This window comes from Streptomyces sp. NPDC023527 (assembly GCF_055560115.1).
In genome coordinates, this window is sequence record NZ_JBVHJJ010000002.1 from 295767 (window position 1) to 411109 (window position 115343).

96 protein-coding genes, 2 tRNA genes and 3 pseudogenes (2 of these 101 cut by a window edge) are annotated in these 115343 nt (G+C 71.0%); 53 read left to right on the plus strand and 48 right to left on the minus strand.

Translation table 11 applies throughout. The features are described from left to right. From ACZ303_RS04830 to ACZ303_RS04845, 4 genes are all read left to right on the plus strand, one after another. On the plus strand, positions 1-411 hold the 3' end of the coding sequence (locus ACZ303_RS04830; protein WP_467335068.1) for a Cys-Gln thioester bond-forming surface protein. It extends 1041 nt beyond the left edge of the window; the window shows 411 of its 1452 coding nt (coding positions 1042-1452); its start codon lies off the left edge, out of view; its stop codon occupies positions 409-411. Positions 412-735: 324 nt separating this feature from the next. Continuing rightward, positions 736-2400, plus strand: coding sequence for an energy-dependent translational throttle protein EttA (gene ettA / locus ACZ303_RS04835; protein ID WP_467335069.1), 1665 nt, complete (start codon positions 736-738; stop codon positions 2398-2400). A 2-nt stretch (positions 2401-2402) separates the two neighbouring features. After that, positions 2403-2867, plus strand: a complete 465-nt coding sequence (locus ACZ303_RS04840) for an acyl-CoA thioesterase (RefSeq protein WP_467335071.1) — start codon at positions 2403-2405, stop codon at positions 2865-2867. Next, positions 2864-3628: a DUF8185 domain-containing protein gene (locus ACZ303_RS04845; RefSeq protein WP_467335073.1), complete on the plus strand. Its 765-nt coding sequence runs from the start codon at positions 2864-2866 to the stop codon at positions 3626-3628. The genes ACZ303_RS04840 and ACZ303_RS04845 overlap by 4 nt, the downstream gene beginning before the upstream one ends. 102 nt (positions 3629-3730) lie before the next feature. Here the strand turns inward: ACZ303_RS04845 and ACZ303_RS04850 are convergent, their stop codons facing one another. Further along, positions 3731-4132, minus strand: coding sequence for a globin (locus ACZ303_RS04850; RefSeq protein ID WP_467335074.1), 402 nt, complete (start codon positions 4130-4132; stop codon positions 3731-3733). Between the two features lie 158 nt (positions 4133-4290). On the opposite strand from ACZ303_RS04850, the gene ACZ303_RS04855 reads away from it, so the two are divergent. Further along, positions 4291-5268: a methyltransferase domain-containing protein gene (locus tag ACZ303_RS04855; protein ID WP_467335076.1), complete on the plus strand. Its 978-nt coding sequence runs from the start codon at positions 4291-4293 to the stop codon at positions 5266-5268. An 11-nt stretch (positions 5269-5279) separates the two neighbouring features. Here ACZ303_RS04855 and ACZ303_RS04860 read toward each other — a convergent pair whose 3' ends face one another. The 16 genes from ACZ303_RS04860 to ACZ303_RS04935 form a co-directional block, all read right to left on the minus strand. Beyond that, on the minus strand, positions 5280-6266 hold the full coding sequence (locus ACZ303_RS04860; RefSeq protein WP_467335078.1) for an FHA domain-containing protein: 987 nt from the start codon (positions 6264-6266) through the stop codon (positions 5280-5282). A gap of 189 nt (positions 6267-6455) precedes the next feature. Beyond that, on the minus strand, positions 6456-7832 hold the full coding sequence (locus tag ACZ303_RS04865; RefSeq protein WP_467335080.1) for a vWA domain-containing protein: 1377 nt from the start codon (positions 7830-7832) through the stop codon (positions 6456-6458). 124 nt (positions 7833-7956) lie between these two features. Further along, the gene (locus ACZ303_RS04870; protein ID WP_467335082.1) at positions 7957-9246 is read right to left on the minus strand and encodes a protein phosphatase 2C domain-containing protein; all 1290 of its coding nucleotides are present in this window, start codon (positions 9244-9246) and stop codon (positions 7957-7959) included. A 3-nt stretch (positions 9247-9249) separates the two neighbouring features. Continuing rightward, a complete protein-coding gene (locus ACZ303_RS04875) occupies positions 9250-11784 on the minus strand; it encodes a serine/threonine-protein kinase (protein ID WP_467335084.1) in 2535 nt (844 codons plus the stop codon). Continuing rightward, positions 11777-13108 (minus strand): hypothetical protein, encoded by a 1332-nt coding sequence (locus tag ACZ303_RS04880; RefSeq protein ID WP_467335086.1) that lies wholly within the window; start codon positions 13106-13108, stop codon positions 11777-11779. The genes ACZ303_RS04875 and ACZ303_RS04880 overlap by 8 nt, the downstream gene beginning before the upstream one ends. Positions 13109-13222: 114 nt before the next feature. Beyond that, positions 13223-14161 (minus strand): glutamate ABC transporter substrate-binding protein, encoded by a 939-nt coding sequence (locus tag ACZ303_RS04885; protein ID WP_467335088.1) that lies wholly within the window; start codon positions 14159-14161, stop codon positions 13223-13225. A gap of 119 nt (positions 14162-14280) precedes the next feature. Further along, on the minus strand, positions 14281-15669 hold the full coding sequence (locus ACZ303_RS04890; RefSeq protein ID WP_467335089.1) for a hypothetical protein: 1389 nt from the start codon (positions 15667-15669) through the stop codon (positions 14281-14283). A 276-nt stretch (positions 15670-15945) separates the two neighbouring features. Continuing rightward, positions 15946-16770, minus strand: a complete 825-nt coding sequence (gene melC2 / locus ACZ303_RS04895) for a tyrosinase MelC2 (protein WP_467335091.1) — start codon at positions 16768-16770, stop codon at positions 15946-15948. A 49-nt stretch (positions 16771-16819) separates the two neighbouring features. Then, on the minus strand, positions 16820-17236 hold the full coding sequence (gene melC1 / locus ACZ303_RS04900; RefSeq protein WP_467335093.1) for an apotyrosinase chaperone MelC1: 417 nt from the start codon (positions 17234-17236) through the stop codon (positions 16820-16822). A 404-nt stretch (positions 17237-17640) separates the two neighbouring features. Beyond that, positions 17641-18627 carry an N-acetylglucosamine kinase gene (locus ACZ303_RS04905; protein ID WP_467335095.1) on the minus strand — a complete coding sequence of 329 codons (987 nt, stop codon included), beginning with the start codon at positions 18625-18627 and terminating at the stop codon, positions 17641-17643. Beyond that, on the minus strand, positions 18618-19871 hold the full coding sequence (locus ACZ303_RS04910; RefSeq protein WP_467335097.1) for a 6-phospho-beta-glucosidase: 1254 nt from the start codon (positions 19869-19871) through the stop codon (positions 18618-18620). The genes ACZ303_RS04905 and ACZ303_RS04910 overlap by 10 nt, the downstream gene beginning before the upstream one ends. Next, on the minus strand, positions 19868-20698 hold the full coding sequence (locus ACZ303_RS04915) for a carbohydrate ABC transporter permease (protein WP_467335100.1): 831 nt from the start codon (positions 20696-20698) through the stop codon (positions 19868-19870). The genes ACZ303_RS04910 and ACZ303_RS04915 overlap by 4 nt, the downstream gene beginning before the upstream one ends. Before the next feature lie 6 nt (positions 20699-20704). Beyond that, positions 20705-21655, minus strand: a complete 951-nt coding sequence (locus ACZ303_RS04920; RefSeq protein WP_467335102.1) for a carbohydrate ABC transporter permease — start codon at positions 21653-21655, stop codon at positions 20705-20707. Positions 21656-21667: 12 nt separating this feature from the next. After that, complete coding sequence (locus ACZ303_RS04925; RefSeq protein WP_467335104.1) at positions 21668-23014, minus strand: ABC transporter substrate-binding protein; 1347 nt, start codon at positions 23012-23014, stop codon at positions 21668-21670. A 58-nt stretch (positions 23015-23072) separates the two neighbouring features. After that, complete coding sequence (locus ACZ303_RS04930; RefSeq protein WP_467335106.1) at positions 23073-24269, minus strand: ROK family transcriptional regulator; 1197 nt, start codon at positions 24267-24269, stop codon at positions 23073-23075. A 133-nt stretch (positions 24270-24402) separates the two neighbouring features. Then, the gene (locus ACZ303_RS04935; protein ID WP_467335108.1) at positions 24403-25800 is read right to left on the minus strand and encodes a condensation domain-containing protein; all 1398 of its coding nucleotides are present in this window, start codon (positions 25798-25800) and stop codon (positions 24403-24405) included. 222 nt (positions 25801-26022) lie between these two features. Between ACZ303_RS04935 and ACZ303_RS04940 the strand changes: the two genes are divergently transcribed. Next, positions 26023-26538: an FBP domain-containing protein gene (locus tag ACZ303_RS04940; protein WP_467335109.1), complete on the plus strand. Its 516-nt coding sequence runs from the start codon at positions 26023-26025 to the stop codon at positions 26536-26538. A 29-nt stretch (positions 26539-26567) separates the two neighbouring features. On the opposite strand, the gene ACZ303_RS04945 is transcribed toward ACZ303_RS04940, so the two are convergent. Next, a complete protein-coding gene (locus ACZ303_RS04945; protein WP_467335111.1) occupies positions 26568-27650 on the minus strand; it encodes a mechanosensitive ion channel family protein in 1083 nt (360 codons plus the stop codon). Between the two features lie 258 nt (positions 27651-27908). Here ACZ303_RS04945 and ACZ303_RS04950 point away from each other — a divergent pair, with 258 nt between their 5' ends. Beyond that, positions 27909-28445: an HNH endonuclease gene (locus tag ACZ303_RS04950; RefSeq protein ID WP_467335112.1), complete on the plus strand. Its 537-nt coding sequence runs from the start codon at positions 27909-27911 to the stop codon at positions 28443-28445. A 91-nt stretch (positions 28446-28536) separates the two neighbouring features. Here the strand turns inward: ACZ303_RS04950 and ACZ303_RS04955 are convergent, their stop codons facing one another. Next, on the minus strand, positions 28537-31569 hold the full coding sequence (locus ACZ303_RS04955; RefSeq protein ID WP_467335113.1) for a beta-N-acetylglucosaminidase domain-containing protein: 3033 nt from the start codon (positions 31567-31569) through the stop codon (positions 28537-28539). A 280-nt stretch (positions 31570-31849) separates the two neighbouring features. Between ACZ303_RS04955 and ACZ303_RS04960 the strand changes: the two genes are divergently transcribed. The 4 genes from ACZ303_RS04960 (at position 31850) to ACZ303_RS04975 (ending at position 35516) form a co-directional block, all read left to right on the plus strand. Next, the gene (locus ACZ303_RS04960) at positions 31850-32116 is read left to right on the plus strand and encodes a hypothetical protein (RefSeq protein ID WP_467335115.1); all 267 of its coding nucleotides are present in this window, start codon (positions 31850-31852) and stop codon (positions 32114-32116) included. Then, the gene (gene malQ, locus ACZ303_RS04965) at positions 32117-34198 is read left to right on the plus strand and encodes a 4-alpha-glucanotransferase (RefSeq protein WP_467335117.1); all 2082 of its coding nucleotides are present in this window, start codon (positions 32117-32119) and stop codon (positions 34196-34198) included. Between the two features lie 46 nt (positions 34199-34244). Continuing rightward, on the plus strand, positions 34245-34520 hold the full coding sequence (locus ACZ303_RS04970) for a hypothetical protein (RefSeq protein ID WP_467335119.1): 276 nt from the start codon (positions 34245-34247) through the stop codon (positions 34518-34520). A gap of 138 nt (positions 34521-34658) precedes the next feature. Then, positions 34659-35516, plus strand: coding sequence for a GNAT family N-acetyltransferase (locus ACZ303_RS04975; RefSeq protein ID WP_467335121.1), 858 nt, complete (start codon positions 34659-34661; stop codon positions 35514-35516). On the opposite strand, the gene ACZ303_RS04980 is transcribed toward ACZ303_RS04975, so the two are convergent. Next, the gene (locus ACZ303_RS04980) at positions 35510-35971 is read right to left on the minus strand and encodes an ATP-binding protein (RefSeq protein ID WP_467335123.1); all 462 of its coding nucleotides are present in this window, start codon (positions 35969-35971) and stop codon (positions 35510-35512) included. The two genes, ACZ303_RS04975 and ACZ303_RS04980, sit on opposite strands and share 7 nt — an antisense overlap. Before the next feature lie 251 nt (positions 35972-36222). Between ACZ303_RS04980 and ACZ303_RS04985 the strand changes: the two genes are divergently transcribed. From ACZ303_RS04985 to ACZ303_RS05005, 5 genes are all read left to right on the plus strand, one after another. Further along, positions 36223-37074 carry a helix-turn-helix domain-containing protein gene (locus ACZ303_RS04985; RefSeq protein WP_467335125.1) on the plus strand — a complete coding sequence of 284 codons (852 nt, stop codon included), beginning with the start codon at positions 36223-36225 and terminating at the stop codon, positions 37072-37074. Between the two features lie 10 nt (positions 37075-37084). Next, on the plus strand, positions 37085-37276 hold the full coding sequence (locus tag ACZ303_RS04990; protein WP_467335127.1) for a DUF397 domain-containing protein: 192 nt from the start codon (positions 37085-37087) through the stop codon (positions 37274-37276). A 26-nt stretch (positions 37277-37302) separates the two neighbouring features. Continuing rightward, positions 37303-37533 (plus strand): DUF397 domain-containing protein, encoded by a 231-nt coding sequence (locus ACZ303_RS04995; RefSeq protein ID WP_467335797.1) that lies wholly within the window; start codon positions 37303-37305, stop codon positions 37531-37533. Then, a complete protein-coding gene (locus tag ACZ303_RS05000; RefSeq protein WP_467335130.1) occupies positions 37530-37757 on the plus strand; it encodes a hypothetical protein in 228 nt (75 codons plus the stop codon). Before ACZ303_RS04995 ends, ACZ303_RS05000 begins: the two co-directional genes overlap by 4 nt. A 255-nt stretch (positions 37758-38012) precedes the next feature. Further along, positions 38013-38990 carry an acyl-ACP desaturase gene (locus tag ACZ303_RS05005; protein ID WP_467335131.1) on the plus strand — a complete coding sequence of 326 codons (978 nt, stop codon included), beginning with the start codon at positions 38013-38015 and terminating at the stop codon, positions 38988-38990. A gap of 351 nt (positions 38991-39341) precedes the next feature. Here the strand turns inward: ACZ303_RS05005 and pepN (ACZ303_RS05010) are convergent, their stop codons facing one another. Beyond that, a complete protein-coding gene (gene pepN / locus ACZ303_RS05010; RefSeq protein ID WP_467335132.1) occupies positions 39342-41909 on the minus strand; it encodes an aminopeptidase N in 2568 nt (855 codons plus the stop codon). 106 nt (positions 41910-42015) lie between these two features. Between pepN (ACZ303_RS05010) and ACZ303_RS05015 the strand changes: the two genes are divergently transcribed. Then, positions 42016-42525 (plus strand): DUF1203 domain-containing protein, encoded by a 510-nt coding sequence (locus tag ACZ303_RS05015; protein WP_467335134.1) that lies wholly within the window; start codon positions 42016-42018, stop codon positions 42523-42525. A gap of 58 nt (positions 42526-42583) precedes the next feature. On the opposite strand, the gene ACZ303_RS05020 is transcribed toward ACZ303_RS05015, so the two are convergent. From ACZ303_RS05020 to ACZ303_RS05035, 4 genes and pseudogenes are all read right to left on the minus strand, one after another. Further along, positions 42584-43612 (minus strand): aspartate-semialdehyde dehydrogenase, encoded by a 1029-nt coding sequence (locus ACZ303_RS05020; protein WP_467335136.1) that lies wholly within the window; start codon positions 43610-43612, stop codon positions 42584-42586. A gap of 131 nt (positions 43613-43743) precedes the next feature. Continuing rightward, a complete protein-coding gene (locus ACZ303_RS05025; protein ID WP_467335138.1) occupies positions 43744-44019 on the minus strand; it encodes a hypothetical protein in 276 nt (91 codons plus the stop codon). Then, entirely contained in the window at positions 44016-44378 is a 363-nt protein-coding gene (locus ACZ303_RS05030; RefSeq protein WP_467335140.1) for a hypothetical protein, read from the minus strand. Before ACZ303_RS05030 ends, ACZ303_RS05025 begins: the two co-directional genes overlap by 4 nt. Before the next feature lie 163 nt (positions 44379-44541). Then, positions 44542-47208, minus strand: a pseudogene (locus ACZ303_RS05035) (S8 family serine peptidase); the annotation flags it as partial. A gap of 497 nt (positions 47209-47705) precedes the next feature. Here ACZ303_RS05035 and ACZ303_RS05040 point away from each other — a divergent pair. Continuing rightward, positions 47706-49418: a TIGR03767 family metallophosphoesterase gene (locus ACZ303_RS05040; protein WP_467335142.1), complete on the plus strand. Its 1713-nt coding sequence runs from the start codon at positions 47706-47708 to the stop codon at positions 49416-49418. Between the two features lie 45 nt (positions 49419-49463). Here the strand turns inward: ACZ303_RS05040 and ACZ303_RS05045 are convergent, their stop codons facing one another. Both ACZ303_RS05045 and pepN (ACZ303_RS05050) read right to left on the minus strand, forming a co-directional pair. Next, the gene (locus tag ACZ303_RS05045) at positions 49464-50537 is read right to left on the minus strand and encodes a hypothetical protein (protein ID WP_467335144.1); all 1074 of its coding nucleotides are present in this window, start codon (positions 50535-50537) and stop codon (positions 49464-49466) included. Positions 50538-50691: 154 nt separating this feature from the next. Next, a complete protein-coding gene (pepN, locus tag ACZ303_RS05050) occupies positions 50692-53292 on the minus strand; it encodes an aminopeptidase N (RefSeq protein ID WP_467335146.1) in 2601 nt (866 codons plus the stop codon). 105 nt (positions 53293-53397) lie between these two features. Here pepN (ACZ303_RS05050) and ACZ303_RS05055 point away from each other — a divergent pair, with 105 nt between their 5' ends. Together ACZ303_RS05055 and ACZ303_RS05060 are read left to right on the plus strand one after the other, a co-directional pair. Then, complete coding sequence (locus ACZ303_RS05055) at positions 53398-54036, plus strand: mycothiol-dependent nitroreductase Rv2466c family protein (RefSeq protein WP_467335148.1); 639 nt, start codon at positions 53398-53400, stop codon at positions 54034-54036. Between the two features lie 161 nt (positions 54037-54197). Then, on the plus strand, positions 54198-54824 hold the full coding sequence (locus tag ACZ303_RS05060) for a hypothetical protein (RefSeq protein ID WP_467335150.1): 627 nt from the start codon (positions 54198-54200) through the stop codon (positions 54822-54824). Between the two features lie 125 nt (positions 54825-54949). On the opposite strand, the gene ACZ303_RS05065 is transcribed toward ACZ303_RS05060, so the two are convergent. From ACZ303_RS05065 to ACZ303_RS05075, 3 genes are all read right to left on the minus strand, one after another. Further along, positions 54950-55588: a superoxide dismutase gene (locus ACZ303_RS05065; protein ID WP_467335152.1), complete on the minus strand. Its 639-nt coding sequence runs from the start codon at positions 55586-55588 to the stop codon at positions 54950-54952. 176 nt (positions 55589-55764) lie between these two features. Beyond that, a complete protein-coding gene (locus tag ACZ303_RS05070; protein ID WP_467335154.1) occupies positions 55765-57192 on the minus strand; it encodes an amino acid permease in 1428 nt (475 codons plus the stop codon). A gap of 171 nt (positions 57193-57363) precedes the next feature. After that, on the minus strand, positions 57364-58758 hold the full coding sequence (locus ACZ303_RS05075; protein WP_467335156.1) for an amino acid permease: 1395 nt from the start codon (positions 58756-58758) through the stop codon (positions 57364-57366). A gap of 276 nt (positions 58759-59034) precedes the next feature. Here ACZ303_RS05075 and ACZ303_RS05080 point away from each other — a divergent pair, with 276 nt between their 5' ends. Next, positions 59035-59634, plus strand: a complete 600-nt coding sequence (locus ACZ303_RS05080; RefSeq protein ID WP_467335158.1) for a biotin transporter BioY — start codon at positions 59035-59037, stop codon at positions 59632-59634. 77 nt (positions 59635-59711) lie between these two features. Here the strand turns inward: ACZ303_RS05080 and ACZ303_RS05085 are convergent, their stop codons facing one another. Further along, positions 59712-60566, minus strand: coding sequence for an LPXTG cell wall anchor domain-containing protein (locus ACZ303_RS05085; protein ID WP_467335160.1), 855 nt, complete (start codon positions 60564-60566; stop codon positions 59712-59714). 159 nt (positions 60567-60725) lie between these two features. Between ACZ303_RS05085 and ACZ303_RS05090 the strand changes: the two genes are divergently transcribed. Beyond that, the gene (locus ACZ303_RS05090) at positions 60726-62372 is read left to right on the plus strand and encodes a protein kinase domain-containing protein (RefSeq protein WP_467335162.1); all 1647 of its coding nucleotides are present in this window, start codon (positions 60726-60728) and stop codon (positions 62370-62372) included. A 30-nt stretch (positions 62373-62402) separates the two neighbouring features. Here the strand turns inward: ACZ303_RS05090 and ACZ303_RS05095 are convergent, their stop codons facing one another. Beyond that, positions 62403-63731, minus strand: a complete 1329-nt coding sequence (locus tag ACZ303_RS05095; RefSeq protein WP_467335799.1) for an amino acid permease — start codon at positions 63729-63731, stop codon at positions 62403-62405. Between the two features lie 283 nt (positions 63732-64014). Here ACZ303_RS05095 and ACZ303_RS05100 point away from each other — a divergent pair, with 283 nt between their 5' ends. The 5 genes and pseudogenes from ACZ303_RS05100 to ACZ303_RS05120 form a co-directional block, all read left to right on the plus strand. After that, positions 64015-64500, plus strand: a complete 486-nt coding sequence (locus ACZ303_RS05100) for a ribose-5-phosphate isomerase (RefSeq protein ID WP_467335164.1) — start codon at positions 64015-64017, stop codon at positions 64498-64500. Between the two features lie 151 nt (positions 64501-64651). Further along, complete coding sequence (locus ACZ303_RS05105; RefSeq protein WP_467335166.1) at positions 64652-65458, plus strand: Fpg/Nei family DNA glycosylase; 807 nt, start codon at positions 64652-64654, stop codon at positions 65456-65458. 131 nt (positions 65459-65589) lie between these two features. Next, the gene (locus ACZ303_RS05110) at positions 65590-66729 is read left to right on the plus strand and encodes a PP2C family protein-serine/threonine phosphatase (protein WP_467335168.1); all 1140 of its coding nucleotides are present in this window, start codon (positions 65590-65592) and stop codon (positions 66727-66729) included. A gap of 93 nt (positions 66730-66822) precedes the next feature. After that, positions 66823-67290 (plus strand): annotated as a pseudogene (locus ACZ303_RS05115) (HD domain-containing protein); the annotation flags it as partial. Between the two features lie 54 nt (positions 67291-67344). After that, positions 67345-67722: pseudogene (locus ACZ303_RS05120) on the plus strand (DUF6508 domain-containing protein); the annotation flags it as partial. Positions 67723-67735: 13 nt separating this feature from the next. Here ACZ303_RS05120 and ACZ303_RS05125 read toward each other — a convergent pair. Continuing rightward, positions 67736-68815: an acyltransferase family protein gene (locus ACZ303_RS05125; protein ID WP_467335170.1), complete on the minus strand. Its 1080-nt coding sequence runs from the start codon at positions 68813-68815 to the stop codon at positions 67736-67738. A gap of 265 nt (positions 68816-69080) precedes the next feature. Between ACZ303_RS05125 and ACZ303_RS05130 the strand changes: the two genes are divergently transcribed. Further along, positions 69081-69275 (plus strand): hypothetical protein, encoded by a 195-nt coding sequence (locus ACZ303_RS05130; protein WP_467335172.1) that lies wholly within the window; start codon positions 69081-69083, stop codon positions 69273-69275. Positions 69276-69362: 87 nt separating this feature from the next. Here the strand turns inward: ACZ303_RS05130 and ACZ303_RS05135 are convergent. Continuing rightward, positions 69363-69436: transfer RNA gene (locus ACZ303_RS05135), tRNA-Gly, on the minus strand. A 149-nt stretch (positions 69437-69585) separates the two neighbouring features. Here ACZ303_RS05135 and ACZ303_RS05140 point away from each other — a divergent pair. From ACZ303_RS05140 to ACZ303_RS05165, 6 genes are all read left to right on the plus strand, one after another. After that, positions 69586-69662, plus strand: a tRNA-Pro gene (locus tag ACZ303_RS05140). 131 nt (positions 69663-69793) lie between these two features. Then, positions 69794-71185 (plus strand): trigger factor, encoded by a 1392-nt coding sequence (gene tig, locus ACZ303_RS05145; protein WP_467335174.1) that lies wholly within the window; start codon positions 69794-69796, stop codon positions 71183-71185. 302 nt (positions 71186-71487) lie between these two features. After that, positions 71488-72105, plus strand: a complete 618-nt coding sequence (locus tag ACZ303_RS05150) for an ATP-dependent Clp protease proteolytic subunit (RefSeq protein WP_467335176.1) — start codon at positions 71488-71490, stop codon at positions 72103-72105. Positions 72106-72154: 49 nt separating this feature from the next. Next, entirely contained in the window at positions 72155-72841 is a 687-nt protein-coding gene (locus ACZ303_RS05155; protein ID WP_467335178.1) for an ATP-dependent Clp protease proteolytic subunit, read from the plus strand. Between the two features lie 153 nt (positions 72842-72994). After that, positions 72995-74272, plus strand: coding sequence for an ATP-dependent Clp protease ATP-binding subunit ClpX (clpX, locus tag ACZ303_RS05160; RefSeq protein WP_467335180.1), 1278 nt, complete (start codon positions 72995-72997; stop codon positions 74270-74272). Positions 74273-74436: 164 nt separating this feature from the next. Then, positions 74437-75330 (plus strand): RpnC/YadD family protein, encoded by an 894-nt coding sequence (locus ACZ303_RS05165; RefSeq protein WP_467335182.1) that lies wholly within the window; start codon positions 74437-74439, stop codon positions 75328-75330. A gap of 148 nt (positions 75331-75478) precedes the next feature. Here ACZ303_RS05165 and ACZ303_RS05170 read toward each other — a convergent pair whose 3' ends face one another. Beyond that, positions 75479-76063, minus strand: a complete 585-nt coding sequence (locus ACZ303_RS05170; RefSeq protein ID WP_467335184.1) for a TerD family protein — start codon at positions 76061-76063, stop codon at positions 75479-75481. Positions 76064-76213: 150 nt separating this feature from the next. Between ACZ303_RS05170 and ACZ303_RS05175 the strand changes: the two genes are divergently transcribed. Further along, positions 76214-76939 (plus strand): tyrosine-protein phosphatase, encoded by a 726-nt coding sequence (locus tag ACZ303_RS05175; RefSeq protein WP_467335186.1) that lies wholly within the window; start codon positions 76214-76216, stop codon positions 76937-76939. Between the two features lie 23 nt (positions 76940-76962). Here ACZ303_RS05175 and ACZ303_RS05180 read toward each other — a convergent pair whose 3' ends face one another. After that, positions 76963-77493, minus strand: a complete 531-nt coding sequence (locus ACZ303_RS05180) for a flavoprotein (RefSeq protein WP_467335188.1) — start codon at positions 77491-77493, stop codon at positions 76963-76965. Positions 77494-77751: 258 nt separating this feature from the next. Here ACZ303_RS05180 and ACZ303_RS05185 point away from each other — a divergent pair, with 258 nt between their 5' ends. After that, positions 77752-77988 carry a DUF7848 domain-containing protein gene (locus ACZ303_RS05185; RefSeq protein ID WP_467335190.1) on the plus strand — a complete coding sequence of 79 codons (237 nt, stop codon included), beginning with the start codon at positions 77752-77754 and terminating at the stop codon, positions 77986-77988. A gap of 181 nt (positions 77989-78169) precedes the next feature. On the opposite strand, the gene ACZ303_RS05190 is transcribed toward ACZ303_RS05185, so the two are convergent. The 3 genes from ACZ303_RS05190 to tnpA form a co-directional block, all read right to left on the minus strand. Continuing rightward, positions 78170-78307 (minus strand): hypothetical protein, encoded by a 138-nt coding sequence (locus tag ACZ303_RS05190; RefSeq protein ID WP_467335192.1) that lies wholly within the window; start codon positions 78305-78307, stop codon positions 78170-78172. A 360-nt stretch (positions 78308-78667) separates the two neighbouring features. Next, positions 78668-79165, minus strand: coding sequence for a hypothetical protein (locus tag ACZ303_RS05195; protein ID WP_467335194.1), 498 nt, complete (start codon positions 79163-79165; stop codon positions 78668-78670). A gap of 193 nt (positions 79166-79358) precedes the next feature. Next, positions 79359-79787: an IS200/IS605 family transposase gene (tnpA, locus tag ACZ303_RS05200; RefSeq protein ID WP_467335196.1), complete on the minus strand. Its 429-nt coding sequence runs from the start codon at positions 79785-79787 to the stop codon at positions 79359-79361. Between the two features lie 17 nt (positions 79788-79804). On the opposite strand from tnpA, the gene ACZ303_RS05205 reads away from it, so the two are divergent. Beyond that, positions 79805-80974 (plus strand): RNA-guided endonuclease InsQ/TnpB family protein, encoded by a 1170-nt coding sequence (locus ACZ303_RS05205; protein WP_467335198.1) that lies wholly within the window; start codon positions 79805-79807, stop codon positions 80972-80974. 87 nt (positions 80975-81061) lie between these two features. On the opposite strand, the gene ACZ303_RS05210 is transcribed toward ACZ303_RS05205, so the two are convergent. The 3 genes from ACZ303_RS05210 to ACZ303_RS05220 all read right to left on the minus strand — a co-directional run bounded on the left by ACZ303_RS05210 (position 81062) and on the right by ACZ303_RS05220 (position 84002). After that, the gene (locus ACZ303_RS05210; RefSeq protein WP_467335200.1) at positions 81062-81934 is read right to left on the minus strand and encodes a hypothetical protein; all 873 of its coding nucleotides are present in this window, start codon (positions 81932-81934) and stop codon (positions 81062-81064) included. 30 nt (positions 81935-81964) lie between these two features. Beyond that, the gene (locus ACZ303_RS05215) at positions 81965-82924 is read right to left on the minus strand and encodes a hypothetical protein (protein WP_467335202.1); all 960 of its coding nucleotides are present in this window, start codon (positions 82922-82924) and stop codon (positions 81965-81967) included. A 130-nt stretch (positions 82925-83054) separates the two neighbouring features. Beyond that, positions 83055-84002, minus strand: coding sequence for a hypothetical protein (locus ACZ303_RS05220; protein ID WP_467335204.1), 948 nt, complete (start codon positions 84000-84002; stop codon positions 83055-83057). Between the two features lie 118 nt (positions 84003-84120). Between ACZ303_RS05220 and ACZ303_RS05225 the strand changes: the two genes are divergently transcribed. Next, a complete protein-coding gene (locus tag ACZ303_RS05225; RefSeq protein ID WP_467335206.1) occupies positions 84121-86754 on the plus strand; it encodes a valine--tRNA ligase in 2634 nt (877 codons plus the stop codon). On the opposite strand, the gene ACZ303_RS05230 is transcribed toward ACZ303_RS05225, so the two are convergent. The 5 genes from ACZ303_RS05230 to ACZ303_RS05250 form a co-directional block, all read right to left on the minus strand. Then, entirely contained in the window at positions 86720-87907 is a 1188-nt protein-coding gene (locus ACZ303_RS05230; protein ID WP_467335208.1) for a hypothetical protein, read from the minus strand. The genes ACZ303_RS05225 and ACZ303_RS05230 overlap by 35 nt on opposite strands. A 198-nt stretch (positions 87908-88105) precedes the next feature. Then, positions 88106-89470: a glycosyltransferase family 2 protein gene (locus ACZ303_RS05235; RefSeq protein WP_467335209.1), complete on the minus strand. Its 1365-nt coding sequence runs from the start codon at positions 89468-89470 to the stop codon at positions 88106-88108. 122 nt (positions 89471-89592) lie between these two features. Beyond that, positions 89593-90726 (minus strand): non-hydrolyzing UDP-N-acetylglucosamine 2-epimerase, encoded by a 1134-nt coding sequence (gene wecB, locus ACZ303_RS05240; RefSeq protein WP_467335210.1) that lies wholly within the window; start codon positions 90724-90726, stop codon positions 89593-89595. Positions 90727-90863: 137 nt separating this feature from the next. After that, positions 90864-91601 (minus strand): response regulator transcription factor, encoded by a 738-nt coding sequence (locus ACZ303_RS05245; protein ID WP_467335212.1) that lies wholly within the window; start codon positions 91599-91601, stop codon positions 90864-90866. After that, positions 91598-92737, minus strand: coding sequence for a PAS domain-containing sensor histidine kinase (locus ACZ303_RS05250; RefSeq protein WP_467335214.1), 1140 nt, complete (start codon positions 92735-92737; stop codon positions 91598-91600). Before ACZ303_RS05250 ends, ACZ303_RS05245 begins: the two co-directional genes overlap by 4 nt. Positions 92738-92981: 244 nt before the next feature. On the opposite strand from ACZ303_RS05250, the gene folC reads away from it, so the two are divergent. The 11 genes from folC to ACZ303_RS05305 all read left to right on the plus strand — a co-directional run bounded on the left by folC (position 92982) and on the right by ACZ303_RS05305 (position 107464). Beyond that, the gene (folC, locus tag ACZ303_RS05255; RefSeq protein ID WP_467335216.1) at positions 92982-94511 is read left to right on the plus strand and encodes a bifunctional tetrahydrofolate synthase/dihydrofolate synthase; all 1530 of its coding nucleotides are present in this window, start codon (positions 92982-92984) and stop codon (positions 94509-94511) included. Between the two features lies 1 nt (position 94512). Further along, positions 94513-94875, plus strand: a complete 363-nt coding sequence (locus ACZ303_RS05260; RefSeq protein ID WP_467335218.1) for a DUF4233 domain-containing protein — start codon at positions 94513-94515, stop codon at positions 94873-94875. 78 nt (positions 94876-94953) lie between these two features. After that, positions 94954-95367 carry a nucleoside-diphosphate kinase gene (ndk, locus tag ACZ303_RS05265; RefSeq protein ID WP_467335220.1) on the plus strand — a complete coding sequence of 138 codons (414 nt, stop codon included), beginning with the start codon at positions 94954-94956 and terminating at the stop codon, positions 95365-95367. 287 nt (positions 95368-95654) lie between these two features. Continuing rightward, the gene (locus tag ACZ303_RS05270; protein WP_004950903.1) at positions 95655-96674 is read left to right on the plus strand and encodes a rod shape-determining protein; all 1020 of its coding nucleotides are present in this window, start codon (positions 95655-95657) and stop codon (positions 96672-96674) included. A 242-nt stretch (positions 96675-96916) separates the two neighbouring features. Continuing rightward, a complete protein-coding gene (mreC, locus tag ACZ303_RS05275; RefSeq protein WP_467335222.1) occupies positions 96917-97849 on the plus strand; it encodes a rod shape-determining protein MreC in 933 nt (310 codons plus the stop codon). Between the two features lie 3 nt (positions 97850-97852). Next, positions 97853-98527, plus strand: coding sequence for a rod shape-determining protein MreD (gene mreD / locus ACZ303_RS05280; protein ID WP_467335224.1), 675 nt, complete (start codon positions 97853-97855; stop codon positions 98525-98527). A 70-nt stretch (positions 98528-98597) separates the two neighbouring features. Further along, positions 98598-100736, plus strand: coding sequence for a penicillin-binding protein 2 (mrdA, locus tag ACZ303_RS05285; RefSeq protein WP_467335226.1), 2139 nt, complete (start codon positions 98598-98600; stop codon positions 100734-100736). After that, positions 100733-101932: a rod shape-determining protein RodA gene (rodA, locus tag ACZ303_RS05290; protein WP_467335228.1), complete on the plus strand. Its 1200-nt coding sequence runs from the start codon at positions 100733-100735 to the stop codon at positions 101930-101932. Before mrdA ends, rodA begins: the two co-directional genes overlap by 4 nt. A 74-nt stretch (positions 101933-102006) precedes the next feature. Then, positions 102007-103539, plus strand: coding sequence for a CYTH and CHAD domain-containing protein (locus ACZ303_RS05295; RefSeq protein ID WP_467335230.1), 1533 nt, complete (start codon positions 102007-102009; stop codon positions 103537-103539). Positions 103540-103579: 40 nt separating this feature from the next. Then, on the plus strand, positions 103580-105529 hold the full coding sequence (locus tag ACZ303_RS05300) for a TIGR03960 family B12-binding radical SAM protein (RefSeq protein ID WP_467335801.1): 1950 nt from the start codon (positions 103580-103582) through the stop codon (positions 105527-105529). Between the two features lie 432 nt (positions 105530-105961). Beyond that, positions 105962-107464, plus strand: coding sequence for an ice-binding family protein (locus ACZ303_RS05305; protein WP_467335232.1), 1503 nt, complete (start codon positions 105962-105964; stop codon positions 107462-107464). Between the two features lie 418 nt (positions 107465-107882). Here the strand turns inward: ACZ303_RS05305 and ACZ303_RS05310 are convergent, their stop codons facing one another. Then, positions 107883-108059: a hypothetical protein gene (locus ACZ303_RS05310; RefSeq protein ID WP_467335234.1), complete on the minus strand. Its 177-nt coding sequence runs from the start codon at positions 108057-108059 to the stop codon at positions 107883-107885. 622 nt (positions 108060-108681) lie between these two features. Between ACZ303_RS05310 and ACZ303_RS05315 the strand changes: the two genes are divergently transcribed. From ACZ303_RS05315 to ACZ303_RS05330, 4 genes are all read left to right on the plus strand, one after another. Beyond that, positions 108682-109440, plus strand: a complete 759-nt coding sequence (locus ACZ303_RS05315; RefSeq protein ID WP_467335236.1) for a DUF5819 family protein — start codon at positions 108682-108684, stop codon at positions 109438-109440. Beyond that, complete coding sequence (locus ACZ303_RS05320) at positions 109430-110587, plus strand: HTTM domain-containing protein (RefSeq protein WP_467335238.1); 1158 nt, start codon at positions 109430-109432, stop codon at positions 110585-110587. Before ACZ303_RS05315 ends, ACZ303_RS05320 begins: the two co-directional genes overlap by 11 nt. 234 nt (positions 110588-110821) lie before the next feature. After that, the gene (locus tag ACZ303_RS05325) at positions 110822-111604 is read left to right on the plus strand and encodes a TIGR03936 family radical SAM-associated protein (protein WP_467335240.1); all 783 of its coding nucleotides are present in this window, start codon (positions 110822-110824) and stop codon (positions 111602-111604) included. A gap of 221 nt (positions 111605-111825) precedes the next feature. Further along, positions 111826-115343, plus strand: the 5' portion of a protein-coding gene (locus tag ACZ303_RS05330) for an Rne/Rng family ribonuclease (RefSeq protein ID WP_467335242.1). It continues 394 nt past the right edge of the window; 3518 of the gene's 3912 nt are visible here — the first part of the coding sequence; its start codon is at positions 111826-111828; its stop codon lies off the right edge, out of view.

The following is a 115343-nucleotide window of genomic DNA, read 5'->3' on the forward strand; positions in this document are numbered from 1 at the left end:
CTCGACGGCGCGAAGCACACCGTGCCGGCCGGCCGGAAGGAGACGACCCTGGTGAAGGTGGCCGAGGACCAGGCGTACAAGTTCACGATCAAGGGGCCGAACGGCTTCTCCCGGACCTTCGCCGGGATCATGGACTGCGCGACCGCGGAGACCGGAGCGGCGGCCACCACCGGCGGTGCCGGGACGGCCGGCACCAAGGCCACGCTCGCCTCCCGGATGAGCCCGGCGTCCACCGGCGGCACCGGAAAGGGCACGGTCAGCGCCTCCGTCGACGGCGACCTCGCCTCGACCGGCGCCAGCAAAACCACGCCGACCATCACCGGCATAGCGATCGCCCTGATCGTCGTCGGCAGCGGCGCGGTCTACCTCCTCCGCCGCGAGAAGACGGCCCCCACGGCCCCCGGGGAGTGACCGCGCCGGGACGCTCCGTCGGCCCCTCCGGGTCCCCGGCCGATCCCGCGCGCGGGATCAGCCGCCCGGAGGCGTCCGCCCCGGCGCCCACCCGGCCCGGCGTCGGCTCCGTCCCGGCGTCCACCCCGGACCGGTGCCCTCCCGGCCGGGTCCGCCGGGCCCACGGGTGACGGTTCCCGCCCCGGGAGGCATCAGCCGCCCCAGGAGCGTGATCGCTGGACAACCCGTTTCCGTCAAGGGGTACCGGTGCGGCAAGATGGGGTGTATCTGCCCTCACGCGGCGGAGCCGCACATTGGCCCTTCTCGATTGCCGGACGGTTTCTCTTGGCTGAGTACATCTACACCATGCGCAAGACGCGCAAGGCGCACGGCGACAAGGTCATCCTCGATGACGTGACGCTGAGCTTCCTGCCCGGTGCGAAGATCGGTGTGGTCGGCCCCAACGGTGCCGGTAAGTCCACCGTCCTCAAGATCATGGCCGGTCTGGAGCAGCCGTCGAACGGTGACGCGTTCCTGTCCCCCGGCTACACCGTCGGCATCCTGATGCAGGAGCCCAAGCTCGACGAGAGCAAGACGGTCCTGGAGAACGTCGAGGACGGCGTCGCGGAGATCAAGGGGAAGCTCAACCGCTTCAACGAGATCGCCGAGCTGATGGCGACCGACTACTCGGACGCGCTGCTCGACGAGATGGGCAAGCTCCAGGAGGACCTGGACCACGCCAACGCCTGGGACCTCGACGCCCAGCTCGAGCAGGCCATGGACGCCCTGGGCTGCCCGCCCGGCGACTGGCCGGTCGTCAACCTCTCCGGTGGCGAGAAGCGCCGTGTCGCGCTCTGCAAGCTCCTGCTCGAGGCTCCCGACCTGCTGCTCCTCGACGAGCCCACCAACCACCTCGACGCCGAGTCGGTGAACTGGCTGGAGCAGCACCTCTCGAAGTACGCGGGCGCCGTTGTCGCCGTCACCCACGACCGCTACTTCCTCAACAACGTCGCCGAGTGGATCCTGGAGCTCGACCGCGGCCGGGCGCTCCCCTACGAGGGCAACTACTCGACCTACCTCGAGAAGAAGGCCACCCGCCTCAAGGTGGAGGGCCAGAAGGACGCGAAGCGCGCCAAGCGGCTCAAGGAGGAGCTGGAGTGGGTCCGCTCCAATGCCAAGGGCCGTCAGACCAAGTCCAAGGCCCGTCTCGCTCGCTATGAGGAGATGGCGGCCGAGGCCGACAAGATGCGGAAGCTGGACTTCGAGGAGATCCAGATCCCGCCGGGCCCGCGCCTGGGCTCCGTCGTCGTCGAGGTCAACAACCTCTCCAAGGGCTTCGGCGACAAGATGCTCGTCGACGACCTCTCCTTCACGCTCCCGCGTAACGGCATCGTCGGCATCATCGGCCCGAACGGCGCCGGCAAGACGACGCTGTTCAAGATGATCCAGGGCCTGGAGACCCCGGACTCCGGCTCGATCAAGATCGGCGAGACCGTCAAGATCTCCTACGTCGACCAGAGCCGCGCCAACATCGACCCCAAGAAGACGCTGTGGGCCGTCGTCTCCGACGAGCTGGACTACATCAACGTCGGCCAGGTCGAGATGCCGTCCCGCGCGTATGTCAGCGCCTTCGGTTTCAAGGGCCCGGACCAGCAGAAGCCCGCCGGCGTCCTCTCCGGTGGTGAGCGCAACCGCCTGAACCTGGCGCTCACGCTCAAGGTGGGCGGCAACCTGCTGCTCCTCGACGAGCCGACGAACGACCTCGACGTCGAGACCCTCTCCTCGCTCGAGAACGCGCTGCTGGAGTTCCCCGGTGCGGCCGTGGTCATCTCCCACGACCGCTGGTTCCTCGACCGGGTCGCGACGCACATCCTCGCCTACGAGGGCGACTCCAAGTGGTACTGGTTCGAGGGCAACTTCGAGTCGTACGAGAAGAACAAGATCGAGCGCCTCGGCGCGGACGCCACCCGTCCGCACCGTGCCACCTACAAGAAGCTCACCCGAGGCTGACCGTGGCCCGTCACCTGTACTCCTGCCCCCTGCGCTGGTCGGACATGGACGCCTTCGGCCATGTGAACAACGCCGTCTTCATCCGCTATCTCGAAGAGGCGCGGATCGACTTCATGTTCCGGCTGGCGCCGGGGGAGGGGAGCACGTCGTTCCAGGGCGGGTCCGTCGTGGCCCGGCACGAGATCGACTATCTGCGCCCCCTGGTGCACCGGCATGCGCCGGTGACCGTGGAGACGTGGGTGACGAAGGTGGGCGCCGCGTCCCTGACCGTCGCCTATGAGGTCAAGGACGACGAGCAGGTCTACGTCCGTGCCCGCACCGTCGTCGTGCCCTTCGACTTCGAGGCCGGCCGGCCGCGGCGGATCACCGCCGAGGAGAAGAAGTTCCTGGCCGAGTTCCAGGACGACGACACGGCCGGCCAGGACGGCCGGCCCGACGCGCCCTCGAAGGGGGCCGTCGCCGCATGACGCCGCCCCTCGCCCCGCACGACGGGCAGCGGCTGCGCTTCGCCGATGCCGGGGAGGCGGCCGACCTGGTCGCCTTCCTCGCCCGGCTGATCCACTACGACCGTGCCGCCGCGGTCCGGCTCCAGGCCGGAAGCGGCGTCCTCGGCGTGTTCGGCCGTCCGCCGTCCTTCGAGGTCCTCGCCATCCGCACGGCGCGGCTGGCCGAGGACGCTCCGCTGGACGTCACCGTCTCGGCCGGGCAGCTCGCGGACGCCCTGGACTCGGCGGCCCGGGCGACGGGCCCGGGTGCCGCCGGCGCCGGGCTGGAGATCTCCGTCCCCGACGCCGTCACCGGCCCGCCCTGGGCCGGCGTGCTGCCGCCGCGCGGCGGCTGGCAGCGCGTCGAGGGGCTCCCGGACGTGGCCGCGGTGCAGGGTGCGGTCGCCGCCGCGGTGGCCGAATTCCGGACCCGTGACGCGGAGCTGCCCGAGCAGCGTCGCACGCGCGTCGAGCGCGACCGGATAGGCCGGGAGATCTGGTCCCGGACGCTGGGTGAGACGGGGCTGCCGTTGCGTGCGGTGCATGCCGCGCAGTCCCTGGGGTTCCTGCGGCCCGTACGGGCCACCGCCGCCCGGCAGGCCGGGCGGGGCGGGGCCGCTCTTCTCGCGGCCGAGCCGCTGGCGTTGTTCGCCGCGGGCGGGTGGCTGCGGTTGCGTACGCCGTACGGGTCGATCGCTGTCCGTACGGGGGGACTTGGCGGGCTCGTGGTGACGCCGGCGTAGGTGGGGACGGGCTCTTTCCCCTTGCCCACCCTTTTCCGGTAGCCGGGGCTCCGCCCCGGACCTCGGGTCCTCAAACGCCCAAGGATGGGTGGGACGGGCTGATCATTCCTCAGTGTTGATCATCGACGCCGCCGCGTACGTCAGGTAGTTCCACAGCTCCTCCGCGTGAGCGGGCGTGAGGTCCAGTTCCTCCACGGCGTCCTTCATGTGGCGCAGCCACGCGTCATGGGCAGCGCGGTCGACTGTGAAGGGCGCGTGCCGCATGCGCAGGCGCGGGTGGCCGCGGTTGTCGCTGTAGGTGCGAGGGCCGCCCCAGTACTGCATGAGGAAGAGCGCCATGCGCTCCTCGGCCGGTCCCAGATCCTCTGGGTACATGGGCCGCAGCAGGGGGTCCTCGGCGATCCCCTGGTAGAAGTGGTGCACCAGGCGCCGGAAGGTCTCCTCGCCGCCGACCTGCTCGTAGAAGGTCTGCTCCTGAAGCGTGCCGCGCGGAATCTTGTTCACCTCTCCATGGTCTCAGACGGCCCGGCGGAGGACTGGCGATGTAGGACCACGGGCCCCACCGATCACCGTCCGCCCATCACCGTCCATCGATCACAGCCCACCGAACACCCGCCCCCGAACGCTTCGCGCCGCAGCCCCCCGCGGCGCACAGTGGAGTCATGGGCCGTGCGTACCCGGACAGCGAGCTCGGTGCCACCCTGCGGGCGCGGCTCGTCGGGGAGCTGGAGAGCCGCGGTGACCTCACCGATCCCCGGTGGCGGGAGGCCTTCGCCGAGGTGCCCAGAGAGCTGTTCGTGCCGTCCTATTACGTGGGTGTCCGCGGCGGCTACCGCCGGCTGTCCCGGGAGGACGCCGATCGCCGTGCCCACAACGCCTGGCTGACCGGCGTCTACGCCGACGAGCCGCTGGCCACGCACCTGAGGGACGGCGAGCTGATCTCCTCCAGCAGCCAGCCCTCCCTGATGGCCAGGATGCTGGAGGCCCTCGACGTCCGCGAGGGCCACACCGTCCTGGAGATCGGCACCGGCACCGGCTACAACGCGGCCCTGCTCGCCCACCGGCTCGGTGACGACGCCGTGACCACCGTCGACCTCGACCCGGAGATCACCGACGCCGCTCGCGCCCACCTGACGGCCGCCGGCTTCCGCCCCGCGGTCGTCACCGGCGACGGGGCGCGCGGCTGTTCCTCGCGGGCCCCCTTCGACCGGACGATGGCGACGTGCGCCCTTCCCCGCGTCCCGGACGCCTGGCTCGAACAGAGCCGCCCGGGCGCGCTGATCCTCGCCCCGCTCGCCACCGGGCTGATCGCGCTGCGGGTCACGGACAGCACCCATGCCGAAGGCAGGTTTCTGCGGACACCCGCCTTCTTCGTCCCGCTGCGGGGTGATGTTCTTCCCCCCTCGCCCCGCAGCGGCGGCCTCCCGTGCCGCCTGATGCAGAGCGACAGTTTCCGTTTCCTGCTGGCGCTGACCGCCGGCCGGTTCGACCCGGCGGACGCCCTCGCCTTCTGGCGCGACGAGGGCCGCCCGCCGCGCGAGCGCTTCGGCCTGACGGTGGCCGACGGCCGTCAGTGGGCCTGGCTGGACACCCCCGGCGGCCCCTGGCGATGGCCGCTGGACGACGACGAGGGGACCTGACCAGGGGTCCGTCAGCCCCGGCGGAGGGTGATCGTGGTCCAGGCGCCCACGTGCACCCGGTCGCCCTCGCCGAGCGGCACCGGCACGTAGGGCTGGATCGGGTCCTCCGAGCCGTTGATCGTCGTGCCGTTGGTGGAGTCCTGGTCCACGACGGCCCAACTGCCGTCCGGCTGCTGGACGAGCATGGCGTGCTGGTGCGAGACGCCCGGATCCTCCGGCGGGCGGGACAGGTCGATGTCGGGCGACTCGCCGGTGCTGTGCCGGCGGCGTCCGATGGTCACCTGGTGTCCGCTGAGGGGGAGTTGCAGCTCGGGGGAGTAGGCGGGGAGGTTGAGCCCCGCCGCCTCGGGCCCGCTGCGGTTCATCATCGCCAGGAAGTACTCGCGGTCCGGTGCGACCACCGCGACCCAGCCGGCGGGCGCCGGGGACTGCGGCGGTACGGAGGACGGCGCGCCCCCCGGCGCGTACGGCTCGTACGGATACTGCGGCGCGGGCGGGGCGGGCGGCGCCTGGCCGGCGCTCGGCGGGGACAGCAGCCAGTCGCCGTCCGGTTCGTCGCCGTAGCCCGGCGCCGCCGGGTGGCTCTGCGGGGTGAGCGGCTCGGCCGGGCGGTTGATCCGGGACGGGCGCGAGCCGTAGTACTCGTACGACTGCGGCGGCTGGGTGTGCTGCGGCGGGGGTGGCGGTGCCGACTGGAAGCCCTGCGCCTGCGGGACCGGCGGCGGCCCGAACGAGCCTCCGGCGGCCGCCAGGAAGTTGTGCCGGCACTCCTCGCAGAAAGGTGCCTGCGCCTCGCGGGGCGTACGGCAGCGCGGGCACAGCTCCGCCTGCACGGTCGCGTCGCCGAAGCCGTAGCCGACGCCCGGGGACGTCAGTGGAGCTCCGGAGGGCGGGGGCGGCGGCGGGACGGCGCCGGTGGGGGCCGCCGACATCCGGTGGCCGCACACCTCGCACCAGTCGTCGGCCGCCGACTGGTGGCCGTTCGGGCAGGTCGGCATGTCGGTTGATTCCCCCTCGTGTGCCGTTCGTTGCCGGGCTGTCGTCGTTGGTCTGCTGCTGGTCTGCTGCTGGTCTGTTACGGGTGGTTCCGGGCTGTTCAGGCGCTTCGAGCCGGTTCGGGGCGCTTCGGCGTGCGAGCCCCGCCGCGCGCCCCCGCCGAGTCGGTCGCGCCGATCGTCCCGGTCGCGCTACTTCTTCACACGCACGGTCTTGGTCGAGCGCGTTTCGAGCGTCATCCGCGCCTCCTCCGAGACCTTTGCCTTCAGCCGCACAGTACCGGTCGCGGCGTCCACGACGTCCACCACCTTCGCGAGGAGTCGGGCGGTGTCCTCGTTGCCGGAGCGGCTCGCCAGCTGCACGGCCCGGCCCAGCTTCGCCGTCGCCCCGTCCACATCGCCCGATTTGCGCAGCTCCAGGCCCTGTTGGATGACCTGGGCCAGCTCCGCCTGCCCGGTGTAGTGGGCGACCTGCGGGTTGATGGACGTCGACGCCGACAGGTCGTCCGTCCAGATCGCCCGTACGAGACCCTGCGCGAGCACCTGCGGCGACGATCCCCCCAGCGATGATCCCTCCGGCGCGGGCAGGACGAGCGCGACGCGGGCCGCGAGCATCTCCTCGCCCACCGCGGCGCTCGGCACCTTGACGCACACGTGGTAGTCGCGGGACTCGTCCCCCCAGGAACCGGTCGGATACTCGCCGGTGCGCGGCCCCGCCTCGACCCGCCGGCCGGTCAGCTCCTCCACGGACGGCGCGACCTGCTTGACGAACCGCACCTCGGCGCCCTGCGGAGTCCACAGGCGCAGGGCGACGTCCGCGACCTCCTTGCCCATCGTGGTCTCCATCATCCGCGTGAAGTCCGCGGCCAGACCCGAGGGATCGGCGACGATGTCGGCGGTGCCCAGCAGCGCCGAGGCGATGCCCGTGACCTCCTTGACCTCCCAGTCCGTCCCCACGCCCCGCGCGTCACAGGTGAACCGGCCCGCGCACACGTTCAGCGTCGTGCGCAGCGCCTCCGGCTCCTCGTGCTCGTTGCGGCCGTCGGTCAGCAGGATGCCGTGGCGTATCGACACGTCGGAGGAGGCCAGCAGCCGGTCGGCCAGGCGCAGCCAGGTGCCGATGGCGGTGCCGCCGCCCGGCGTGAGCTTGCGCAGCGCGTCCTTGGCCTGCTGCCGGGTCGTCGCGTCGGCCACCGCCAGCCGTCCGCCGCCCGGATACGCCTCCTTCGCCTGATGGGTACCGGCGACCACGGCGAAGGCCACCCCGTCGCGCAGGGTGTCGATCGCGGCCGCGGTGGCGTCCCGGGCGTTGCGCATCTTGGTGGGCGGGTAGTCCATCGAACCGGAGCAGTCGACCATGATGACGACCGCCGCCTCGGGGGCGGGCGCCCGCACGGCATGGGCCGAGGGGGGCTGATGAGGCACCAGAGGCGTTTCTGCCGTGGTGCCCCCGCCGGTGGCGGTGACCGTGACGATCGCGTTCACCTCACGGCCGCCCTCGGGAAGGTGCGCGTTCTGATACACCTCCACCGAGAACTGGGGCACACCCGACTTGGAGAAATTGGCCATCTGATCCGCTCCTCGGTACTCCACCGACACACAGGTGTTCGCAGGGGTGACGCGACGGGCGGACAGGCGCGCGGTGCCGCGAAAGCGACACCGGCGTGCTTTTCCCCCCGTTGACGGCAGGCCGTCAGGCCGATCCTGCCCCCTCGGGCGGCAGCGGGAACGGCAGTACGGCCACTGTTACGTTGTCGTGGCCCCCTCCGTCCAGAGCGTGGGCCAGCAACTGCCGTGCGCATTCCAGCGGTCGCGACCGGGCGTCCGGCGCCGTGATCGCGGCCATCTGCTCGGCCGACTCGGCGTAGTTCCACAGCCCGTCGGTGCACACGATGACGACGCCCTCCCGGTCCGGGTGGAACGACGCGGTGTGCGGATCGATCTCATAGGCGTCCGCGCCCAGCCAGCCGGTGATCGCGTGGGCGCGCTCGTCCGCGTACGCCTCGGCCTCGGACAACAGGCCCGCGGCGACCATCTGGGCGGCCCAGGAGTCGTCCTCGGTGAGCCGCGCGGGCTGGGTGGCGCGGTCCTCCGGCACCCAGTAGGCGCGGCTGTCGCCGATCCAGCCCACCGTCAGCAGGTCGCCCGCGACGACGGCGGTGACGATCGTGCACGCCGGGGCGTTCTCGTGGCGGTGCGTCTCGTGCTCGCGCGCCTCGTTCGCGGCCGGGGACGCCGCCAGGGACGTGACGGCCTCGGCGGCCCGGACGATCGCGTCGTGGGTGGCCTGCCGTGGGTCCGCGCCCTGCGGGAGCGCCGTCACCAGCGTCTCGCGCGCGGCGGCGCAGGCGGCGGCCGACGCCTCGTCGGGGCGGGTCGCGGAGGAGACGCCGTCACTGACGACGGCGACGGTGGCCGGACCGCCGTCGGTGAGGGCCACGGTGGACACCGCGTAGGCGTCCTCGTTCCGGTGGTGGCGCAGTCCGCGGTCGCTGACCGCCGCGACGCCTGGCAACTGGTGCTCCATGTGATCCCGTTCGCGCGGTTGTGCATGTCCGCAGTGTTCGCAGTACCCGTCTTTGTCGATCATGCCGGATCGGCAGGACCCACAGGTCCGGCCGGCCCCCTCCGCGCCCGGATGGGCGGCCCCCGGCTCCGGCGGCGCGCCGGAGACGCCGTGCGCCGCCTGCGCCGGCACCCCGACGGCCGTGCGCGGATCGCACGGTGCGGGGGCGCCGGGGCCCGCGGAGGCGTCGGTGCCCGGCGGCGGGCAGGGGGCGGTCGGCCCCGGGGCGGGGGCGTCGCGGGCGGCCGGCCCGCCCTCGGGCGGCGCGACGAGCCAGTCGTCGGGCGGACTGTCCGGCATGGGCGGCACCGCCGACAGGTCGGCGCCGCAGCCGCCGCAGAAGTTGTCGCCCGGCTCCAGGGGCTCGTGGCAGACGGGGCACGCCGTCAGTTGCGGGGGTCGCGGCAGTTGCGACATCGATCACACCCATGTCCTGGGGCGGAAACGGTTGGCCCGCTCCACCAGTTCGATCCGTTCCTCACCACGCTGGGCGAGCCGCGCCAGTACGCGGTACGAGCGCTCCAGTCCGAAGCGCAGGCCACGCTCCTCCAAGCCGCTGCCGAGCAGTGTGGCAGCGCGGGCCCCGTGCGGCGGGCCGGCCGCGCCCGGGGCGCCCGAGAGCACCCAGTCCAGCGCGCAGCCCAGCACCTCCGTGGCGAGCCGCTCCCGGCGCACCGCGTCCAGCCCGAAGTCCGCCAGCCGCTCCACCTGCCCGGCGGCGGCCACCAGGTCGTCCAGCAGCGCCTCCTTCGGCGAACGCTGCCGCAGCCGGGCCCGTACCGCCGCGACGCGCGCCGCGGTGAAGTGGATGGACGCTTCCGGCACGGACTCCAGCGCGGCCACCGCGCCCGTCCGGTCGCCCGCGGCCAGCCGCACCCGGGCCAGCCCGAACGCGGCGCTGACGAAGCTCGGGTCGGTCGCCCACACCAGGTGGTAGTACTCGGCGGCGTTGTCGAGCTGACCGAGCACCTCCGCGCACACCCCCAGCGCCAGCTTCGGCGCCGGCTCGCCCGGGAACGCGTCGTAGACGGCGTCGAAGGACAGCGCGGCGGTCTCGTGGTCACCGAAGGCCAGCGCGTGCAGTCCGCGGTACCAGACGATCCGCCAGTCGTCCGGATGGGCGGCCTCGAGGCTCCCCACCGCCTTCGACGCCAGCGTGCCCTCGCCCAGTTCCACATGCGTCCGGATGCGCCGCAGCCGCAGCTCCAGCGACTCCATGGGGGCGCTCCGCAGCGCGGCGTACAGCTCGGCGGGGTGCGAGGCCGGCAGGCCCGCGAGGAAGCCGGCGTTGGGGTCGCCCGGGTCGACGAGCGGCACCGGCAGCGCCAGGGCCGCGGCCGGGGTGTCCAGGGCCGCGACGACCAGTGGCCCCGCGGCGGTGCCCGGCGGCGGCTGGGCAGGTGCCGGGGCGCCCGGCAGGGCCGCGCGGCCCGTCTCCCGCACGCCCAGCGCGGACGTCCCGCCGTCCGTCTCCGCGAACAACCGGGTGTCCACCACCCGCAGCTCCGGCCCGAACAGCGTCGACAGCGCGGGCCGCGGCCGCCCCGTCTGGAGCGCCACGACCTCCCGCAGCACGCCCGTCAGCTGGTCCGCCATTTCCTGCGCGGACGCGAACCGCCGCCCCGGATCGGGGTCGGTGGCCCGGACCAGCAGCCGGTAGAAGGACTCGTAGCGGGTGAAGACCTCGATGTTGCCGGGGTCCGGAAGGCTGTCCGCGAAGACGTTCGTGTAGCCCTGGAAGTCGAAGGTGAGCACCGCCAGGGTGCGCGCCACGGTGTACAGGTCGGAGGCCACGGACGGGCCCAGCTCCGCGACCTCGGGGGCCTGGTAGCCGATCGTGCCGTAGATCGCGCTGTCGTTGTCGTCCATCCGCCGGACCGCGCCCATGTCGATGAGCTTCAGCTGGTCCTGCTGCTGGATGGCATTGTCGATCTTGAAGTCGCAGTACAGCAGTTTGCGGCTGTGCAGATGGCCGAGCGCGTCCAGCGCCTCGATGCCGTACGCGCACGCCTGCTCGACCGGCAGCGGATCCCGCCGCCCGTCCGGCCGCCGCCGCTCGTTGGCGATCTCCTTGAGCGACTTGCCGCCGACGTACTCCATCACGATGTAGCCGTCGAGACTGCCGGTCCGCTGGTCGAGGTGTTCGACGAAGTTGTAGATGCGGACGATGGTGGAGTGCTCGATCTCGGCGAGGAAGCGCCGCTCGGAGACGGCGACCGCCAGCGCGTCCTCGTCCCCGGTGTCCAGCAGGCCCTTCAGGACCACCCAGCGGTCGGAGACGGCACGGTCGATGGCCAGGTATATCCAGCCCAGGCCGCCGTGCGCGAGACAGCCCGCCACCTCGTACTGCCCGTGCACCACATCGCCCGGCCGCAGCTTCGGCACGAAGGAATAGGGGTGCCCGCACTTGGTGCAGAAGCCCTCCGTGCGCCCCGGCCGGTCACCGCGCGAACGCCCCACCTGCGCACCGCAGTCGCCCTTGCTGCAGAACCGCTTGCGCTCGGGCACCTCGGGGTTCGCCAGCACCGCGGCGCGCGGGTCGGGGCGCGGCACCTCCGGCACGCTGACCAGCCCGGCGCCCAGCTTGCCGCGCCCGGAGGAGGCCGCCGACGCCGACCGCGTGCTGCGCACCGACACCGAAGGGGCGCCCACCGTGGCCTGCGAGCCCTTCGACAGGGACAGCCGCCCCGACACCGACCGGCGCGAGGACGCGGACCGCGACGACCTGGAGGACGACCGGGACGAGGAGCCCGAACCGGCCCGCTCACTGCCCTGCGAGCCGCTGCTCCGACCGCCCGCCCGGCCACCGGCCGTGACGCCCGTGGCGGGCGAGGACAGCGCTCCGCCCGGCGCGACCACCGGCGTGAGCCCGCAGGTGTCGCAGTACAGCTCCCCGCCACCGACGTCCTCGTACGAACCGGCGCAGCCCGGCCGCTGGCAGGCGGCGTCACTCATGAGTCCCCCCTACGTGGTCGACGGGCCCGGAGGTCCCGGTCGCGGACGGCGGGGCGAGAGCCTCCGCCAGCGCCCGCTGATAGCGCAGCACGGCCTGCTCGGCGGCCATCAGATCGCACGGCGCGCTCCACAGCATGCGGCGCGCCGCGTCGTAGCGCTCGGTGAGGAAGGTGTCCTCCGCCAGGCCGAACCGCGCGGTCTTGGCCTTGTACGCGTCCAGCCGGCCGCGCAGCTCGGCCCGTACGGCCAGCGGCGCCGTGACGGCCGTCAGCGAGTCGCGGGCGCGCAGCAACTCCTCCTCCGCGCGCCGCTCCAGGCCCTCCAGGAGCGGGGACAAGCGGTGCCACCGGGCGTGTCTGCGGTGCTCGGCGGCGGCCGCCAGCTGTTCGTAGAGCGCCGTCGGCGGCCCGGAGACGGCCGGCACCTCGGAGGCGGCGATCTTGGAGAGGACCTCGGCGCGCGCCTGACGGGCCTCGTTCAGCGTGCGGTCCGCGCGCGAGAGGACGTCCCGCACCCGCATCAGCCGCTGCTCGGAGTCCTGCCGGACGTCCAGGACCGCCTCGACCTCGCGCCGGACGTCCTCCAGGGCGCGCGCGGCACGGTCGTAGCGGTCGGTGTCGGGCCGGCCGCCGCCCGGCGCGGAGCTCGGCGAGGCACCGGCCCAGAAGGTGAGCGGATCGGATATCACCTCGGACCGCAACGACGCGAGCTCCTCGGTGATGCGCTCCAGGTCGTCGCCGGAAGGGTGCTCACCGGGCCGTACGCCCACCGAGTGGGCGAGGGCGCGGGTGCGCCGCAACTCGGCGGCGAGCAGGTCGATACGGGCCGGCAGGGCGGACCAGACGGCGTCGGCGGCGACGACCACGTCGAGCGCCTGGGCGTACCAGCCGTTCATCCGCTCCAGGAGCTCCTGGAGGCTCAGCCGCTCACTGAGGCGGGCGGCGGTGCCCAGGGGCGCGAGCGAGGTCGCGGTGTGTCCTCCGCCGGGCAGGGTGACGCCGCTGCCGCGCAGCAGCTCGGTGAGCTCGGACAGCTCCGCCTGGGTGGGCCAGCGGCGCCGGCCGCGCAGCCGGCGGGCGGCGGTCAGTGCGGCGCTGTAGGCGTCGAAGCACGTCCACAACTGACTGATGAGCTGTTCGGCGACCGCCCACTTGTTCTTGGTGACACCGGTGAGCTCCGCGCCCTCCAGAAGACGGCGGCCGGCGTGGTCCTGGAGGGCGAGCAGCGAGGACTCGACGGCCTCGTGCTCCGCGCCGAGCCGCGCCAGCGCACGGTCCACCTCCTCGCGGCTCAAGGCCGGCCCGGTGGGTCCCGCGACCGCCATCGATCCCCTCTCCTGTCCCCGGCCGCGCCGCGGACGTGTCCGTAACGGTGGTGCTCGTCAGTCCAGTGTCGGCCCTGTGTCGGTCCGGCGCCCCGCGGTCGGTCCCGGTGCTTGTCAGTCCCGGTACTTGGGCTCCGGCGGGGCGGTGATCCCCTTGAGTCCGACGGCGAGCCACTTGCGGTACGCCTGCATCCACGCGCTGCCGTCGCCGCCGCCGCGGTAATCCTCCAGCACCTTGTTGACCCGGCGTACCAGGTCCACGTCCTTGAGGTTCATCGCCACGCCGTACGAGTCGTCGGTGAACCGTTGTCCGACGAGCTCGACGGCCGGGTCCTGAGCCACCTGACCGGCGGCGAGGGCGCTGTCGGTGAGCACCGCGTCCGCCTGGCCGAGCTGGAGCCGCACCAGGCAGTCGAGCTGGTTGGGCACGGCCAGCAGGGACGCGCCGTGCGGCTCGTCCTTCAGCACGGTCTCCGCGGTGGCCCCCTTGGCCGCACAGACCTTCTTCCCTCTCAGCGTGTCGTCGAACGCTTTGATCGATGACCCCTTGGGGGCCAGCAGCTGAAGTCCGGTGTCGAAATAGGCGGTGGAGAAGGCGACTTGTTCGATCCGGTCACAGGTGATGGACATGGTGCGCGCGATGATGTCCACCTTGCCCTTTTCCAGGGCGGGTATGCGCTGGCTGGTGGGGATCGTCAAAAAGGTGACCTTGTCGGCGTCGCCGAGGATGTCCTTGGCGATGGCACGCACCAGGTCGATGTCGAAGCCGCTCAGCTCGCGGGTCGCCGGATTGCGGTAGCCCCAGCGGTAACTGTCCTGGTCGACGCCGGCGATCAGCCGCCCGCGGTCCTTGATCCGCCGCACGGCCGGGCCGTCCATCCCTGCCGACGGCCGCAGACTCGCCTCCGGATCGGCGCACTTCGCCGGAGCGGCGGCGGCCTCGTCGGCCGGCGCGGCGGGCCCGGTCGTGGCCCGGTCCCCGTCGAACGGGACGGCGACCGCGGCGGTCACCGCCAGCGCGCACACGGCCGCCGCGGCGACGACGGAGGCCATCCGCCAAGGCCGCCGCCTTCCGCGCGCCTTCGGCGCTCGCCGCGCTTCCCGCTCGTGCACCGCCTGTTCCCGCGGTCCTTCTTCCGTCGTCGGTGTCCGCATGGCTCCGCCTCCCCCCGTCACCGGTACTCCGACAGTCTGCGCCCGATGCCCACCACCGCGCCCGCCGCCGCCAGCACGGCCAGCACGGCTGCCCCGGCCGCCAGCCCGGACAGGGCCCCGCGCCCGTCGTCGGCGTCCCGGCGGAACTCGCGCTGCTCGTGGGCCAGGGCCCGGCGCAGCTCGGTGTCCACCCGGTCGAAGGACTCGCCTGTGCTGCCCTTCTCGCCGATCACCTTCGGCAGGGCCTGTTCGTAGAGCCCGTTGTCGTCGGCGGTGCGGGCCTCGCCGTGGCGCACCTGCCATTCCCGTACGTCCTTGATGGCGGCGTCCACCGGGTCGCGGCCCGCGGAGTCGTCGGCGAGGCCCCTGGCACGCTCCAGGAGGGTGCCGCGCTCGGCTTCCCCGCCGCCGGCGCCGATGAGCTTGCGCATGCCGTCGCGGTAGGCCGTCTCGTACGCGTCGTCGCCGTTCGCGGTGAGCACCGAGCCGCGCGCCACCAGGGTGAGGTTCTCGTCGCCGCGGGCCTGGAGGGAGCCGATCCGGGCCTCGTTGAGGACCTGGAGGGACTTGGCGCCGTGGGTGTAGGAGCTCTCCAGGTCCGAGCGGGCCACGGCATGGCCGACGACCAGCCACAGCAGCACCACGCCGGCCGCGGCGGTGGCGGCCAGCATGCCGTGGTTGAAGACGCGGTTGGTGCGCCGGTAGGTGCGCCGCTGGGCCCAGCCGAGGGCGCCGAGGGCGAGCAGGCCGGTGGCCAGCGCGGCCCACGGCCAGGACTTGGCGTCGGCGTAGTCGGAGCCGAGGCGACCGGTCTCCGTCTCGTAGAGCCGGCGGGCGGCGGGCAGCAGCTCCAGGCGCATCCGGTCGCCGGCGTTGCGCAGATAGGCGCCGCCCAGCGGGAGGCCCTGCCGGTTGTTGGCGCGGGCGGACTCCACCAGGCCGGTGTACTGCGGGAGGAGTTCGTTGAGCCGGGCTATCTCCCGGCGGGACGCGTCCGAGCCGTCGGTGTTGGCGGCGGCCTTCACCAGCAGTCGGGACGCCAGCGCGATGTCCTTCTCGTAGCGCTGCCGGACCGCGTGCGGCTCCTGGCCGCCGGCGAGGAAGCCGCTGGCGGCCGTGGTGTCGGCGTCGGCGAGGGAGCGGTAGATCTCGGCGGCGTCGGCGCTCAGCGGCTGGCTGGCGCCCACGACCGCGTCGGCGGCCGAGGCCCGGTCGTCGACCTGCCACGCGGTGACGGCGCCGAAGGCGACCAGCACCGCGGCGAGGAGGGCTCCGATGATGCGCAGCCGGCCCGGCTCGGTCGTCGCGGCGGCCCGCAGGCGGTCGGCCGCCTCACGCCAGGCGGCCGGGCGGGCGGGCGCGGGCGGCGGCGGCGCGGCGGCGCCGGCCGGCTGCGGGTGTGACACGAGACCTCCCCCTTGGTCGCTGTGGGTGGCCTGTCACCCGGCGTGCCGGGGAACAGGTGCCCGGCCAGCAGTATGGCCGGAGGGACTGACAAACACACCGGTACCGCGGCGATCTTGTTCGGATCGCGATCAATGCCGGGTCGGCGTCGGCCTCTGTAACCCACCACGAGCGCCGGGCCCGTTCGGTTCCCGGGCCGTCACGGGCCGGAGCGGGCCGGGCTGCACCGCTCAGGACCCGGAAGGGGACTCGAAGGGACCTCGAAGGGGAGGCGACCGTCAGCGGTCGTAGGTGTAGAACTTCGTGTGGTCCAGCATGTCGGCCGGCGTGACGTTGTTCCAGGGGCGCATGGTGTCGTTGAGGTCGACGACGTTCGCGGTGCCGGCGGCCGGCAGGTAGGGCGAAGTCGGGTGCATGCGCTGCCAGTCGGCCCACAGCTTGTCGATGAAACAGTGGTGCAGCCAGAAGACGGGGTCGTTGGGCGAGACGCCGCTGGACATCTGGCCGCCCACCCACACGTGGACGCGGTTGTGGAGGTTCACCCCGCGCCACCCTTCCAGGTGGTTGCGGAAGCCACCGGTCGAGGCGCTGTTCCAGGGGGCCATGTCGTACGTGGTCATGGCGAGGACGGAGTCCACCTCGGCGCGGGTGGGCAGCTCGCGGACTCCGGCGCCGAGTTCGCGCTGGAGGTAGGGCCGGCTGTCGACGCTGACGCTGATGTTCCACTTGCCCGTGGAGTACGCGAACGGGCCGGTGGTCACCTGCGAGTCGCGGCTGCGGCCGGTGCCGCCGAGGAAGTCGGCGCCCCAGAGGGAGGAGGTGGCGCTGCGGTCGGCGGTCCAGTCCCAGTAGGGCAGGGTGACCGAGGCGTCTATCTTCTGGAGCGCCTGCTCGAACTGGATCAGGAAGCGGCGGTGCCAGGGCAGGAACGACGGCGAGCGGTGGCCGACGCGGTCCCCGCTGTCGGTGTCGCTCATGATGAACTCGTTGTGCGTACGCACGAATCCGTCATAGTCGCCGGAGCGCTTGAGCTCCAGCAGGGCGTTGACGAGGTTGCGCTTCTCGGTGGCGGTCAGGCTCGCCTGGTTCTTGCGCACTGCCATGGTGAGTCGGGTCCTCTCGGATGGGGTTCGGTGGAAGGGCAGTGGCGGATCAGGAGACCGCGATCGGGACGAGCGTGGCGCCCCGGAGCTTGTCGACGGCGGCACGGGCCACGGCACGCGGGGTGGCGAAGGGCTCGTAGTGGTTCACCACGCTGATCCAGGTGCCGTCGGCGTTCTGCATCACGTGCAGTTCCTCGCCGTCGACGAAGACCGAGAAGCCGCCGCCGTGGTGGGCGCCGTGGCTGCCGGCCGCGGCGGCCTTACCGACGATGCGGCGGCCCTGGTAGACCTCGTCGAACGCCTCGGGGGCGCCGTGGCCCCCGTGGCCGGAGTGGTCTGCCGTGGCCGGCATGGCGGCGCGGCCGACGGCCAGCGCGGAGGGCGCGGCGAGCGCGGCCCCGGCGACGGCCACGGCGGTTCCTCTGAGGACAACACGTCGGGTGACGTTGGATGACATGGACGGCATGGGTCATTCCCCCTTGAACGGGACGCGGATCGATGGGTCGCAAGCGGGAGTTGTCACGAATGCACCGCAAATCACTGTTGATGGCGGTTGCCTGTTGTATTTCGTGATCAATCCGTGCGGGCCGGATGCTTGCACGACCATGGCGGAGGAATGAAATGGTTGGCCGCTTTACGGACATTCGGTGCATGAATGGTCAACAAATGCCAGATGAGGAATTTCTGGCGCATGACCTTGTTGACGCCGTGTCAGAAAATTCTGCGGCCGGAGGGCATCGCTACAGAAAGATTTGCGGAGGATGAGCTTCCGCGGTGACGCCTCTCACGATGTGAACATGACGTGAAGAGTGTGCCGATACTGCCGAATCCATGCATGGAGGCATGGATTCCGAAGTAAAGGCGACACGTCTACGCGTAGTGCCCGCGCAGCCGTTCATACGCGGCCGTCGGTGCCGCCACGTGATCGAGGGCCAGCAGTGCGGCACCGAGCACCGGCGGTGCCGTGACGACCAGCGGCACGGCGCGCGGCGCGCGCTCGGCCAGCAGTTCCACCACCCGGCCGTGCAGCAGGGGGTGCCGGGCCGCCAGGACACCACCGCCCAGGATCACCGGCACGCGCGCGTGGAGCAGCTCCAGCTTGGTCAGCGCGACGCACGCCATGGTGGCGACCTCCTCCGCCTGCCGGGCGACGATCGCCCGCGCGACCGGGTCGCCGCCGGCGGCCACCGCGAACAGCACCGGCGTCACCTCATGGCGCCGGACCCGCTCCACCGCGCCCAGGTGCAGCGCCTCGATCAGCTCGGGCATGCCGGACAGCCCGAAGTGCGCGGGGATCGCGCGGGCCAGCTCGCTGGGGCCGCCCCGGCCGTCGGCCGCGCGCGCCGCCCACCACAGCGCCTCCTCGGCCAGGAACCCGCCGCCGCCCCAGTCGCCCGAGATCCGCCCGATCGCGGGGAACCGCGCCGTCCGGCCCCCCGGGGCCAGCCCGGAGCAGTTGATGCCCGCACCGCACACCACGGCCACGCCCGTCGGCTCGCCCGTGTCCGGCAGCCCCGCCCGCAGCAGGGCGAAGGTGTCGTTGGCGACCGTGACCGTACGCCCCCAGCCGCGCGCCTCGATCTCCGCGGTCAGCCGCTCCTCCTCCACCGGCAGATCGGCGTTGGCCAGGCACGCCCGGACGTGCCGGACCCGCAAGGGGACCGGCACCCCGGCCCGCGCCGCCGCCTCGGCGATGATCGGCGACAGGCCCGCCACCGCCCGCCCGGCGCCCACCCGCTGCGGGTCGAAGCCTGCGCCGCGCGCCTCGCCGAGCACCACGCCGTCCCCACCCACCAGCGCCACATCGGTCTTGCTGTTGCCCGCGTCGATCGCGAGCAGCGTGCCCCTCACGTCCACGCGAGATGCTCCCGGTTGTGCGCGATCAGATCGTCGGTGAGCTTGTCGGCGTACGCGATCTGGCCGATCAGTGGATGGGCGAGCAGCGCCCGGAAGACCCGCTCGCGTCCGCCGTGGAGCGCCGCTTCCAGCGCCAGGTGCTCGTAGGCGGTGACATTCGCGACCAGCCCGGCGAACAGCGGCTCCAGCGGCCGTACGGGCAGCGGGCGCGCCCCGCGCGCGTCCACCGCGGCCGGCACCTCGATCACCGCGTCGTCGGGCAGGAACGGCAGCGTGCCGTTGTTGGGGGCGTTGACCACCTGGACGTCGCCGGTGTCGCCCAGCAGCGACGCGGTCAGCGCGACCGCCGCCTCCGAGTAGAAGGCGCCGCCCCGCTTGCCCAGCAGCTCCGGTTTCTCCGCGAGCCGCGGATCGCCGTACATCGCCAGCAGTTGCCGCTCCATATCGGCCACCTCGGCGGCGCGCGAGGGCTTGGTGCGCGCCTCCCGGACGACCTCGTCGTGCTGGTAGAAGTAGCGCAGGTAGTACGAGGGCACCACGCCGAGCCGGTCCAGCAGCGCGCGCGGCATCCGCAGGTCCTCGGCGACCGCTGCCCCGTGCTCGGCCAGCAGCTCCGGCAGCACGTCCCGGCCGCCGACCGTCACCGACCGCTCCCAGGTCAGGTGGTTGAGCCCGACGTGCTCCAGGGAGACCGCCTCCGGTGCCACCCCCAGCAGCCGGGCGAACTTCCGCTGGAAGCCGATGGCGACGTTGCACAGCCCGACGGCCCGGTGCCCGGCCGTCAGCAGCGCGCGGGTCACGATCCCCACCGGGTTGGTGAAGTCCACGATCCAGGCGTCGGGGTTGCGCCACCGCACCCGCTCGGCGATGTCCAGGACCACCGGGACCGTACGCAGCGCCTTGGCGAGCCCGCCCGCGCCCGTCGTCTCCTGGCCGACGCAGCCGCACTCCAGGGGCCAGGTCTCGTCCCGCTCGCGGGCCGCCTGACCACCCACGCGCAGCTGGATCAGCACGGCGTCCGCGCCGTCCACGCCGGCGTCCAGGTCCGCGGTCCAGGTGATCCGGCCGGGGTGCCCCTGCCGGGCGAAGATCCGCCGGGCGAGCCCGCCGACCAGTTCCAGCCGGTCGACGGCGGGGTCGACGAGGACCAGCTCCTCCAGGGGCAGCGTCCCGCGCAGCCGGGCGAATCCGTCGATGAGTTCGGGGGTGTACGTCGAGCCGCCACCCACTACCGCGAGCTTCAACCCTTTACTCCTGTCAGTGTGACGCCTTCGACGAAGGCCTTCTGTGCGAAGAAGAAGACGACGATGACCGGCGCCATCACCAGCAGCGTGGCGGCCATGGTCAGATTCCAGTTGACGTTGTGCGCGCTCTTGAAGGATTCGAGTCCGTACGACAGCGTCCACGCGCCCGGATTCTGTGCGGCGTAGATCTGCGGTCCGAAGTAGTCGTTCCAGCAGTAGAAGAACTGGAAGAGCGCGACCGCCGCGATACCGGGCCTGGCCATCGGCACCACGACGCGTATCAGCGAGCGCAGTTCACCACAGCCGTCGATCCGCGCCGATTCCAGATACTCGGTCGGTATGGTCAGCAGGAACTGCCGCAGCAGGAAGATCGAGTACGCGTCCCCGAACGCCATCGGAATGATCAGCGGCCACAGTGAGCCCGACAGGTGCAATTGCTGCGCCCACACCAGATACATCGGAATGACGATCACCTGGGGCGGCAGCATCATCGTGGCGATGACGAGCATCATGGCCGGCCGGCGCCCCCGGAAGCGGAACTTGGCGAGCGCGTAGGCGACCGGGATCGCGGAGCACACGGTGAAGAGGGTGCCCAGTCCCGCGTAGAGCAGGGAGTTCTTCCACCAGTCGAGGAAGCCGGGGGTGCGGAAGACCTCGGTGTAATTGGACCAGTGCCATTCGTGCGGCCACAGTTCGCCGCTCATCGCCTGCTCGTCGCTCATCACGGAGGTGAGGAGGACGAAGACGAACGGCAGGACGAAGAAGAGTGCGGCGGCCACCGCGACGGTGTGCACGGCTATCCAGTGCAGGGCACGACGACGGTTCATCCCCTGTCAGTCCTCCTCTCTCAGCAGGCCGGACCGCTTGCGCATCAGCAGCGAGGTCACGGCCATGGCGATGACGAAGAGCACGAGCGAGAGGACGCACGCGGCGCCGGTGTTGAAGCTCTGGAAGCCCAGCGAATAGACGAGCTGCGGCACGGTGAGCGTGGCGTGGTCGGGATATCCGGGCTGGATGACCGACCCGGGGCCGATGTTGACGCCCGAGGCGAGTTTTCCGGCGACCAGGGCCTGTGTGTAGTACTGCATGGTCTGCACGACACCGGTCACGACCGCGAACATCACGATCGGGGTGATCGACGGCCAGGTGACATAGCGGAATTTCGCGAGGGCGCCCGCGCCGTCCAGCTCCGCTGCCTCGTACTGCTCCTTGGGCACGTCCAGCAACGCGGCCATGAAGACGACCATCAGGTCGCCGATGCCCCACAGGGAGAGCAGCACCAGCGACGGCTTGGCCCAGGCCGGGTCGTTGAACCAGTTCGGCGCGGAGATCCCGACCGCCGACAGGGCCTCGTCGACCGGGCCCGTACCGGGATTGAGCAGGAAGACGAACGCCACGGTCGCGGCCACCGGAGGGGCCAGGTAGGGCAGGTAGAAGGCGGTGCGGAAGAAGCCCGCGCCCGTCTTGATCCGGGTGACGAGCAGGCCGATGCCGAGCCCGAAGACGACCCGCAGGGTGACCATCACCACCACCAGCCACAGGGTGTTCCACAGGGCGGGCCCGAAGAGCGGCATCCGTCCGAGCACATACGACCAATTCCGCAGGCCGACGAAGGTCGGTGCCTGGATCTGGTTGTAGTGCATGAAGGAGAAGTAGGCGGTGGCGAGGAGCGGATAGCCGAAGAAGACGGTGAAGCCGACCAGCCAGGGGGAGAGGAAACCGAGCGTGCGCAGCCGCTCCCGGGCGCGTTTGCGGCGTAGTGCGGGGGCGAGGGGGATCGCCATGGCGGGCCTCCGTCAGTCGCGGGACTGGAGATTGTCGTCGTCTATCTGCCGGTCGAGGCGGCGCAGCCCCTTGTCCAGGTCGTGCACCTTTCCCGCTTCGACGGCATAACCGAAGTCCTGGAGCGAGACGATGTACTGCCCGCCGTTGACGGACGGCGGCATGCCGACGCTGCGCGGGTTCCGGGCGATGTCGAGGAAGGTGCGGAAGGCGGGGTCGGCGTCCAGCTTCGGCGAGGCGAGCGCGGCCTTGGTCGAGGGCACGTTGTGGATGGCGTTCGCGAAGGCGACCACCTGATCGGTGTCGGCGGTCAGGAATTTGAGCAGCTCCCACGCCGCGTTCTGGTGCTTGCTGCTGTGGGCGATGCCCGCGACGGTCCCGGTGAGATATCCGCGCCCGTACGTATCGGCCCGGTCGTCCGGCACCGGCATGGGTGCCGTGCCCCACCGGAACGGCGCCTTGGCTTCGTCGAGCATCAGCCCGCGCCACTCGCCGTCCAGGTGCATGGCGACCTTTCCGGTGAGGAAGGCGTTCTGCGAGGACATCTCGTCACCGAAGGTGGTGCGGAATGCCTCCAGTGGTCCGTAACCGCCCAGCGCGGAGATCAGCTTCCGCTGCACGGTGAGGAAGTCCTTCGCGGCGCCGCCCTCGGCGAGCCGCGACCTGCCCTCCGCGTCGAAATACCGTGGTCCCCACTGGGCGAAGAGCCGGTCCGGGCTGTTCTGGTAGAAGCGGAAGTCGGGCATGAATCCCAGCCGTTTGTACGAGCCGCCCGCCCGCTCGGTGAGCCTGACCGCGTCCCGCTGGAACTCGGACATGGTGCGCGGCGGCCGGGTGATGCCGGCCTTCTCGAAGGCGTCCTTGTTGTAGTACAGCCCATAGGCGTCCGCGAGGAGGGGCAGCGCGCACTGCTTTCCCTCGTAACTGGAGTACTCCAGAAGTGTTGCGGGGAATATCCGCTCCTTGTCCATGGCGGACTTCTTCAGGAAGGGGTCGAGGTCGACCCACATGCCCGAGGAGCAGTACTGCCCGACGTTGTTGGTGGTGAAGGACGCCACCACATCGGGCGCGTCGTTCCCGCCGGCCCGCAGGGCCTGGTTCACGGTCGCGTCGGTGACGTTCCCGGTGGACTTCACCCGGATGTTGGGGTGCAGCTTGTGGAACCGGGCGATCGAGGCGTCGACCGCCGCGACCTCCTTCTTCTCCGACCAGCCGTGCCAGAACTTCAGGGTGACGGGCGCGGCCGGATCGTCGTCGGCGCTGCCGGCGGCGGGGTTGGCACAGCCGGCAGCGAGCAATAAGGCGCAGGTGAGCAGGGGCATGAGCACGGCCGGTGCGCGGCGGCTTCGCGTGCGCGGCATGGCGGGACTTCCTTCGCGGCGGAGGCGGGCGGGGAAGGTGCGAGGGCTCGGGCGGCTGCTAGGCGGTGTCGAACACGGTGTCGCGGACGTCGACGAGCGCGGTCTGGAGCGCGCCGATGAGGATCGGGGAACCCTCGACGGCGCTGAGCCGCAACGCCGGCCGGGGCAGGGCCAGGCCGGTCAACTCCGCCTCGACCGCGTCCCGCAGCCGCTCGCCGCCGGCCCGGCAGACCTCACCGGAGAGGACGACCAGCTCCGGGTCGACGACGGCGACGACGGCCGCGAGCCCGGTGGCGATCCGCCGGCCCAGCTCGGCGAGGACCAGGTCGCCCGCGCCGGGCGTGGCGGCCGCGAGGGCCAGCGCCTCGGTGGCGGAGGCGGCGTCGATGCCGTGGGCGCGCGCGAGGTCGGTCACGGCGGGTGAGCCGACGAGCATCTGGAAGCCCCCGCCGCCGTCCGGCCGGACGGTGGCGTCCGGTCCGCCGCGCGCGAGCGGCGCGCCGGGCAGCGGCATGTAGCCGATCTCGCCGGCGCCGCCGGTGGCGCCGCGCAGCAGTCTGCCGCCGAGCACGACGGCGGCGCCGACGCCCTCGTCGGCCCAGAGCAGAACGAAGTCGTCGAAGTCCTGCGCGGTGCCGTCGCGTTGCTCGGCGACCGCCGCGAGGTTGACGTCGTTCTCGATGACGACGGGAGCGCCGGTCGCCTCGGCGAGCTCGGCGCGGAGGGTGGGGGAGTGCCAGCCCGGCAGGTGCGGCGCGTACCGCAGCGTCCCGGTGCGCGGGTCGAGGGCGCCGGGTGTGCCGATGACGACGCGGTGCAGGGCGTCGCGGCCGAGTCCGGCGGCGGTGAGCGCGCCGCCGACGGCGCCGGCGACCAGCTCGGCGGTCCGCTCCCGCACGGCCGCGTCCCGGGCGTCCGCCGCGACGTGGTGCTCGCCGACGATCCGGCCGGTGATGTCCGCGACGGCCGCGGTGATCCCCTCGGGGTCCACGGAGAGCGCGGCCACATGGGCGGTGCCCGGATTCACCTCGTACAGCCGGGCGCTCGGACCGGGCCGCCCGGTGACGCTGCCCGTCGTACGGACCAGGCCGGCGCCCTCCAGCCGGGCCAGGAGCTGGGAGGCGGTGGGCTTGGACAGCCCGGTCAGCTCGCCGAGGCGGGTGCGGGTGAGGGGGCCGTGCGCGACGAGCAGGTCGAGCGCGGCGCGGTCGTTCATGGCCCGCAGCAGGCGGGGGGTGCCCGGGGTCCCGGCCATGGCCGGCCTCCATCCCGAAAACTGTTAGGAAAGTTTCCTATTGATGATCAGGACCGTAAGCACAGGTCAACGTGGCGTCAATGGGCCTGCCATGGGCTCCACCAAAGCGTTACCCACGCGGCAGGGCCACCGATCAGAACGTCCCCGAGCGCGCCATGTTCCGCATCGTCCGCGCCAGCGTCCGCCCGAACGCGGCCACGGTGTGCCGGGCCGTCGGGGTGTCCGCGTAGATGGAGTTCACGCGCAGACCGGCGTCGTTCTGGTTGAACAGGAAGCAGATGCCGTTGCTGTGCGACACCCAGGTGTGGCCCCTGGCCTTCCACGCGGCGTGCCGCTCCGACCCCGGCGACTTCCTGAAGTCGATGTACGAGGACAGATTGACGGCGCAGGGCCAGGAGGTCACCGAGGAATACTCCGGCGCCAGGAGGTGCAACGCCGTCACGAAGGGCACCCCGACATTCCTGAGCATCGTGGCGGACGCGGTACCGATGTTCGCCACGACCTTCTCGAAGTCCTCGTCCTCCGCCACCGAGAACTCCATGGGCATCGTATTGACGAACCACCCCATGGCGTTCAGATAACGCCCCCTGCCGCGCTCGCTGACCGGCATGATTCCCCGGAAGACCGCCGGCCCGCCCTCCTTCCTGAGGGAAACGCCGACGGCCGCCAGGACGCCCGCGTGCAGACTCCCGCCGACCTTCCGGCAGCGCGCCTCCATCGCGTCGGCCTCGTCGCCGGCCAGCAGGGTGAGCGTCTCGTTGACCGCGGGGTACAAGCGGCCCGGCTCGATGCCGAGGTCCAGGGGGAACGCCGGGAAGAACCCGCCGTTGCGCGCCATGAACGCCTTCCAGTAGTCCAGCCGGCTGTCGTCGCCGTCGATCGACCCGCTGCGGCGATGCTGCTCCCGGCTGAAGTCGAGATAGCTGCCCACCTCGCGGAGGACCGGCTGGCGACCGCCGGCGAGCGCCGCGTAGGCGGTGGCGATGTCGTTCACGGCGATCGGCGCCGAGAAGCCGTCGTACACCATGTGGTCGAAGGCGAGATACACCGTGGTGGACCCGTCCCTGATCACCGCGCACATGACGAACAGCGGCCCGGCGAGCGTGTCGATCCGCTGGAAGAGCCCGTCCAGGCGGGAGCGGAGCGCGGCGGGCGAGTCGGCGGGCCCCGAGTCGACGACGTCGAGCGTGACGGCGTCCGGTGCCAGCGCGTCACAGGTCACGTCCCCGGCCAGCTGCCGGAACGCACAGCGCAGCACCTCATGGCGCCGCACGAAATGCAGCAGCGCGGAGCCGAGCGCCTGCCGGTCGAGCCGGCCCGGGATTTCGAAGGTGACCACGGCATAGGAATGGAGCGGGTCTTTCGTGCCGCGTGTTTCCCGCGCCGTCGTGAAATGTTTTTCCTGGTTGTACGACGCGATGTCGCGGGGCCGCGCGGAATCGGTGGCGTCCCGCGTCTCCGCGGGGCGCATCCGCCACTCGACGACATGTCCGGGTGTGACGTCCAGTTCCGAGATGGGGAGCTGAAGCACCGGTGGCCGACCTTTCCGTCGCTGTGGTCACCACGTCGCTCGCGCAGCCGGAGCGGCCATGGCCGACGCGTGCCCGACGCGCCCGTCGGTGGTGGCCGGCGGTCCAGCCGGCCTCATCCGTCCAGCTCAACGAGTCAACCGACGGCACAGCAACGGGCGGGCGGTCAGCGCCCCGAAAAATCGTGCGACGCCCCACCTGTCCCGGTGTTAACTTTTTGACCCATGGAGCAACTCGGCGACAAAGAAATACGCGCGTCTTTCGTGAACTGCTCGAAAGGCGAGGCGAGCAGAATCTCCCTGCCCCGGGGACTGGCCGAACTCCCCTGGGCGGACCTCGACTTCCTGGGCTGGCGGGACCCGGGCGCCCCGGACCGCGGCTACATCGTGGCGGAGCGCGCCGGCGAGCTGGTCGGCGTCACCCTGCGCGTCCCGCATGGCGGCCACCGGAGCCTGACCAAGACCACCATGTGCTCGCTCTGCCTGACCGCCCACGGCGGCTCGGGCGTCTCCCTGCTCGCCGCGCGCAAGGTCGGCCCCTCGGGCCGCGACGGCAACACCGTGGGTGCCTATATGTGCGCGGACCTCGCCTGCCCGCTGTATGTGCGGGGGAAGAAGACTCCGGTGCTCGCGATGAAGTACAAGGAGTCGCTGTCGCTGGAGGAGCGGCTCGCCCGGATGACGGGCAACCTGGAGGAATTCCTCGACCGGGTGTTCCAGACGGAGAGCGCCACGCGCTGACGCCCTCCGCCGGGCGGCCGCCCGCCGCGTCACTTGCCCAGCGGGGTGCCCGCCGTGAGCTGCGCCGGCGGTATGGGCGTCGTCGCCTGGGACTGCGGGGACGTGGGGTTCGCCAGCACGGACGGGGCGGCGACGGCCGCCGCCGGGTCGGGCGCGGCCTCCGTCACCAGGTCCGCGTCCAGCGGGCGGCCCACGAGGCGGATGCCCTCCGCGTCCAGCGCCCGCTTGATCCGCCAGCGCATCTCGCGCTCCACCCCGAGCGCCTGGCCCGGCATGGTCTTGGCCGACACCCGGATGACGACCGAGTCGAGGTAGACCGCGTCCAGGCCCAGCACCTCGACCGGCTCCCACAGCCGCTCGTTCCACGGCTCGGCCTTCTGCATGTCCTCGCCCGCCCGGGTGATCACCTCGCGCACCCGGTCCAGGTCCTCCTCCGCGCGGACCTGGATGTCCACACCCGCCGTGGCCCAGCCCTGGCTGAGGTTGCCGATGCGCTTGACCTCGCCGTTGCGCACGTACCAGATGGCGCCGTTGGCACCGCGGAGCTTGGTCACGCGCAGGCCGACCTCGATGACCGTGCCGGTGGCGACCCCGGCGTCGACCTCGTCACCGACGCCGTACTGGTCCTCCAGGATCATGAAGACGCCGGACAGGAAGTCCGTGACCAGATTGCGCGCGCCGAAACCGATGGCCACGCCCGCCACACCGGCGCTGGCCAGCAGCGGCGCCAGGTTGATCTTCAGTACGGACAGCACGGTCAACGCCGCCGTACCCATGATCAGGAACGAGGCGACGCTGCGCAGCACCGAGCCGATGGCCTCGGAGCGCTGACGGCGCCGCTCGGCGTTGACCAGCAGGCCGCCGAGCGCCGTGCCGTCGACGGCCTGGGCGGTGCGGTTCATCCGGGCTATGAGCCGGGTGATCGCCCGGCGGATCAGGGATCGCATGACGACCGCGATCACCACGATCAGGATCATCCGCAGGCCGTTGCTGAGCCAGATGGACCAGTTCTCCTCCACCCAGCCCGCGGCGTCGTTCGCCGTCCGTTGTGCTTCGTCGATCGAGACGGGACGAGGAGTCTCGTCTGCGGCCAGAGCAGCGGACCAGAACACAGCAGGAACCCTCCGTGTAAGACACACCCGCGTCGAGGAGCGGCGCGGGCAGGCTCACCACACTAACGGGGCAGCGAAGATCCTCCGTTGCTCTGTTCGAGATGGGACAGGGGCTGAGCGGGGGATGAACACGGTGTGTTCCAAAACACCCGTGGCCCGTTACCTGGTGATGGTGGCGCTCCGACCAGGGGCCGGGAGACACTTGCAGGAGATCGTCCCGGCGCGAGCCACGCGCCGCCGGCGTACAAGGAGGCACCCGTGCCGCATGTCCTGGTCCTCAATGCGTCGTACGAGCCGCTCGGCGTCGTACCGCTCCGACGCGCGCTCATACTCGTCCTCAATGACAAGGCGATCAGCCTGGAGGACTCCGGCGCCTTCATGCACAGCGCGACCTGCACCATCCCTGCACCGAGCGTCGTCCGTCTGAAGCGTTTCGTGCGGGTCCCCTTTCGGGGGCCCGTTCCACTCACCCGCCGCGCTCTCTTCGCCCGCGACGGCGGGCGTTGCGCGTACTGCGGTGGCGTCGCAACCAGCGTCGATCACGTCGTTCCGCGCAGTCGCGGCGGCCAGCACGCCTGGGAGAACGTGGTGGCGGCGTGCCGGCGCTGCAATCACGTCAAGGCCGACCGGCACGTCGCCGAGCTGGGGTGGAGGCTGCGGCACCAGCCGGCGCCGCCGTCCGGCCTGGCGTGGCGCATCATCGGCACGGGCCATAGGGATCCGCGCTGGCTGCCTTATCTGGAGGCATTCGGCGCGGAGGACGCGATGGCCCGGATCGACGGCATTTCCGCCTGAGTCGACCGGGCCATCGTCGTCCGGTGCGCGCGGTCCCGCGCGCGAGCGGCGATGGCCCGGTCTCGTCGGCTCAGGCCCCGGTGCCGCCGTCTCACGGCTTCGCGGTGCCCGCTTCCCGCACCGCGTAGACCTCGGCCGACCACAGCGAGTAACCGAACCGCGTGGCCCGCTTCTCGCCCTGCACCCGGACGAACCGGGCGTCCGGGGCGTCCATCCGTACGGTCTCCACGCCGCCCCCGCCCTTGGCGACGACCGCCGCGTCCCGCCAGGTCCGGCCGTCCGGCGAGACCTGGACGCGGTAGCGGGCGGGGTGCGCGTCCTGCCAGCGCAGCACCAGCGCCCCGACCCGGGCCGGGCGGGCCAGCTCCAGCTGCCACCAGGCGTCGTCGGCCGGCTGTGAGGACCAGCGCGTCCGGGGGTCGCCGTCGACGGCCGCCGAGGCCGGGAAACGGGCCCCCTCGTCGCCCGAGGAGGTCGCCCGCCCGCCGCGCGCCAGGTCCGGGCCGCCGGTCGGCGGGTACGCCCGTACGGTCAGCGTCCGCTCCTGTGCGCCCAGCCGGACGGCGACGGTGAACGTCCGGGCGGCGGCGCCGGCGGGCACCGACAGCTCGATCGGGGCCGTGGCGACGCCGCCCCGTGCCACCGTGAGCTCGGCCGGGGCCTTGACCGTGACGCCTTCGGGCGCCCGGACGGTGAGCTTCTCGCGCACGGTCTCCGGCCGCCGGTTGATCATCCGGGCCCGCACGGCGGCGGGCTTCCCGCCGATCTCCGCGTCCGCCGTGCCGTGCGTCAGCTCGAAGTCGGCCGTCGGGGTGTCGGCGAACCACGGCGTGAGCTCGTGCACGGCGGGCGGCTCGCCGCCACCGCTCCACACCAGCCGCAGCGCGTCGGCCCGCAGTCCCTTGCCCGCCGTCTGGGTCCAGCCGCTCTCCGCCAGGGGACCCAGCGGCTGCCAGCCCTTGTCCGGGTCGTGCGCCTCCACCGTGCCGCGCGTCCCGGCGGCGGGCGCGGTGAGCACCGTGACCGCCGTCAGCGGGCGCGCCCCGGTCAGCCGTACGGTCAGCGGGCCGCCCGGCGCGGGGGCCACGGCCGTGGCCGGGTCGCCGTCGGTGGCCCGGTCGGCGGAGCGCACCGGCCGGTCGACGCCCGTCCAGCCGTTCGCGCGGGCCAGCGCCTGGTCCAGGAACGGGGTCAGCACGCCCTTGCCGACCGTCACCCGGCTGCCGGTGATCCGCTCGCGCAGCCCCTGCACATCGAGCTGGGCCCGCCACGCCCCACCGCCGTCGCCGCGCGCCTGCGCGGTGAGCATGTCCACGGCCCGGCCGCCCGCCTCGCCGTGCCGCGCCAGCTGCTCCAGCCACGGCCCGACCTCGCCCTCGAAGCCGTCCAGGGCGCCCGCCAGCCGCCCGGGGGCCTCGCGCATGGTGCGGAACGCGGCCCGCAGCCGGTCCGCCGCCTCGTCGAGCCGGGCCCGGTCCGCACCCGAGAGCGCCTCCCAGAAGGCGTCCAGCAGCGGCCGCAGATACGCCGACTCCTCGCCGCCCAGCACCGACGACGCGTCGTTGCCGGCCAGCGCGCGCAGCGCCTCACGGGCCGGCGCGGCCGGCCCCGCGAGGTCGTCGACGGCCGCCTGCCAGGACTCCTGCGGGCGGTAGCCGCGCGGGTTCCAGGCGTAGTCGGCGGCGGTGAACAGCGGGATGCGCGAAGCCGTGGGCTGTGCGGAGGCGTTGGCGAGCAGCGCGGCGGAGCCCGTCGCGACGGCCGGCTCCCGGCCGGTGTACGGGCCGAGGAAGATCCGGTCCTGCGCGAAGTCGTTGACGGGGTAGTTGTCCATGGTCACCAGCGGGTGCGCGAACGTGGCGCGGGCGTCGGCCAGTTCACCGCCGGTGATGGTCTTCGGCACCACCCCGACGCCCGTCCACGCCACCTCCACGCGCGGGTCCAGCGCGTCGGCCAGCGCCCGCCGGAAGGCCGTCCGGCCGTCCTGGTAGTACTCCGTCGGCAGCAGTGACAGCGGAGCGGCCTCGGCGCCCTTGGCGGCCAGGTGCGCGGCCAGCGCCCCCGCGACCTTCGCCTGCGCCTTCGCCGCCGCCTCGGGCCCCCGCCCGAACTCCTCCGCGTCCGCGTCGCAGTGCCACTCGCTGTAGCTCACGTCCTGGAACTGGAGCTGGAAGGCCCGTACGCCCAGCGCCCACATCCCGTCGACCTTCTTCTTCAGGTCGCGCAGGTCGGCGGCGGACGAGAAGCACATGGACTGCCCCGGCGAGACCGCCCAGCCCAGCGTCACGTGGTTGCGGCGGGCGCGCTCGGCCAGGGCGCGGAAGTCGGCGCGCTGCGCGGCGGGGTAGGGGGCGCGCCAGCGGGCCTGGCGGTAGGGGTCGTCGCCGGGGGCGTACAGATAGCGGTTCTGCTTCGTGCGGCCCAGGAAGTCGATCTGCGCCAGGCGCTGTTCCCGCGACCAGGGCCGCCCGTAGAAGCCCTCGGTCAGCCCGCGCACCGCCGTGCCCGGCCAGTCGCGGATCACGGCACCGGCGAACGCGCGGCCGTCGGCCTTTCCCGTGTCCACCGCGAGCTGCCGCAGCGTCTGGGCCGCGTGGAAGAGCCCGTCCTCGCCGACACCGGCGAGGGCCACCGTCGGCCGTCCCTCGATCTGCCCGGTCGCCAGGCGGTAGCCGCCCCGGGGCAGATCGCCGACGGCGGTCGCGCCGAGCGTCCGCAGGGCGCTCTCGGCGGGCCGCCCGCCCGCGTACACGATCAGCCCGCTGGGGGGCGGCGTGCCGCCGGGCTCCGCGTCGACGACCGTCTTCGCGCCGAGGCCGCGCAGCAGCTCGCGGAGCGCCTCGATCGCGTACGGGTCGGTGCCCGGCTCGGCCATCAGGGTGGCCTCGTCACCGATCCGGGCGTACGAGCCCTGGGCGCGCGAGCTGTGCGGGCGCGGCCACACCGGGGGGAGGGCGGCGTCGCCCTCGCGGTCGGGGGCGGCCGTCGACGTGCCGGCCGGCCGGGGGTCGGCGAGGGCGTCGGTCGTCCCGCCGAGCAGCCCGCCGAGGAGCGCGGCGGCGAGGACGGTGGCACCGGCGCGGCGGGGGTGGACGAAGGGGGATTCGCTGCCCCGGAACTGCACGGCCGTCTCCTCGCCCCTAGGTGTCGCGCGCCGCTGATTGAGCCGATCGGGGGTCGAGCCCATCACCAGGCGGTGAAGGTGTCAACGCACGTGACCGAAGTGCGTGTATTGCCCGGCGCGTCGATGCGTGGACGCGGGTTCGAAGGGTGCGGAAAGGGGTGAGGAAGGGGCGTCACCTGGACTTCTCCCGCGAAATCCGCTTCTCGAAATCCGCACGTCTGGGTCCGCCGCGAGTGGGTAGGGCAGACGTGACCCATTGCCGTCATCACAGGAGGCCCCCGTGGCCGCGTCCGCTCAACTGCTCCTTTCCGGCCTGACGGGCATCGCCGGGCTCCCGGATCCGTCCGGTGTGCCGCCCCTGTCCGACCTCGCGGACCCCTCGGACTTCCCCGAGCTCCCCGGCCCCGCCGAGCCGCCGCTGACCAGCGAGCCGCCCCTCGCCGACGCCACGCCGCTGACCAGCGAGCCCCCGCTCGCCACCGAACCGCCGCTCACCAGCGAACCGGCCGTCGCCACCGCATCCGGCACGGAGAGCGCGGAGGTCTGAATGGGCCGAGCGCGGCTGGCCGCACTGCACGGCGTCGCCACCTCCTACGAGCCCGCTCCCGGCCACGGCGTCCAGGTGCCCGAGGACACCGTCGTCGCGGTCCTCGCCGCCCTCGGCGTCGACGCGTCCACCCCCCGCTCCGTACGGGACGCCCTGGAAGTCCACGACCAGGCCGAACGCCGCCGGCTCCTGCCCGCGACCGTGGTCCTGCGGTCGACGGCGGACGGCACGGTGCGCGCGCCCGCGCGTGGGCTGTGCGCGCTCCCCGAGGGCACGACGCTGCGCGTCGAGACGGAGGACGGCCCCAGCCTGCCGTGGACGCCCGACACGGAGAGCGCCCTTCCGCTCGGCCGCCACCTGCTGCGCGCCCACGCCCCCGACGGCCGGACGGCCGCCGCGCCCCTGATCGTCGCCCCCGACCGGCTGCCGTCGCCCCCCGACCGCGCCCACGGCTTCCTCGTCCAGCTGTACTCCCTGCTGTCCGCCCGCTCCTGGGGCATGGGCGACCTCGGTGACCTCGCCGAGCTCGCCGCCTGGTCGGGCCGCGCGTTCGGCGCGGACTTCCTCCAGGTGAACCCCTTGCACGCGGCCGTCCCGGGCACCGCCGGCCACCCCACCGACCCCTCGCCCTACCGGCCGTCCTCCCGGCGCTTCCCCGACCCCGTCCACCTGCGCGTGGAGGAGATCCCGGAGTTCGCCTACCTCACCGGCGCCGACCGGGGCCACGCCGAGGCGCTCCTGGCCCGGGCCGCCACCCTGCGCGACGCCGTCCTGAGCAAGGGCGAACTCATCGACCGGGACGCCGTCTGGGCCCTCAAGCGCCGCGCCCTGGACCTCCTGCGGACCGTGCCGCTCGCCCCCGGCCGCCGGGCCGCCTACGACGCCTTCCTCGCCGAGCAGGGCCAGCCCCTCGACGACCACTCCACCTGGTGCGCGCTCGCGGAGGAGCACGGCCCCGACTGGCGGTCCTGGCCCGGCGGCCTGAAGGACCCCCGCTCGGCCCGCACCTCCCGCGCCCGGGGCGGGCTCCTGGACCGCGTCGACTTCCACTGCTGGCTCGCCTGGCTCACCGATCAGCAAATGGCCGCCGCGCAGCGGGCGGCGCGCGAGGCGGGGATGCGCGTCGGCCTCGTCCACGACCTGGCCGTCGGCGTCCACCCCTCCGGCGCGGACGCCTGGGCGCAGCAGGACGCCTTCGCCGCCGGCATGTCCGTCGGCGCGCCCCCCGACGCCTTCAACTCCCGCGGCCAGGACTGGGGCCTGCCCCCCTGGCGCCCCGACGCCCTGGCGGCCACCGGCTACGGCCCGTACCGGGACCTGCTGCGCGCCCTCCTGCGCCACGCGGGCGCCCTGCGCATCGACCACGTGATGGGCCTCTTCCGGCTGTGGTGGGTGCCCCAGGGCATGGATCCCACCCGGGGCACGTACGTCCGCTACGACCCCGAGGCGATGCTCGGCGTCCTGGCGCTGGAGGCCCACCGGGCCGGCGCGGCCGTCATCGGCGAGGACCTGGGCACGGTCGAACCGGGCGTGCGCGACGCGCTCGCCGACCGCGGTGTGCTGGGCACCTCGGTCCTGTGGTTCGAGCGGGACTACGCCCACGAGCCCGCCGAGCCCCTGGAGCCGGCCCACTGGCGCACCGAGTGCCTGGCCACCGCCACCACCCACGACCTGCCGAGCACGGCCGCCCGGCTCACCGGCGACCACGTCGAGCTGCGGCACCGCCTGGGCCTGCTCGCCCGCCCCCTCGCCGAGGAACAGCGCGAGGACGCCCGCGACATCGCCGAGTGGCTGGCCCTCTTCGGCCGCCTCGGCCTGCTGCCGGAGGGCCCGTACGACGAGGAGGCGGCCGTACGCGCCGTCCATCGCTATCTCCTGCGCACCCCCGCCCGCATGATCGGCGTCTGGCTTCCGGACGCGGTCGGCGACCGCCGCCCGCAGAACCTGCCGGGCACGTGGAACCAGTACCCGAACTGGCGGCTGCCCATCGCCGACGCCACCGGCAGGCCGGTCTCCCTGGAGGAACTGACGAGGTCACCCCGGCTGCACGCCCTGATGGAGGAGTTCCGGGACCGCCGATAGCCACCCCGGACGCGCGGGGCGCTCGGCTGTCCGATACGTTGAGCCCGTGAGCAATAAGGTCAACAAGAACGCCGTGCGTGCCGGTGCCATCGCCACCGGCACGATGCTGATGCTGCTGATGTCGTCCCCCGCGTTCGCGCTCACCCGCGACGACGGCGACGACCCGGGTCCGGGCCTGAGCACGGTCAATACGCTCGGCCTCTATGTCGCCGCGCCGATCGTCCTGTTCCTGGTCATCGCCGGCCTCTGCATGGTCGCCGCCAGGCACTCGGACAACCCCGCCACGCACTCGCACAACACCCACCACCCGCGCACGCGCTGACACCGCTCGCTCCTCGAACTTTCCGCCCGGCGACCCTCAGGGTCGCCGGGCGGCCGTGTTCCGCTGCGGGCGTTTGCCGCCGGGAGCGCGGGCGCGTTTGATGGGAGGAGTGACCTTCGGCGGTAAGGAGACGCGATCGTGGAGCCCGTACTGCGCCCCGGACGGCCGGAGGACGCCGCGGAATGCGGCAGGATCTGCTTCGACGCCTTCGCCGGCATCGCCCGCGACCACGGCTTTCCGACGACCGTCCCCTCGCCGGACGCGGCCACGGAGCTGTTCGGCAGGACGCTGAACCACCCCGGCTTCTACAGCGTCGTCGCCGAGCTCGACGGCCGGATCGTCGGCAGCAACCTCCTCGACGAACGGTCGCCCGTCGCAGGCGTCGGGCCGATCACGGTCGACCCCGCCGTCCAGAACGGCGGCATCGGCCGGCGCCTGATGGAGGACGTCATGCGGCGCGCGGCCGAGCGGCGCGCGCCCGGCATCCGGCTGCTGCAGAGCGCCTACCACGCCCGTTCGTTCGCGCTCTACGCCGATCTCGGCTTCGAGTTCCGCGAGACCCTCGCCTGCGTCCAGGGCCCGCCGATCGGCACCCCCGTCCCCGGCTACGAGGTCCGGCCCGCGACGGCCGCGGACCGTGCGGCCTGCGACGCCGTCTGCCGGAAGGTCCACGGCGTCGACCGGGGCGGAGAGCTCGCCGACGCGATCGAGGCGGGCACGGCCCGCGTCACCGAGCACGACGGCCGCGTCACCGGCTACGCGACGGACCTGGCGTTCTTCGCCCACGCGGTCGGCGAGACCACGGAGGACGTCCGGGCCCTGATCGCCGCGGCCCCGGCCTTCGGCGGCCCCGGCATCCTCGTCCCCGCCAGCGACAGCGCGCTTCTTCAGTGGTGCCTGCGCCATGGCCTGAAGGTCACCGAACTCATGAGCCTGATGACCATCGGCCTCTACAACGAGCCCACCGGCGCGTACCTCCCGTCGATCCTCTACTGACCCCCGGGACTGTTCCGCAGCTCGAACCACACCTCCTTACCGGTCAGCCGGAGCCCGTCCCACACCCACGTCACCCCGGTCCCGTGCGCCAGCCGGTGTACGAGCAGCAGCCCCCGACCGCGTTCCTCATCGGCGCGGGGTTGGCGCCGCCAGGGCAGTCGGCGGGGGTTGTCGTCGCGTACGGCGACCACGACGCGGCCGTCCTCGTGCACGGTGACCGTCACGGTGAGGGTGGCCACGCGCGCGTGCAGGACGACGTTCGTCACGATGTCGGACACGCAGAGGCGGGCGTCCTCGATCAGGGGCCGGTGCTCGCTGGCGACGAGCGCGGAGGTGACGAAGTCCCGGGCGACGCGGGGGGTTGTGGGGGTCGCGGGTGCGGCGAGCCGGTAGGTGAGGGCGGGTTCGGAGGAGGGGGTGGTGGTGAGGGGACTGTTGAGCGTCGCGGTGCGCATGTTGTTGTCTCCCAACGCAGGTCCATGACCGCCGCGTCCTGCGCTGCCGTCCGTGGCTCGGGCCGTGCGGTGTTCTGCCAACGGGCAGGCGCACGGCTGCACTTCGGGTCTTCCCGACGGTGCGACGCGGTGTGTTGAGGACAGTAGAGGGGATGCATCCCCCGAGGGAAGGTTCCCGGTGAGGTTCACCCGATGAGTGGACCGATGCGACGAGGGCGCGGCAGACTCTGATCCACACGGAGTGAGGTGACATGCCATCCAGGGACACCCCTACGGTCCGCCAGGCGAGACTGGGTGCCGAGCTGCGCAAGTTGCGTGAATGTGCCGGTAAGACCGCGCGCGAGGCGGGTGAGCACATCGGAACGACCCAAGCGAAGATCAGCATGATCGAAGCCGGTCGACGCGGCATCAGCGAGGACCGCATCCGTCGTCTCGGGGCTTTCTACTCCTGCGAGGCACCGGCGCTCATTGACGCGTTGTGTGGCATCGCCCGAGAACATCGAGGCCAGTTCTGGTGGGATGAGTACCGGGGCATCCTGGCTCAGAGGTTCTTGGACATCGCCGAGCTGGAGCACCATGCGGCATACATCCGCACCTTGCAGCCGGTTACGTTCCCCGGCGTCTTCCAGACGGAGAGTTACGCTCGCGCGCTATTCGCAAGCAGTCCCGTGGTGCCTGCGGATGAGGCTGAAGCGAGGGTGGAACACCGTATGAAGCGGCGCGCCATCTTCGCGCGGAAGCAACCCCCGTCTTTCGAAGCGATCATTCATGAAGCTGCCCTGCGGATGAGAGTGGGCGGACGGAAAGTGGCGCGCGAGCAGCTCGAGCACCTGATGGAAGTCTCCGAGTGGCCGACTGTCACGTTGCGCGTAATCCCTTTCATCAATGATGATTTCATCGAGGTCACGCTCACCGCGCTGTACGCGGGTGGTGTTGTTCCACAACTGGACACCGTTCAGGTCGACACGCTGCTTGGCGGCCGGTACCTCGATGCAGCTGCTGACCTCGACGAGTACCGAGAACTTTTCGGCTGGGCCGAGCGAGCCTCTCTCGGTGCGGCGGAGTCGCGGAACTTCATTCACGATGTCGCAAGAGAGCTGTGAGGGTCACGCCATGAGCGCCGAAGTCAACTGGCAGAAGTCCTCCTTCTCTGGGAAACAGGGAGAGCAGTGCATCGAGGTTGCGGAGCTGGCCGACACCATCCTGATCCGCGAAAGCGATGATCTCGACCTCATCGCCAGAGCGAATCGGCGAACCTTCGCGGCCCTCATCGCCGGGGTGAAGGCGGGTGCATTCCACTGCTAGACGTCCCACGGGGCAGCGGCCCTGCCATCGAGTGGCAGAAGTCCTCCTTCTCGGGCGGAGGCCAGGGCAACAGCTGCGTGGAGCTGGGACGGATCGTCGGTTCGGTCGCGATACGCGAGAGCGATGATCCGGGCGTGGTCATCACCACGGCGCCCGACAGAATGGGCGCGTTCTGCGCACCGTCAAGGCGGGCGGGCGCGCCCGCCCGAATTAGGCAAGGTGTCCCCTCGCGGCACGCATCGTTGATCAGCGCATGACCCCCACACGCACCCTGCTCGCATCCGCCGCGCTCGCCGTCGGCGGCCTCGCCCTGACCGCTCTTCCCGCCCACGCGGACGGCCCTCCGGCCAACGCCGGCGCCGTCGGTCAGCTCGCTCAGCTCGCTCAGCTCAGTCAGCTCAGCCGACTGAGCCAGAGCACAGGGGCGCTGCATCCGATGTTCGACCTGCTCGCGCCGTTCACCAGCGCCGTGCGCAAATAAGCCCGGCCGACTCCCTTCCGAGCGCCGTGGTGGGCCCGTACCGGCCGACCACGGCGCTCGGTCATCATGCGCGCCCCGCGGGGAAGGGCCTCCGCTCGACGATCAGGCCCATGACGTGCACGTCTGAAATGTCCCCGTCAAGAACTGGAGGATGAAATTCCAGAAGCTCTTGCCTCTTACCGCCGGCTTAACCTACGGTGTCGTAACCTACGGATCCGTAAGTAAGATCGTCGTCCCCCCTGCCAGGAGCTGTCTGTGACCATCGCCCCCCTCCGCCACCATTCCCGGGCCATGTGGAGCGACAGCCGCCTGCTGTTCGCACTCGAAGAGGTCGTCGAGACCGAGCTGAACCGCCACCTCAAGGTCGCCAAGGAATGGATGCCGCACGAGTACGTGCCGTGGAGTGACGGGCGCAACTTCGACGGGGTCATGGGCGGCGAGGCGTGGGCGCCGGAGCAGTCCAAGGTCACCGACATCGGGCGCACCGCGCTGATCGTCAACCTGCTGACCGAGGACAACCTCCCCAGCTACCACCACGAGATCGCCTCGCTCTTCGGGCGCGACGGCGCCTGGGGCACCTGGGTGCACCGCTGGACCGCCGAGGAGGGCCGGCACGGCATCGTCATGCGGGACTACCTGCTGACGTCGCGGGCCGTCGACCCGGTCGCGCTGGAGCGCTTCCGCATGCAGCACATGTCGGAGGGGTTCGAGTCCGACAACCGGCACAGCATGCTGCACTCGGTGGCTTACGTGGCCTTCCAGGAGCTGGCCACCCGCATCTCGCACCGGAACACCGGCCACCACTCCGGCGACCCGGTCTGCGACCGCATGCTCTCCCGGATCGCCACCGACGAGAACCTGCACATGGTCTTCTACCGCAACCTGCTGGGGAAGGCCTTCGAGCTCGCGCCCGACCAGACGATGAGCGCCGTGCGCGACGTCGTCGTCGACTTCCGGATGCCCGGCCACGGCATCCCCGGCTTCGAGCGGGCCGCGGCGCAGATGGCCATCGGCGGGATCTACAACCTGCGCATCCACCACGACGACGTCCTCCAGCCCGTCCTGCGCTACCTCAAGGTCCTGGAGATCTCCGGCCTCGGCCCGGACGGCCTGCGCGCCCAGGAGGAGCTCGGGCTGTACATGGGCGGCCTGGACGACCAGGCGACGAAGTTCGACGAGCGCCGTGAGGCGCTGATGGCCCGCCGCCGGGCCCGCGCCGCCGCGCAGGGCTGACGCACCGGCCCGCCGCGCGAGGTCTTCCGGTCGGCGGCGGCCGGTGCTCGGGCCTGTCCGGCGGATCATGGGGGCGCACCACCGCTGCGCGGCGGTGTCCTCAAACGCCGGACGGGCTGGTTGCTGAGCCCAGCCCATACCAGCCCGTCCGGCGCTTGAGGACGTGCCCGCAGGGCGCTCGCCGCCGCAGGCGGCAACGACGGCCCGCAGTCGAAGATCCGCCGGACAGACCCCTAGACGGTGACGCACACCGCCGATGCGAGGACGTGCGTCAGCCGCCGCCGCCGCACCCGAACACAGCGACGCCCCCGGACCGACACACGGTCCGGGGGCGCCTTCCGCTGGAGAGGATCAGGCCGCGGCGTCCGCCGCCTGCGCCTTCAGTGCCCGCTCCACGCCCGCGCGGGACTCCGTGACCAGGCGGCGCAGGGCCGCGTTCGGCTCGGCGGAGGCCAGCCAGGCGTCCGTCGCGTCGAGGGTGGCCTGCGAGACCAGCAGGGTCGGGTAGAAGCCGGTCGCGATCTGCTGGGCGATCTCGTGGCTGCGGGACTCCCAGATGTCCTTGACGACCGCGAAGTACTTCTCGCTGTACGGGGCGAGCAGCTCACGCTGGTCGGTCTGGACGAAGCCGCCGATGACCGCCTCCTGCACCGCGTTGGGCAGGTCGGAGGACTCGACGACCGCCGCCCACGCCTCGGCCTTCGCCTCGGCTGTCGGGCGCGCGGCGCGGGCCGAGGCGGCGTACCGCTGGCCCGCCGACGTCCGGTCGCGCTCCAGCTCGGCCGCGATCGCCTTCTCCTCCGCGCGGCCCGTGGCCACGAGGCGGTGCAGCAGCGCCCAGCGCAGCTCGGTGTCGACGGCCAGGCCCTCGATCGCCTCGGTGCCCTCCAGCAGCGCCGACAGCAGGTCGAGCTGCTCGTCCGTACGGGCCGTCGCGGCGAAGGACCGCGCCCACGCCAGCTGGTGGTCGCTGCCCGGCTCGGCCGCGCGCAGCTGCTCCAGCGTCGCCTCGGTCCACCGGGCCAGGCCCGTCTCGCGCCAGTCGGGGGCGGCGTACACGTCCAGGGCGACCTTCACCTGGCGCTGGAGCGACTGCACCACGCCGATGTCCGACTCCTTGGCGATGCCGGAGAGGACCAGCGCGAGGTAGTCGCGGGTGGCGAGCTCGCCGTCGCGGGTCATGTCCCAGGCGGAGGCCCAGCACAGCGCGCGCGGCAGGGAGGCGGTGAAGTCGCCCAGATGCGCGGTGACGGTGCGCAGGGACTCCTCGTCCAGGCGCACCTTCGCGTACGACAGGTCGTCGTCGTTGAGGAGCACGACCGCCGGGCGCTTGCGGCCCACCAGGGCCTCCACCGGCGTCAGTTCGCCGTCGACGTCCAGCTCGATGCGGTCCGTACGGACCAGCTTGCCGCCGTCGAGGTCGTACAGGCCGATCGCGATGCGGTGCGGGCGCAGCGTCGGCTCGCCCTTGGCGCCGGTGGGGAGCGCCGGGGCCTCCTGCTTGACCGCGAAGGACGTGACCGTGCCGTCGTCGGCCGTGGCGATCTCCGGGCGCAGGACGTTGATGCCGGCCGTCTCCAGCCACGCCTTCGACCAGGTCTTCAGGTCACGCCCGGAGGTCTCCTCCAGCGCGCCCAGCAGGTCGCTCAGGCGGGTGTTGCCGAAGGCGTGCGCCTTGAAGTACGCCTGCACGCCGCGGAAGAACTCGTCCTCGCCGACGTAGGCGACGAGCTGCTTGAGGACGGACGCGCCCTTGGCGTACGTGATGCCGTCGAAGTTGACGAGCACGTCGTCCAGGTCGCGGATCTCCGCCATGATCGGGTGGGTCGAGGGCAGCTGGTCCTGCCGGTAGGCCCACGTCTTCATGGAGTTGGCGAAGGTGGTCCACGAGTGCGGCCACTTCGAGCCCGGCGCCGCGGCCTGGCAGGCGATGGAGGTGTAGGTGGCGAACGACTCGTTCAGCCACAGGTCGTTCCACCACTCCATGGTCACCAGGTCGCCGAACCACATGTGGGCCAGCTCGTGGAGGATGGTCTCGGCGCGCGTCTCGTACGCCGCGTCCGTCACCTTCGAGCGGAAGACGTACTGGTCGCGGATGGTCACCGCGCCCGCGTTCTCCATCGCGCCCGCGTTGAACTCCGGCACGAAGAGCTGGTCGTACTTGGCGAAGGGGTAGGCGTAGGCGAACTTCTCCTCGAACCAGTCGAAGCCCTGCCGCGTCACCTCGAAGATCGCGTCCGCGTCCAGGAACTCGGCCAGCGACGGACGGCAGTAGATGCCCAGCGGGATGCTGCGGCCGTCCTTCTCGTACGAGCTGTGCACGCTGTGGTACGGGCCGACGATCAGCGCGGTGATGTACGACGAGATCCGCGGGGTCGGCTCGAAGCGCCAGACGTTGTCGGCCGGGCGCTCGGGCGTCGGCGAGTTGGAGATGACGGTCCAGCCCTCGGGCGCCTTCACCGTGAACTGGAAGGTGGCCTTCAGGTCCGGCTGCTCGAACGACGCGAAGACGCGCCGCGCGTCCGGCACCTCGAACTGCGTGTACAGATAGGCCTGCTGGTCGACCGGGTCGACGAACCGGTGCAGCCCTTCACCCGTATTGGTGTAGGCGCAGTCCGCGACGACCTTCAGCTCATTGCGCCCGGGCAGCAGCCCCGCCAGCGCGATCCGGCTGTCCTCGAACACCTCGGCCGGGTCGAGCGCGGTGCCGTTCAGCACGACCTCGCGCACGGCCGGCGCCACCAGATCGATGAACGACTCGGCCCCGGCCTCGGTGACCTCGAACCGCACCACGGTCTCGGAGCGGTACGTACCGCCCTGCTGGGCGCCGGAGAGGTCGAGATCGATCTCGTACGAGTCGACGGTGAGCAGACGCGCGCGCCGCTGCGCCTCTTCGCGGGTCAGGTTCGTTCCAGGCACCTGGGCATCTCCTTGACATCGTGACCTTTCGGGCCATCCTTCCACGGCGAGCGCGACGACCGGATTCCGCCAGTGGGAAACTTCCCTTCGGCCGAAGCTGGATGCCATGACGACCACCACACCGCTGTACGCGGCCCGGGCCATCGAACCCGCCGCGCTGGAAGAGCTGCGGCGCCGCGACGACGCCGGGCGGGACGCCGAACCGTATGCCGACCCCGAGGGCGACGCGCCGCTGCGCTGCTGTCTGCGGGCGAGCCGGGCGGGGGAGCGGATCGCCCTCGTGTCGTACGCGCCGCTGCGGCGCTGGGCGGCGCGGACCGGGGCCCGGCCGGGGGCGTACGACGAGCAGGGCCCGGTCTTCGTCCACGCCGAGGAGTGCGGCGGGCCGGTGGGCGACGGCTATCCCTTCGTGCGGCCGGGGGTGCTCCGGACGCTCCGCCGTTACGACGCCGGGGGCCGCATCGTCGGGGGCCGGCTGCTGGATTTCCCGGAGCGGGCCGTCGACGCCTTCGAGGAAGCGCTCGGCGAGGCGTTCGCCGACCCCGAGGTCGCCCTGGTGCACGTGCGGGCGGTCGAGTACGGCTGCTTCCTCTACGAGGTGCGCAGGCGCCCGTGAACGGCGAAGGGCCGGGCACCCTCGCAGGTGCCCGGCCCGTTTCGCGTGCGTACCGGCGTCAGCCGCGCAGCTCCGCCGCGACCAGCTCCGCGATCTGGACGGCGTTGAGGGCCGCGCCCTTGCGGAGGTTGTCGTTGGAGAGGAACAGCGCGAGGCCGTTCTCGGCGGTCTCGTCGGCGCGGATGCGGCCAACGAAGGAGGCGTCCTTGCCGGCCGCCTGCAGGGGCGTGGGGATCTCGGAGAGCTCGACGCCGGGGGCGTCCTTGAGCAGCTCGTACGCGCGTTCGACGCTCAGCGGGCGCTCGAAGCGGGCGTTGACCTGGAGGGAGTGGCCGGAGAAGACCGGCACGCGGACGCAGGTGCCGGAGACCTTGAGGTCCGGGATCTCCAGGATCTTGCGGGACTCGTTGCGGAGCTTCTGCTCCTCGTCGGTCTCGAAGCTGCCGTCGTCGACGATCGCGCCGGCCAGGGGCAGCACGTTGAAGGCGATGGGGCGCTGGTAGACACCCGGCTCCGGGAAGTCGACGGCGTCGCCGTCGTGGGCGAGCTCGGGCGCCCGGTCGGCGACCTTGCGGATCTGCCCGTCCAGCTCCGCCACACCGGCGAGCCCGGAACCGGACACGGCCTGGTAGGTGGTGGCGATCAGCGCGGTCAGCCCCGCCTCCTCGTGCAGCGGCTTCAGGACCGGCATGGCGGCCATCGTCGTGCAGTTCGGGTTGGCGATGATGCCCTTGGGGCGGTCGGCGATCGCGTGGGGGTTGACCTCGGAGACGACCAGCGGCACGTCGGGGTCGCGACGCCAGGCGGAGGAGTTGTCGATCACGACGGCGCCCTGCGCGGCGACCTTCTCGGCCAGCGCCCTGGACGTGGCGCCGCCGGCGGAGAAGATCACGATCTCCAGGCCGGTGTAGTCGGCGGTCGAGGCGTCCTCGATGGTGATCTCCGTGCCCTGCCAGGGCAGCGTGGACCCGGCGGACCGCGCCGAGGCGAACAGGCGCAGCTCGGTGACCGGGAAATCCCGCTCGGCGAGGATCTTGCGCATGACTCCGCCGACCTGGCCGGTGGCTCCGACGATTCCGATCCTCACGGGGACTCCCTACTCCGCGTACCTGTAACTGTCACTGCCAGGGACTTCTGACCTGGCCGAACAGTTCCATCATGCGGGGGTACCCGCCCCAAAAGTCCAATCCGTTGTCCGGAGGACGGGACGACCTCCGGTCAGGGCGAGCCATCCACCGGCCAGTACGAGACCCGGACAACGAAGACCGTGGCCAGTCGACGGTGCTCCTGATACCAGAGGATCAGGCGGCCCTCGGCGTGATCCAGCAGACGCGAAACCCCGGACTCGTGGACCGGTGGATCGCCGAAATACTTGACCGAGGCCGCGTCGGCCAACCGGCCCGCGAGTCGTTCCACACCCTCCCGGGTTTCGGCATCGAGGCCCCCGACGACCTGCTCGGAGTCGGGCAGGTACTCCCATGTCCAGTCGGTCACTCGGTGACCTCGCGCGCGGCTTCGTCCAGAAGGGCTGCGATCTCGGAGGACCTGGCGCGGGCCTCCTCGCGGGAGGTCGCCTCACCGACCGCCGTCTCGAGGGCTGCCAGTCTGGCGGCACGGGCCGGGTGGCGACGCAGGGCCACGAACACCCCCCAGCGGTGCAAGAACGTATGCATGGGGACAGTGCTGTCGGTCTGGACCGCTTCCTGCCAGGCCGCGTGAAACTCCCGCTCGAAGCGGACAGCCGCGGTCAGATCAAGTGTGGTGACGGCCACGCGCAGCGCCGCTTCGGTGAGCGGAGGCATGGGGATCAGCGGATTGTCGGGATCATGGTGATGTGCGGGCTGTGCGCTCACGAAGCCGGGTCTCCTTCGGTATCCACGCTTCCTGTCAGTCTGCCGTACCGACGGGGAACGAGTGGCCGGTACGGCCCGGCCCAAGGAGAACGGGGCGGGCCCCCATACCGTGGGCCCGCCCCGTCCGCTCGCACAGGCGTCAGCCGGTCAGGCCGTTGCCCTTGATCGTGAGGGTGTACGGGTTCTCCAGCAGCGGCGAGGTGCGCCGCGACTCGACCTCGATCTCCCAGACGCCCGGCAGCGGCTTGGTGTAGCTCCGCTGGTCGGGGCGGCAGGTGTTGGCCGGGTTCGGGTAGTTCGGGTAGCAGTTGATCGTGGACGTCGGGTCGGCCGGGACGCCGTAGGGGCTGATGGCGATGAACCGGGTCTGGCTGCCCGCCGTCAGGCCGCCGAGGGCGACGTCCAGCGACTTCGCGCCCTTGGGCACGGTCACGAAGTACGAGGTGGTGGCGTTGCGCGTGGCCTTGCCGGACGCCTTGAACTCGTACGACGGGGTGGCCAGCGGCTCCGCGACGACGACGGTGGTGAGGACCTGCTGGTCGATGCCCTCGGTGCGGTCGTCGTCCACGGTGAGGATCGCGCTGTGCAGACCGTTCGTCTTCGCCTTGGCCCGGACCTTGACGGTCACCGGCGTGTTCAGCGGCAGCTTGACCTCGTCGTCACCGACGATCTTGAAGGTGCCGTCGTTGTTCCGCCACTTCAGCTCGTGCCACACGGCCTTGTCGGGGCCCGAGGTGCGGGTGACGGTGACGTCGTACGTCCGCGTCTCGCCCGCCTTGAGGCCGCCCTCGCGGTCGTAGAGGCCGGTGCCGAAGCCCGGGGTCTTCAGCCGGCCGGACAGCGCGGTGGTCACCGGCGCCTTGACCGTGTAGGTGTGGGCGGTCGCGTGGTCGCGCAGCGCGTCCCAGGCGTCCTCGATGTTGATCAGGCCGGCGCCCTGCTCGTAGGCCTGCGCGCCCTTGATCTGCTTGGCGGTGCTGGTCAGCGCCGTGCGCAGGTCGGCCGGGGTGAGCTTGATCTTCTTCTGCTTGGCGGCGGAGATCAGCAGCGCCGAGGCGCCCGCGGCCTGCGGGGAGGCCATCGAGGTGCCCTGGAGCATGCCGTAGCCGGGCGGCAGCTCGTAGCCGGCCTCGGCGACGGGCGCGCCCGCCTGCCAGGTCGGGATGGAGTTCACCGACGCGCCGGGGGCGCTGATCGTCGGGGTGAAGCCGCCGTCCTCGCGCGGACCGCGGGAGGAGAAGGGCATCATCGCGTACTTGGTCTTGACCTCGGAGCCGTAGTTGGCGGCCCAGGTGTCCTTCGACACCGCGGCGCCGACGCTGATGACCTTGTCGGCCAGACCGGGGTCACCGATGGTGTTCGCGCCCGGGCCGCTGTTGCCCGCGGAGATCACCAGCTGCACGCCGTAGGTGTCGATGAGGCGGGTGTAGAGCTCGGCGCGGGCGTTGTTGCCGTCGTTGAGGGCCGGCAGGCCGCCGATCGACATGTTGACGATGTCGACGCCGCGGTTGACGACGAGGTCGAACATGCCCTCCGTCAGCGCGACGTTGGTGCAGCCGCCGGTCCAGGTGCAGGCCCGCGAGGAGACGATCTTCGCGCCCGGGGCCGCGCCGTTCATCTTCCCGCCGAAGAGGCCGTTGGCCGCGGTGATGCCCGCGACGTGGGTGCCGTGCTCGGACTCGATGACACCGATGTTGACGAAGTCGGCCTTCTTGCCGACCCAGTCACCGCCCTTGGGGTCCATCGGCACGTCCTTGCGGATCTGCACGACGAAGGGGATGCGCTCGACGACGGGGGTGTCGGGGTTGTCCTTGCCGAAGTACCCGGCCTGGAAACCGTCCTTGTAGGGCTTGAGCGCCTCGTCGTCGCCGAAGTTCGCGTCGTCGTCGAGGTCGACGCGGACGGTGCCCTTTGCCTTGTCGTAGAGGACCGCCCACGTGTCGGTGGTGTCACCGTCGCGGTTGAGGTCGCCCTTCATGTCGCCACCGGTGGTGGCGCTCTCGCGGAAGAGCGCGACCTGGTACGAGCCGCCCGCCGGCGCGGTGTAGGTGCGGCCGTTGAAGGAGAACGAGGGGCCGGAGACGTCGGACGTCATCGGCAGCCAGGTCTCGTCCTGGTCGGCCAGCGGGTCGGTCGCGGTGACCCAGTCGACGATCTTGCGCTCGCCGGTGGTGGTCTTCTGCAGCGCGGGGTGCCCGAGGTCGACGCCGGAGTCGAGGATGCCGATGGTCACGCCGCGGCCGTCGGCCTTGGGGTGGTCCTCGACGAAGTCGACGGCGCCCGTCTCGAAGGCCGGCTGGTAGGGGTTCTTCGCCGGGGTGTCCTTGCCCGGGGCGGGGTACGTGCCCGCCGCGCGGCCCCGGGCGCCCGGGACCGTGTCGGCGCGCGGCGTCGGGTCCGGGAGCCGGATCTCCTGCTTGAGGTCGATGCCGTGCACGGAGGCGAGCTTCTGCGCCTCGGCGATCGCGTCGTCGGCCTTCGCGGTCGGCACGGTCGCCCGGACGTAGCCGAGCTTGTCGTAGGACTGGCCGACCGAGGCGCCCTTGATGGCACCGAGCTTCTCGGTGACCTGGGCGGTCCGGCCGGGCTCGGTCGCGATCATCATCGTGACGGTCTTGTCGCCGTCGGCCTTCGCGTCGGCGAGCAGGGACGCGTTGTGCGAACCGAGCTTGGCGGGGGCCGAGTTGCCCGGCGGCACCGGGTCGTGCCGGTCGGCGAAGGCGGGCACGGCGGCACCGGCGGTGAGCGCGGCCACGAGACCGGCCGCGAGGGCTATTCGAGCCGTGCGTCTTGCGCCGCCGAGCGGCTCGTTCTGGGCTTCGAGGGTCATGAACGTCCCTAGCTGAGTTGACGTCAAAGGCGTGCTGTAGTGCAGGCGTCCGGAAATCGGAGCCGGATGACCGATCACTTTTATGGAAGTGACGGGGGTTTGGGGAGAGTTGTCGGAGAAGGAAAGTAAGGATGGCGTAAACCCGCCATCCGCCACTCGGGAGGAAGCGTGCCGAAGGGCGTGAAGCGGTCATGGGCATCGCCGCAGCTCAGGAGGTGTAGAGCAAACGGACTACACCAGCCGCCCCAGGACCGGCCGGTCCCTCCCCCCGAGAGTGAACGCTGAATGAGCGTCAGCCGGCGAGGGGACGAGTGCTGTATGTCCGTTCGCAATCGCCAAGATCGATGTGAGGTGATCGGCGGCGGCCGTTGCGGCCGTGTTCACGCCCAGGTCACCCGAACTGCCAACGATCCTCAGTGACGGCCCGCAGCCCGCCAGGACCGCACCGCACCACCGCCGCCAGCTCGCCCTTCGCGTTCGCACTCGGGGAGACCGCTATGTATCGCAGATCTGACAGATCCGCCGCCGGCGTCGACCGCCGTACGTTCCTCGCCGCGGCCGGTGCCGTGACCACCGCCGCCGGCATCGGGCTGGCCCTGGGGTCGGACCGCCCCGCGACCGCCGCCGGCCCCGAGGACGTCAACGCCGCCGCGGCCACCACCGGAACGCCCACGGCCGCCGGCACCACCCTCGCCACCGTCGCCGCGCCCCGCGGCACCGGCGGCTACCGCCGCCTGGGCGAGGGCCCCGGCTGGCCCCGGCTCGTACGCTCCGAGCTCGCCGGGGCCAAGGACGGCCGCGAGCACCGGCGCACCACCCTCGCCTCCTTCGTGCAGTTCACCGACCTGCACCTGACGGACGTGCAGCACCCGCTGCGGTACGAGTTCTTCCGCGCCGGCACCCCCGGGGCCTGGCGCCCCCACGAGGCGCTCACCATGCCCGGTGTGGTCTCCCTGGTCGAGCGCGTCAACAAGCTCCGCCGCGGCCCCGCCACCGGCGCCCCGCTCGGCTTCGCCATCACCACCGGCGACAACGGCGACGAGAACGCCAAGATCGAGGTCGAGTGGTTCCTGACCGCCCTCAGCGGTGGCCGGCTGGACCCCAACACCGGCGACCCGCGCCACTACGAGGGCGTGCAGAACAGCGGACTCCCGCTCTACTGGCACCCCGAGAGCACCCTGCGCGACAACGACAAGCAGGTCGGCTACCCGCGCATCGACGGCTATCTCTCCGCCGCCGTCCGCGGGGTCAACAGCCCCGGCCTGAACATCCCCTGGTACTCCACCTTCGGCAACCACGACCTGCTCTCCGGCGGCTGCTACCCCGCCGCCGGAACCTTCATCCAGGACGCCGCCGTAGGAAACAAGAAGCTCCAGATCATCTCCGCCGCCGAGGCCAAGTGGCTCATGGAGGGCGAGGCCAAGGGCGTCGACCCCAAGGGCGAGCGCATCCGCGACCTGCTGAAGGCCCACCAGAAGGAGATGCGCACGGTCACCCCCGACCCGCGCCGCGTCCCGCTGACCGCCCGCCAGTACGTCGCCGCCCACCTCGACCCGCGCCACAAGGGCCGCGGCCCGGTCGGCCACGGCTACACCCGCGACAACCTCGACTCGGGCGACCTCTTCTACTCCTTCCACGTCTCCGACCACGTCATCGGCATCAGCCTCGACACGACCGACCCCGGCGGGCACTACCAGGGCTCGCTCGGCACCGGCCAACTGCGGTGGCTGGAACGGACGCTGAAGCAGTACAAGGACAAGTACGCGCTCATCTTCAGCCACCACCCCAGCTGGAGCATGGACAACCTCACCCCCGACCCGGCCCGCCCCGGCGAGGACCGGCACCACGGCGGCGAGCTGATCTCCGTCCTCCAGCGCCACAACAACGTCCTGGCCTGGATCAACGGCCACAGCCACCGCAACCGCATCCGCCCGCGCGGCACCTTCTGGGAGATCGCCACCGCCTCCCACGTCGACTACCCGCAGCTGGCCCGCGTCATCGAGGTCGCCGACAACGGCGACGGGACGGTCTCGCTCTTCACCACGCTCATCGAGTCCGCCGCCCCCTACCGCACCGACTTCCGCGACCTGTCCCAGACCGGCCTCGCCTCCCTCTACCGCGAGCTGGCCTTCAACGCGCCGGGCGCCGACACCTCGCTCGCCGGCGCGCCCACCGACCGCAACACCGAGCTGCTGCTCCCCAGGCGCTGACGCCCGGGGCCCTCGGAACACGGCGGGTCATCCGGGCAGGACGAGTCATCCGGGCAGGACGATCAGATACGCGGCCGGGTCGCGGTCGACCGACGCCATCAGGGCGGTACGGACCACCGCGGCCTGCTGCTCGGGCGCCTCGCCCAGCCTCTTCGGCGTGACGTGCACGACCGTGACGCCGAGCCGCTCCAAGTGCTCCCGCTTCCCCGGCTGTTCGGACCACAGCGCCTCGTCCGCCGCGTCCCGCTGCCGCGGCATCCGCGCGTCGATCTCCAGCGCCACGCTGTGCTCCGGCCAGAACGCGTCCACCCGCCCCAGGTGAAGACCGCCGGGCAGCCTCAGGTCCACGTTCCACAGCGGCGCGGGCAGCCGGTGGTCGCGCACCAGGTCGTAGAGCCTGCCCTCGGCGACGGCCCGGCCCTCGGCGAGCAGGGCCTCGACGGCGTCCATCACATGCGCCCGCCCCAGCAGCCGGGCACGCGTCAACTCCCGGACGATCGCGCCCGCTTCGCAGTGGCCGCCGCGCACCGCCTCGCTCAGCAGCCGGCGCACCGTGGCCGCGTCGGTCAGCCGCGAGACCGCGTCGGCGACGGCCCGGGGGACCGGCGCGACCGGGACGCCGGTCACGGTCCGCGCGCTCGGCAGGGCCTGCGCCCGTACGAGCCGTACGAACCCGGTCGTCCGCAGTCGGCGGGTGCGCGGCACGAGCACGTCGATGCGGTCGAGGGAGAGCAGCGGGGGCACGGACGTGAAGCGGTACAGGGCCAGCGCCGCCGCCCCCGTGATCATGGCCTCGCCGTACGGACCCGCGGCCGCCGCCCGGGCGGCGGCGGTGGTCGCGCCCGGTCCCGCCTGGGTGGGCGGGCCCTGGGTGCGCGGCACGGTGTACAGCAGCGCGGCGTGCAGCCGCTCCTCGCTGGTGGCCGGGCCGGTGCGGAGCAGGAAGACGCCGGGGAGGAGCTGTTGCCAGGGGCCGCCGGGGCGGCAGCGTTCGTTCACGGCCGCCCCCGGCACGCCGTGCTCACGCAATTGACGAGAGGTCAGGACCCGGTGCCGGACATCGGAAAGGTGGTGCAGGGGGCGCGGAGAGAGCGGGGGGAGGGGAGTGTCGGGATTCATGCCCCGGCCATTCCCGTCTGCCGACCGCCCACTAACCCCTGTTACAGGCCCGTAGGCAAATGCGGACAACTCTGTCCTAAAGTACGGGCGTTCGAGTGCCGAAAAGGGTCGGCACCGGCCGGCGAGGGGGGCGCTCCTCGCCGGCCGTGCGCCGTCAGCTCTCGCCGTACGCCGCCACGTCGCACGCCTGGGCCCGCAGCGCCCGCGCGAGGTCGTCGCGGGACTCCAGCACCAGCCGCCGCAGCGCCGGCGCGGCGTCCGCGTGGGCCGTGAGCCACGCGTCTGTCGCGTCCAGCGTCCGCCGGTCGTCCTGGAGCATCGGGAACAGGCCCCGGACCACGGCCATGCCGATCTCGATGGACCGCTCCCGCCAGATCCGCTCGATCACCTCGAAGTAGCGCGGCGCGTACGGGGCGAGCAGCTCGCGCTGGCCCGGCTGGTCGAAGCCCGAGATGGTCGCCTCGGCGAGGGCGTTGGAGAGGTCGTCGGAGTCCACGACCGCCGCCCACGCCTCCGCCTTGACCTCGGCGGACGGCCGCGAGGCCAGGCAGCGCACCTGGTGGCGCCTGCCGGAGGCGGTGTTGTCCCGGCCGAGCTCGGCCGTGATCGCGGACTCGTCGGCCGCGCCGCGCGCGGCCAGCGTCCCCAGGAACGTCCAGCGCAGCTCCTGGTCGACCTCCAGCCCGTCGATCTTCCCGGTGCCGTCCAGGAGCCCGTGCAGCAGCTGGAGGTCGGACTCGGTGGTGGCGAGCTGGGCGAAGAAGCGCGTCCACGCCAGCTGGTGGCCGCTGCCCGGCTCGGCCAGCCGCAGCTCGCTCAGCGCGCTGTCGGCCAGGGACCGGCCGCCGCGCGCCCGCCACTGGGGGGCCGCGTAGTGCACCAGGGCGGTCTGCGCCCATGCCTGCACCATCTGCAGGACACCGATCTCGGTCTCGGCCCCCGCGAACCTCTCGACCAGGGCCAGGAAGTCGCGGGCCGGCATCAGCCCGTCGCGGGTGAGGTTCCACAGCGCGGACCAGCACAGCGCCCGGGCGAGCGGGTCGGTGAGGTCGCCGAGGTGCTTGCGCAGGGTGGCCAGCGAACCCTCGTCGAAGCGGATCTTGCAGTACGTGAGGTCGTCGTCGTTGACCAGGATCAGCTCGGGCCGGTCCGCCCCGGCGAGCTCCGTCACGACCGTTCGCGGCCCGGCGACGTCCACCTCGGCGCGGGCGTAGCGCACCAGCGCGCCGTCGTCGTCGCGGCGGTAGAGGCCGACGGCCACCCGGTGCGGGCGCAGCTCGGGGTGGGAGGCGGCCGCCTCCTGGAGGATCGCCAGCTCCGTGATCCGGTCGGCGGCGTCGTAGGTCGCCATCGGGGTGAGCGCGTTGACCCCGGCCGTCTGCAGCCAGGCCCGCGACCAGGCGGCCATGTCCCGGCCGGAGGTCTCCTCCAGCACCGCCAGCAGGTCGGCCAGGCGGGTGTTGCCGAAGGCGTGGCGCTTGAAGTAGCGCCGGGCGCCTTCGAGGAAGGCGTCCCGCCCCACATAGGCGACGAGCTGCTTGAGGACCGAGGCGCCCTTGGCGTAGGTGATGCCGTCGAAGTTGAGCTTGGCGTCCTCCAGGTCACGGATGTCCGCGGTGACCGGGTGGGTGGAGGGCAGCTGGTCGGCGCGGTACGCCCAGGACTTGCGCTGGTTGGCGAAGGTGATCCAGCCGTTCTTGAAGCGCGTCGCCTCCACCAGCGAGAACGCGCCCATGAAGTCGGCGAACGACTCCTTGAGCCACAGGTCGTCCCACCACTCCATGGTCACCAGGTCGCCGAACCACATGTGCGCCATCTCGTGCAGGATGACGTTGGCCCGCCGCTCGTACGACGACTGCGTGACCTTGCCGCGGAAGACGAACTCCTCCCGGAAGGTGACGCACCCCGGGTTCTCCATCGCGCCGATGTTGTACTCCGGCACGAACGCCTGGTCGTACTTCCCGAAGGGGTAGGGGTAGTCGAAGTTGTCGTGGAAGAAGTCCAGGCCCTGCTTGGTGACGGTGAAGATGTCCTCGGCGTCGAAGTGCCGCGCCAGACCCTTGCGGCACAGCGCGCCCAGCGGGATCTCCAGCACCGTGCCGTCGTCGAGCGTGCGGCGGTAGTGGTCGCGTACGACGTGGTACGGACCGGCGACGACGGCCGTGATGTACGTGGAGATCCGCTCGGTCGGCAGGAAGCGCCAGGTGGCGCCGTCGGCGTCGGCCGGCTCCGGCTCGCCGGTCCGCTCGGCGTTGCTGAGCACCGTCCAGCCGGCGGGCGCGGTCACCGTGAAGGTGAAGGACGCCTTCAGGTCCGGCTGCTCGAAGTTCGCGAAGACGCGGCGGGCGTCGGCGGGCTCGTACTGCGTGTAGAGGTAGACCTCGCCGTCCTCCGGGTCGACGAAGCGGTGCATGCCCTCGCCGGTGCGGCTGTACGCGCACTGGGCGTCCACGACCAGGACGTTCTCGGCGTCCAGAGCGTCGAGCGCGATCCGCGATCCGTCGAAGACGGCCCCGGGGTCGAGCTCCTTGCCGTTCAGGGTCACGGAGGTCACCGACGGCGCCACCAGGTCCGCGAAGGTCGCGGCGCCCGGCTCGGCACAGCGGAAGCGGATCGTGGTGACCGACCGGAACGTACGGGGCCGGTCGCCCGCGCCGACCGCGGACCGCAGGTCGAGCGCCACCTCATAGGCGTCCACGGCCAACAGCCGGGCCCGTCCGCGGGCCTCCTCACGGGTCAGGTTCTCACCGGGCACGAAGCGACTCCCTCGGCTTTGTCTCGTATCTCGGACACATCAGGAATCATGGCACGGGGCGAGTGTGTTGAATCATCCACTGACCGCCTCGTAGAGGAGACCCGCATGACCGCCACCGAGAAGACCGTCGCCGACTTCTGGTTCGACCCCCTGTGCCCGTGGGCCTGGATGACCTCGCGCTGGATGCTGGAGGTCGAGAAGGTCCGCCCGGTCGAGGTCCGCTGGCACGTCATGAGCCTCGCCGTGCTGAACGAGAACAAGCTGGACCAGCTGCCCGAGGAGTACCGCGAGATGCTGCGGACCGAGGCGTGGGGCCCGGTGCGGGTGTGCGTCGCCGCGGCGCTCAAGCACGGCCCGGACGTCCTCGGCCCGCTCTACACCGCGCTCGGCACCCGCTTCCACAACCAGGGTCTGCCGCGCGACCACGACACGATCGTCGCCGCGCTGGAGGAGGTCGGCCTCCCCGTGGAGCTGGCCGACGCCGCCCGCTCCGACGCCTTCGACGCGGAGCTGCGCGCCTCCCACCAGGAGGGCATAGAGAAGGTCGGCGAGGACGTCGGCACGCCGGTCATCGCGGTGCCGGGCGCGGACGGGACGCAGATCGCCTTCTTCGGCCCGGTCGTCACCCCGGCGCCCAAGGGCGAGGCCGCGGCGAGACTGTGGGACGGCACGCTGCTGGTCGCGTCGACGCCGGGCTTCTACGAGATCAAGCGCACGCGTACGGCGGGGCCGATCTTCGACTGATCGTGCGTGTGTCCTCAAACGCCGGACGGGCTGGAAGTCAGCCCGTCCGGCGTTTGAGGACACCGGGGTCCAGGGGCGGAGCCCCGGTTCAGGGAAGGGGCGGGGTGGGGCAGATGCCGTCTGGACGCGCGCCGCGGCACAAGCTCCCTTAATGTCCCCCTATGGGCAGCACCGATCTCACCTGTCCGCTCGGCCGGAACGGCGGCCGAGCGGACGAGAGCCTGCCCGGCAAGGGGCCCCGTCACGCCGAGCTCCCCGCCCGCCCTCAAGACCTGCTCCTGCGAGCCGCCTGCCGCACCCTCCCACCCATGTGCACCGCCCTCCGCCTGCGGCAAGCAGCCGGCATCCTGCGGCACTACCTGCGCGGCACCGGCGCGCCCTACCGCGTGGACGCCGCCGAACTGCTCGCTCTGAAGGGCGTGCGCCGCGCGGCGGAGGAGCAGCTGGACCGCTGGCGGGCCGAGGCGCTCGAACACTGGCGCCCGGGCCCCCGTACGCCCGCCGCCTACCCCGCCGACAGCGGCTGGCGCGGCGTGTCGCTGCCCCGGCGGGGGAGTGCGGACTGGTGGCTCGCCCTGCGCGGGGTCGAATACCGGCTGACCGGCACGGTCCGGGTGGACGCGGACGGCGGCACGGCCGCCGACTACCGCTTTGCCGTGCACAAGAACTGGAACTGTGCGGAGAGGGAATCCGAATACGGGATTCCGTTCGCCGTGTTCGCCCGTCTCCACGAGAGGGGCCTCGCCCGGGAATTCACCGTCACGGGAGAGGCGTTCGGGCACGTCTGACGGGACTCTGATGGGATAGGGAGAGGCCCCCGCGCGAGTCGACCGCGCGGGGGCCTTCCGTCGCCTGCCACGTGAAGGGTGAGAAGACGATCACGAGCAGGCAGCTCAGGGGGTGAAAAGGGGCGTTACGGCACCAGCAGGAGGTTGCCCCGCTCCTTGGCCGCCGTGAAGCGCCGGGCGACGTCCTGCCAGTTGACGACCTGCCACATCGCCTCGATGAAGTCCACCTTCTGGTTCTTGTACTGAAGGTAGAACGCGTGCTCCCAGGCGTCGAAGACCAGGATCGGGACCGAGCCCTGGCCGACGTTGCCCTGGTGGTCGTAGACCTGCTCGACGATCAGCCGGCCGCTGATCGGCTCGTAGGCCAGGACGCCCCAGCCGGAGCCCTGGGTGGTGGCCGACGCCTTGGTCAGCTGGGCCTTGAACTTCGCGAAGGAGCCGAAGGACTCGGCGATGGCGTCCGCCAGCTCGCCCACGCCGTCCTTGTCGAGGGGCTCGCCGCCACCGTCACCGGTCATGTTCTGCCAGTAGATGCTGTGCAGGATGTGGCCCGAGAGGTGGAAGGCCAGGTTCTTCTCCAGGCCGTTGATCGCGCCCCACTGGTCCTTGTCGCGGGCCTCGGCGAGCTGCTCCAGCGTGTCGTTGGCGCCCTTGACGTACGCGGCGTGGTGCTTGTCGTGGTGCAGCTCGATGATCTTCGCATCGATGACCGGCTGCAGAGCCGCGTAATCGTAGGGGAGTTCAGGAAGTGTGTAGATGGCCATGCCGAGCCCTCCGACTGCTTATTGCAATTAACTTGCAGGTAGACGCTACCAGCAAGAGCTTCTGATAAGCGGTCATGGGGGCCGTATGTGACGAGCCTCGGACCAAAGACCGAGGCGGGGTAGGTCCTGAAGATCAGGACCTACCCCGCCTCGGTGGGGGGTGTGATGGTGGTGCGTCAGTTCTGGACGCCGCCCTTGGCGGCCACCAGGCGCTGGCGTACGTAACCGGTGAGCGCGAGCGCGCCCGTGAGTCCGGCGGTGAAGTACAGCTGGACCCGGGTGTCCTCCTCGCGCAGCATCAGCGCGAGCACACCGACGATCGCGGCGAGCGCCACCCACGTCAGGCCCGGGAAGAGCCACATCCGCACGACCAGCTTCTCCGGGGCCTCGGCCTCCAGCCGGCGCCGCATCCGCAGCTGGGTGACGGCGATGAAGCCCCACACGACCAGGATCGCGGCACCGGTCATGTACAGCAGCCACTTGAAGACGGTGTCGGGCCACCAGTAGCTCAGCAGCACCGCGAAGAAGCCGAAGGCGGAGGAGGCCAGCACGGTCAGGCGCGGCACCCCGCCGTAGGTCCGGGCCAGGAAGCGCGGGCCCTCGCCGCGCATGACCAGGGAGTGCGACATGCGGGAGGCGCCGTAGATGTTGGCGTTCATCGCGGAGAGCAGGGCGATCAGCACGATGACGTTCATGATCTGCCCGGCGGCCGGGATGTCGAGGTACTTCAGCACCGCGACGTAGGGGCCGTCGGTGAGGATCGACTTGTCGTTCCAGGGGATCACCGTGACGACGACGAGCATCGAGCCGACGTAGAAGAGGGCGATGCGCCACATCGCCGTGCGGACCGCCTGGGCGACGCCCTTGACCGGGTGCTCGGACTCGGCCGCGGCGATCGTCACGGTCTCCAGGCCGCCGTAGGCGAAGACCGAGGCCAGCAGGCCGGCCGCCAGGCCGTTGAGGCCGTTGGGCACGAAGCCGCCGTGGCCGCTGAGGTTGTCGCCGCCCGGCGCCGCGGTGCCCGGCAGCATGCCCAGGACCGCCAGCACGCCCAGCACCAGGAAGACGCCGATCGCGGCGACCTTCAGGGTGGCGAACCAGAACTCGAACTCACCGAAGTTGCCGACCGCCGCCAGGTTCGTGGCGCAGAAGATCGCCATGAAGAGCAGGACCCACATCCAGGAGGATGTCGCGGGGAACCACGAGACCATGATGGCCGCGGCGCCGATCGCCTCCACGGCGATGCCCACGCAGAGCTCCACCCAGAACATCCAGCCGGCGGTGAAGCCCGCCCAGGGGCCTATCGCCCGCTCGGCGTGGACCGAGAAGGTGCCCGAGGCGGGATTGGCCGCCGACATCTCGCCCAGCATGCGCATCACGAGCATCACCAGCAGCCCGGATACCGCATACGCGAGGACGATCGCCGGACCCGCGGCGGCGATGCCCGCGCCGGAGCCGACGAAGAGACCGGCGCCGATCACACCACCGAGGGCGATCATCGACAGATGGCGCTGCTTGAGGCCGTGCGACAGATCCGTGCCGCCCGGCGCCTGGTCGGTGACCTCGTCGCGCGGTGGCGCGGAGGTCGCAGGTGTCCGAGTCATGATCGTGTGTGTCCCGTGGGGTGAGAGCGGAAAAGTTGCCTCAGTGTGGGGGTCATGTTCGCTCAGGACAACACTTCTGACGCAGCTGTCCGATATTCAGACGGCGGGGTTACTGTGCGTACCTGACATCTCGCCAGAAAGAGGCTTTTCCGCGGGGTTTTCGCCGTCCGGTCAGCGGACGCGACGCAGCCGGAGCTCGCGCAGCCAGGCCACGACGAGCACCGCGCCGGTCGCCGCGCCCGACCACAGCAGCTGCGGACGCGCGCCCTCGTCGGTGGCCATCAGCACCAGCACACCGGCCATCGCGGCCAGAGCGACCCAGGTCAGATAGGGGAAGGCCCACATCTTCAGGGCCAGCCGCTCCGGCATCTCCCGCTCGATCCGGGGCCGCAGACGCAGCTGCGAGGCGGCGATCAGGCCCCAGACGAAGAGCAATACCGCACCGACGGCGTTCAGCAAATAGTGGAAGATCGAATCCGGCCACTTCAGGTTCAGTACCACCGAGGCGAAACCGAAGGCCACCGAGGCCAGCACGGCCCGGCGCGGCACCCCGCCACCGGAGACCTTCAGCAGCGACCGCGGCGCCTCGCCGCGCTCCGCCAGCGAGAAGACCATCCGCGACGAGCCGTAGAGGTTGGCGTTCAGCGCGGACAGCAGCGCCACGAACACCACGATGTTCATGATCTGCCCGGCCCCGGGCACCCCGACGTGGTCCAGCACCGCCACGTACGGGCTCTTGCCCGGCTGCATGGACGACCACGGCAGCAGGGTCACGATGACCAGCATCGAGCCCACGTAGAAGAAGAGGATGCGCCACACGGCGCTGCGCACCGCCCGGCCGACCGCGCGCGCCGGGTCGTCGGACTCGGCGGCCGCGATCGTGACGACCTCCAGGCCGCCGAAGGCGAAGACGACGGCGAGGACGCCGGAGATCACACCGCTCCAGCCGTTCGGCAGGAAGCCGCCTTCGCCGGTGAGGTTGTCGAGGCCCACGGCGTCCGTGTCCGGCAGCACACCGAAGATCGCCAGCAGGCTCAGGCCCAGGAAGAGGACGATCGCGCCGACCTTGAGCGCCGCGAACCAGAACTCGAACTCGCCGAAGTTCTTCACCGCGGTGAGGTTGGCGGTGGTGAAGACCACCATGAAGATCAGGACCCAGCCCCACTGCGGGACCGAGGGCACCCAGCCGTTCGCGATCTGCGCCGCGCCGGTGGCCTCCACGGCCAACACGACCACCAGTAGGAACCAGTAGAGCCAGCCCACCGTGAACCCGGCCCAGCGGCCCAGCGCCCGCTCCGCGTGCACCGAGAAGGCGCCCGAGGCGGGCATCGCCGAGGACATCTCGCCGAGCATCCGCATCACGAGCATCGCGAGCGCGCCCGCGATCAGATACGACACGATGATCCCGGGACCCGCCACGGCGATCCCGGCGCCGGAGCCGACGAACAGGCCGGCCCCGATCACTCCGCCCAGCCCCAGCATCGTCAGATGCCGCTGCTTGAGCCCGGCCGACAGGGGTTCCGGCTCGCCGGCGAGGGGCTCGGCGACAGACGATGCGTCGTGCATGGGCTTTGTACTCTCGGATCCGTGCGATGGGTCGCAGTCGCAAAGCAGACTGCGGCAATACCCCACACTCTCCCGGTCGGGCAGCCGACGCCAAGCTCCGCCGCTCCGTCGTGACCAGCATCACGTGCGGATGGGGAACGTTCGCGAACGGCATCTACGCGGCGGCGGAACTCTCCAAAGCCGCGCCCTCCGGCTTGTCGTCGCCGCCCGGTGCCCACGCGGCCACGCTCGGCTAACGTCACGGTGTCCTTGTCCTTGTTCACCACCGGAGTACCGATGGCCACCGCTGCCCCTGTCACCCGGACCGGTACGGTCCTCGCCGATCTGCTCCCCGCCTCCTCCGCCGGGCGCGCCCGCGTCCGCGACGCGGCGCTGGTCCTCGGCGGCGCGGCCCTCACCGGCCTCACCGCGCAGATCGCCGTCCCGGTCCCCGGCTCCCCGGTCCCGGTCAGCGGCCAGACCTTCGCCGCCCTCCTCGTCGGCACGGCCCTCGGCGCCCGCCGCGGCTTCCTCTCCCTCGCGCTGTACGCCGTGATCGGCATGGCCGGCGTGCCGTGGTTCGCCGAGGCCCGCTCCGGCGCGGCCTTCGCCTCCTTCGGCTACGTCCTGGGCATGATGCTCGCCGCCACCGTCGTCGGCGCCCTCGCCCGCCGCGGCGCCGACCGCTCGGCCCTGCGCACCGCGGGCGCGATGGCGCTCGGCTCCGCGATCATCTACGCGGTCGGCGTCCCCTACCTCGCGCTGTACGCCCACCTCTCGCTCACCGAGGCGGTCGCGGCGGGCCTGACGCCCTTCCTGATCGGCGACGCCCTCAAGGCGGCCCTGGCGATGGGCGCCCTCCCGGCGGCCTGGAAGCTGCTGGGGCGCCGGGGCTGAGTCCCCTCCACGCCTACGGGCCCGCACCCCTGACGTCGGGGGTGCGGGCCCGTTCTCGTACGGAAGGGCCGGGGCCCTCAGTGGCGGCCCTGCCTGCGGCTCGTCAGCCAGATGCCGGCGGCGCCGACGGCCAGCAGACCGGCCGCGAGCACGCCCGCCCAGACGACGCCGGTCGACGGGCCGGTACGGGGCAGCTCCTCCGGTCCGCTCTTGCTCGGGCTCGACGACGTCGTGCCACCGGTGGTCGCCGGTGCCCCGGCGCTCTTGTCCGGAGCGGTGGTGTGCGCACCGCTCGGGCTGCCGCCGGTGGTCCGGCTGGGCGCGGGCGACGTCGAGGATCCTCCGGTGCCGGCGGATCCGCCGGTGCTCGGGGACGCGGCCGGGCCGGACGGCACGTTCTTCGTGCCGAGCAGCAGCGGCGTGTCCGGCGCGTCGGAGCTCGTGTCTGTGGTGCCGAAATGCACGGGTCCCTGCTGCCACAGCAGCGTTTTGGTGTCGCCCAAAGTGACGGGCAGACAGATCTGACCGGTATTTCCGAGGTCGAAGCGGGCCGTCACGCGATACGTACGGCTCTGGCCCGCACCGAGTTTATCGATGGCGCATGCGAATCCACTGTTCGAACCCGGCGGCAACTGTCCGGCCGGCAGGGTGGCGCACCCCTCGACCGAGGTGACCTGCATTCCCTTGAAGCCGACGACACTCAGCTTGATCCCACCGGTCTCTTTGGTCCCGCCATTGCGGACCGTCGCGGTCAGAGCGGTGTTCCCCGTCTTTTTGTCCACGGATATCCTGCCGGGCAGTTCCGTGCTGATCTTGTACCCGGCAGGTGCGCTCGGACCCGGGCTGCCGCCCTGGCTGCTGCCCGGCGTCGGCTCGGCGGCGAACGCGCCGAATGGCAACAACAGCACCACCGACACCGCCGCGAGCACCACGGAACGCCTTCGCTGATTACTTCGGAACATTTTCGCTCCCCCCTATCTCCACTCCCTGCAGAGGTATTTGAATAGGTACCACAAGATTCCGATGTCCGAAGGGTGCGGAAGGGTGATTCCGCAATGGGGGCGGGCCTGGTGGGGAATTCGGGTGGAGAGATGCAGGGGCGACTGGTGGTGGGTCGCTACCGGCTGCTGGAATTGATCGGACGCGGCGGAATGGGGCGGGTGTGGCGCGCCACCGACGAGATTCTCGGCCGGCCGGTCGCGGCCAAGGAGATACGCATCGACGGCCTCGTCGGCGAGGGCAGCACCGTCCAGCGCGAGCGCAGTCTGCGCGAGGCGCGCGCCACCGCCCGGATCGACCACCGCAACGTCGTCCGCGTCTACGACGTCGCCGAGGAGGGCGACCGGCTGTGGATCGTGATGGAGCTGGTCGACGGCCGCTCCCTGGAGCAGGTGCTGGTGCACGACGGCCCCGTCGCACCCCGCGAGGCAGCCCGGATCGGGCTGGGGCTGGTGCGCGCCCTGCGCGAGGTGCACGCCGTCGGAGTACTGCACCGCGACATCAAGCCGGGCAACGTCCTGCTCACCACGCGCGGCCGGATCGTCCTCACCGACTTCGGCATCGCGGCGATGCAGGACGCGGCGGCGCTGACGATGGCGGGCACGCTGGTCGGCTCACCGGACTACATGGCCCCGGAACGCATCGGCGGCCAGGAGCAGGGCCCGCCGTCGGACCTGTGGTCGCTCGGCGCGACCCTGTGCGCGGCGGTCGCCGGCCAGTCACCGTTCAGCCGGGCGACGACCCTGGCCACGCTGCACGCCGTGCTGTACGAGCAGCCCGTCATCCCGGTGGTCGCGGGGCCGCTGCGGGAGCTGCTGGCCGCCCTGCTGCTCAAGGAACCGGGGCGGAGGCCCGCGCTCGACACCGTCGAGGAGCTCCTGGCCCACGTCGCCGAACCACCGCCGGAGCCGGTACCGCACCCGCCGACCGTACTGGCCCAGCCCCCGCCGCCCGCGCCCGAACAGCCCCCGCCGACGTGGCCGCCCTCGCCCGGGGAAGGGCCGGTCGGGGGCGGGGAGCGGCCACCAAGGCAGGGAGAAGGGGCACCAGGGCCCGGGGAACGGACCCCAGGGCCCGGCGAGGGGCCACCAGGGCCCGGAGAGGGCGCTCCCGCGGATCACACGCCCCCGCCCCGCCTTCCGCGCCGCAAGGCCGCGCTGCTCACCGCGGGCGCGGTCGTGGCGGTCTCGGTGCTGGCGGCCGCGCTCGTGCTCGCCCTCCAGGGGACGGGGGAGGAGGGCGCGGCGGGCGGTACGAGCCGCCCGCCCGGCAGCACGGCGTCGGCCGGCACCTCACCGGGCCGCTCTCAGGAGACGGTGGCCGAGGGCGCGCGCCGCACGGAGGACGGCTTCAGCTGGGCCCCGCCCGCGGGCTGGAACCGTACGCAGCAGAGCCCCAGCGACGTCACCTACACGTCGAAGGACGGCGCCATCGAGCTCTCGGCCAAGCAGGGCCGTACGACGGAGGACCTGTTCACGCACTGGGAGCGGTTCGAGAAGGACTTCCACGGCACCCCGGGCTACCGCAAGATCAAACTGGAGCGCACCACGTACTCCGGCGACCCGGCGGTCGTGTGGGAGTACGCGTTCCTCCAGGGCGGCCAGCCGCGCCACGGCCGCCAGCTCGGTTTCGAGAACGGAGGCCGGACGTACCAGCTGAGCGTCTGGTACGCCGACTCCGCACAGACCACCGCCCTCAGCGCGTACGAAACGGTCAAGGACTCGTTCCGCACGGGCTGAGGGCGGCGGGGTGGTGCTCGCGGGGACCGGTCAGCGCTTGGCGGCGGCCTTGCGGCGGCTGTCCAGGACGAGGCCGATGGCTATGACGATCACGCCGAGCAGCGTGGAGAGGAGGACCTGCTGACGGTTGTCACCGCCGTCGTAGACCATGTAGCCCAGCACGAAGGTGATCATGCCGATGGTGGCCCAGGTCAGGTACGGGAAGAGCCACATCTTCACGACGTGCCGCTCCGGCATCTCGCGCTGGATGATGCCGCGCATCTTCAGCTGCGTGAAGCAGATGACCAGCCACACGAAGAGGGCGACGGCACCGGAGGCGTTCAGCAGGAACTTGAAGACGGTGTCGGGCCACACGTAGTTGAAGATCACCGAGAGGAAGCCGAAGACGACCGAGCCCAGGATCGCGGCCCGCGGCACGCCGTTCTTGCTGACCTTGGCGAACGCGCTCGGCGCGTCGCCGCGCTGGCCGAGGGAGAAGGCCATGCGGGAGGCGGTGTAGAGGCCCGAGTTCAGGCAGGAGAGCACGGCGGTCAGCACGATGACGTTCATGATCTGGCCGGCGTGCGGGATGCCGATCGAGTCCAGGGCCGCGACGTAGCTGCCCTTGTCCGCGATCTCCTTGGAGTCCCACGGCAGCAGGCTGACCACGATGAAGATCGAGCCCAGGTAGAAGACGCCGATGCGCCAGATGACGCTGTTGGTGGCCTTGGTGACCGCGCGGCGCGGGTCCTCGGACTCGCCGGCGGCCAGGGTGACGATCTCGCTGCCCATGAAGGAGAAGACGACCATCAGGACACCGGTGAGGATCGCTCCGGGTCCGTTCGGCAGGAAACCGCCGTGGTCCGTGAGGTTGGCTATCCCCGCCGTGTCGTTGTCCGAGCCCGGCAGCACGCCGAAGACGGCCAGCATGCCGATGACCACGAACGCGCCGATCGCGACGACCTTGATGCCGGCGAACCAGAACTCGAATTCGCCGTAGGAGCTGACCGACGCCAGGTTGGTCGCGGTGAGCACCACCATGACGATCAGAGCCCAGCCCCACTGCGGCACCGCCGGGATCCAGCCCTCCAGGATCTTGGCACCGGCGGTGGCCTCGACCGCCAGCACCACGACCCAGAAGAACCAGTACAGCCAGCCGATGGAGAAGCCGGCCCAACGGCCCAGCGCCCGGTCCGCGTAGGAGGAGAAGGACCCGGAGGTCGGGTTGGCGGCGGCCATCTCACCGAGCATCCGCATCACGAAGACGACCATCGCGCCCACGAGTGCGTAGGAGATGAGGATGCCCGGGCCGGCCGCGGCGATGCCGGAGGCGGAGCCCACGAAGAGACCGGCACCGATCACGCCGCCGATGGCGATCATGGAGAGGTGGCGGTTCTTGAGACCGGCCTTGAGGCCGTCCTGGCCCGACGCGGCGCCCGTCTGGCCGGGGTCGCCGGAGGTCGACGCCTTTGTCATAGTCGGCGGTGTCGCGCTCATGGTGCACGTTCCTTAAGTTCTCGGGTTACGAGCCCCCGTATTAGAACTATTCGAAGGTGTGTTTAGGAAGGTCTGAATCCGTATCGTTGTGATCACCGGACGTCCGCCCGGATCCCCGCGAGCCCTGTGAACGGACCTCGCACCGACTCGTGCCACACTCGGACGCATGCGCGTGTACCTCGGCTCCGACCATGCCGGCTACGAACTCAAGAACCACCTCGTCGAGTGGCTCAAGGCCCACGGCCACGACCCCGTCGACTGCGGCCCGCACATCTATGACGCCCAGGACGACTACCCCCCGTTCTGCCTCCGCGCCGCGGAGAAGACCGCCGCCGACCCCGACAGCCTCGGCATCGTGATCGGCGGCTCCGGCAACGGCGAGCAGATCGCCGCGAACAAGGTCAAGGGCGTACGGGCCGCCCTGGCCTGGAGCGAGCAGACCGCCGCGCTCGGGCGTGAGCACAACAACGCCAACGTGATCAGCGTCGGCGGCCGGATGCACACCCAGGAGGAGGCGACGAAGTTCGTCGAGATCTTCCTCTCCACGCCGTACTCGGGTGAGGAGCGCCACACGCGGCGCATCGACATGCTCAGCCGGTACGAGGAGACGGGCGAGCTCCCGGAAATCCCGGCGCACCACCCGCAGGTCTGACCCTTTTGCCCTCGATCGCCGGACGGGCTCGATCAAGCCTCGCGCAATCAGCCCGTCCGGGCGACCAATCCAGCCCGTCCGGCGTTTGAGGACCGGGGTCCGGGGCGGAGCCCCGGTCGCTGACCGGCAGACAACACCGCAGGAGACGTAAATGCCCGAGGGGCATACGATCCACCGCCTCGCGGCGGACCACCGCACCCTCTTCCAGGGCGAAACAGTCCGGGCGACCAGCCCACAGGGCAAGTTCGCCGACAGCGCGGCACTCCTCGACCGCACCGTCCTGGCGACGGCCGAAGCCCACGGCAAGCACCTCTTCCTCGGCTTCCCCACCGGGTGGGTCCACATCCACCTGGGCCTCTTCGGCAAGTACACCCTCGGCGGCGCGCCCACCCCGCCGCCCACGGAGACCGTGCGGCTGCGCCTGGCCACCCCGTCCGCGTACGCCGACCTCCGGGGCCCCACCTCGTGCACGCTCATCACCGAAGGTGAGAAGCGCGCGATACACGACCGGCTCGGCCCCGACCCGCTCCGCGAGGGCGACGACCCCGACAAGGCGTGGCAGCGGATATCCCGCAGCCGGACCACCGTCGCGGCCCTCCTCATGGACCAGAAGGTCATCGCCGGCGTCGGCAACGTCTACCGCGCCGAGGTCCTCTTCCGGCACGGAATCGACCCGTACCGCCTCGGACGTGACCTCATCCGGTCCGAATGGGACGCGATGTGGTCGGACCTGGCGGAGCTGATGCGCGAGGGCGTCCGCAACAACAGAATCGACACCGTACGAGCCGAACACACCCCCGAAGCCATGGGCCGCCCACCGCGCGTGGACGACCACGGTGGAGAGGTGTACGTCTACCGCCGGGCCCAGCAGCCCTGCCACATCTGTGGCGGCGAGATCCGCACCGCCGGTCTCGCCGCCCGCAATCTCTTCTGGTGCCCCGACTGCCAGCGGCGCTGAACCAGCAGCACCGCGCGCGGTCCTTCGCGCGGTGACCGCTCCACGTGCTTCTTCGCGCCCTGCCGCGGGTGGCCGTCCCGGCGCGGCGTGAGTCGACGCACCGCCGAATGGGTGGATAAGGTCACGATGCAATGACTGGCGGTGCGGAGACTCCGACGGCCCGGATGCGCAAAGCACTGCACCGGGCCCGCACCAGCCTGCGCAAAGCCGGAGTCGACTACTTCCGCGGCGACGGCTCCGACTGGATCGCCCTCGGCGCCCTGCTGTTCGCCGTACCCGCCCTCGCGCTCGGCACACTCGCGATGCCGGAGTGGTGCGCGCCCTCCGCGCTCGTGCTGCCCATCGTCGCGGGCGGACTGCTGCTGCGCCCCGCCAGCCTGCTGGCCCTCTACGCCGCGTCCGCCGTCGCGCTGATCGTGGAGGCGGCGGTCCTGGACCCGGGCGTGCGGGGCGACGGCGACCGCGTCACACCGGGCACCATCCTCGTGGTAGCGGCGGTGGGCTTCCTCGGCCTGCTGATCGCGCAGTTCCGCAGTCGCGTCGGCGTCCCGTGGCGGCGCGGCGGCACCATGCTCTTCGACCTGCGCGAACGCATCCGGGTGCAGAGCAAGCTGCCCAAGCTGCCGCGCGGCTGGCACCGGGAGATGGCGCTGCGGCCGGCCGGCGGCCAGTCCTTCTCCGGTGACTTCGTCGTGGCCGCCCGGACGAACGGCGGCCGCACCCTGGAGGTCGTCCTCACCGACGTCTCCGGCAAGGGCATGGACGCCGCCTCCCGGGCCCTGCTCCTCTCCGGCGCCTTCGGCGGCCTCCTCGGCTCCCTGCCGCCGCACGCCTTCCTGCCCGCAGCCAACGGCTATCTGCTCCGGCAGGACTGGGACGAGGGCTTCGCCACCTCCGTCCACCTGGTCCTCGACCTCGACAGCGGCGACTACGAGATGTATTCGGCGGGCCATCTGCCCGCCCTCCAGCTCAGCGCCGGCACCGGCCGCTGGGAGGAGATGGCCGCCGAGGGCCCGCTCCTCGGCGTCTACGACGGCGCCCGGTTCGACCCGATCAAGGGCACGCTGCAGGCCGGTGACGTCCTCATGCTCTTCACCGACGGCCTGGTCGAGACGGCCGAGCGCGATCTCACCGAGGGCATGGACCGCCTCACCGGCGAGGCCGACCGCTATGTCTCCGCCGGCTTCCACGGCGCGGCCTGGCACCTGATCGAAGCGGTGGCCAAGGACGTCAACGACGACCGGGCCCTCCTGCTGCTCTGCCGCCACTGACCCTCCGGAGCCCATGATCGCTCCCGGCCGCGGGAGGAGCGAGAATCCAGATGGACACGTATCAGGTGGACACGTATGCGGAAGGAGCCCGACATGCCGATCGATCCCCCGGTGACCGCCGGACCGCTGGACCTCGGTGCCGTCGAGGCGATCGCCAGGCAGGCGCACGCCACACAGACGGACAAGCTCGGCCGCCCGTACACCGAGCACCTGGCCGCCGTCGCCGAAGGCGTGCGCGAGCGGGGCGGGAGCGAGGCGCAGATGGCCGCCGCCTGGCTGCACGACGCCGTCGAGGACGGGGCCGTCAGCGAGGAGTGGCTGGCGGCGGCCGGTCTGCCGAAGGAGACCAAGGACATCGTGTCCGCGGTGACCAAGCGGCCGGGCGAGACCCCGGAGGCGTACGCGGCGCGGATCCTCGCCACGCCCGGCGCGCTGATGGTCAAGGCCGCGGACCTCGCGCACAACGCCGACCCGAAGCGGGCCGCGGAGCTGGAGCCCGCCACGCGCGAGCGGCTCAAGGAGAAGTACGCGCGCATGCGCGCCCTGCTCGGTCTGAAGGACCCCGACGACTGGCTGCTGCTCGCACAGCTCGACGCCGACGACGCCACCGCGTGGCGCACCCTGCGGGAGGCCGCGGCCGCGCTGACCGACGCCGACCGCGAGGTGTGCTGGGCCGGCGGCGGCGTGCGCCCCGACGGCGTCCACATCATGAAGTACCCCGACTACGGCGAGCCGCTCAGGCGCGCGGTCGGCGCGCTCTCGCTCGTCGGCGCCGTGACGCCCCGCTACCACTGGATGGACCACCCGCTCCCGACGCCGGGCCCCGACGGCCGGCTGGACGCCGCCGACGCCGTACGGGCGGCCACCGCCATCGTGCGCGGCGAGCGGTTCTGCGACGGGACGATCGCCCAGGCCGCCGGGAACGGGCTGCTGGACGCCGTGTGGACGGCGCTGCTCGCCTGGTACGACGCCCGGCGGGCGCCCGGCGAGTGACGGCGGGCGGGCCCTACCGCCGCTCGCGGAAGGCCCACTCCATCCTCGGCTCCATCGCGAAGCGGAAGACGCGCCTCACGGGTGTGGTGCACAGCGCGGTCATCACGGCGACCGCGAGCACCGTCACCACGACCTCGCCCACCGGCCGGCGGATCCAGGCGTACGCGTCGTACCACTCCCACCAGCGCGAGAGCTTGATCAGGAAGCCGTGCAGCAGATAGCCGTACAGGGTGCCCGCGCCCAGCGCCGTGAACCACACGGTCCGGCGCGGCACCCAGGCGAAGAAGCACGCGATCAGCACGGCGGCGCAGGCGAACATCGCCAGCTGCATCACCGGCGCGCTCCACACCGGCGCGGCCAGCTCCTGGACGCTGTCGTTGTGGTAGAACCACGAGCTGTTCATCCGGGGCGCCGCCCAGTACGCGAACGCGATCGCCCCCGCGAACACCGGGAGCGCCGCGATCCGCACCCAGCGCCGCCGTACGAGCTGGAAGTGCTCGGCCTTCATGTGCAGGCCGATCACGAAGAACGGCAGGAACTGCAGGACCCGCTGAAGGTCCAGGTCATTGCCGATCTCGGGCGAGAGCGCCGCGAGCACGGCGATCGCGAAGGCGATCGGCACCGGCCACCGGAGGGTCTTCCAGATCGGCGTGGTCAGCCGCCAGACGAAGAGCGCGGCCAGGAACCAGTTCAGGTACCAGGGGTTGAGCAGCGAGATCGACTCGTCCGGGGCGTCGTCCTCGGCCCAGTGCTGGAAGTACGTGTACGCGACCTCGAAGATCACGTACGGCACGACGACACCGGTGACGAGCCGCTTCACCTTGGCCGGGCTCAGGTCGAAGCCGCGCGAGAAGTAGCCGGAGATCAGGATGAACGCCGGCATGTGGAAGGCGTACACCGTGAGGTAGAGCGCCAGCGCGGCGCGGCTGCCATGGGTGAGCGGCTCCCAGGCGTGGCCGAGCGCGACGAGGACGATCGCCAGGTACTTCGCGTTGTCGAAGAAGGGATCGCGCGCCGCCGGGGTGGGGGAGGGGGCGGGGAGCGACGGAGCGGGGGCCGCTGTGGGTGGGGACGGAGTGGCAGCGGGGGACATCCGAGGCACCCTAGTGGGGGAAACGGAACCGGTAAAACCTCGTTCCACTTATTTGGTTAATCTCCGCGAACCAGGGCCGTATCCACCAAGTCCGCCGATATCCTTCCCCCACAGCTTTCCGGACGTATCTCGACGAGGTGCCGACGAAACGTCACACTGCCCCTATAGCAGGCAAGTTGATGGCACGATGGTTGATGTGTGGGGGCTGCGGGGCAGCATGTCTTCCGGGGCCGACAGGGTGTTCCGACCGAGGGTGTGATCAGTTGTGGCCATTTCACTGTCAGTGGTGCTGCTCTTGGCGATCGTGCTGGTGGTGATGATCCGCTCCGGCAACATCAAGGGTGGCCCCGCGATCGTGGCCATCCTCTTCGGCTTCTTCCTCGCCTCCACGGGCATGGCGCCGTCGATCCAACGGTTCCTGAACTCGATCGCCGAAACGATAAACGGCATCAAGTTCTGAAAAACGCGCCACAAAGCCGGTCAAATCTACGCAACACGGCGCGAAATTGGAACAAAAAACGCCTCCGGCAGAGGCCGGAGGCGTTCATGGAGCGGGCGACGGGAATCGAACCCGCGTAGCCAGTTTGGAAGACTGGGGCTCTACCATTGAGCTACGCCCGCGCAGGCTGCGCGACCAGGGCGGTGCCTAGGCCGTGCGGCTACGTTGTGCATCGTAGCGGGTCCGGGCCATGCGTCGCACACCCCGGTGAGGGCCCCGGATATTCGGCAGCCGGAAGCCCCCAGGGCATGTACCCTACGTCTCGCACCGACGGGGTGTGGCGCAGCTTGGTAGCGCGTCCGCTTTGGGAGCGGAAGGTCGTCGGTTCGAATCCGGCCACCCCGACCATCAAGATCACATTGTGGGGCCCATCCTGCTTGCGGTTACTATGCAAGCTGCGTGCCCGTGTGTCTCTATGCCGGGCGCGGTCCGCTGAACCTCAGCAGAATCCCAGAAGTCAGCCCCAAGGAGACCGAACCGTGAAGAGCGCCGTGGAGACCCTGAACCCGACTCGGGTTCGGCTCACTGTCGAGGTGCCCTTCGAGGAGCTCAAGGCCAGCCTCGACGCGGCGTACAAGAAGATCAACCAGCAGGTCACGGTGAAGGGCTTCCGTCAGGGCAAGATCCCGGCCCGCGTCATCGACCAGCGGTTCGGCCGCGGCGCGGTCCTCGAAGAGGCCGTCAACGACGCGCTGCCGAAGTTCTACACCGAGGCGGTCAACGAGGCCGACCTGAACCCGCTGGGCCAGCCCGAGGTCGACATCACGGAGCTGAAGGACGGCGAGCTGCTGGCCTTCACCGCCGAGGTCGACATCCGCCCGGTCCTCGAGATCCCGGACTACTCCGGCATCGAGGTCACCGTCGACGCCGCCGAGGTCACCGACGAGGACATCGAGAAGTCGGTCGAGCAGCTGCGCGACCGCTTCGCGACCACCTCCCCGGTCGAGCGCGCCGCCGCCGAGGGTGACATCGTCACCGTCGACCTGGAGGCCAAGGTCGACGGCGAGGTCCTGGAGGACGGCGTCGCCACCGGCGTCGACTACACCATCGGTTCCGGCCAGCTGCTGGACGGCATCGACGAGGCCGTGACCGGCCTGGAGGCCGGCGGCACCGCCACCTTCACCTCCGAGCTCAAGGGCGGCAGCGCCGAGGGCAAGGAGGCCGAGGTCAAGGTCACCGTCACCGCCGTCAAGGCCCGCGAACTGCCCGAGCTGGACGACGACTTCGCCCAGCTGGCGAGCGAGTTCGACACGCTGGAGGAGCTTCGCGCCGACAGCAGCAAGCGCCTCGCCCGCATGAAGAAGTACGACCAGGCGACCCAGGCGCAGGAGAAGGTCCTCGATGAGCTGATCAAGCTCGTCGAGGTCCCGATGCCCGAGAAGCTGCTCGAGGACGAGGTCAACACCCGCAAGCACAACCTCGAGCACCACCAGCTGGGCCAGATGGGCCTGGACCTGGCGAAGTACCTGGAGATCCAGGGCAAGTCCGCCGAGGAGTTCGACGCCGAGCTCAAGGAGCAGGCCGAGAAGGGCATCAAGACCCAGTTCATCCTCGACGAGATCGTCAACAAGGAGAAGCTGTCGGTCGGCCAGGAGGAGCTCACCGAGCACCTCATGCGCCGTGCCCAGTCCTCCGGCATGAGCCCCGACCAGTTCGCCCAGGCCGTCGTCGAGGGTGGCCAGGTGCCGATGCTCGTCGGCGAGGTCGCCCGCGGCAAGGCCCTGGCGTCCGTCGTCGAGGTGGCCGTGGTCAAGGACACCAACGGTGAGGTCGTCGACCTCGACGACGAGGACGAGACCGCCGAGACGGTCGAGGCCACCACGGAGGCCGTCGAGGCCGCCGAGGGCACCGAGGACAAGACCGAGGCCTGAGCCTCGGCCCCCTCGTAACCGGTCCTCGCACCCGGTACGGAACACGGGCCCGGCCGCCACACCCCACCGGGGTGTGGCGGCCGGGCCCGCCGTGTCTGCCGGGCGCGGCGAACCTGCGCTCAGAGCGAACAGTTCCTGATGCGGGATGGCCGCCGCCTACCAGCGCGTTAGGGTCCGTAGATACGGGGGCAGGGGAGTCCCGGGAGCGCGCCGCGGGGATCCGGACGGCACCGCCCGTACCCCGCCCCTTGAAGAAGACGCTGAGACGGCTCGCGGCCGTCTAACAACGAGCAGGTGGATACGTGACGAATCTGATGCCTTCCGCCGCCGCCGGCGAGCCGAGCTTCGGTGGCCTCGGCGACCAGGTCTACAACCGACTGCTCGGGGAACGAATCATCTTCCTCGGCCAGCCGGTCGACGACGACATCGCCAACAAGATCACGGCGCAGCTGCTCCTCCTTGCCGCGGACCCGGACAAGGACATCTACCTCTACATCAACAGCCCCGGTGGCTCGATCTCGGCCGGCATGGCGATCTACGACACCATGCAGTACATCAAGAACGACGTGGTCACCATCGCCATGGGCCTCGCCGCCTCGATGGGCCAGTTCCTGCTGAGCGCCGGCACGCCCGGCAAGCGCTTCGCGCTGCCGAACGCCGAGATCCTCATCCACCAGCCCTCCGCGGGCCTGGCGGGCTCCGCCTCGGACATCAAGATCCACGCCGAGCGGCTGCTGCACACGAAGAAGCGGATGGCGGAGCTGACCGCCTTCCACACCGGTCAGACCGTCGAGCAGGTCACCAAGGACTCCGACCGCGACCGTTGGTTCTCCGCCGACGAGGCCAAGGAGTACGGCCTCATCGACGAGGTCATGACGTCCGCCGCAGGCGTTCCGGGCGGGGGCGGCACGGGGGCCTGAACCCCGGCACACCCCATACCGAACCCCCGGCCCCCAGAACGCCACCAGGATGGTGAAGAAGCAGATGAACAACCACTTCGGACGTATGCAGAGCGGCTCCCAGTCCGAATTCTCCGGACCCCGTGCCGAGTCCCGCTACATCGTTCCGCGCTTCGTCGAGCGCACCTCGCAGGGCGTGCGCGAGTACGACCCGTACGCGAAGCTCTTCGAGGAGCGGGTGATCTTCCTGGGCGTCCAGATCGACGACGCCTCGGCCAACGACGTCATGGCGCAGCTGCTGTGCCTGGAGTCGATGGACCCCGACCGCGACATCTCGATCTACATCAACAGCCCGGGCGGCTCCTTCACGGCGCTCACGGCGATCTACGACACGATGCAGTTCGTGAAGCCCGACATCCAGACGGTCTGCATGGGCCAGGCGGCCTCCGCCGCGGCCGTGCTGCTCGCCGCCGGCACCCCCGGCAAGCGGATGGCGCTGCCGAACGCCCGCGTCCTGATCCACCAGCCGTACAGCGAGACGGGCCGGGGCCAGGTCTCCGACCTGGAGATCGCCGCGAACGAGATCCTGCGGATGCGTGCCCAGCTGGAGGACATGCTGGCCAAGCACTCCACCACGCCGATCGAGAAGATCCGCGAGGACATCGAGCGCGACAAGATCCTCACCGCCGACGAGCTGCTCGCGTACGGTCTGGTCGACCAGATCGTGTCGACGCGCAAGACGTCCGTTTCGGTCTGACCTTTTCCGGTCCGACCACCGTGCCGCCGGCCACCCCCTTGGACCGAGTAGGTCCAAGGGGGGCCCGCTCGGGGGGCCCGGCAAGGTACCGTCGATAGGCAAGCACCCGGGTTCGCAGAGCAAGGCGGATCCCAGGCGAAGGGGAAGCACCTCGTGGCACGCATCGGTGACGGCGGCGATCTGCTCAAGTGCTCGTTCTGCGGCAAGAGCCAGAAGCAGGTGAAGAAGCTCATCGCGGGTCCTGGTGTGTACATCTGCGACGAGTGCATCGACCTCTGCAACGAGATCATCGAGGAAGAGCTCGCGGAGACCTCCGAGGTGCGTTGGGAGGAGCTTCCCAAGCCCCGTGAGATCTACGAGTTCCTCGAGGGCTATGTGGTGGGCCAGGAGGCCGCCAAGAAGGCCCTCTCGGTCGCGGTCTACAACCACTACAAGCGTGTGCAGGCCGGCGAGAGCGGCGGGCACCGCGACGACGGCATCGAGCTGGCGAAGTCCAACATCCTGCTGCTGGGCCCCACGGGCTCCGGCAAGACGCTGCTCGCCCAGACGCTCGCCCGGATGCTGAACGTCCCGTTCGCCATCGCCGACGCCACGGCTCTGACCGAGGCGGGCTATGTCGGCGAGGACGTCGAGAACATCCTCCTGAAGCTGATCCAGGCCGCCGACTACGACGTCAAGAAGGCCGAGACCGGCATCATCTACATCGATGAGATCGACAAGGTCGCCCGTAAGAGCGAAAATCCGTCGATCACACGAGACGTCTCCGGCGAGGGCGTGCAGCAGGCCCTGCTGAAGATCCTGGAAGGCACCACGGCCTCGGTTCCGCCGCAGGGTGGTCGCAAGCACCCGCACCAGGAATTCATCCAGATCGACACGACGAACGTCCTCTTCATCGTCGGCGGCGCGTTCTCCGGCCTGGAGAAGATCATCGAGTCGCGCGCGGGCGCGAAGGGCATCGGCTTCGGCGCCACGATCCGCTCCAAGCGGGAGATCGAGGCCAGCGACCAGTTCCAGGAGGTCATGCCGGAGGACCTGGTGAAGTTCGGGATGATCCCGGAGTTCATCGGCCGGCTGCCCGTCATCACCTCCGTGCACAACCTCGACCGCGAGGCCCTGCTCCAGATCCTGGTCGAGCCGCGCAACGCGCTGGTGAAGCAGTACCAAAGGTTGTTCGAACTCGACGGTGTCGAGCTGGAGTTCGACCTCCCGGCGCTGGAGGCCATCGCCGACCAGGCCATCCTGCGCGGCACGGGCGCGCGCGGTCTGCGCGCCATCATGGAAGAGGTCCTGATGTCGGTGATGTACGAGGTGCCGTCCCGCAAGGACGTGGCACGCGTCGTCATCACGGCGGACGTCGTCCACTCCAACGTCAACCCGACGCTGGTCCCGCGCATCGTCCCGAAGGACGAGCGACACGAGAAGAGCGCGTAGCGCTCGCGCCCACCCGAACGCGAGGGGGACGCCCGGCACTTGACGTGCCGGGCGCCCCTTTTTGTGTGCCCGCGCCCCGAACTGGTGGACGGTCCAGCCCTTCGAACCAGTGGTCGTCGATCGATCGTCGGACGCGGGTCCGGCCGCGGTCCTAGCGTCGGATCATGGTCACATCGCACCACGAGGCATCGCACCGGATCTTCCAGGAGCGCCCGGAGCTACTCGCGCCGGTGTTCCGGATCCTGGGTGTGCCGCTCCCGGAAAACGCGGATGTCGAGGTCCTGTCGCCGGACGTTACGGAGATCAGACCGCTGGAACGGCGGGTGGACACCGTACTGCGGGTCGGGAAAACGAACGGCGAGGGGCTGCTGCTCGCCATCGAGGCGCAAGGGAAGCGAGCCCAGGAGAAGGTCGTCAGCTGGGCGTATTACCTCGCCTATCTCAAGGCGAAGTACAAGTGTCCGGCCCTGCTCCTGGTGATCTGCCAGGACAAGGCGACCGCGGACTGGGCGACCGGTCCATTCCGGCTGGGCCCCGACGGGTGGACTGCGCTGTCCCTGCACCCACTGGTCGTGGGTCCCGGCAACCTCCCGTTGATCACCGACCAGGAGGAAGCCGCCCACGACCTGGCGCTGGCAACGTTCTCGGCCATGGCGCATAGCGGACATCAGGAGGCTCCGGCCATACTGGAGGCGCTGGCGGGTGCCCTGCGAGCGGCCGACAAGGAGTCCTTCTCCTACTACTCGGACATGCTGGAAATCGCTCTGGGGGACGACACCCCGGCGCAGGCGATCTGGAGGAAGCTCATGGTTTCACGCACCCTTTTCCCGGGCCGGGGCACTGTCGTCGAGACGCTGTACCTGGAGGGTAAAGCGGAAGGTAAGGCCGAGGGGGCGGCGGAGATGGTGCTGCATGTACTGGAGAAGCGGGGAATCGCCATGCCTGACGTGATCAGGAAGCGCATCGCCGGCTGCGCCGACCTGCCCACGTTGGAGCGCTGGATGGACCGAGCCCTCACCGTCTCCACGTTCGAAGAGCTCTTCGCCGAGGAGAGCTGAGCGGTAGCTTGGAAGAGGGCGTCCGGACGAGTGCCGGGCGCCCTGTCGCATGCCCGTACGTAGGGCGGCGGCCACGAGGGACGCCGTCCGCACCCGGTGACGTACGGCCCGGGACGCCATGTGGCGACCGGGCCGCGCCGGCGTCGTGCTACTTGCTGATGGCGAAGCGCATCAGGGCGTGCTCGTCGCCCTGCTTGATCTTCCCCGTCTCATTGATCACCTCGAGCTTCCAGCTGCCGCCCACCCGCACGGCCTTCGCCACGGCGCAGCCGTTGTCGCTGGTGAGCAGGCTCGGCCAGATGTCGGCGACCTGCTGGGAGCTGCCACCGGAAGCGTCGTACACCTTGAAGCTGATGTTGCGCGCCTTCTGGAAGGCGCTGCCCTTCTTGTACGCGGCGGCGACGAACACGATCGACGTGATGTTGTCCGGGACCCGTGCGAACTCGACCGTCACCGTCTCGTCGTCGCCGTCCCCGTGCCCGGTCTGGTTGTCACCGCTGTGCACCATGGAGCCGTTGCCCATAGGGTCGAGGGAGTCGAGACCCGCGAGGCGCACCGGGTCCGCGCCCTGCATGGCGATGGCGATCAGGTCGAGGTCGGTGCCGGTCTTGCGGCGGAGCATGCCCATCACGCCGCCGCTGCTCCCGGCGGTGGGGTCCCAGGACACCCCGATGGACAGATGGGTCACTCCGTCCAGGTCCGCCGGGCCGTCTTCCTTCTTGAGCGTAATCATGCGTGGAACATCCTCTTGCTGTCGGAACTGCGACACGCAAAGTCTGCCTGGGGCCTTCGGCGTTCCGCACACCTGGTCCCTGGGTTGCGGTTTCGCTCCGCTGTGCTCGTCGCGCGACCCGCGGGTGTAACGGGCTCGTAGGGTGTCGGCGTGATGCGACACATAGATTTCGAGCGCCTGCACAACTTCCGTGACCTGGGCGGCTATCGCACCGGCGATGGCCGTACCGTGCGCTGGGGCCGCCTGTACCGGTCCGATTCGCTTGCCAAGCTCCAAGGAGCCGACTGGGATCGCTTCCTCTCCCTGGGGGTGCGCACGGTGATCGATCTGCGCTACCCGTGGGAGATCGAGGCCAAGGGCCGGGTGCCCGAATCCGAGGCCCTGGCCTACGTCAACCTCAGCGTCGAGCACCGCCCCTACGACCAGGCGGAAATCGACCCCGGCCTCGACCCCTGGCGTTTCCTCGCCGACCGGTACGCCGAGGTCGCCCTCGACGGCGCCGAGGAGCTCCGCCAGGCACTCGACGTCATCGCGTCCGAGAGCGCCCCGCAGGTCTTCCACTGCGCCTCGGGCAAGGACCGCACCGGCCTGCTCGCCGGCCTTGTCCTCGCGCTCCTGGGCGTGGCGGAGGACGACATCGTCGAGGACTTCGCCCTCACGGAGCTGGCCACGGACCGCCTGATCGCGGACTGGAAGGCGGCCAACCCGACCCGGACCCTGAAATGGCCCGGCTACGGGCGAGCTCCAGCGGAGGTCATGCGCCTGTTCCTGTCCGACCTCGCAGCCACGCACGGCTCGGTGCACGACTACGCGGTCAAACACCTCGGCGTCGACGAGGACCTGATCAGCCGGCTGCGCACACGGCTCCTGGAGTGAGCGGTCCGGCCACCGGTGGTCATCTATGAAGAGAGCGCCGCCAAGGCCGCGTCCCAGGGGTAGGCGGTCGGGTTCTTCTGGTCGAACGAGAACGCGTTGCCCTCGTCATCGAGCAGGACCGTCACCCCGCACTCCCGGAGGAACGCCACGCTGCGGCCGAACGCCGGGTGTGCCGCCTGCGCGCGGCTGAGGTGAGGGAGTGCGACGAGCGGCAGGCGCAGGCCGATCGCCTCGTTGACGAGGCTGAGCGCGAGGGCGTCGCTGATGCCGGCCGCCCATTTGTTGAGCGTGTTGAACGTGGCCGGTGCCACGACCATGGCGTCCGCCGGCGGCAGCACGTCCGGCTCCTGCGGGAGCTTGTGCGTGCTCCGTACGACGTGACCGGTGAGCCGCTCCAGTTCCGGGATGGCCTGGTCGAGCCAGCGGCGTGCGGAGGGTGTGACGACGAGGCACACGCCCCACCCGGCCGCCTGAGCCTTCTCGATGCCCGTACGAACGTGCAGGGTGGGCGATGCCGCGCAGGAAATCAGGTACAGAACCCGGGACTTTGTCATGCGCCCCAGTTCACACGGGCGCGCGACGGCGCGCCAGGGGCTCCGGGAATGTCGGCACCGCGAACGAGCCGGGGACCGTTCGTCTGCGCCTGTTCCGCAAATGCGCAACAAGTGCCGCCCGCCACCGGTACGTTCGTCGTAGACACCCGGACGGGAAAGGTCGGACAGGTCATGCCCCGACGCGGTCCGGCCGGCCATGGTTGCCGAGCTGCTGAACGCCAAGGTGCGAGCCGTCAACACGGGCAGCAGGTGGGGGAAGTGAACGCGCACACCGTCATTCGGCACGCCGACTGGACGATCGGGCCAGAGACCGCGCCCGAGGCTCCAGCCGTCGTCTTCGAGATGCAGTGCACGACGTGCGGCTCGTCGTCGGACGCGGGTGACGACTTCGAGTCCGCCCGCGACTGGGCGTTCCAGCATGTCGGCCGCAACCCGTCCCACACCGGCTACCGCGAGATCATCCACCGCTTCTGGCGCGCGAGGCACTTAGGGTGAACTCCGACTGGTGCCCGGCCCATAGCGGTTCGGCATGGACCGGGCTTCCCGTATGAGTGGCGCAGATGGGCTCGTTGTAACGGAGTTCAACGAATAGGTGATCCTGTCTGCACTGTAAGCAGGGCCGACGCGCTTCTGTCCATCCTCTAGGGGTCGTGCAGGTGGCTCATCGGCGACTTGGTCAGTTCGCGTTGCAGGCGTAGTAGAAGTCGCTGTCCTTGACGCCGAGCTCCTGAAGCTTGCTCATGCATACCCACCGGTACGGGACGGCACCGCTGCCTCCCTCCACGGCGTTGCTGCACGCCGCTTCAACCCTCACGCCCACGGTGTACCCGTGGCCGCTCAGGTAGGTGCGACACTGAGCAGGGCTGGCATACGCCGGAGCCGTCGTGACGAGTTGAAGTGCGCCTGCAGCCATCATCATGCCCGTGGCTACCGCAACTCGTCGGGCGACCTTACGCATCTGCGTAGTCCTCTTTCCTGTATGTGGCCATCTGGGACTTGCGGGGCACCAGGCCGCCGGCGAGTCATGATCAACTTCTGGCAGCGTACCAACTGTTGACTGAGCGCTTACAAGTCGTCTTCTGGACATGTGTGACCCGTTTGCGCCATCGGCGCGTCGATCTCGAGATCCGACGTCCACCGCTTCTGGCGCGCGAGACCGGTGACGTAGAGAACCTCAGCCGGGCCTGCGTACGTCGCGACAGGCGGCGGCCGTGAGGGCGGCGAAGGCCGGCATGTCGACGGCGCTCGCCGACGTCCGCTTCGGGTCGAAGCCGATCAGCAGGGCGGCGTTCGACTTCTCCGCCCAGGCGCAGGCCGGAGCGTACGTACGCCCGTACAGCCGCACCACCTCGCAGGTGATGGACGGCCCGCCCGAGCCGTCCGGGGGGAAGGACCGCCGGGGCGCGACCACCGACGGCTGCCCCGGGCCCTCCTCGAAGCCCTGGAACATGCCGTTCAGGACGTGGGCAGGGTCGCCCATGCGGCCGTACGCGCCCGACAGCGACAGCGTCGCCGCCCGGTCGCCCACGCGCTCGTAGCGGCCGAGGACCGAGATCGCGCCGCTGGGCATGCCCGCCTGGATGCTCACGCCCGCCTTCTCCAGCTCCGCCGTGCCAGCTGCCAGCCGGTAGGAACCGGAGGCGAGGGTGGGAGGGGTGACGAGCATCGTCATGGGAGACGTAAGAGACGTGGGGGAGTCGCCGCCGGGTCGCAACAGCAGGATCGCGGCGGCGACCGTCGCCGCGCCGCCGAGTGCGACGGCGGCCGAGGCGCGGAGCCGGGCCCCGTTCAGCGGGATCTAGCGAGGAACCCCGGGCTTTCAGGCCCGGGAGGAATCGCTTCCCTGGCCTGCTCTGACATGCAGGTCACGACGGGTGTTTTTGCTGCTCGATGTACTCCTTGATGACGGACAACGGTGCTCCGCCGCAGGAGGCCGCGAAGTATGAGGGTGACCAGAAGTGCGCGCCCCACAGGTACTTGCGGATGTGGTCGGGGTACTCCTGGCGGAGTCTGCGGGCGGAGACGCCCTTGAGAGAGCCCACCAGCTTGGAGATGGAGACCTTCGGTGGGTAGTGCACGAGGAGGTGGACGTGGTCGCGTTCTCCGTTGAACTCGACCAGGTCGGTTTCGAAGTCGGCGCAGACGGACCGCATGACTTCCTCGCAGCGTCTGAGGATTTCGTCGGTGAACGGTCCGCGCCGGTACTTGGGTGTGAAGACCAAGTGGGCGTGGAGGGTGCAGGCGACTGTGCGGCCCCTGCGGATATTGGGGTTTGGCTCCCAGCGTGGTGACATAGATCAACTGTAGTACGATGATCCGCGTGAAGATCGTCACGCAGGTCAAACTGGTGCCGGATGCCGCACAGGCATCCGCTGTCAGTGCGACCTTGCACACGGTCAACGACCGGGCCAACTGGGTCTCCGAAGTGGCGTTCGAGCGCGGCGTGCCGCGTGAGTACGAGCTGCGGAAGCACACCTACGCCGATCTGAAAACGGCCGGTCTCGGGGCGCAGGCGGCGCAGCACACGATCAAAAAGGTCTGCGACGCCTACACCACGTTGAAGGCGAACCTCCGGGCGGGGAACCTGGGCAAGCCCGGATCGAAGCGCAGGGCCAGGGCGGAGTCGAAGCCGGTCACGTTCCGGCCGGATGCCGCGCACCCGTACGACGACCGGTGCCTGTCCTGGCAGTACGACGCGCAGACAGTCAGCATCTGGACCACCGCCGGACGCCTGAAGAACGTCCGCTTCGCATGCTCCGCCGACGCACTCAAGATGCTCCGCGAGTACCGCAAGGGCGAGTCGGATCTGATCGAGCGCGACGGCGTGTTCTACCTGATCGCGGTCTGTGATGTCCCCGAGGCCCCGCTCAACGGGAATCCGTCCGGGTTCATCGGTGTGGACCTCGGGATCGTCAACATCGCCACCACGTCCACCGGCTACCGGGCCGCCGGGCGCGGATTGAACCGGCACCGCAAGCGGCAGCTCGACTTGCGTCGCAAGCTCCAGGCCAAGGGCACCCAGTCCGCCAAACGCCGGTTGAAGCACCGCAGCCGCAAGGAACAGCGGCACGCCGCGAACATCAACCACATCATCTCGAAGAAGATCGTCACCACCGCTGAACGCACCGGTCGCGGTATCGCCGTGGAAGACCTCACGGGCATCCGCGACCGGGTACGGCTCCGCAAGGACCAGCGGGCGCAACTGCATTCGTGGAGCTTCCACCAGCTCGGCTCCTTCCTTGAGTACAAGGCGCGCCGGGCTGGGGTGCCGCTGGTGTACGTCGATCCGGCGTACACCAGCCGGCAATGCTCCGAGTGCGGGTACATCGACCGGAAGAACCGAGTCGATCAGTCAACGTTCGCGTGCCGCGCCTGCGGCGTCACCATGCACGCGGACGACAATGCGTCCCACAACATCGACCGCAAGGGCGAAGCCGTGTGGACCGCGGGGCGTGAGTCACGCGTCCCAGCCACCCCATAGGTGGTCTGGACGGAGGAGGCCACACCACAGCCAGTGGTGCCCTACCTCCAAACCCGGCCCTTTAGCGCCAGGTCAAGTTGACGGTCCCTACTTCTTGATCTCTACGCGCACGTCGTTCCGCAACTTCGCGACCAGCCCCGCTGCCTCGTCGAACGGGATCTTCACGCCCAGTCCCGACCGCGCCGCGTCGACGACGAAGACCGTGCCGACGGTGCTGTGGTCACCCCATATGCACAGCGGCATCGTGACCGTCTTGGTGCCGATGTAGCTGATGTACTGGCACTTCATGACGGCGTTGTCGAGGCCGTTGACCTCGACCTTCTGCGGGCTGCCCTCGACCTGGGACGTCGTGCCGCCCGTGCCCTTGTCCTTCTTCGCGGCATCCGCCAGGCTCGTGAACATGCGGTCCACGACCAGCTCCGGGTTCTTCACCTCGCCCCAGACGCCGTTGAACTTCAGGCCCTTCCCCGCCGCCCCGACGCCGGCCTTGTAACCGGCGCCCACGCTCTTCGGGTTGGCGACACCCATCCGCCGGACGTCGGCCAGCTCCTCCGCGTCGAACCCGCTCTTGTCCTCGCCGAGGCCCTTCTTGTACTCGCCGACCACCGTCTCGGGCGTCGTGAGCTGGTAGCGCTTGCCGTCGTCGCCGACCGTGTCCCGGCTCTTCAGGAGCACGTAACCGCCGCCGGCGATCGCCCCGACCAGGACGACCGCGGCGACGCCTATACCGATCGCCTTGCCCTTGTTGCGCCCCTGCGGCGGTATCGGCGGAGGGTAGGGGCCGGGCATGCCGGGCTGTTGCCCGTAGGGCTGCGGCTGCCCGTACGGCTGCTGTGGGGGCTGACCGTACGGGCCCGGCTGCTGGGGGTACCCGTAGCCGGGCTGCTGGCCATACGGGTTCGGCTGCGGCTGCGGAGGCTGCTGCGGCTGGCCGTACGGCCCCGGCTGGTTGAAACTCACGTGGGTGTCCCCCTCAGGGCTCCGGCCCTATTACTTGTTCTTGCGGACTTCGTTGCGCACCTTAACCGTGGCGTCGGAGAGTTCCTTCGCGGACATCACGTTGCCGGTGGCGGAGCTGGAGGCTCCGTAGGGAGAGCTGCTCTTGGGGAGTCGGTGCTGCACGATCCCCATTGCGCTGGTGTCACCCCAGATGCAGGTCGAGCTCTCGACCGAGGACGAGACGGAGGCGTAGGTGACCGTCGTCTTCTCGGTCTTGCACTTCATTACCGCGCCGTCGAAGCCACTGGGGGAGAAGTCGGTGAAGGGCGTGATCGTCTCAGTCTTGGACTGGACGCCCTGCACCTTGTTCCTGTCCTCGCTCATCTTGGCGATCACAGCGTTCACGGTCTTCTTGGGATCGGCGATCGTCCCGTAGACACCACTCACCGACATGGCCTGCTTCTCGGGGTTGGAGTAGACCTGCGAGACAGCCGCGCCGTTCTCGATGCCGAACGCCTTGGCGTCCTTGTCATCGGCCAGGCTCTTGGGGTCCTTGTCCGGGCTGCTCGACGTCGACGCCTTCGTGTACTTCCCGTCGAGCAACGTCTCCGGCATCACGATCGTGTAAGGGGCTACATCCCCATCCCCGTTCCCGCCCGTGAAGAACAGGAATCCCCCCACGATCGCGCCCACCACGACCACGGCCCCGACCGCGATCCCGATCGCCTTGCCCTTGCCGCCGCCCTGCGGCGGCACCGGCGGCGGGTACTGGCCCGGCATCCCCGGCTGCTGGTAGCCGGCCGGCTGACCGTAGGGCCCCGGCTGCTGCGGTGCGCCGTACGGCGGCTGCGGCTGCTGGCCGTAAGGGGGCTGGGGCTGGCCCGCGTACGGCGGCGGGGGCGGCGGGGCCTGCTGCGGGTAACCGTAACCGGGCTGACCGGGCGCGCCGGCGCCCTGGCCGTACGGGGTCGGCTGCGGCTGCCCGTAGGGGCCCGGCTGGTTGAAACTCATCGTGACTCTCTCGATCCGTGGGGGGACTGGGACTCTCGTGACAGTCCGATCATCCTTCCCGATGTCTTACGCGGGCTTTACCACTGGGTGGCAACGGTTTCGGAACAGTTGACGTCCGGCCCGCCGTTCACTACCCCGCCTCGACCCGTACGTCCTGGCGGAGCTTCGCCGACCGGGAGGCGGCCTCGTCGAGGGAGAGGTCCTGGCCCTGCACGATCAGCGTCGCGTCCAGGGCGAACACCGTCCCGATCGTGCTCTTGTCGGCCCAGATGCACAGCGGCATCCTGAGGTCCTTGCCGCTTCCGTCGCGGTTGCCCCACTTGGTGACCTGGCACTTCATCACGGCGTCGCCGATCCCGTCCGGGGTCATCCGCTGGGGGCTGCCCTCGAACTCCGTCTTCGACTCGGGGTCGCTGTCCTTCGCGGCCGCCGCCGAGGTGCTGCTGAACAGACCGTCCACCAGCGCCTCGGGGTCACGTACGTCGTCGCCCCACGCGCCGGTGAACCTGATCAGCTTCTGCGAGCGCTTGTCCTCGCCGCCGCTCTTGTACGTGCCCGAGACGCTCTCCGGGTTGGTCATCCCCAGCTTCTTGAGGTCGTCCAGTGCCTTGGAGTCGAAACGGGTGCCCTCGCCGTCCTTCTTGTACTCGCCCGAGATGACCGTCTCGGGTATGACGAGCTTGTAGCGCTTCGTAGTCGGCGTCGGGCTCGGGCTGGGGGAGGCGGTGCTCGCGGAGGGCGAGGCGACGGTCTTGTCGTCGTGGCCCTTCTTGTCGTCGTTCCCGGTGAGTACGAGCGCGCCCGCCACGATCGCCCCCACCACGACCACCGCGCCGACGGCGATCGCGATCGCCTTGCCCTTGCCACCGCCCTGCGGCGGAACCGGCGGCGGGTACGCGCCCCAGCCGCCCGGCTGCTGCGGCGGCGCGCCGTACGGCGGGGCGGGCGGCTGCTGCGGGAAGGCGGGGGGCTGTCCCGGGGCGGCGCCCGGCGGGACCGGCTGGGCGTACGGATTCGGCTGCTGGGACGGTTGCTGCGGCGGCTGCTGCCCGTACGGTCCCGGCTGGTGCTGGCTCATCAATGGCTCCCCGTGCTGAAGATCGGTTCCGAGCCATCCTTACCGACCGCCCGGCCGGGCTCCGCCCCGGGCCCGAATGGATTCGTAACCCCCGCACACGCCCCCGTAGACTTCCCCCGTGACCGAGAACACTCAGCGCCCCGACAGCGGGCCGAACGACAGCAACCCCGAACTGCCGACCCAGTACGCGCCGGCCGATGTAGAGGGGCCGCTGTACGAGCGCTGGGTGGAGCGGGGCTACTTCGAGGCCGACGCCTCGAGCGGCAAAGAGCCGTACACCATCGTCATCCCGCCGCCGAACGTCACCGGCTCGCTCCACCTGGGCCACGCCTTCGAGCACACGCTGATCGACGCCCTGACCCGCCGCAAGCGGATGCAGGGGTACGAGGTGCTGTGGCAGCCCGGCATGGACCACGCCGGTATCGCCACGCAGAACGTCGTCGAGCGCGAGCTGGCCAAGGAGGGCAAGTCCCGCCACGACCTCGGCCGCGAGGCGTTCGTCGAGCGAGTGTGGCAGTGGAAGGCCGAGTCGGGTGGTCAGATCTCCGGGCAGATGCGTCGCCTCGGCGATGGCGTCGCCTGGTCCCGTGAGCGCTTCACCATGGACGAGGGCCTGTCCAAGGCCGTCCAGACGATCTTCAAGAAGCTCTACGACGACGAGCTGATCTACCGCGCCGAGCGCATCATCAACTGGTGCCCGCGCTGTCTGACCGCGATCTCCGACATCGAGGTCGAGTACCAGAACGACGAGGGCGAGCTCGTCTCGATCCGCTACGGATCCGGGGACTCGGAGATCGTCGTCGCCACGACCCGCGCCGAGACGATGCTCGGTGACACCGCCGTGGCCGTCCACCCCGAGGACGAGCGGTACAAGCACCTGGTCGGCACCGAGATCGAGCTGCCGCTCACCGGCCGCCGGATCCCGGTCGTCGCCGACGAGCACGTCGACCCGGAGTTCGGCACGGGCGCCGTCAAGGTCACCCCGGCCCACGACCCGAACGACTTCGAGATCGGCCAGCGGCACGACCTGCCGTCGCTGACCGTCCTCGACGAGCGCGCCGTGATCACCGCGCACGGCCCCTTCCAGGGCCTGGACCGCCTGGAGGCCCGCTCCGCCATCGTCGCCGCCCTGCGCGCCGAGGGCCGGATCGTCGCCGAGAAGCGCCCGTACGAGCACTCCGTCGGCCACTGCTCGCGCTGCAAGACGACCATCGAGCCGCGCCTTTCCATGCAGTGGTGGGTCAAGGTCGCCCCGCTGGCCGAGGCCGCGAGCAAGGCGGTCAAGGACGGCGACGTCGCCATCCACCCGAAGGAGATGGAGTCCCGCTACTTCGGCTGGGTCGACAATCTCCACGACTGGTGCATCTCGCGCCAGCTGTGGTGGGGCCACCGCATCCCGGTCTGGTACGGGCCGAACGGCGAGATGGTCTGCGTCGGACCGGACGACGAGGCGCCCACGGGCGAGGGCTGGCACCAGGAGACCGACGTCCTGGACACCTGGTTCTCCTCCGGCCTGTGGCCCTTCTCCACGCTCGGCTGGCCCGAGAAGACCGAGAGCGTCGAGAAGTTCTACCCGAACTCCGTCCTGGTCACCGGCTACGACATCCTCTTCTTCTGGGTCGTCCGGATGATGATGTTCGGCATCTACGCGATGGACGGCACCCCGCCGTTCCACACCATCGCCCTGCACGGCATGGTCCGCGACCAGTTCGGCAAGAAGATGTCGAAGTCCTTCGGCAACGCGGTCAACCCGTTGGACTGGATGGACAAGTACGGCTCCGACGCCGTCCGGTTCACGCTCGCCCGTGGTGCCAACCCCGGCGTCGACGTGCCGATCGGCGAGGACTGGGTCCAGGGTTCGCGGAACTTCGCGAACAAGATCTGGAACGCCACCCGCTTCGCGATGATGAACGGCGCGACGATCGACGGCGCGCTGCCGCCCGCCGAGCGGATGTCGGCCACCGACCGGTGGATCCTCTCCCGGCTCAACGCGGTCGTCGCCGAGGTGGACGCGCTCTACGACGACTACCAGTTCGCGAAGCTCTCCGACACGCTGTTCCACTTCGCGTGGGACGAGGTCTTCGACTGGTACGTCGAGCTGTCCAAGGCCACCTTCCAGAAGGGCGGTCCCGAGGCCGAGGTCTCGCGCCGCGTCCTGGGCGAGGTCCTGGACGTCACGCTGCGCCTGCTGCACCCGGTCGTCCCGTTCGTCACCGAGACGCTGTGGACCTCGCTCACCGGGCGCGAGTCCGTGGTCATCGCCGACTGGCCGGCCGACAGCGGCTTCCGGGACGCGGCGGCCGAGCAGGAGATCGCGACGGTCCAGCAGGTCGTCACCGAGGTCCGCCGCTTCCGTTCCGACCAGGGCCTCCAGCCGGGTCAGAAGGTCCCGGCCCGCCTGGACCTGACCGGCACGGCGCTGGCGGCTCACGAGGACGCGATGCGTTCGCTGCTGCGCCTCCAGCCGGCCGGCGAGGACTTCGCCGCCACCGCCTCGCTCCCCGTCGCCGGCGCCACCGTCGCCCTCGACCTCTCCGGCACCATCGACGTCGAGGCCGAGCGCAAGCGGCTGACCAAGGCGCTGGCCGCGGCCGAGAAGGACAAGGCCCAGTCCACGGCCAAGCTGGGCAACGAGGCGTTCCTCGCGAAGGCCGCCGAGGCGGCCGTGGAGAAGATCCGCAAGCGGCTGGAGACGGCCGAGGCCGACATCGAGCGGATCACCGCCCAGCTGGCGGGCCTGCCCACGGCCTAGTCCGGTCCGGGTCCCACATGGGACCCCACGGCCCTTCCACAGGCCCCTCGTCCATCCGGTCGAGGGGCCTGTTCCGTGTCCGGCGGTCGCGCATCGGCCAGAACAGCACGTACGCCGTCGACACGGCCACGAAGGCGAGCCGGATCAGGCCCTTGATGGACTCGTCGGGTACGACGAAGACGCTGCCGTAGAGAACGATCAGCGCGATCCAGCTCCACCACGGCACCAGCCGCCGCTGCCCGCACACGTCCCACAGCAGGGTGCCGAGCAGCACGGACGCGGTGTAGTAGGTGTAGACGCTGGGGTCGAGGAGGATACGGGCGTTCGCGCCCAGCAGGACGACACCGGCCCAGCGGCCGCGCCACACCGCGACCGCGCCGAGCGCGAGGCCGAGGGCGGCCTGGGCGGGGCGGGCCCAGTTGGGGGTCTCGGGGTCGTCGGCGCCGAGCCAGCGCAGCGCGGACGCCGGGTTGTTGGGGATGGTGAACTTCGCGGCGGCGAAGGAGTCCGGGGCGACGAGGAAGAACGGCAGCCAGGCGACGGCCACCAGGCCCGCGCACCACAGCACCGCGCGCAGCCAGCGGTCCCTGGGCAGGGCGAGGATCAGCGGCAGGAACGCCAGCGCGGTCGGCTTGGAGTCCATGGCCAGGGCCAGGCAGGCGCCGACGGCGGCGGGGTTGCAGCGGGTCAGGAACCACACGGCCAGCGCGGTGAAGAACAGCGCGAGCACGTCGTCCAGGTGCCCGAAGCGGACCGACACCTCGATCCACATGGGGATGAAGGCGAGCCCGGCTATCAGCACGCGCTGCCGCAGCCGCTGGTGGTTGGTGCCGGTGCCCAGGAAGTGGGTGGCGGCGCTGCGGCCGGCGAGGACGACGATGACCAGGCCGAGGGCGGACATGAACGCCGCCGCGAGGAACTGGCCGGTGTGCTCGGAGAACGGGTTGAACAGCCCCGCCACCAGGAAGCTGATGGGCCCCATCTGGAGCTCGGGATGGTGGGCGTAGAGGTTGAGGCCGCCGGTGCCGTCGCCCGACGCGCCCTGGTAGATCAGCTCACCGCCCGTGCGCAGATAGTGCCAGGAGAAGCCGCCGCTCGGCTCCACCACGGCGAACCACAGCGCGGTCCACGCCGTGAGCAGCAGCAAGTGCATCCGTGTGCTGACTTCCGGTACCCGCACAACGCTCCCGTTCCGCTGTCCGGAACCTCTCCGGACATATGTCACCGGCGGTGAGATGCCGGAAGCGGAGCGGAGGTTGCCCCGTGGGGCACTTCTGTGACTCACTTCATGGCCCGTCTCCGGGGGGCGTCCGCCTCGGCTCTCGACTCGGCCCTCGCCTCGGCTCTCGACTCAGCTCTCGACGGCGATGGGGCCGGAGGTGGCGACCTCGGCGTTGCGGCGCGTCTTGGCCCAGCCGTTGCGGCCGCGCAGCATCCGTACGAAGCCGCGCGCGGACGCCGGGAAGAGGTGGTACGCGTACAGCCACAGCGCCAGCCCCCACAGCAGGGACACGAGCAGCGACCGGCCGGGCGCGCGGTCCCGGCGGTAGACCGGGCCCCACAGCACGAACGGGGTGACGGAGACGACGGCCAGCCCGAGCACCAGCGGCCACAGGGCGAGCATGCCGCCGAACGCCTCGCCGGGACCGTCCTGGGCGGCGGTCACGCCGAGGAGGACGGACATGACGGCGCAGAGGGCGAGCGTCACCAGGTGGGCGACCGGCTGGAGGAAGGTGTAGAGGGTCTCCAGGACGCCCTTGCCGCTGTAGTGGCGCGAGGAGACGATGCGCGGCGCGTAGCGCACGCACTGGAGGTTGCCCTGCGCCCAGCGGGTGCGCTGGGTGAGGAAGCGGCGGCCGTGCGGCAGGCCCTCCTGGGAGACCCAGGTGTCGGCGATGTGGGTTATCCGGTCGCCGCCGAGGATCATGTGCAGGCCGAGCTCGTAGTCCTCCAGCAGCGCGCCGCGCTGCCAGGGGCGGCGCTCGGCGGCCGCGATGCGGTCCAGGGCGGCGAGGCGGGTGAACTGGCCGTTGCCGCCCAGGCCGACGGAGCCGGTGCGGCCGCGCAGCAGCTGCATGCCGGCGTTGGAGACGGAGAACTCCATGTCCTGCATCCGGACCAGGAGCCGCGCGAAGGCGTTCCGCAGCCGGCCGCGGTCGCCGAGCGGCCGCGGGTCCTCGGTGTTGCGCATGTGCACGCTGACCTGCACACCGCCGACCTCGGGGTCGCCGAAGCCGCCGGGGCCGCTGACCCGGGCCAGGGCGTGCGGGTCGAGCTGGCCGTCGGCGTCGATGACGCACACGACGACCTTCTCGCGGTCGGCGTCCTCCGGCAGGAACTGGTTCAGCTCGTCGTACGCGGCGTTGAGCGCCGCGCCCTTGCCCAGGCGGGCGTTGGGCCGGTGGCGCCGTACGAGGTGGACGCGGCGATCGGTCTCGGCGAGCTCGGCGACGAGGGCGCCGGTGCGGTCGTCGCTGTCGTCGTCGATGACCCAGACGTGGGCGCGGGGGTGATCGGTGCGAAGCCGTTCGACGGTCGTGCCTATGACGGCCTCCTCGTCGCGGCAGGGGACGAAGAAATGCCAGTCGATGGCGTCGGGGCTGCCGTCGACGACGGCGGGGCGCCGGAGGAAGGCGTGGCGGGCGCCCGCCCAGTAGAGCAGGAAGCAGAGCAGGAGGAAGAAGGGGAAGAGGAAGAGGAGGGGGTTGGAGAACATGGGGGTGCGGCTCCGTGGGACGGGCTTGAGAATCAAGTCCGTCCGGCGTTTGGGGACACCGCGCGAAGCGCGGTAAGGGGGTCCGGGGCTTGTCCCGGTTACAGGAAGGGACCGGGGAAAGATCAGGCGGCGGCGGCCAGTTGCGCCGGCGCGCCGATCGCCACCAGCAGCGCCACGATCCGCTCGGACGCCATCCCGTCCCCGAAGGGACTCGGCAGCGACGCCAGGCGGTCCAGGCCCGCAGGGCCCTCCGCGAGGCGCCGCCGCGCCACGATCCCGATCTCCACCCCCGGCTCCACCAGCTCCGCGAAGTCCCCCATCGCCTCCGGCCGTTCCGTGGAGCGCCGTACGACCACCAGCGGCCGCCCCAGCACCGTGCACTCCTCCTGGATCCCGCCGGAGTCGGAGACCAGCAGCGCCGCGTGCCGGGCGAGGGCGAGGAACTCGCCGTAGCCCAGCGGACGGCACACCGTCAGCCCGGCCAGCAGACCCTCCAGACCGGCCGCCTGGATACGGCCGCGCGTCCGCGGATGCAGCGGCAGCACCACCGGAATCTCCGCGGCGAGCCCGGCCAGCTCCGTGAGGACAGCCCGCAGCGCGTCGGCGGAATCCGTGTTCTCGGGGCGGTGCACCGTCGCCAGGACGTAGGAGTCCGCGGTCAGCCCGTGCCGTACGAGCAGCTCCGCGCGTGCGTCCGCGTCCGGCAGCTGGCCCCGTACCGCTTCGACGACCGTGTTGCCCGTGACGGCGATCCGCGAGTCCGCGACGCCCTCCGCGAGGAGGTTGGCGCGGTTGTCCTCGGTGGCGGCGCACAGCACGTCGGCGATGCGGTCGATGAGGACGCGGTTGTGCTCCTCGGGCATGTCGCGGTCGTGGCTGCGCAGCCCGGCCTCGACGTGCAGCAGGGGGATGCCCCGGGCGTTGGCGGCGAGCGCTCCGGCGAGCGCGGCGTTGGTGTCGCCCTGGACGACGACGGCCAGCGGCGGCTCGGCGGTGAACAGCTCGTCGAGCTGGGCGAGCGCGGCGGAGATCTGCAGGGCGCGCGGACGGCCGCCGACGCCGGTCAGGGAGGTCGGCTCGGGCAGGCCCAGCTCGGTCAGGAAGCGGCCGGACAGCTCCTCGTCGTAGTGCTGCCCGGTGTGCACCAGATGGGCGGCGGGGCCGAGGAGGCGTACGAGGTCCGTGAGCTTGACGAGCTCGGGGCGGGTGCCGAGGACGACGGCGACGCTACGGGCGGGCAGGGAGCTGTGCGGCACGAGGGACTCCTGGGGCTGGCGGGCGGTGACAGCTCCAGAGCTTCGGTGGCGTCGGTTGCGGGCCGGGACGGCTCTCGGTTGCCGGACGGTTGCGATCTTCCCCAGGGGCCCGGTTCGGGACTTCGGTCCCGGGCCGGTCAGGGACCTTCGGCGCCCCCGACAGGGCCCCTGGTCCCGCCCCCGTTCGCCTCCCCGTCCCCGTTGTAGCGGTAGCCCAGCCCCCGTACGGCCTCCAGCGGGTCCGCCGCCTCGTCGCCCGCGGCCTGGCGCAGCTTCCGCCGCAGCCGCAGCACGGCGAACTTCACCCGTTCCCGGCCGGTGCCCTCCGGGTCGTCCCACACCCGGTCCAGCAACTGATCGGTGGTGATCACCCGGCCCCGGTTGCGTACGAGCACCTGGAGCAGCCGGTACTCGATGTCGCTGAGCCGCGCCTCGTGACCCTGCCACACCGCCGAGCGGCGTTCGGGCACCAGCCGCAGCCCGCCCTCGAAGGAGTCGCCGGCCCAGCGGGCGGGGGCGCTGCGGCGCAGCAGCGCCTCGACGCGGGCGAGCAGCTCGTCGTTGCCGAAGGGCTTGGGCAGGTAGTCGTCGGCGCCGGCGCGCAGGCCGCGCACCCGGTCGGTCTCGGCGCCGCGGGCGGTGAGCAGCAGGACGGGCAGGTCGCTGAGGTCGCGGGTGCGCTCCAGCACCTCCCAGCCGTTGAGCTGCGGCAGGCCGATGTCGAGGAGCATCAGCGCGGGCCGCTCGGCGAAGAGCAGCCGCAGGCCCTCGCGGCCGTTGTCGGCGTGGATGACGTCGTAGCCCGCGCGGGTGAGGAGGGTGCGCAGGGCGAGGGCGAGGTCGGGTTCGTCCTCGACGAGCAGGACGCGCGTCATGACCGGTCCTCCCCGGTGGGGCCGGTGGCCGGCCGGGTCAGGGGCAGCCGGATCCGGAAGACGGCGCCCTCGCCCTCCGTGCCGCCGGCGGTCAGGGTGCCGCCGTGCAGCTGGACGACGGTGCGGCTGATGGCGAGCCCCAGGCCGGTGCCGGGGTAGCCGCCGGTGTGCGCGTTGGGCGCCCGGACGAATCCGGTGAAGATCTCCTCCCGGAATTCCTCCGGGACGCCGATCCCGGTGTCGGCGACCTCGATCTCCCAGTACGTGCTCCGGGGTACGGCGGTGACGGTGATCCGGCCGTCCGGTGGGGTGAACTTCGAGGCGTTCTCCAGGAGGTTGCCGAGGGCGTGCCGCAGGCGGTGCCGGTCGCCGCGCAGAGCGGGCCCGGGAACGCAGTCCAGCACGGTGAACGCGCCCGCGCCCTGGGTCGCGGCCAGGTGCTCGAAGACGGCTTCCCGCAGCATCGCGGGCACGTCCACCGTGCCGAACTCCAGCTCCGGGGCCGCCCGCATCCGGGTGGCCAGCAGCAGGTCGGCGATCACCTGCTGCATCCGGTCGGCGTTGCGCCGGATGGCGTCGAGGAAGGAGCACTGGTCCGCGCCCAGGGAGCCGAAGGCGGGGTCGGTCAGCAGTTCGCAGAAGCTGATGATGGAGGTGAGCGGGGTGCGCAGCTCGTGGGAGGCGGCGGCGGTGAAGGCGTTGCGCTGCCGGGCGAGCTCGGTGAGGGCGAGGTTGTCCCGCTCCAGATCGCGGTCGCGCCGCTTGCGGTCACTGATGTCGTGGAAGACCCACAGGGCACCCAGATGGGCCCCCTCGTGGCGCAGTGGCTCCACCTCACGCCTGATGGTGCGCCCGTCGGCGAGGGGGATCTCGGCCGTCCGGTGGACGTGCCGCCCGGCCAGGATCTCGCCGGCGGTGTGGGGGCCGGTGTGGTCGGCGGTGAAGAAGGCCTGCACGAGGTGGACGACCGGCCGCATGGGGGACCCGGGGGAGAGGTCGACCCGGCCCGCCAGGTCGAACATGCGGATGAATTTCTGGTTGACCGTCAGCACCTCGTCGGACGGGCTCTGGATCAGCGCACCGGCGGGGAGCGCCTCCAGGACCGCCTGGAGCCGGTCCCGGTCCTCGGACGGCATCTCTTCTCACCCAGCTCTCGGGGAGGCCCGTCCCGGCTCTCGGGGCGGGGGAACCCTGGAAGCCTCGTTCCCTCGAGGGAGTTTCCGGGACATCCGTGCATTCAGGACATCCGTATGAGTCAGACCGTAAGCCAAGGGAGGCGGGCGCGCCCCCGCTGCGCACCGCCGGGCGAACCCGGGCCCGCCCCCGCTCCGGCCCCGCCTGATGCCCGCGCTGTCAGTGCCCCTCCGTAGACTGGTCGACGTGACCGAGCGCCCCCTGAACCACGACAATGGCGACACCGGCCCCGGTGAGGACGACCGGTTCGCCGAGATCGTCGAAGCCGAGACCGACCGCGACCCCGACCTCGCCGTGATCGAGGCCGGCAGCCGCACCCTGCGCGCCCAGTCCGGGCCCCCGCAGGGCGACGGCGTCCCCTCCCGCCCCGCCGACCCCGAGGTCGACCGGGCGCTGCGCGAGGTGGAGGCCGAGCTGGCCGGGCGCTGGGGGGAGACCAAGCTCGACCCGTCGCTGGTGCGCATCGAGGCGCTCATGGACATCCTGGGGCACCCGCAGCGCGCGTACCCCTCCATCCACGTCACCGGCACCAACGGCAAGACCAGCACCGCCCGCATGATCGAGGCCCTGCTGGGCGCCTTCGACCTGCGCACCGGCCGCTACACCAGCCCGCACGTGCAGTCCGTCACCGAGCGCATCAGCCTCGACGGCGCGCCGATCGAGCCCGAGCGGTTCATCGAGACCTACCGCGACATCCAGCCCTACGTCCAGATGGTCGACGACCGCGAGGACTACCGGCTGTCGTTCTTCGAGGTCCTCACCGCGATGGCCTACGCCGCCTTCGCCGACGCCCCCGTCGACGTCGCCGTCGTCGAGGTCGGCATGGGCGGCACCTGGGACGCCACCAACGTCATCGACGGCACGGTCGCGGTGGTCACCCCCATCTCCCTCGACCACACCGACCGGCTCGGCTCCACGCCCGGCGACATCGCCGGGGAGAAGGCCGGCATCGTCAAGCCCGACGCCACCGTCGTCCTCGCCCAGCAGCCGGTGGACGCCGCCCAGGTGCTCCTCAAGCGCTCGGTCGAGGTCGACGCGACGGTCGCCCGCGAGGGCATGGAGTTCGGCATCGTCGCCCGTGAGGTCGCCGTCGGCGGTCAGCTGCTGACCCTGCGCGGCCTCGGCGGCGAGTACACCGACGTCTTCCTGCCGCTGTACGGCGCGCACCAGGCGCACAACGCCGTGGTCGCCCTGGCCGCCGTCGAGGCGTTCTTCGGGATCGGCTCGCAGCACGCCCGTACGCTCGACCTCGACACCGTCCGCCGCGCCTTCGCCTCCGTCACCTCCCCGGGCCGGCTGGAGGTCGTGCGCCGCAGCCCCACCGTCGTCCTCGACGCCGCGCACAACCCCGCGGGTGCCGCGGCGGCGGCCGAGGCCGTCACCGAGGCGTTCGGTTTCAGCCGACTCGTCGGAGTGGTCGGCGCCAGCGCCGACAAGGACGTCCGGGGCCTGCTGGAGGCTTTCGAGCCGATCTTCGCCGAGGTCGTGGTGACGCGGAACTCCACCCACCGCGCCATGGACCCCGACGAGCTGGCCGCGGTCGCCGTCGAGGTCTTCGGCTCCGACCGGGTGCAGGTCGAGCCCCGTCTTGACGACGCCCTGGAGGCGGCCATCACCCTCGCGGAGGAAGAAGGAGAGTTCTCCGGCGCGGGCGTCCTGGTGACCGGCTCCGTGATCACGGTCGGCGAGGCCCGACTGCTCCTGGGAAGGGACTGACATGCGAACGCTGTGCGCCAGCACTCTGATCGGTGAATTCTTCATCATCGGATTCGCCGGCCTGGTCGCCATGCAGACCTCGGATCTGTCCTCCGGCACGGTCTGGGCCGTCAGCGGCACGGCCATGGTGGTGAGCGTCCTGCTGTGCGGGATGCTCTCCCGGCCCGGTGGCGTACAGCTGGGCTGGCTGCTCCAGATCGGGCTGGTCCTGAGCGGCTTCATCGTGCCCATGATGTTCATCCTCGGTGTGGTGTTCGGCGCCCTGTGGTGGGCGTCGGTCCACTTCGGCCGCAGGATCGACGAGGCGAAGGCGCGGTTCGCCGAGCTGGCCGCCGCGGCCGAGACGGGCGCCGGCCCCGCCTGACGGGGTCCGTGCCGGGGGTGCCCGTCACCCCTGTAGCCTCTGCCGCAATACACCCGCCTGCCCGCAAGGAGCCGCACCATGACCCAGCGCACCCTCGTCCTCCTCAAGCCCGACGCCGTCAAGAGGCGCCTGGTGGGCGAGATCATCCGCCGCATCGAGAACAAGGCCGGCTGGACGATCGGGGCGCTGGAGCTGCGCACGCTGGGTCGCGAGGTGCTGGAGCAGCACTACGCCGAGCACGAGGGCAAGCCGTTCTACGAGCCGCTGATGCAGTTCATGTCCTCCGGGCCGGTCGTGGCGCTCGTGGTCGAGGGTGAGCGTGTGATCGAGGGCGTACGGGCGCTGGCCGGCCCCACCGACCCCATCTCGGCCGCTCCCGGCTCCATCCGTGGTGACTTCGGCACCATCACACGCGAGAACCTCATCCACGCGTCGGACTCCGAGGAGTCCGCCCAGCGGGAAATCAAGATTTTCTTTCCCGGCCTCGCCTGATAGCCCATCAGAGGCGTAACCATTCTGATCAGGGGCGGCCGATTTAATTTCGGTCGCCCCCTGGCATATGCGCGGCGTGCGCGGGAACCTCTCACTCCGACACGACGTCACCATTACTGGGGCGAGCTCGTGTTCCGCCCACAATGGCGGAGGAACCCTCGCACCGCGTTCGAGCCGTCGAGACTACGATGAAGCTTCCGCGCCCCGCAGCGCACCGCACACCTGCCGACCTCAAGTAAGCACTCGCTCCAGCTGGGAAGGCCAGACGTATCCTCATGGGGAACAACATGTCGTTCATCGGCCGTGACATGGCTGTCGACCTCGGGACCGCCAACACGCTGGTGTACGTCAGAGGTCGCGGAATCGTCCTCAACGAGCCCTCGGTCGTCGCCATCAATACCAACACCGGGGGCATCCTCGCGGTGGGTGCCGAGGCGAAGAAGATGATCGGCCGAACCCCCGGCAACATCGTCGCCGTGCGCCCGCTCAAGGACGGTGTGATCGCCGACTTCGAGATCACCGAGCGGATGCTCCGCTACTTCATTCTCAAGATCCATAAACGGCGCTGGATGGCCCGCCCGCGCGTCGTGGTCTGTGTGCCTTCCGGTATCACCGGAGTCGAGCGCCGCGCCGTCATCGAGGCGTCCACCCAGGCCGGCGCCCGCCAGGTGCACATCATCGAGGAGCCGATGGCCGCCGCGATCGGCTCGGGCCTGCCCGTCCACGAGGCCACCGGCAACATGGTCGTCGACATCGGCGGCGGCACCACCGAGGTCGCCGTGATCTCCCTCGGCGGCATCGTCACCGCCCAGTCCATCCGCGTCGCCGGCGACGAGCTGGACAACGCGATCATCCAGCACATCAAGAAGGAGTACAGCCTCCTTCTGGGTGAGCGCACCGCCGAACAGATCAAGATCACCATCGGCTCGGCCTACGACCTCGAACAGGACGAGCACACCGAGATCCGCGGCCGTGACCTGGTCAGCGGACTGCCCAAGACCGTCGTCATCTCCGCCGCCGAGGTCCGCAAGGCCATCGAGGAGCCGGTCAACTCCATCGTCGACGCGGTCAAGACCACCCTCGACAAGTGCCCGCCCGAGCTCTCCGGCGACGTCATGGACCGCGGCATCGTCCTCACCGGCGGCGGCGCCCTGCTGCGCGGCCTCGACGAGCGGCTGCGCCGCGAGACCGGCATGCCGATCCACATCGCCGAGGACCCGCTGGACTCCGTCGCCCTCGGCTCCGGCAAGTGCGTCGAGGAGTTCGAGGCGCTCCAGCAGGTCCTGGACGCCCAGCCCCGCCGCTGAACCACCGGTGACCCACCGCTGAACCGCCGGACCGGCCGGTCCCGACCGCTCGGGACCGGCCGTTCCAGGAATGATCCACGGATCGTCCGGCCCCTCGCGTCCGCCGGTGGCCGATAGGCGCGCGAGGGCGGCGCCCGGCGTACCCGTAGCCGGGAATCGACCTGATATACAGGCAGAACGCTCCCGATGACCGGCCCGGACCCGCAGCCGACCGGTCCGACGAGAAGGGCACGCCGCCGCACGTGAGGGACACACGAGAGAGCCGGCTGCTGCTGGTGCTGCTGGTCGCCATCGCGTTCGCGCTGATCACGGTGGACATCCGCGGCGGCGAGCATTCCCCGCTCGACGGCGTCCGGCACGCCGCCGCCTCGGCCTTCGGCCCGGTCGAGGAGGGGGTCGCCGCCGCCGTCGACCCGGTCGGCGACGCCGTCGCGGCCGTACGGGACTCCGGCGAACGGCACAACCGCATCAGCACGCTGGAGCGCGAGAACGCCTCCCTCAAGCAGCGCCTGGGCAGCGACGACCGCAACCGCGGCCGGGCCCGCGAGCTCGACGCCATGCTCAAGACCGCCGGAGCCGGCCAGTACGGCATCAAGGGCGCCCAGGTCGTCGCCATAGGAGCGGCCCAGGGCTTCTCCTGGACGGTCACCATCGACGCGGGCAGCAACGACGGCATCAAGCGCGACATGACCGTGCTCAACGGCGACGGACTCGTCGGCCGCGTCACCACCGTCGGCCCCTCCACCGCCACCGTGCTGCTCGCCAGCGACCCCAAGTTCACCGTCGGCACCCGCATGGAGAAGACCGGCGAACTCGGCTTCGCCAACGGCCAGGGCGACCGCGACCTGCGCGTCGAGCTCCTCAACGGCAAGGCCACCGTCCACGCGGGCGACCGCCTCGTCACCTTCGGCTCCAGCCGCGACAAGCCCTTCGTCCCCGGCGTGCCCGTCGGCGAGGTCACCCGTGTCGAGCCCGCCGGCGGCGGCCTCACCCGCACCCTCCAGGTCCGCCCGTACGTCGGCTACAGCAGGCTCGACATCGTCGGCGTCGTCGTCCAGCCGCCGCGCACCGACCCGCGCGACACCGTCCTGCCGCCCAAGCCCGAGGCGCCCAAGCCCACGCCCACGGTGACCGTCACCGTCACCCCCAGCCCGAGCGCCCAACCCCAGGACTGACCGATGCGTCTCAACCGGATCCTGCTCGCGACCCTGCTCGTGGTGGTCGCCCTCGTGGTGCAGGTGACCGTCCTCGCCCGCCTCCACCTGCCCGGCGCCGTCCCCGACCTGCCGCTGCTCGTCGTCATCGGCCTCGCGCTCGTCTACGGCCACACCAGCGGCGCCCTCATCGGCTTCGGCGCCGGCCTCCTCGCCGACATCGCGCCGCCCGCCGACCACGCCACCGGGCGCTACGCCCTCGTGCTCGCCCTCGTCGGCTACGCCGTCGGCCTCGTGAGACCGGAGACCGGCCGGCTCCGCTCGGCCACCGTGCCCATGCTCGTCGTCGTGGCCGCGGCCGTCGTCTCCACCCTGCTCTACGCGGGCGTGGGCTCCCTCGTCGGCGACACCTCAGCCCGCCACGTGGGCCTGACCGGCCTGCTGCTCAGCGCCGCCCTCTACGACCTGCTGCTCGCGCCCTTCACGGTGCCGCTGGTCATGGCCCTCGCGCGGCGCACCCAGAACGACCCGCTGGCCGGCGAGGGCCCCTCCACCATGGGCGGCGGCGCCGGCGAGGGCGCGTACGGCTGGCTGGGCGGCGGCGGGCGCGGCAGCCGCATCGGCAGCCAGCGCGGCGGCCTGCTCGGCAAGTCCATGCGCAACCGCGCCGGACGCGTCAAGGGGGTGAAGCGGCTGTGAGCCCGTACGCCCCGCACTCCTTCGAGGGACGATTCCCCGGCCGTCCGCCGGGCCGACCGTGGGAGGCGCCGTGAGCAACCTGCCCGAGACCGGGCGGACCTCCCGGGTCACCATCCGCCTGGTCACCATCCAGATCCTGGTCTTCTCGCTGCTCCTCACCCTCGGCGGACGCCTCTGGTATCTGCAGATCCGCAACGGCGACCAGTACACCGCCGAGGCCGCCGACAACCACATCCAGCAGGTCGTCGCCCCCGCCACCCGCGGCTCGATACTGGACGCCCGCGGCGTGCCGCTGGCCGACAACGAGACCCGCCTCGTCGTCTCCGCCAGCCGCACCGACCTGATGAAGATGAAGGACCGCGGCAAGGCCGTCCTCACCCGCCTCGCCGGCGTCCTCGGCCTGCCGCCCGACGAGGTCGCCGCCAAGGTGCGCCTGTGCGACGCCAAGACGCCACGCCCCTGCTGGGCCGGCTCGCCCTACCAGCCCATCCCCATCACCGACGAGGCCACCACCCAGCAGGCCCTCCAGATCCGCGAGCGCGCCGAGGACTTCCCCGGCATCACCGCCGAGCCCACGGCCGTACGGCGCTACGCCGGCCCCGGTGCCTCCAACACCGCCCAGGTCCTCGGCTATCTCTCGCCCGTCACCGACGACGAGATCATGAAGGCCAAGAACGGCCGCTCCCCGCTGCTGCGCTCGGACCAGATCGGCCGCTCCGGACTCGAACGGCAGTACGACACCGAGCTGCGCGGCAAGGCCGGCGTCACCCGCTACGAGGTCGACAACCTGGGCCGCGTCATCGGCAAGGCCAAGAGCGACAAGGCCGTCCCCGGCGCCAACCTCGTCACCAGCATCGACGCTCGCGTGCAGGCCATAGCGGAACGCGAGCTCGACCAGGCGATGAAGGACGCCCGCAAGGAGCTCGACCGGAACACCGGCGTCAACTACAAGGCCGACGCGGGCGCCGTCGTGGTGATGGAGTCCAAGACCGGCCGCGTCGTCGCCATGGCCTCCAACCCCACCTACGACCCCAACGCCTGGGTCGGCGGCATCTCCGGCAAGGACTACAAGCAGCTGACGGGCAAGGACTCCAACTACCCCCTGCTCAACCGCGCCATCCAGGGCCAGGCGGCCCCCGGCTCGGTCTTCAAGGTCATCTCCGCCACCGCCGCCGTCAACGCCGGCTACGCCTTCACCGACAACTACAACTGCTCCAGCTCGTACAGCATCGGCGGCCAGGTCTTCAAGAACTTCGAGTCCAAGGGCTACGGGCCCATCAACCTCGGCCGCGCGCTGGAGGTCTCCTGCGACACCGTCTTCTACGACCTGGCCTACCGCCAGTGGCAGAAGGACGGCGGCAACAACCCCAAGAACCCCAAGGACTGGTTCTACCGCACCGCGCACGAGTTCGGTCTCGGCAAGGAGACCGGCATCGACCTCCCCAACGAGGTCCGGGGCCGCGTCCCCGACCGCGAGTGGAAGAAGAAGTACTGGGAGGCCAACAAGGACGTCTGGTGCAAGGCGAAGGACAAGGGCGAGGACGACTACGCCGCCAAGATCGCCAAGGAGAACTGCGAGTCCGGCATGCGCATGCGCGCCGGTGACTCCGTCAACTACTCCATCGGCCAGGGCGACACCCTCGTCACCCCCATCCAGATGGCCACCATCTACTCCGCCATCAGCAACGGCGGCACGCTCTACAACCCCACGGTCGGCAAGGCCGTCGTCAGCCCCGACGGCAAGAACGTCCGCCCGATCCCGCCCCAGTCCCACGGCAAGCTGCCCTTCAACGGCAAGACCCGGGACCAGCTGGACGCCGCCCTCGCCGGCGTCGCCACCAACGGAAGCGCCGCCTGGCGCTTCGAGGGCTGGCCGCAGAAGGAGATCCCGATGCACGCCAAGACCGGCACCGCCGAGGTCTACGGCAAGCAGACGACCTCCTGGTTCGCCACGTACACCAAGGACTACACGATCGTCATGACGATCTCCCAGGGCGGCACCGGCTCCGGCGCCTCCGGTCCGGCCGTGCGCAACATCTACAACGCGCTGTACGGCGTCGACGAGAAGGGCAAGATCGACGCGAAGAAGGCGCTGCTCCCGCACCCCGAGGAGAAGCTCCCCAGGATCGAGAAGGACGGCACGATCGAGGCCCAGAAGATCGAGCCCCCCGCCCCGCCCGCCAGGAAGGAGGAGGAGAAGCAGCAGTGAGCGCCACCGAGGGCTACAACGTCCGCCGCTACACCCCCGAACGCTCCGCCTGGGGCAGACTCACCGCCCGCGACTCCGTCCTGCGCCGCCTCGACTGGGTGATGCTGTGGGCCGCCCTCGCCCTCTCGGGCATCGGCACCCTGCTCGTCTACTCCGCCACCCGCGGCCGCACCGAGCTCAACCACGGCGATCCGTACTACTTCCTGCTGCGCAACATCCTCAACACCGGCGTCGGCCTCGGCCTCGCGATCGCCGCCGTCTGGGTCGGCCACCGCACGCTGCGCGGCGCCGTCCCGATCCTCTACGCCATCTCCGTGCTGCTCACCGTCGCCGTGCTCACCCCGCTCGGCGCGACCATCAACGGCGCCCGCTCCTGGATCCAGCTCGGCGGCGGCTTCTCCATCCAGCCCTCCGAATTCACCAAGATCACCATCACGCTGGGGATGGCGATGCTGCTGGCCTCGAAGGTGGACGCCGGCGACCGGCACCACCCCGACCACCGCACCGTCATGGAGGCCCTCGGGCTCGCCGCCCTGCCCATCCTGATCATCCTGCTGATGCCCGACCTCGGCTCGGTCATGGTGCTGGTCGTCATCGTCCTCGCCGTGCTCCTCGCCTCCGGCGCCTCCAACCGCTGGGTCGCGGGCCTGATCGGCACGGGCGTCCTCGGCTGCGTCCTCATCTGGCAACTCGGCGTCCTGGACGAATACCAGATCAACCGCTTCGCCGCCTTCGCCAACCCCGCGCTCGACCCCTCCGGCGTCGGCTACAACACCAACCAGGCCCGCATCGCCATCGGCTCCGGCGGCCTCACCGGCTCCGGCCTCTTCCACGGCAGCCAGACCACCGGTCAGTTCGTCCCCGAACAGCAGACCGACTTCATCTTCACCGTCGCCGGTGAGGAACTGGGCTTCCTCGGCGCGGGAGCCATCATCTTCCTGGTCGGCGTCGTCCTCTGGCGCGCCTGCCGGATCGCCCGCGACACCACCGAGCTCTACAGCACGATCGTCGCCGCCGGGATAATCGCCTGGTTCGCCTTCCAGGCGTTCGAGAACATCGGCATGACCCTCGGCATCATGCCCGTCACCGGCCTCCCGCTGCCCTTCGTCTCCTACGGCGGCTCGTCGATGTTCGCCGCCTGGATCGCGATCGGACTCCTCCAGTCGATCAAGGTGCAGCGGCCCATGTCGGCCTAGCGGCACCTCCGGGGACCGCACCGCCGCCCCACGCGGTCTCCCCAGCGGGCGCCGGGCGCACTAGATTCGGTTCCATGGCGGACACCGTGCGAGAGATCGAGCGGAAGTACGAAGCCGGAGACCCCACGAGCCCGGCCCGGCCGCCCGACCTGAGCCGGGTCGAGGGCGTCACCACCGTCGCCGACAAGGGCACGGACGAGCTCGACGCCGTCTATTACGACACCGCCGACCAGCGCCTCGCCGCGGCCGGCATCACCCTGCGCCGCCGCACCGGCGGCGGCGACGCGGGCTGGCACCTCAAGCTCCCCGTCGCCCAGGGAGTCCGCGACGAGATCCGCGCCCCCCTGTCCCGGGACGTCCCGCGCGCCCTCACCGACCTCGTACGCTCCCGGATCCGCCGCGCCGAGCTCACGCCCCTCGTCCGCATCGCCACCCGCCGCCACGTCCGCCACCTCCTCGACGACCGCGGCGCCCTCCTCGCCGAGGCCACCGCCGACGAGGTGAGCGCCGAGCGCCTCACCGACGGCGGCGGCACGGCCCACTGGACGGAGTACGAGATCGAGCTAGGCGAGGGCCGCGAACCCGCCTTCCTCGACACCGTCGAGCGACACCTGCGCGAGGCCGGCCTGCGACCGTCCAAGGCGCCCTCCAAGCTCGCCCGCGCCCTCACCGAGACGCGGCGGACACCACCGCCCGGGAGGCCGAAGGAGCGCGGCGCGGCCACCGCCGGCGATCACGTCCTGGCCTACGTCCGCGAACAGACCGAAGCCGTCCTCGCCCTCGACCCCGCCGTACGGCGCGGCACCGAGGACTCCGTCCACCGGATGCGCGTCGCCACCCGCCGGCTGCGCAGCGCCTTCCGTACGTTCGGAAAGGTCCTCGACCGGGCCGTCACCGACCCGGTCGCCGCCGAGCTGAAGTGGCTCGCCGCCGAACTGGGCGTCGACCGCGACCGCGAAGTCCTCGCCGAACGGCTCCGCGAACGGCTCGCCGAGGTGGACGGCACGCTCGCCCTCGGACCCGTACGCGCCCGGCTGCGCATCTGGGAGGCCGGCCGCCGCAAGGGCTCCCGCAAGCGCCTCACCGCGCTCCTCGACGGTGACCGCTATCTCACCCTCCTCGACGCCCTCGACGCCCTCCTCGCCGACCCGCCCCTGCGCCCCGCCGCCGCCCGCCCGGCGGCGAAGACCCTGGCCAAGGCCGTCCTGCGCGACTACGAACGCCTTGCCACCCGCGTCGAACACGCCCTCGCCACGCCACCCGGCCCCGAGCGCGACGCCGTCCTCCACGACGCCCGCAAGGCCGCCAAGCGCGCCCGCTACGCCGCGGAGGCCGCCCGGCCCGCCCTCGGGAAGCCGGCGAAGCGCTTCGCCAAGCGCATGAAGTCCGTCCAGGGCCTCCTCGGCGACCACCAGGACAGCGTCATGGCCCGCGAGACGCTGCGCGCCCTCGCCGTCCAGGCCCACGCCGCGGGCGAGAGCACCTTCACCCTGGGCCTGCTGTACGGCCGCGAGGAACAGCGCGCGTCGGCCGCCGAACGGGAGCTGCCGGGGCTGTGGCGGGAGGTCTCACGGCAGAGGTCGAAGGCCGCTCTCCGGGCGCGTTAGTCTTGAGGGTCACCCTGTCCCGCTCATGAGAGACATCGCGATGCCTGTCGAGTCGGTCTTCCCGCGCCTGGAGGCCCTCCTTCCGCACGTACAGAAGCCCATCCAGTACGTCGGCGGAGAGCTCAACTCCACGGTCAAGCCGTGGGACGAGTGCGACGTGCGCTGGGCGCTCATGTACCCCGACGCCTACGAGGTCGGACTGCCCAACCAGGGCGTCATGATCCTCTACGAGGTCCTCAACGAGCGCGAGGGCGTGCTCGCCGAGCGCACGTACAGCGTGTGGCCGGACCTCGAAGAGCTGATGCGCGAGCACAAGGTCCCGCAGTTCACCGTGGACGCGCACCGCCCGGTCAGCGCCTTCGACGTCTTCGGCCTGAGCTTCTCCACCGAGCTCGGCTACACCAACATGCTCACGGCCCTGGACCTCGCGGACATCCCGCTGGAGTCCAAGGACCGCACCGTCGACCACCCGATCGTGCTCGCGGGCGGCCACGCCGCGTTCAACCCCGAGCCCATCGCGGACTTCATCGACTGCGCGGTCATCGGCGACGGCGAGCAGGCCGTCCTGGAGATCACCGAGATCATCCGCGCCTGGAAGGCCGAGGGCCGCCCCGGCGGCCGCGACGAGGTGCTGCTGCGCCTGTCCCGGACCGGCGGCGTCTACGTCCCGCGCTTCTACGACGTGGAGTACCTGCCCGACGGCCGCATCGCCCGCGTCGTCCCCAACCGGTCGGGCGTGCCGTGGCGCGTGTCCAAGCACACCGTCATGGACCTCGACGAATGGCCCTACCCCAAGCAGCCCCTGGTCCCGCTCGCCGAGACCGTCCACGAGCGCATGTCCGTGGAGATCTTCCGCGGCTGCACCCGCGGCTGCCGCTTCTGCCAGGCCGGAATGATCACGCGCCCCGTGCGGGAGCGAAGCATCACCGGCATCGGCGAGATGGTGGAGAAGGGCCTCAAGGCGACCGGCTTCGAGGAGGTCGGCCTGCTGTCGCTGTCCTCCGCGGACCACACCGAGATCGGTGACATCGCCAAGGGCCTGGCCGACCGCTACGAAGAGGACAAGATCGGCCTCTCCCTGCCGTCGACCCGCGTGGACGCCTTCAACGTCGACCTCGCGAACGAACTGACCCGCAACGGCCGCCGTTCCGGCCTCACGTTCGCCCCCGAGGGCGGCTCCGAGCGCATGCGCAAGGTCATCAACAAGATGGTCTCGGAGGAGGACCTGATCCGTACGGTCTCCACCGCGTACGGCAACGGTTGGCGCCAGGTGAAGCTGTACTTCATGTGCGGCCTGCCCACCGAGACCGACGAGGACGTCCTCCAGATCGGTGACATGGCGGTCAACGTCATTGCCGAGGGCCGCAAGGTCTCCGGCCAGAACGACATCCGCTGCACCGTCTCCATCGGCGGCTTCGTGCCCAAGCCGCACACGCCGTTCCAGTGGGCGCCGCAGCTGTCCGCCGAGGAGACCGACGCGCGGCTGGCGAAGCTGCGCGACAAGATCCGCGGCGACAAGAAGTACGGCCGCTCGATCGGCTTCCGCTACCACGACGGCAAGCCCGGCATCATCGAGGGCCTGCTCTCCCGCGGCGACCGGCGCGTCGGCGCCGTGATCCGCGAGGTCTACGAGTCCGGCGGCCGCTTCGACGGCTGGCGCGAGCACTTCAGCTACGACCGCTGGATCAAGTGCGCCGAGAAGACGCTGCCGCCGCAGGGCGTGGACGTCGCCTGGTACACGACGCGCGAGCGCACGTACGAGGAGGTCCTGCCCTGGGACCACCTGGACTCCGGTCTCGACAAGGACTGGCTCTGGGAGGACTGGCAGGACGCGCTCGACGAGACCGAGGTCGAGGACTGCCGCTGGACGCCGTGCTTCGACTGTGGCGTCTGCCCGCAGCTCGACCTGGACATCCAGATCGGTCCGACGGGCAAGAAGCTTCTGCCATTGAGTGTCGTCAAGCCTGCGACCAGCGGAAACAGCTGCTGATCTGAGCGGCGCCGCGCCGTCGCGGCGCGTCGCCGAGATCCGATCGACAAATGCATGGCCCCTCATTGCGGCCCGTCGCCATCAGGCGGCGGGCCGCAATGCTTTGCAGCGGGAAGCGCGGGCGCCGGAGCGCCCCGCACGCCTTGGGAAGCGGCTTCGTCGCCGTTCCGTGCCCGCAGACCTTTTCCGTGCGGGTTCATTTCCGTATGACAGGGACGAACGATTTATCACGAAAGACCACCCGAATGTTCCATCTTTTGTGACGGCGCAGTCGCGAACAGATCACTAGCATTCCTCTGGAACATTCAGTGCGCATAATCTCCGTCCGGGACAGCATCAGGTAATCGCATTTTCCTACGTCGGAATTCTGTGCACTCGGAGGTCAGTGCTTGGGGCCGCCTGAAATGAGTTCTACCGAACCCTTCGAAGGAGGTGGGCGCCTCGATGAAATCGGACGTCTTTACCGTTTCCTATTGGCGCGGATTCACGGCGTGGGCGGCTGCCGTCCTCACGCTGGTGCTCGTGGCCGCCGGGATGGCGCTGATGCCGACCCGCGCGAGCGCGATCGGCGTAGCCCCCAATCTCGGTACGGCAGACAGCTACGCGGTCCTGGGCGGCCAGAGCGTCACCAACACCGGCCCCTCCACGATCAATGGGGATCTTGGTGTGAGCCCGGGGTCCTCGGTGACCGGATTCCCTCCCGGCACGGTGAACGGAACCATTCACGCCGCGGACGCGCAAGCGGCACAGGCGCAGAGCGATCTGACCATCGCGTACGACAATGCCGCCGGTCAGGCGCCTGATGCCACCCTCACCTCCCCCGGAGATCTCGGTGGCATGACGTTGAATCCGGGGGTCTACAAAGCGGCGTCGTCGATCGGCATCACGGGCACGCTCACGCTCGACGCCCATGGCGACCCCAACGCGGTCTGGATCTTCCAGATCGGATCGACGCTGGATACGGCCTCCGGCAGTGCGGTGTCCCTCATCAATGGCGCGCAGCCGTGCAATGTCTTCTGGCAGGTGGGCAGTTCCGCCACGATCGGGACCGAGACCACGTTTGTCGGCACGATCATGGCTCTCACATCGATCTCGGTCAAGACCTCGGCGACCATCGACGGCCGCGCGCTCGCCCGCAATGGATCGACCACGCTGGACACCAACACCATCACCCGGGAATCGTGTGCGGCGGGCACGGGCGGCTTGATCGCCGGCACGACGGGTGGGGTCACGGGCGCGACGACGGAGGGAACCGGCGGCGCGATCGCCGGTCCGGCGACCGGGGGCACGACGGACGGCGGTCCGACGACCGGGGGTCCGACGACCGGGGGTCCGACGACCGGGGGTCCGACTACGGGGGGTCCGACTGCAGGGGGTCCGACGACCGGGGGTCCGACGACGGGGGGTCCGATTGGCGGCCCAACGACAGGGGGCCCCGGAGGCCCGGTCGCGGGTGGTCTGCTCGGGGGTCCGCTCACCGGAGGCCTGCTGGGCGGCTCGATCATCGGAGGTCTCCTCGGAGGCCAGACCACCGGCGGTACGAGTGGGGGCCCGAGCGGCGGCGTTACGGGCGGGGATGAGGGTCACCACCATCACCACCACGGCGAGGGCCACCATCACCACGATGAGGGTCACCACCACCACGGTGAGGGCCACCACCACGGCGAGGGCCATCACCACGGCGAGGACCACCACGGCGAGGGGCACCACCACGGTGAAGGTCACCACCACGGTGAAGGTCACCACCACGAATGCGGTCGCTGCGACCACGGTGAGGGCCACCACCACGCGTGCGGTCGCTGCGACCACGAGCACGGCCATGACCGGCAGTTCGGGTCCTGTGAGCGTCGGCACGACGGTGAGCACGGTGGGTGCGGCCGCGAATGCGGTCGGCACCACTCCGAGTGCGGGGACCACGGACGTCGCAGCCGGTGACGTCGTGGGTGTGCGTATGAGGTAGCCCGCGATGGCGCGGTCTCGCGTAATTCGCGGACCGCGCCCGGCGGGCGGACCGCACGACGCATTGCCTGATGACAGACGATTTATTTTCTGACGCCCCGGTCGATGTGCACCGAGCCTGGCGCGGACGTCGTCAGGGAGTCGGGCGGTGCGTGACGGATGGGCCGAACCCATGAGTTGATCACGCGATCCCATCCGGAAGTTTCCGTGACCCGACGTTTCTCCTGGGAAATCACTCGGATGCTCCACCCCTTTTGCGAGGGTCTGGTTTCCTCAGCCGTGTCTACTATTCCCAGGGCTTATTCGAAGCGCGTGGTATCCGTCCAGGGAAGCTGAAAGGCAACAGTGCTTCTCCTCGGCATGGAATTCCGTATGCGCTTCCGAGATAAGCGCTTCAGGCAGCCTGTGCAGGATTCACCGAACCCTTGAAGGAGTTGGGCACCTCGATGAAATCGAATGTTCCTTCCGCGTCTCCTTGGCGCAGATTCACCGCTTGGGCCGCAGCGGTCCTCACGGTGGTACTCGGCGCCGTGGGAATGGTGCTGATGCCGACCAGCGCGAACGCGATCAACCTGGGCGGTCCGTCGGTCCTCCCGGCCACGAATCTCACCCTGGGGCTGACGTCGGGGGGCACCCTCGGGCTGACGGGCGGCCATCTCGGCCTTGTCGCCGGTCCGACCGTCGGGGGCCTCCTCATCCCCAGGAGCACCGCCACGGTGACCGGCGGCTCGAGCACGGGCAGCACGGGCGGCGGCTCTTGTGGGCACGGGCGGCATGGCCACGGCTGCGACCGTTGCGACCACCACCGCGGTTGCGGTCATGGGCGCGACCACGACCGGGACTTCGGGTCGTGTGACCGTCGGCACGACGGTGAGTACGGCCACGGCGGCCACTGGGGGGACGGTGGTTGCGACCACGAATGCGGCCGGCACCACTCCGATTGCGGGCACCACTCCGAGTGCCGGCACCACTCCGATTGCGGGCACCACGGCCGACACGGTCGGTGACGACGCGGGTATCCGCGCTCGGCAGCCTGCGAGGGCGCGGTCTCGCGCAGTTCGGCGGACCGCGCTCGGCGGGCGGACCGCACGACGCATTTCCTGACGCCCCGGGCGACGTCCACCGCGCCCGGGGCGGACGGGCGGACCGCTGCGGTCGGCGGGCACCGCGGGCCAAACGACAAAGAGGACGGGATGAGCAGCACCGACTACAACCGCGCGGGGAACGGCAGTACGCCGGTAAAGGACGAAGGGCCGGTTCCGAAGCTGCCCATAACCGCCACCGGACCCGGCGCGTCGGACGTGGAGGAATCCGGTGGCAAAGGACCGGCCTCGCCCGTACCGATGTCGCGACCGGCGGGATTGGTGGTCGCCCTCGCGGCTGCCGCGTGCGTCGCGACGGCCATCGCGCACGTGTCCATGGTGTTCTTGTCCGTCGCACCCCCCAACACCGTCTCCCAGCGGTACGAGGGGCAGATCAGCACGTGGATCTATCCCTACTTCGAGCAGAACTGGCGGCTGTTCGCCCCCGATCCGGAGGCCGCTCGGCGGAGGGTCCTGGCACGGACCGCGACGACGTCGCCCGATGGGGCCCGGCAGGTGAGCGGCTGGAGCGACCTGAGCGCCATCGACGCCACCGCCGTGCGGCACAACGCCTTCCCCAGCCACGTCAACCAGAACATGCTGCGACGGGCCTGGTCCGCCTACCTCGACTCGCACGGGACCAGTGACCGGTCCGACTCGGACCGGGCCAGGATCATCCAGAGATACCTGCTCAACATCGCCGCGCGACGCGCGGCCCGCGGTCACCGTTCCTTCGACGCGATCCAGCTGCGCGTCATCACCACCCCGATCGCGTCGCCGGCACGGAGGGCCGACGGCAGCCGCCTCCCGCAAACCCCCTCCGACTCCAGGTACCTCCCGTGGTGGCAGGTGACATCCCATGACGACTGACCGGACGACCGGTGCCGGCGCCCGGCCCGACAGCCCACCGCCGAGCGCCGTGCCTCGGCACCCCGACCCTGTGATCAGGGCGTTCACCTTCCTGACCGAACGAGCGGTCTCACTCCACGCGGCGGCGGTGCTGCGCATGGGGTATGGGCTGCTGTATCTGGTCTTCCTGCTGCGCGAGTTCCCCCACCGGGACGAGATCTGGGGACCCGGCTCGCCCTGGACTCCCGACCTCTCGCGAGAGCTGCTCGGTCAGACCGGGTGGTTCAGCGTTCTGTCCCTCTCCGACCGACCCGTGTACTTCGAGACCTGCTACGTACTGGCTCTCGTCACGTGCGCGTTGTTCATGCTGGGGTGGCGCACCCGGGTGCTGTCCGTGCTGTTCGCCGTCGTGGTGACTTCCTTCCACGGCAGGAACATCTTCATCACGGACGGAGGGGACAACCTCATCGTCCTGATGGCCCTGTACCTCGTGTTCACCGCGTGTGGGCGACGCTGGTCCCTCGACGCCCGCAGAAAGCGGCTCCGCGCCCGCGCGGACGGGCGCGGACACCAGCGGTCGAGTTGGCTGCCCGCCCGCCAGCAGGCCGTGTCGGTCCGGCGGCAGCTGAGTGTCCTGCTGCACAACTGCGGGATGTTCGTCATCGCGGCCCAGGTCTGCATCCTGTACGGATGCGCCGGTCTGTACAAGGTGCAGGGAAGCACGTGGCGCGACGGCACCGCGCTGCACTATGTGCTGAACCTCGACCTGTTCCGCCCCTGGCCCGGGCTCTCCCATGTGGCCGACAGCCACCAGGTCCTCATGGCCGTCGTCGGTTACCTCACCGTGCTGGTCCAGGTGGCCTGCCCGTTCGCCCTGTTCAGCAGGCTCAAATACGTCGTTCTCGTCCTGCTGATCGGCATGCACGTCGCGATCGCCGTCATGCTGGGGCTCCCGGTGTTCTCCGGCGCGATGATCATCGCCGACGCCGTGTTCCTGCCCGACAGCCTCTTCTGCTTCCTCCAGCGGACCTGGCGCGCGCGTCTGCCACGGCCCGCTGCCGGGGCGATGGTGCCCAGGGCCCGGGCCGGAAGCCTCGTCCCGCCGCGGGCCAGTGCCCCGGTGGCGGCTCGCCACGCTCAGGAAAAGGTTCCCGACCAGCAGGAATAGCGGACTGCGGCGGCAGCGCCATCCTGTGCGTCTCGCACGCACCTGAGACGGGGACTGGGTTCATAAGACCGTGAGCGGGTACTTCGACCCAGATTGACAAGCGTTCCAACGAGGGCCCTGCCGATCCGGCGGGGCCCTCGTTGCACGTACTCTAGGTAGCAGTACGACCGCACTCACGAAGGACTGAAGACACTGGGCAAGCGACAGCCCGAAGGCCCGCCGCCCGCACCCGCGGTGCAGCGCATTCGTCTGCGTTACACCAAGCGCGGCCGCCTCCGGTTCACCAGCCACCGTGATTTCCAGCGCGCTTTCGAGCGGGCCCTGCGCAGGGCCGACGTGCCGATGGCGTACTCGGCGGGCTTCACCCCGCACCCCAAGGTGTCGTACGCCAATGCCGCACCCACCGGCACGGGCAGCGAGGCCGAGTTCCTGGAGATCCAGCTCGCCGAGGTCCGCGACCCGCAGGAGCTGCGCAAGCTCCTCGACGAGTCGCTGCCCGACGGGCTCGACATCACGGACGCGGTGGAGGCGCACACCTCCTCGTTCGCCGACCGGCTGCAGGCCTCCGTCTGGGAGATGCGGCTCGACGGCGTCGAGCCGGCGGATGCCGAGCGTGCCGTCACGGCGTTCCTCGCGGCGGAGACCGTCGAGGTCCAGCGCCGGACGAAAAACGGGTTGCGAACCTTCGACACCCGCGCCGCCGTCGCCCGGCTGGAGGCCCTCGACGCTCCGGCCGATAGGCCCGGCGACGGTGCCTGTGCGATACTGCGGCTGGTTGTTCGGCACTTGACACCTGCCGTTCGACCCGACGACGTCCTGTCCGGTCTCCGCGCTACGGCCGACCTGGCGCCGCCGGTCCCCGCTGCGGTGACCAGGCTGGCGCAGGGGCTGCTCGATGAGGAGTCCGGCACGGTGACCGACCCGCTCGCGCCCGACCGCGACGCTTCCCCGGCCGCATCAATCACGGCCGCCGGACCGAGCGCCGGTGCCGCGCAGGTGCCGGAAGGTCCCGCGTAAGGACGGCCGTCGCCGCGCCGCCGGTCGACCAGGGAGCCACCCGGGTCCGGCAGGCGCACTGACCAGGAGACTTTCGCCGGTGCCGCCCTTCGGACCCGGCGAGCGAGACGACAGCTCCCGTGCGGCGACCGCGCCCCGGACGGCGGAACCGCGCACATCACGCGGACCACCGGGCCGGAACAAGGCGCGGCGCCCGGGAGCGTGACGGGAGAACCGCCCGCATGCTCGAACCCATTGAGCCCACTGAGCCCACCCAGCACTCCGACAGCGGTCCTGGAGACACGCTGCCGCCGCGACGCCGCCGCCGTGCGGCGTCCCGCCCCGCCGGACCGCCGTCGGCGGGCACCGAAGCCGCGCAGACGCCGGTGACGGCCCCCGCACCGGTGGCCGAGACCCCGGCGGAGACCGCGGCGGAGACCCCCGCCGCGACGGACGCGCCGGCCACACCGGCCCGCCCGCGCCGCCGCGCCACCCGCAAGGCGACGGCCCCCGCGGGTGCCCCCCGTACGGCCGAGGCCGCCGAGGCGCCTGCCGAGCCCGTAGCCGCGGCCCCGCAGGAGACCCCGGCCGAGGCCGCCACCACCGAGGACGCCAAGCCGGCCCGTACGCGCCGCCGCGCCACCCGCAAGGTCACCGCGCCCGCCGGCGCGCCGCAGGCCGCCGAGACCGTCGCCGAGACGCCTGAGGCGCCCGCCGCGGCCGAGGCCGTCGAGGCGCCCGCCGCCGCCCCCGCCGAGGAGGCCCCGGCCCCGCGTACCCGCCGTCGCGCCACGCGCAAGGCGACCGCGCCCGCCGGTGCCCCGCAGGCGGCCGAGGCGGTCGTCGAGACCGTCGTCGAGGCTCCCGCGCAGGTCGAGGAGGTGCCGGCCCCCGTCGAGGCCGCCGCCGAGGAGACCAAGCCGGCCCGTACGCGCCGCCGCGCCACCCGTAAGGCCACCGCCCCCGCCGGCGCCCCGCAGGCCGCCGAAGAGGAGGCCGAGGAGGTCGAGGAGGAGGTCGCCGCGCCCGAGGAGCAGGCGCCCGCCGCCGAGCCCCGTGGCCGTCGTGGCCGCCGCCGGGCCACCGGTGGCGACGCCGAGCCGGCCCCTGAGGCCACCGAGGCCGCCCCGGCCAAGAGCCGTTCGCGCCGGCGTGTCGCCAGCGGTGACGCCGAGGCCGCCGCCGCGGCCCTGGAGGCCGCCAAGGCCGAGAGCCGCGCCCGTGACCGTGGCGTGAGCGCCGAGGCCGAGCCGGCCGAGGCTCCCGCGCGCGGCCGTCGCCGGGCCGTGCGACCGCCGACCGCCGTCTTCCAGGCGCCGGTCTTCACCGAGCCGATGTTCCAGACGCCGGAGACCGCCGCCGCGGCTGCCGCCGCCGCCCCCGCGCAGGTGGAGGAGGTGGAGCAGCCCGAGGCCGAGCGCACCGTCGAGGCCGCGCAGCCCGCCGCCGGTGGCCGCCGTCGCCGCCGTCGCCGCGGTGAGCCCGCCGAGGCCGAGCCGGCCGTGGTCGAGGAGACCGTCCCCGCCGTGGCGGAGGACGAGGAGGCCGAAGAGGCCGAGGCCGCGCAGGAGGACGAGGAGTCGGGCGACCGCCCGTCCCGCCGTCGCCGCCGCGGTGGCCGTCGCCGTCGCCGTGGCGAGGCCGGTGAGGCCGGCGAGGCCGAGGGCGAGAGCGAGGACGAGCAGGAGGCCGAGGCCGCCGAGGAAGAGGCGGAGGAGGCCGAGGAGTACGGCGAGGAGCCGTCCGGTGCCGGTTCCGCCGGCAGCCGCCGCCGTCGCCGTCGCCGTCGCCGCAGCGGTGACGCGGCCGAGGTCGAGGCCGCCGCCGGCGAGGGCGACCCCGAGCGCACGGTCGTCAAGGTCCGCGAGCCCCGCAAGCGCGAGGAGCGCGAGCCCGGCACCGGCTTCGACGAGGTGCAGTCCATCAAGGGCTCCACCCGCATGGAGGCGAAGAAGCAGCGCCGCCGCGAGGGCCGCGAGCAGGGCCGCCGCCGGGTGCCGATCATCACCGAGGCCGAGTTCCTGGCCCGCCGCGAGGCCGTCGAGCGCGTCATGGTCGTACGCCAGAGCGGCGAGCGCACCCAGATCGGCGTGCTGGAGGACAACGTCCTCGTCGAGCACTTCGTCAACAAGGAGCAGGCCACCAGCTACGTCGGCAACGTCTACCTGGGCAAGGTCCAGAACGTCCTGCCGTCCATGGAGGCCGCCTTCGTCGACATCGGCAAGGGCCGCAACGCCGTCCTGTACGCCGGTGAGGTCAACTTCGAGGCGCTCGGCATGGGCAACGGCCCGCGCCGCATCGAGTCCGCCCTGAAGTCCGGCCAGTCCGTGCTCGTCCAGGTCACCAAGGATCCGATCGGCCACAAGGGCGCCCGCCTGACCAGCCAGGTCTCGCTGCCCGGCCGTTACCTGGTCTACGTGCCCGAGGGCTCGATGACCGGCATCAGCCGCAAGCTGCCCGACACCGAGCGCGCGCGTCTGAAGCAGATCCTCAAGAAGATCGTCCCCGAGGACGCGGGCGTCATCGTCCGTACCGCCGCCGAGGGCGCGAGCGAGGACGAGCTGGCGCGTGACGTCCAGCGGCTCCAGGCGCAGTGGGAGGAGATCCAGCAGCGGGCCAAGAGCGGCAACGCCCCGACCCTGCTGTACGGCGAGCCGGACATGACCGTCCGCGTCGTGCGCGACATCTTCAACGAGGACTTCTCCAAGGTCATCGTCAGCGGTGACGGCGCCTGGGAGACCATCCACGGCTATGTCTCGCACGTCGCCCCGGACCTCACCGACCGGCTGCAGAAGTGGACGTCGGACGTCGACGTCTTCGCCACGTACCGGATCGACGAGCAGCTGATGAAGGCGCTGGACCGCAAGGTCTGGCTGCCGAGCGGCGGTTCGCTCGTCATCGACCGGACCGAGGCGATGATCGTCGTCGACGTCAACACCGGCAAGTTCACCGGCCAGGGCGGCAACCTGGAGGAGACGGTCACCAAGAACAACCTCGAGGCGGCCGAGGAGATCGTGCGCCAGCTGCGGCTGCGCGACCTCGGCGGCATCGTGGTGATCGACTTCATCGACATGGTGCTGGAGGCCAACCGGGACCTGGTGCTGCGGCGCCTGCTGGAGTGCCTGGGCCGGGACCGTACGAAGCACCAGGTCGCCGAGGTGACCTCGCTGGGTCTGGTGCAGATGACCCGCAAGCGGGTCGGCCAGGGCCTGCTGGAGTCGTTCTCCGAGCCGTGCGTGCACTGCAACGGCCGCGGCGTGATCGTCCACATGGACCAGCCGACGACCGTCGGTGGCGGCGGTGGCGGCAAGCGCGGCAAGAAGAAGGGCCGTGGCGGCGCGCAGGCGCACGAGCACGAGTACGTCACCGAGGGTGCCGAGGCCGTCGAGGAGGCCGAGGTCGAGGCCGCTCCCGAGCTGCCCGAGCTGGAGCCCGTCGCGGTGACCGAGGCGGAGCTCCAGCCGGCGGTCGGCGGCGACGAGGAGTGGTTCGGCAGCCCCGCGGAGGCCGAGACCGCCGCGAAGCGCGGCCGTACGCGCCGCCGGGCCACCCGCAAGGCGACCGCTCCGGCGGGCGCGCCGCGGGCGGCCGAGGCACCGGAAACCGTCGTGGAGGCGCCCGCGGAGCCGGTCGTCGTCGAGGCGGAGCCGGAGCCCGAGGTCGCGGTGCGGGTCGCCGAGGCCCCGGTCGAGGCCCCGGTGGAGGCGGCTCCGGCCGCGCCCGCCAGGCCGCGTCGCAGGGCCACGCGCAGGGTGTCCGC

What these genes read in the sequence shown, in the direction of transcription:
- ACZ303_RS04860 (WP_467335078.1), bottom strand. Translation starts at nt 6,266, where the DNA reads ATGCCGACCTGCCCGAACGGCCACCAGTCGGCGGCCGACGACTGGTGC.
- ACZ303_RS05215 (WP_467335202.1), bottom strand. Translation starts at nt 82,924, where the DNA reads ATGAGTTTCAACCAGCCGGGCCCCTACGGGCAGCCGCAGCCGACCCCG.
- ACZ303_RS04865 (WP_467335080.1), bottom strand. Translation starts at nt 7,832, where the DNA reads ATGGCCAATTTCTCCAAGTCGGGTGTGCCCCAGTTCTCGGTGGAGGTG.
- ACZ303_RS04925 (WP_467335104.1), bottom strand. Translation starts at nt 23,014, where the DNA reads ATGCCGCGCACGCGAAGCCGCCGCGCACCGGCCGTGCTCATGCCCCTG.
- ACZ303_RS05100 (WP_467335164.1), top strand. Translation starts at nt 64,015, where the DNA reads ATGCGCGTGTACCTCGGCTCCGACCATGCCGGCTACGAACTCAAGAAC.
- ACZ303_RS05230 (WP_467335208.1), bottom strand. Translation starts at nt 87,907, where the DNA reads ATGCACTTGCTGCTGCTCACGGCGTGGACCGCGCTGTGGTTCGCCGTG.
- malQ (WP_467335117.1), top strand. Translation starts at nt 32,117, where the DNA reads ATGGGCCGAGCGCGGCTGGCCGCACTGCACGGCGTCGCCACCTCCTAC.
- tnpA (WP_467335196.1), bottom strand. Translation starts at nt 79,787, where the DNA reads ATGTCACCACGCTGGGAGCCAAACCCCAATATCCGCAGGGGCCGCACA.
- ACZ303_RS05195 (WP_467335194.1), bottom strand. Translation starts at nt 79,165, where the DNA reads ATGACGATGCTCGTCACCCCTCCCACCCTCGCCTCCGGTTCCTACCGG.
- ACZ303_RS04845 (WP_467335073.1), top strand. Translation starts at nt 2,864, where the DNA reads ATGACGCCGCCCCTCGCCCCGCACGACGGGCAGCGGCTGCGCTTCGCC.
- ACZ303_RS05040 (WP_467335142.1), top strand. Translation starts at nt 47,706, where the DNA reads ATGTATCGCAGATCTGACAGATCCGCCGCCGGCGTCGACCGCCGTACG.
- mreD (WP_467335224.1), top strand. Translation starts at nt 97,853, where the DNA reads ATGCGTCTCAACCGGATCCTGCTCGCGACCCTGCTCGTGGTGGTCGCC.
- ACZ303_RS04870 (WP_467335082.1), bottom strand. Translation starts at nt 9,246, where the DNA reads ATGTCGCAACTGCCGCGACCCCCGCAACTGACGGCGTGCCCCGTCTGC.
- ACZ303_RS05205 (WP_467335198.1), top strand. Translation starts at nt 79,805, where the DNA reads ATGATCCGCGTGAAGATCGTCACGCAGGTCAAACTGGTGCCGGATGCC.
- ACZ303_RS04875 (WP_467335084.1), bottom strand. Translation starts at nt 11,784, where the DNA reads ATGAGTGACGCCGCCTGCCAGCGGCCGGGCTGCGCCGGTTCGTACGAG.
- ACZ303_RS04930 (WP_467335106.1), bottom strand. Translation starts at nt 24,269, where the DNA reads ATGGCCGGGACCCCGGGCACCCCCCGCCTGCTGCGGGCCATGAACGAC.
- ACZ303_RS05220 (WP_467335204.1), bottom strand. Translation starts at nt 84,002, where the DNA reads ATGAGCCAGCACCAGCCGGGACCGTACGGGCAGCAGCCGCCGCAGCAA.
- ACZ303_RS04880 (WP_467335086.1), bottom strand. Translation starts at nt 13,108, where the DNA reads ATGGCGGTCGCGGGACCCACCGGGCCGGCCTTGAGCCGCGAGGAGGTG.
- ACZ303_RS05295 (WP_467335230.1), top strand. Translation starts at nt 102,007, where the DNA reads ATGGCGGACACCGTGCGAGAGATCGAGCGGAAGTACGAAGCCGGAGAC.
- ACZ303_RS05320 (WP_467335238.1), top strand. Translation starts at nt 109,430, where the DNA reads ATGACGACTGACCGGACGACCGGTGCCGGCGCCCGGCCCGACAGCCCA.
- ndk (WP_467335220.1), top strand. Translation starts at nt 94,954, where the DNA reads ATGACCCAGCGCACCCTCGTCCTCCTCAAGCCCGACGCCGTCAAGAGG.
- ACZ303_RS04940 (WP_467335109.1), top strand. Translation starts at nt 26,023, where the DNA reads ATGGAGCAACTCGGCGACAAAGAAATACGCGCGTCTTTCGTGAACTGC.
- ACZ303_RS04915 (WP_467335100.1), bottom strand. Translation starts at nt 20,698, where the DNA reads ATGAACCGTCGTCGTGCCCTGCACTGGATAGCCGTGCACACCGTCGCG.
- ACZ303_RS05095 (WP_467335799.1), bottom strand. Translation starts at nt 63,731, where the DNA reads ATGATCGCCATCGGCGGCGTGATCGGTGCCGGTCTCTTCGTGGGCTCC.
- ACZ303_RS05155 (WP_467335178.1), top strand. Translation starts at nt 72,155, where the DNA reads ATGGTGAAGAAGCAGATGAACAACCACTTCGGACGTATGCAGAGCGGC.
- melC2 (WP_467335091.1), bottom strand. Translation starts at nt 16,770, where the DNA reads ATGGCAGTGCGCAAGAACCAGGCGAGCCTGACCGCCACCGAGAAGCGC.
- ACZ303_RS05055 (WP_467335148.1), top strand. Translation starts at nt 53,398, where the DNA reads ATGACCGCCACCGAGAAGACCGTCGCCGACTTCTGGTTCGACCCCCTG.
- ACZ303_RS04855 (WP_467335076.1), top strand. Translation starts at nt 4,291, where the DNA reads ATGGGCCGTGCGTACCCGGACAGCGAGCTCGGTGCCACCCTGCGGGCG.
- ACZ303_RS05260 (WP_467335218.1), top strand. Translation starts at nt 94,513, where the DNA reads ATGCGAACGCTGTGCGCCAGCACTCTGATCGGTGAATTCTTCATCATC.
- ACZ303_RS05045 (WP_467335144.1), bottom strand. Translation starts at nt 50,537, where the DNA reads ATGAATCCCGACACTCCCCTCCCCCCGCTCTCTCCGCGCCCCCTGCAC.
- ACZ303_RS05065 (WP_467335152.1), bottom strand. Translation starts at nt 55,588, where the DNA reads ATGGCCATCTACACACTTCCTGAACTCCCCTACGATTACGCGGCTCTG.
- ACZ303_RS05000 (WP_467335130.1), top strand. Translation starts at nt 37,530, where the DNA reads ATGACCCCCACACGCACCCTGCTCGCATCCGCCGCGCTCGCCGTCGGC.
- melC1 (WP_467335093.1), bottom strand. Translation starts at nt 17,236, where the DNA reads ATGCCGTCCATGTCATCCAACGTCACCCGACGTGTTGTCCTCAGAGGA.
- ACZ303_RS05070 (WP_467335154.1), bottom strand. Translation starts at nt 57,192, where the DNA reads ATGACTCGGACACCTGCGACCTCCGCGCCACCGCGCGACGAGGTCACC.
- ACZ303_RS05075 (WP_467335156.1), bottom strand. Translation starts at nt 58,758, where the DNA reads ATGCACGACGCATCGTCTGTCGCCGAGCCCCTCGCCGGCGAGCCGGAA.
- ACZ303_RS05270 (WP_004950903.1), top strand. Translation starts at nt 95,655, where the DNA reads ATGTCGTTCATCGGCCGTGACATGGCTGTCGACCTCGGGACCGCCAAC.
- ACZ303_RS05125 (WP_467335170.1), bottom strand. Translation starts at nt 68,815, where the DNA reads ATGTCCCCCGCTGCCACTCCGTCCCCACCCACAGCGGCCCCCGCTCCG.
- ACZ303_RS05090 (WP_467335162.1), top strand. Translation starts at nt 60,726, where the DNA reads ATGCAGGGGCGACTGGTGGTGGGTCGCTACCGGCTGCTGGAATTGATC.
- ACZ303_RS05245 (WP_467335212.1), bottom strand. Translation starts at nt 91,601, where the DNA reads ATGACGCGCGTCCTGCTCGTCGAGGACGAACCCGACCTCGCCCTCGCC.
- ACZ303_RS04985 (WP_467335125.1), top strand. Translation starts at nt 36,223, where the DNA reads ATGCCATCCAGGGACACCCCTACGGTCCGCCAGGCGAGACTGGGTGCC.
- ACZ303_RS05060 (WP_467335150.1), top strand. Translation starts at nt 54,198, where the DNA reads ATGGGCAGCACCGATCTCACCTGTCCGCTCGGCCGGAACGGCGGCCGA.
- ACZ303_RS05250 (WP_467335214.1), bottom strand. Translation starts at nt 92,737, where the DNA reads ATGCCGTCCGAGGACCGGGACCGGCTCCAGGCGGTCCTGGAGGCGCTC.
- ACZ303_RS04980 (WP_467335123.1), bottom strand. Translation starts at nt 35,971, where the DNA reads ATGCGCACCGCGACGCTCAACAGTCCCCTCACCACCACCCCCTCCTCC.
- ACZ303_RS04990 (WP_467335127.1), top strand. Translation starts at nt 37,085, where the DNA reads ATGAGCGCCGAAGTCAACTGGCAGAAGTCCTCCTTCTCTGGGAAACAG.
- ACZ303_RS05235 (WP_467335209.1), bottom strand. Translation starts at nt 89,470, where the DNA reads ATGTTCTCCAACCCCCTCCTCTTCCTCTTCCCCTTCTTCCTCCTGCTC.
- ACZ303_RS04885 (WP_467335088.1), bottom strand. Translation starts at nt 14,161, where the DNA reads ATGGCCTCCGTCGTCGCCGCGGCGGCCGTGTGCGCGCTGGCGGTGACC.
- ACZ303_RS05300 (WP_467335801.1), top strand. Translation starts at nt 103,580, where the DNA reads ATGCCTGTCGAGTCGGTCTTCCCGCGCCTGGAGGCCCTCCTTCCGCAC.
- ACZ303_RS05110 (WP_467335168.1), top strand. Translation starts at nt 65,590, where the DNA reads ATGACTGGCGGTGCGGAGACTCCGACGGCCCGGATGCGCAAAGCACTG.
- ACZ303_RS05165 (WP_467335182.1), top strand. Translation starts at nt 74,437, where the DNA reads ATGGTCACATCGCACCACGAGGCATCGCACCGGATCTTCCAGGAGCGC.
- ACZ303_RS05015 (WP_467335134.1), top strand. Translation starts at nt 42,016, where the DNA reads ATGACGACCACCACACCGCTGTACGCGGCCCGGGCCATCGAACCCGCC.
- ACZ303_RS05105 (WP_467335166.1), top strand. Translation starts at nt 64,652, where the DNA reads ATGCCCGAGGGGCATACGATCCACCGCCTCGCGGCGGACCACCGCACC.
- ACZ303_RS04920 (WP_467335102.1), bottom strand. Translation starts at nt 21,655, where the DNA reads ATGGCGATCCCCCTCGCCCCCGCACTACGCCGCAAACGCGCCCGGGAG.
- ACZ303_RS05315 (WP_467335236.1), top strand. Translation starts at nt 108,682, where the DNA reads ATGAGCAGCACCGACTACAACCGCGCGGGGAACGGCAGTACGCCGGTA.
- ACZ303_RS05180 (WP_467335188.1), bottom strand. Translation starts at nt 77,493, where the DNA reads ATGACAAAGTCCCGGGTTCTGTACCTGATTTCCTGCGCGGCATCGCCC.
- ACZ303_RS05170 (WP_467335184.1), bottom strand. Translation starts at nt 76,063, where the DNA reads ATGATTACGCTCAAGAAGGAAGACGGCCCGGCGGACCTGGACGGAGTG.
- ACZ303_RS05080 (WP_467335158.1), top strand. Translation starts at nt 59,035, where the DNA reads ATGGCCACCGCTGCCCCTGTCACCCGGACCGGTACGGTCCTCGCCGAT.